Below are 115,343 nucleotides of genomic sequence, written 5' to 3'. Positions count from 1 at the left end.
GTCGATCAAGCGGAGCGCCGCCAGCGCACCGAACGCCTCGCGCATGACCGCGCGGCTGACACCGAGTTCGGCGGCGAACTGGCCTTCGCCGGGCAGCGTATCGCCGACCTTCAGATCGCTTTCGCGAATGTGATCGCGGACGCGCCGTACCGCCAGATCGACGAGCGAGCCGCCTTCCTCCAGTTGCGCGGCGTGTCTCACGCTGCCACCTCCAACGCGCGTAGCCGGGTGGGCGCGACGCCGTAGCGGCGTGAGAAGGCGCGGGTAAAGCTGGCATTGTTGCTGTAGCCGCAGCGATAGCCGATCGATGAAACGGGCAGGTCGGTGGCGAGCAACAGGCGATGCGCACCCTGCAACCGGCGGTCGGCGATCGCATCGGCGACGGTGGACCCGAAGGCCTGGCGGAAGCCGCGGGTCAGCTTGGCACGGTTGAGACCGCAGGCGCGGGCAATGGTGTCGAGCGTCAGCTTCTCCTGCCAACGCTCGTCGACCAGCCGGCGGGCGGCGGCGAGACGGGCCGCGTCACGCTCGCAAAGCTCGCCTGCGGAATCGGCCGCAATCAGCGAGTTATCGGCAAATTTCACGAACGTCGCGCACAGCAGCTCGATGCTTTTGGCAAGGCGTAGCGTGGCGCGGGCGGGTTCGGGGAGGGGGCAGTCGCGCAGTTCCACGGCCAGGAGCGCGAGATCGGCAGGAAGGTGCCAGCAGCCGGGTTCGGCCGGCACATGGCCGAAGATGCGGCGGCAGGCCTCAGCCGTGACGACCAGCACCACCGTTGCATCACCCGCGGCCTCCAGAGGGTCGCCGAAGCCGAGCGTCGCCGCCTCGCCAAGATCGAAGCGCAGGCAGATCGCAGCCGGTGGCAGGTCGTCGCAGGCGATCGGCCCCGTACCGACGAACGACAGCATTTCAGGTGACACGTCGATCCGCTGCTTCGGCGTCATCGATCCTCTCCTTTGACGGTACAGTGGACCTTTCAGATAGGTTAGTCAATTGCAGTCAGCGGGGCGCGGCGCATGGCGAGGAAGAAGCCGATGACGGAGAGTGCGCCAGTGGCGGTGCCGACGATCGCGAGCGCGGGGCCGAGATGGCTTTCGCCGCCGAGCAGGCTGCTGATCGTGGTGACGAGGGAGGGGGCGATGCCGAAGCCGATGAGCCCGGCAAAGGCGATAAAGGCGCCGATGCAGAGGCCGCGCAGTTCGTTGGGGATGAGAACGGTGAGGGCGACGGAGGTGATGAGGCCGGTGATCGCGCCGCATAGCGACAGCGTGCCGAAGGCGATGGCGAACCAGGTGACGGTAGGGCCGATCGGGAACAGTGCGGCGGGAATGCCGATCGCGGCGGCGATGACGGCGCCGAGGAGAAGGCCGCCACGAACCCGGCTCTTCTGTCCCCAGTCGGCGGCGAACCCGCCGAGCAACGTGCCGACAAGCCCGCTGCCGAACACCAGCACCCCCATCCATCCGGCGAAATCGCCGGGTTGCAGGCCATAATGGCGCGACAGGACCGGCGCGGCCCAGACCAGCGCGGCATTGTCCGCCATCACCACCGCGACCTGCCCGACGAACAGCGGGGCAAGGAAGCTGCGCCGTGCCCATAGCTGGGCAACGAGAGCGCGGAAGGGTGCATGGGTGGCGGCCGCGACCTCGTGGCGGGCAGGTTCGCGAAGCAGGAGCAAGGGCAGGAGGGCAAGGACGCCAGCGATGGCGAGGATGACATGGGTGCCGCGCCACGGCGCCAGTCCACCGACGATCGGCAGGGCGCCGGCGGTAATTGCGCCGTAAAGCCAGCCGCCAACCCCGAAGGCGGCCCCCAGGCCCGCCATCTTGCCCACGTTGACGAGCAGCATCGCGCGTCCCCGCCGTTCCGGTACGCACAGGTCGGCGGTGAGCGACAGCGCGGCGGTCAGCGCGCCGGTGGTGCCGGTGGCCGCCAGCAGCCGCGCGACGAACAGCATCGCCGGCCCCGTCGCAATCGCGGTCAGCGCGGTGCCGAGCGTCCAGAGCAACGCCAACCCGACCAGCAGACGCTTGCGGTTGAAACGGTCGACCAGCAAGCCAACCGGGATCGAGAAGACGACGAGTGCAAGCGCGGCACTGACGCCCTGGATGACACCCAATACCGCGTCGCTGAGCCCCAGTTCGACCTTGGCGCCTTCCTGCACGGTGCCGAACGACGCCATCATCGTGAAGCCGATCGCCATCGCCAGCGTCAGGGCGAGCAGCGACGGCAGGGTCCGCGGAGCGGCGATCGCGCCTGCCGGAGCGGGGTAGCCAAGTGCTGTATCGGTCATCGGCGTGGCTCCGGCGGTTACAGGCTGAAGATCTTGCCCGGGTTCATCAGGTTGTTCGGGTCGAGCGCGCGTTTCAGCACGCGCATCGTATCGACGGCGTCACCAAGCTCGGCGACAAGCCAGTCCTGCTTGCCGATGCCGATGCCGTGTTCGCCGGTGCAGGTGCCATCCATCGCGATCGCCCTTTCGACCAGCCGGCGGTTGATGCGCTCGACCGCCTCGAACTCATCGGGCCGCTCGGGGTCGATCGAAAAGATGACGTGGAAATTTCCATCGCCGACATGGCCCAGGATCGTGGCGGGAACCGCACCGGCATCGATATCCGCGCGGGTCTGGAGGATGCATTCGGGAAGCCGGCTGATCGGCACGCACACGTCGGTGGTCCAGCCGACCGCACCGGGGCGGACATTGACCGCGGCATAATAGGCTTCATGCCGTGCCTTCCAGAGCCGGGCGCGCTCCTCGGGCTGGTTCGACCAGGCGAACGCACCACCGCCATTGCCCTCCGCCAGCGCAGCCACCGTTTCGACCTGTTCGGCGACGCCGGCGGGGGAGCCATGAAATTCGAAGAACAGCGTCGTCACTTCGGGCAGATCCAGCCTCGACCAGCGATTGACCGCCGCGATCTGCTTGTCGTCCAGTATCTCGACGCGGGCGAGCGGCACGCCGCACTGGATGGACTGGACCACCGTATCGACCGCGCCCTGCAGGCTGTCGAACCCGCAAACGGCCGACATGATCTGTTCGGGGATGGGATGCAGGCGCAACGTCACCTCGGTAATGATGCCGAGCGTGCCCTCGGACCCGACGAACAGCCGGGTGAGGTCGTAGCCTGCCGCGGACTTGCGCGCGCGCGTGGCCGTGCGGATGACCCGGCCATCGGCGGTGACCACGGTCAGCGACAACACCGCCTCGCGCATCGTGCCGTAGCGGACGGCGTTGGTGCCGCTGGCGCGGGTCGATGCCATGCCGCCGATCGTCGCGTTGGCGCCGGGATCGATCGGAAAGAACAGGCCGGTGTCGCGCAGATGGGTGTTCAATTCCTCCCGGCGGCAACCGGCCTGGACGGTGCAGTCGAAATCCCCCGCATTGACGGCAAGGATCGCGTCCATGCGCGACAGGTTGATGCTGACGCCGCCATGGACGGGCAAGGCGTTCCCCTCGATCGAGGTGCCGGCGCCAAAGGGGACGATCGCGACGCCCGCCGCGACGCAGAGACGCACGCAATCGGCGACCTCCTCCGTCGAGGCGGCAAAGACGACCGCGTCGGGCAGGGCCTCGGCGAAATGGGCCTCGCTGGTGCCGTGCTGGCGGCGGATGCCCTCGCTGACGGTCAGCGCATCGCCGAAGCGTTGCCGCAGGCGGGCGACAAATGCCTCGTCGAGACGCGGGCGGGTGGGGCGGGGTGCGTGGATCATGTCAGAACCGCACCGTGCCGCGGATGCCGATGCGGCGACGCGGAGTCTGGATGGCGAGCCCCGAGACGAGCGGCGCGGGCAGTCCGGCGCGGCGCAGCAGCGAGGGATCGAGATAGGTTTCGATATACTTCTCGTTGAACAGATTGGTCGCGAAAGCGCCGACCTCCAGCGGCCCGCCGGACCAGGTGAGCGATGCGTTGACGAGGTGATAGGCCTCCAGGATCGGGACCGAACTGGCGTCGAGCGAGCCACCGGTACGGTCCCCCTTGGCAACGACGTTGGTGTCGAACACGATCGCCTGATCGCCGTGAAAGGGTATGCGCAGATTGGTGCCGACGGCATAATTGGCGTCGGGCACGAACAGGATGCGGTTGCCGGGATAGGCGTAGCCGGTCAGCGCGCTGAACTGGCTGGAGTCGGTGACGCGCGCATGGAGCAGCGTGGCATTGGCATAGACGCGCCACAGCTTGTTGACGTTGAAGCTCAGTTCCGCCTCTGCGCCGTAACTCTCGACGTCGCCCGAATTGAGGTTGATCGCGACGAAGCCGACGGGCTGGCCGGTGGCGGGGTTGAGGATGGTGGAGGGCGCGAGTGCATTGGCGCCGATGAAATTCTTGTAGTCGTTATAGAAGGCGGCGACGTTGGCGGTCAGGCGGCCATCAAGCGCACTGGCTTTCGAGCCGATCTCATAGGTCCAGACGCTGTCGCCCTGATAGGTGAGGTTGGGGGCGCCGGGGCCGTTCTGCCCGCCGCCACGAACGCCGCGCGCGACCGAGGCATAGGTCATGAAGTCCGGCGTCCAGCGCTTGGTCAGCGTGGCGCGCGGCTGCCATTCATTGGCCTCATAGGCGGCGGCCAGACCGGCGGTGGAGGCATCGAGCTTCTGATGGTCGAAGCGGATGCCGACCGCCAGATCGAGCCCGCCGCCGAAATCCAGGAAGCCGGTGGCGAAGCCGGCGATGTTCTCGTTTTCCGAGGTCGCGGTGCCGGGCGCGGTCAGGTTCGCGGGGACGACCGTGGTCGTCGTCGTCGCATCCGTCGTCGAGCGGGCATAGAAGGCGCCGACCAGCGTGGAGAAATTGTCGCTCCATTTGGTATCGAAGCGAACCTCGCCGGTGCGGGTTTTCAGCGTGCGATCGGAGGTGGAGCGGAAGAAGTCGATCGGACTATAATCGGCATCGCCGGCGCTGCGGGTATCCGACTGGTTATAGGCGCCGATCGCGGTGATGGTGGTGTTGATGCTGTCGACATCGAACTCGCCCTTCAGGTTGAGCGCATAGTAATCGATGGTGGCAAGGCTGCGCTGGTTGCTGCGGCCGTCCAGGGTATAGTCGCGCGGACCCCGCACGTTGAAATAGGGGGTCGAGCCGCCGAACACGCGGTCATAGCCACCGTTCAGCGTGAAGCGTGCCCAGTCCGCCGGCACGAAACGCAGCGTGCCGTTGACGCTCTTGGTCTCCAGCGGGTTCTGATCACCCCCGGCGAGCAGATTGCGCTGGAACCCGTCCTCCTTGTGATAGGCGGCACCGATCCGGAACTGCAGCACGTCGGCGACGATCGGCCCGGAGATGCTGCCCGACAGGGAGGCGTAATTGTCGCCGCTGGCGAGCGCGCCGTCGATGCGACCCTGCCATTCGTTGGAGGGTTGCCGCGTCACCACGTTGATCGCGCCGCCCAGCGTGTTGTTGCCGAACAGCGTGCCCTGCGGTCCGCGCAGCACCTCCACCCGCGCGACATCGACCAGCGGCGAGTTGAGATAGGTGGTGTTGGGCTGGTAGATGCCGTCGATGAAGATGCCGACGCCCGGCTGCACGGTGTCGATCAGCGTGGTGCCGATGCCGCGGATCGAGACAAAGGCGCGACCGACCGAATCCGAGTTGATGTTGAGGCCGGGCGTATAGGCGGCGACGTCGCGGACGACGACGAGCTGCTGCTGCTTGATTGCGTCGCCCGAAATGGCAGTGACCGCGATGGGCACGTCCTGCAACCGCTCCTCGCGGCGGCGGGCGGTAACGACGATGTCGGACGCGGCCGGGTTGGTCTGTGCGCCGGTATCCGCCTGCGGATCGGCGGGCGTGCCCTGGTTCGTGGTCTGCGCGCCCTGCACGGGCAAGGCCTGTGCCGCCGCAAAGGCGGGGGTTACGAGCGTGATGGCGGTGGTCAGGACGAGCAGCGAACGACGCATGAGGTTCCTCTCCGATGTCGGCGGATCGTGTCGTCCACCTGTCGGATAGGTATGCGGGCGTTTTGACCTATCGGAAAGGTCGGCCGACTTTGCCGATCGGCTCTTGTGCTTGACCTACCAGCACGAATAGCCGCCATCGGCGAGCACGATGCTGCCGGTCATGAGGCTGGCGGCGTCTGACGCCAGAAAGGCAACGATTGCCGCAACTTCCTCCGGTTCGCCGAGTCGCGCTTGGGGCGTGCCGTCGATCCAGCGGCGGTACATCTCGCTCTCCCGGTCGGCAAAGGCATTGAGCGGGGTGGCGATATAGGTCGGCGCCACCGCGTTGACGCGGACCCCGCGGTCCGCCCACTCCGCCGCCAGGCTTTTCGTCAGCTGATGCACCGCAGCCTTGGACGCATTGTAATAGCTTTGCGGCTGCGGGCGATTGACGATGAAGCCCGACATCGAGCCGATGTTGACGATCGATCCGCTGCCCCTTGCCAGCATGTGGCGGCCAAAGGCCCGCGCGCACCAGAAGGTGCCGTTCAGGTTGACGTCCAGAACGTGTCGCCACTGCTCGTCGGCAACCTCCTCGGCAGGCGTGTCGCTCCGCGCGATGCCGGCATTGTTGACGAGGATGTCGGCACCGCCCACCCGGTCGGCGATCGCGGTAACGGCGGCGGCGTCGGCGACGTCGAGAAGGATACCCTCCACCACATGGCCCTTGGCGCGAAGGGCGTCCAGGCCGCGGGCGAGCAGATCGGGGTCCCGGTCGGCGATGGTCACGACGGCCCCGAACTCGGCGAGTGCGTCGGCACAGGCCCAGCCGATGCCCTGTGCGCCGCCGGTGACGAACGCGGTGCGGCCATCAAGGCGCAGACGATTGGCGTACATGGCTGGTCCTGTCAGGGGAGAAAGGCGGCGGCGGGCATCGGCGCCTCGTAGGCGGCTTCACCGGCGGCCATGCGATAGACCTGGCGGGTCTCGCGGTCGAATGGCGCCCAGGGCAGCGAGCCATCGGTCGCGAAGTCGATCCACAGGCGATGCATGCGGATGGCGAGTTCCTGCGGCGGGTTTTCGCCGAGCAGTCCTTGCGGTCCGCTGGCGGCGGCGAGCGTGTCGAAGACGAACGGGTTTTCGACCGCGTGCGCCGCGCCGAGTTCGCCGGCAAAGGCGGGCGAGCGCCATTCCAGTTCGTAGACATGGGTGCGGCCCCGATGCTCCTCGGCGAAGCGGCGGGCGGGCCAACGGAAGACGAGGTCGCTCATCGCATCGGTCAGCGCGCGGCCGCCACGCTTGCGGCCGGCGCCATATGCTTTGAGAACGGACCAGGCGCGCGGCTGCGACTTGCGCAGCACGATCCAGGCGAGCAGGCGGCCGATCCTGTCGCGGACGCCGCTGGGCACGAGATAGAGGTTCATCTCCTCGGCATTGGTGCCGATCAGGACATCCACCTCCTTGCCCGCGCCGGCCCCGAGCGCATCGAGGGGCGGAAGCGGCAGGAGGTCGTCGCCGTGTACGGGAACGAACCGGCTGATGCCGAACACCGGCTCGCGCCCGTCGGAGCCGCGCAGGTCGATCCGCGCCGTCGGCAGCGACACCTTTTCCACCGCGTCGAGCATCGCTTGCGCGTCGACCGAGGCGAACCCGTCCCGGGTCGGCGCGATCCCGAGCAGCTTGGCGAGCTTGTCGACCAGACGGCGGGCGACGGCTGTTTCGCGGGTCATGGCGCCATGCCCACTCTGGATGATGGCGCGTCGGAACAGGCCGGACGCGAGCGGCGAGGTGACGAGGTCCGCGATCGCCATGGCACCCGCCGATTCGCCGAAAACGGTGACGTTGGCCGGATCGCCGCCAAAGGCCGCGATCTCGTCGCGTACCCAGCCAAGGGCGGCAATAATGTCGCGAAGCCCGAGATTTGTCGGAACGCCGGGGATCGGCAGGAAGCCGTCGACGCCGAGCCGATAGTTGATCGATACGCAGACGATGCCATCGCGTGCGAAGGTGGCCCCGTCCTGCACCGCGGCATCCTTGCTGCCGATCACGAACCCACCGCCGTGCACGAAGACCATGACCGGCCATGGTCGCTCGCCACCCGCGGGTGTCCATATGTCGAGCGTCAGATAATCGTCACCGGCTGTCCACCCGGTGCCGACGAGCGGTTCGATATCGAGCCCGGGCACCGCACGGAGACGTTGCGGCGCGGTAGGGCCGGTCAAAGGCAGATCGCGGACACCGTCCCAGGCGTCCACCGGAGCAGGAGCAGCGAAGCGGCGGGGGCCGACCGGCGCGGCGGCATAAGGCAGGTTCGCAAAGTGCAGGATGCCATCGCGGCACCGGCCCCGCACCGTGCCCGACGCGGTGCGAACGACTATCTGGCTCGTGTCAGTCATGCCCCCAACATACGGATTTCGGCCGGGCAGCCTAAACCCGACACTTTGCCCATCCGCATAAAGGCCGTGCACAGTGGATCACAAGCGCACGGCGCTGCCGTTGGACCAGATGCTCAGGTTATCTGCTGAGGTCTGCCTAGACCGGCGCCATACACCGCGATCGTCAAAAAACGCAGCTAATGGGTCCGGGCCTGTTCAGGTCAGTCTCCCACCGCCTGACGCTGCTTTGCCGCGCGCTCCGTCAAGGTTTTCAAGGTTTCGTCAAACCGGCCCTCGCGCTCGGCCTGTCGCAGGAACTGCACCTCGTCGACCAGAATTTCTGGCGGCGTCGGTTGTTGGGCGAATTGCGCGGCGACCGCGTCGGCGAAGGCTTCGAGCGGCATGTAACCCGGACGGTTCGCCTGCCCCGGCGTAAGGTCGGTCTGTACGCCCGGAGGCGCCAGCTCGATCACTTCGATCGCGCCCGCAAGCTGCGTCCGCAACGAGACCGTGTAGGAGTGGATCGCCGCCTTTGTCGCCGAATAGGTCGGAGCTGCCACAAGCGGCACATAGGCGAGGCCGGACGTGACGGTCACGATCGCGGCATCGGGTTGGCCCTTCAGATGGTCGACCAGTGCGTTCGTGAGTCGGATTGTGCCCAGAACGTTGATCGCCAGCGTCGCCTCGGCATCCGTGAGATCGCGGCGGGTGGTCAGGTCTTCGAACTTCATGATGCCCGCGTTGTTGAACAGCACGTTCAGCGATGGAAAGTCCGCCACGACCTGCTTGGCGAAAGCGTCAATACTCGCCGTGTCCTCTAGATCGAGGGTAATGGTGTGGATGCGGTCCCGCCCCGCAGCGGCGCGCTGGAGCGCCTCTTCACGGCGACCGGCAATGATCACCGTATCGCCGCGATCGTGGAACCGGTGGGCTAGTGCTTCGCCGATCCCGCTGCCGCCGCCGGTCATCAGGATTGTGTTGCCACTGGTCTTCATGGGTCGTTGCTCCGCATCGTGGCGAGGGTGTCGGTTCAGAATGCCCGGCGACGCGGTTCGTTCATCGGCACTTCGGTCGGCCCTGCGACAGCCGTGCATGAATGAGCGGTTTCCGAAAGACTCCGAGCCGTGAAGGGCCGCTTCCGAGACGCAAGAGGGCGTTCCCGATCTCCATGTCAAACGGTACCCCCGCTGCGTCATGTGGAGGAGCAGCGGGCAACCTCCACAGGTTTCAACGGTACTTTCACCACGGGGGGCGTCAGGCGAGGAGCCGCTGGTGGATGACCTGACGACGGTGTGGCGTCCGTTATCACCGCTGGCGGCAATCCATCACCGTCTTGCAACATCCATCCCAAATCGCGCTGTGGGTTGGGAGCAGCCGTACACTGGTGAGCTTGCGATAATTCTGACCGGGTGAGATGGACAGCATTCTATAGGGAATCCAGCGTTCCGGGGATCTAAAAAACCTTGTTATGCCAGTAACATCTGCCTCTCCGACGTGGAAGTCAGATGAGCCATCGCTTGCAGTCACGATTTGGCCTGCGCGCATGTTATCGATCGGCCATGCTGCTGCTTTTCAGCGGCAAAGGCACAAAACAGCGTCGCTCCCTCTGACAAATAGCGCCTATTGGTGCTAAGCCAGTGATATGATGAAGAGCGAGATCAACCCCCGCGTGTTCTGGGGCGCATCGGCGATCATTGCCCTGTTGCTGGCAACGACGCTTGCCATGCCCGGTACTGCCGATGCCGCATTCAAGGCGGCGCAGAGTTGGGCGATCGATACGTTCGGCTGGTTCTATATCTCGTCGGTTGCTGTGTTTCTCGTTGTGGTGCTGGCGCTTGGCTTCGGCCCGGCGGGCAAGCTGAAGCTCGGTCCCGACGATGCCGAGCCCGACTTTCCCTATCTGTCGTGGCTGGCCATGCTGTTTGCGGCGGGCATGGGCATCGGCCTGATGTATTTCGCGGTGGCTGAACCTATCCAGCATTATATCTCGCCGCCCGAAGCGCCGAGCGGCACTATCCTGGCCGCCCGTGAGGCGATGGCCATCACCTTTCATCATTACGGCGTCCATGCGTGGGCGATCTACGCGCTGGTCGGCATGAGCCTGGCCTATTTCACCTATCGCAAGGATATGCCGCTGACGCTGCGCTCCGGCCTGTCACCAATCCTCGGCAAGCGCATCAACGGCCCCCTGGGCGATGCCATCGACATCTTTGCGGTATGCGGCACCGTGTTCGGCGTATCCACGTCGCTGGGCTTCGGCGTGTCGCAGATGACGGCGGGCTTGGCCTATGAATATGGCCTGCCCGATACGACGACGGTGAAGATCGGGGTGATCGTCCTGGTCATGGGCGCGGCGACGCTGTCGGTGTTGAGCGGCGCAGACCGCGGCATTCGGCGCTTGTCCGAACTGAACCTGGTATTTGCCGTTCTGCTGATGCTGTTCGTGATGGCGGTCGGCCCGACCCTGTTCCTGCTGCGCGCGCTCGTGCAGAATTTCGGCCTGTATCTTGATCATTTCGTGATGCGGACCTTCACCCTCTATGCCTACGAGCCGCGGGCGTGGATGGCGGACTGGACGCTATTCTATTGGGCATGGTGGATCGCATGGTCGCCGTTCGTGGGCATGTTCATCGCGCGCATCTCTCGCGGCCGTACCATCCGTGAATTTGTGATCGGTGTGCTGTTCGTGCCTACCGCGTTCACCTTTTTGTGGATGACGGTGTTTGGGAATACCGCGATCTCGCTCGACCTTGGCTCGGCGGCCGGTGGCATCGCCGATGCGGTACAGGCGAACCTGTCCACTGCCTTGTTCAAGTTCCTGGAATATCTGCCCGCCGCCAGCGTGACCTCGACGCTGGCGATCGTGCTGGTCGCCTTCTTTTTCGTGACGTCTGCCGATTCCGGGGCGCTGGTGATCGACACCCTGGCATCAGGCGGCGTGGAGGACACGCCTCGGTGGCAGCGTGTATATTGGTGCGTGTTGCTGGGGGCCACGGCGACCTTGCTGCTGGTGACGGGCGGCCTTGGTGCATTGCAGTCGGCAACCTTGCTCGCTGCATTGCCCTTTTGTTTCATCATGCTGCTGCTGGCTGTCGGTCTTGTTCGTCAAACCAACGCCGATCTGGCAGGCGTGACTTTGCCGGGTGACATGAAGTCGGTCGGGGAGCGGATCAAGCGGCTGCTCATCCCGGCACGTCGTGCCGATATTCTCCAGCAGCTCGTCGGCACCGGCGAACCGGCCCTGCAATCCGTTCGGGATGCGATGGAGAAGGAAGGCTGGCCGGCAAGCACGGTGGAAAGCACCGAAGGCTCGGTCGAACTTACCATTACCGCGTCGGATGGCAGGCCCTTCGTCTATCGCCTGTCGCCACGATCGCGTCCCCTGGCCGCCTACACCGCGTTGGAGGCACCCGAGAGCCGCCGCAGCCTTGCGTGGATGCTCGCAGCGCAGACCAATGGCGAAACCGGTTTTCGGGATCTGACCGGCTTTACTGCCGGGCAGATCGCCCATGATGTCCTGACGCAACTGGAACGGTGGCGTCATGCCGAAACGGCAATCGCGCGGAAGGCGTCCGTGCCGGATCGTTGAACGGCAGGCGCGGGGTTGTGAACGCGCCACCGATCAGGCAATACCCTGTGCGGGTGTTCGCAAATAGGTGATGCGGGCAGGTTCTAACGTTGGTCGGGCCGCCAACGGCGAACCCTTTTGCCTGGAGCAACGGCTTGCCCGTGCCAACCTTCCTGTCCGTCGTTGTCTGCGCCGTCTTCCAAAGGGCGGCCGCGCGCTCTGAGCCGCGCCGCGCCTTCTCGACTTCGAAAAGTTCACGGGCGGTCACCAACGGCCTTGCCCGCCGCTATCGGGGCGTGATCCGGCCAGTTGCATAAGGGAGCTGCGGATGGTGTTGCTGACCCTTATTGTCCTGCCGTTTGCCACGGTCATCCTGTTGATGCTGGCCCGGCACGCGTCGCGTAGCGCCCACATGCTGATCGCCGCAATTGGCAGTGCGGGCGGACTGGCCGTGTTGCTGTCGCAGGTAAGTGCTGTACTTTCCGGCCAAATCCCGGCGGTGACGATCGCGTGGCTACCGGCCCTCGGCCTCAACTTCAGCCTGTGGCTCGACCCGCTGGCGCTACTGTTCGCCGGACTCATCCTCGCCATCGGACTGCTCGTCATCATCTACGCGCAAGGGTATCTGGCCAAGGGCGAGCCGACGGCGCGGTTCCTGTCGTTCCTGATGCTGTTCCAAGGGGCGATGGTCGGCATCGCCCTGTCCAGCAACGTGCTGCTGATGCTGGTATTCTGGGAACTGACCAGCCTGGCGTCCTTCCTGCTCATTGGCTTCTGGCGTGACCGGGCCGATGCGCGGCAGGGCGCTCGCATGGCGCTGACGATCACCGGCGGCGGTGGTCTCGCGCTGATCGCAGGCATGATACTGCTCGGGAAGGCTGCGGGCAGCTATGACTTGGCGACGATCCTGTCGCGGGTCGAATTGGTGCAGGCTTCGGCCTTCTACCCGGCGATCCTGATCCTGATCCTGGTGGGTGCCTTCACCAAGTCGGCGCAGTTTCCGTTCCACTTCTGGCTGCCGCATGCGATGGCCGCACCGACCCCGGTCAGCGCCTATCTCCATTCGGCGACAATGGTGAAGGCGGGCGTGTTCCTGCTTGCCAGGCTTTGGCCCGTGCTGGCGGGAAGCGACCTGTGGTTCGCCATCGTTGTGCCAATCGGCTTGATAACCATGCTCTTTGGCGCGGGCGTGGCGCTGTTCCGCTTCGACCTGAAAGCCATTCTTGCCTACTCGACGATCAGCCAATTGGGGCTGATGGTCATGCTGCTCGGCTTCGGCACGGGCGCGGCCGTGACGGCGGCGATCTTTCACATCTTGAACCATGCCGCTTTCAAGGCGGCGCTGTTCATGCATGCGGGCATCATCGATCACGAAACCGGCACGCGTGACATTCGGCGCCTCAGCGGTCTGGCCGCAGTGATGCCGCTTACCGCGACGCTCGGAGTGCTGGCTGCTGCTGCGATGGCGGGGTTGCCGCCGCTCGGCGGATTCATTTCCAAGGAGATGATGCTGGAGGAAAGCGTCCACACGACGTTGGCAGGGCAGGGGCTATTGGTGCCCGTGCTGGCGACGATTGGCGCGATGCTGTCAGCGGCGTACTCGCTGCGCTACGGCATAGCGCTGCATTTCGGCAAGCGATACGCGGGCAAGGTCGCCGCGCCCCATGATCCGGGAGCGATCCTGCTCGGGCCGCCTGCCATTCTCGGTGCGCTGGCTCTGGCACTCGGATTATTGCCGATGATGTTGGCGGGCCCTTTGGTGGCCGCTGCAAGTGCGGCGGTGACGCGGGCAGCGAAACCGGAATTACATCTGGCGCTCTGGCATGGCATCAATCCTGCCTTGGTGATGAGCCTTGGCGCGGTGGCAATCGCGCTCGTGGTGCTTTCGCGTTATTCAGCCTTTGCCAGGGCGGTCGCTCGCCTGCCGTCACTCGACGCCAAACGCCTGTTCGATAGGATTATGGCGGCATCGGTGGAACGGCTTCGTCATCTATCAAGCATCATCCACGTCGCGTCGCTGCAACGCTATCTATTGGTGCTGTTCGTTGTCGCGGTGGCGCTATGCGTCGATGCCGCATGGCGTTTTGGTATATCGGCGGGAGCGCGTCCGAGCACATCCGCGTCTCCGGCGGCGATCGTCGCTTGGGCGGCGCTGATCATGGCGACGGTGGCGGTGTTGGTGACCGATCGGCAGCGTTATCTCGCACTGATATTCATCAGCGTCATCGGCCTGATCATGGCCCTGGCCTTCATCCACCTGTCCGCCCCCGACCTTGCCCTGACGCAAATCGCTGTCGAGGTGGTGACGATCCTGCTGATGCTGCTGGCACTGCATCTGCTTCCCGGCAATCCGCCGCGCTTCTCCAGCCTATCTCGCCGGGTTCGTGACGGCACGATTGCGGCGGTCGGCGGGATCGGCACCGGCTGGCTCGCCTGGGCGATCATGACGCGAGCAGCGCGCGAGGGGATCTCGCGTTTCCATTGGGAGAACAGCTATTCGGGTGGCGGGGGTACCAACGTCGTCAACGTCACGCTGGTCGACTTCCGCGCCTTCGATACCATGGGTGAAATCACGGTTCTCGGCATCGCCGGGCTGGCGATCTTTGCACTGCTCGAACCAGCTGCGCATGGCATTGCCGGCCGACGGTTGCGCGAATGGCGTTCCCGGGACCGCTTTTCACCGGAGCGGCACCCGGTGATGTTCGTGATGGCGACACGGTTGCTGCTACCACTCGCGCTTTTGGTTGGACTATACATCTTCCTGCGCGGACATAATCAGCCGGGCGGTGGCTTTATCGCGGCTTTGGTCTTCTCCATCGCAATCCTGCTGCAATATCTGGCTTCCGGCTTCGATTGGACCGATGCCCGGCGACGGATCGGAGAACATCAGCTCATCGGATCGGGCGTGCTGATCGCGGTGGCGACGGGCCTTGGTTCGCTGCTGTTCGGCGCACCATTCCTGACGAGCAGCTTCGGCCATTTTCATCTGCCGCTGATTGGCGAGTTGGAGCTTGCGACGGCGACGCTGTTCGATCTGGGCGTCGTCTGTGTCGTGGTCGGCGCGGTAACGATGGCGCTGGCGCAACTCGCCCATGTCGCGCAGCGGGCTGCCAAGCACGATGGGAATGATGCCGCATGAGCCTCGAATTCCTCGTCGCTTCCGCCATCGCCATGCTGGTTGCGGGTGGCATCTATCTGGCCTTGCGTGGCCGAACCTTTCAGGTGGTGCTGGGGCTGACGCTGATGTCCTATGCGGTCAATCTGTTTCTGTTTGCGATCGGTCGGCTGATCGTTGATCGGCCACCGCTCTATGCCAAGGACGTGGTAGAGCATGCCGATCCACTTCCCCAGGCGCTTGTCCTGACCGCAATCGTCATCACCTTTGGCATGACCGCCCTGACCGTGATCCTGTCCTTGCGCAGCTTCCTCGAAAGCGGGTCGGACCAGGTCGATGGTATGATCAAGACAGACGGGGAGGGCGCATCGTGATCCTTCTCGACCATCTGTCGATCACACCGATCGTCATCCCGGCGGTGATCGCGCCCGTCACGATGTTGCTCATGCGCCGGCATAAGATGGCCGCGGTGACCGTGTCGCTTGCGGGTTGCGCCGCGATGCTGGTCGCGGCAATCGCCGCGTTTGTGATAGCGCAGGATGATGTTATCCGTAGCTATACGCTCGGCGGCTGGCCGGCGCCGTTCGGGATCGTCCTGATACTCGACCGTCTTGCTGCGATGATGCTGGTGCTGGCGGCGGTGCTGGCAATCAGCGTCTTGGTCCACGCGATTATCACCGGCGCCGACCAGCGGGGCTGGCATTTCCATCCGCTGTTCCATTTCCAACTGATGGGACTGAACGGCGCATTCCTGACCGGCGACCTGTTCAATCTTTTCGTATTCTTCGAGGTGCTGCTGATCGCCTCCTATGGCCTGATGCTGCACGGACAAGGCGCACTGCGTCTCAAGGCCGGGGTTGCGTATGTCGTCGTCAATATCGTCGGGTCAGCGCTGTTCCTGATCGCGCTGGGCCTGCTCTATGGCCTCACCGCGACGCTCAACATGGCGGATTTGGCCGTCAAGGTCGTACTGCTCGGGCCAGCGGATCAGGGGCTGCTCCGCATTGCCGGGCTACTGCTCATGACGGTGTTCGGCCTGAAGGCGGCGGTGGTGCCGATCCATCTCTGGTTGCCGCGCACCTATGCCGCCACGATGCCGGTGGTCGCCGCCCTTTTCGCGATCATGACCAAGGTCGGCGTCTACGCAATGATCCGCACCGTGCCCTTGATCTTCGGCGCACAGGCGGGCGCCGCGTCCTGGGTGCCGGCACCCTATCTGCTGCCCGCCGCCATCCTTGGGGCTGTTATCGGCTTTGTCGGGATACTGACAGCACGCGGGATGCGCGAACAGGCGGCGTTTGCGGTACTGGCGTCCACGGGCACGCTGCTTATGCCTGTATCCTTATGGCAAGAGGTGACGCTGGCGGCCGCGCTCTACTATCTGGTACAGGCGACGCTGGCGGGAGCGGCCTTGTTTCTCGTTGCCGATGTAACGATGCGGCGTCGCGGGCAATATGCCGACGCGATCGTGCCGAGCCCGCACTTTGCCGGGCAGGATATGGCTGGGCTGCTGTACCTCGTCGCGGCGATCGCGGCCGTTGGGCTGCCGCCGCTGGCAGGGTTTGTTGGCAAGCTGCTGATCCTCGACGCGAGTTTTGGGATCACGGGATGGCAGGTGATCTGGGCGACGATCCTCGCAACCACGCTCGTAGGTGTCATCGGCTTCTCGCGCAGCGGCTCGACCCTGTTCTGGAAAGCCGCACCGGAGCACGCCGACGCCATCGCAGCTTCCCGGCGGTCGAACGCCGAGTTCGTCGCGCCGATCATGCTGCTCGCTATGTTGGTGTTGCTCACCATAGCGGCGGGGTGGGTGACGACCCAGACACGCGCCACCGCCGTGCAGGTCATGGCTCCTGATCGTTATGTTACAGCGATATTGGGAGCGACGCTATGAAGCGGCTGCTGCCCCATCCAGCGCTCTCGGCGATGCTGCTGGTCGTTTGGCTGTTGATGGTCAACAACATCACGGTCGGGGGCGTGGTACTGGGCGGGATCTTCGCGCTGATCCTGCCCAAATTCACACAGCCTTTCTGGCCGGACCGGCCCCGGGTACGTTTCGGCAGCGCCCTTGCGGGCTATCTGGCCATAGTAGGGCTCGACATCATTCTCGCGAATTTTCAGGTCGCATGGTTGATCCTGTTTCGGCGCAACCGTGATTTGCATGCACGCTGGTTGATCGTGCCGATCGACCTGGCCACGCCGGAAGCGATTACCATGCTGGCCGGCACGATCAGCCTGACGCCCGGCACCGTGTCCTCGGACGTTTCGGCCGATGGGCGTTTCCTGCTGGTCCACGCGCTCGATGTCGCCGACGACGCGGCGGAGGTCGCACGAATAAAGGCACGCTACGAAGCACGTCTGCAACGGATTTTCGCATGATCGACATTGCGCTTCATATCGCGGCTGGCTGCATCGCGCTTGCCTTGCTGCTGAACATGTGGCGGCTGCTCCATGGACCTGCACTGGGCGACCGGATCGTCGCGCTCGACACGATGGTCATCAACGCGATCGCGCTGATCGTCCTGATCGGTATGAACGACAACAACGATACCTATTTCGAAGCCGCTCTGTTGCTGGCGATGGTCGGATTCGTCAGCACTATCGCCTTTTGCAAATTCATCCTCCGCGGGGACATCGTGGAATGAGCATTATCGCCGACATCACCATTGTCGTGCTGGTGCTTCTGGGCGCCGGCTTCGCACTTATCGGAAGTTGGGGCCTGGTCCGCCTGCCATCGACCATGGAGCGGCTGCATGGGCCGACCAAGGCAACGACGCTCGGCCTTGGTGCGCTTCTCCTTGCCTCGATCATCTATTTCCAGGCGCGGCTCGGCGTCTGGACCGTGCATGAACTTCTGATTTCGCTGTTTCTTTTCATCACAGCGCCAATTTCGGCCAACATGATCGCCAAGGTACACCTGCACCGGCTCCGAACCGGTCGCGAAACCGACGGTATCGCTGGCCCACCGCCCCGCCCAAGCGAAGAAGGCGATTGGGCGAGCTTCGAGGCGCCGAGGCAGGGTACACCTGCATCAACCGCCGATAACTGACCCTACGTTGTGGAGATTAACAGCCAAAGGCCTAGTCATCACCTTTATCGACGCAGCCGCACGCCGATTTGGCTAAGCTTGCCATGGCGGGCCTCGCTCGCTTTAGCGCTTATCAGCATCGCGCTGGCGGTTCATCGGTTCGATTGCGACGGCCTGCACCGATCCTCGGGCAAGCCGGTCACCTTTGCCGACATCCTCTATTTCACCATGATCACCGTCACGACCGTCGGATACGGCGATATCGTGCCGGTTACTCAACGGTCGCGGCTATTCGATACTTTCGTCTCGGGTAAGCGTCCGGCCTGACGCGTGTTGCGGGCGCGACGCGGTTGCTTGAGGCCATCGGCTCTCGGGAAGGTCCTTTCGTACTCTGTTAGGAGAGTGCGGACGGGGCGGATGGAGGTCATCACTCGTGTAGAGCAGTCAGCGAGCAAACTTATTACCGGTGGCGCAAGGAGTATGATGATCTGAAGACGGACCGGACGCGGCGAATGAAGGATCTGGATAAGGACAATGCCCGGCTGAGGCGCGCGCGATCTCGGACCTGACGCTCGATAATCTGATTCTGCAGGAGGCGGCGCAGGGAAACTTCTGATCCCTGAACGGTGCCTGCGGTGCATCGACCAGGCGCGAGAGGTGCTGATGTGTCTGAACGACGGGTGTGCCGCGTCCTCGGGCAGCGTAGGTCGATGCAGCATAAGGTGCCGTGTGGGGCAGATGACGAGGGTTGGCGGGCCATCCGCCGGGCCTGACGCCGATCCCGCTCGGCAGTGCCTTGCCGGCGGTGCGGGCCGTCACATCGTCCTTGCGGCCACCGACCGACCTGGCGTCACAGAGGTCATGATCGCGTACGGTCTCCGCGCAGCGATGACGGTCCGGCGGAGGACGCTCGATCTGCCACGGCAATGAGACCGGTGGGAGCCGAAACGCGGCGATCCGCGGCAGATGGAGTGCGGCCGCGGGCCGCACGATCGCTGCATCGTTCGCTTGATCGACGCGCAGTACCGGAACACGCTATCTGGGAGGGCGGTGACGTGAGCGGTGCCACGCCGACATCCGCCCGTGGTGCCTGGAACTCCGCGTCTCTGCGCTGGCCCCGACCATCTGGACCTCAGCAATCCATCAAAACGAGGGTGGCGAGAGTCCAGGCGATCGGTCCTTCGGGGGCCTAGGCGGCGCGGCGCCTAGGCCGGTAGATACGGTCAGAAGCGGAAGCGAACACTTCCCGTGATGGTTCTAGCCATGGCTCGCAATCCGACGGGCAGTTCGGGATAAAGATAGTAGTAGCTTCTATCGACGTTTCTCAGAAGGTTCTGCCCTTCCAAACTGAACGTGAGGTACTTCACGGGTGTGAAGTTGATCGCACCATCGAGACGTTGCGTCGGGTTCGACGAAATAATGTAGGTCTCGTTTATGGCGTTGACGTCCGTTTGGTAGCTTGAGCGCCAGTTGTAGGCCAGGCGGGCGCTGAAGACAGGCGTCTCATAGTAACCGATCAAATTGTAGGACATTCTCGACGTGAAGGGCGCACGTTTGCGGACGAATTCGTATTGGATCGGATCGTTCGCGTTCTCGCTTTCGATCTGACGCGGTAGAGACACGTCTGCCGTCGGGATCCATGTCGCATTCACCGTTGCGCCAAGGTTCCGTAGAAAGCCAGGAAGGAAGCGGAAGAAGCCGGTGGCCTGGAACTCGATGCCCTGCGTGCGTCCAGGACCCGCGTTCCTGGGCTGAACGACGATGCGGTTCTGATTTCCGAGTTCCGGAACCGGCTCGATCTGGGCAGTCTCGTAGATGAAGCCCGTCTGGTTCTTGCGGAATGCAGCGACGGACACGGTGCTTCCCGGAGCAGGATACCATTCGAGCGAGGCGTTGTAATCGTCGGTGGTCGTGGGCTTCAGATTGGGATTGCCCGCATACAGTCGGTCGTTGGGATCGCGATAGTTGATGACGCGGGAGTTGCGAAGAAGAAACAGGCTCGGGCGCTGAACGTTGTGGCTGTAGCTGATACGCAGTTGTAGCTTGTCCGTGAAGTGGACGGTGCCGAAGGCGCTGGGCAGCAAGTCCGTATAGTTGATCCTGACCGCTGTGATTTCTCGGCTGTCCGGGCCGAACTCGCCAGTTGGCAACTTCGTGACGGGATCGATGATCGGCGTTCCCAAGCGGATGCTCGAGCCGTTGATGTTGCCCCATGTGTTGACATATCTGAGCCCGATGTTGCCGTCGACGGGGAAGACCGCGTTGAAGGCATAGTCTAGGGTTCCGTAGGACGCGAAGACGTTCTCTTCTGAGGCGCTGGTCAGGGTCGGGTTGGCGGCCGATGGCTCTGGCGTGGCGAACAATGCCGCGGCACCTTCGTCGCGGCCCGGGCCATCAAGGAACTCGTATCTGCTGCCGGCGATGAACTTGGTGACCGCGCCCCAGTTGTCGTAAAGTTCGCGATTGTTCAATTGAACCCACGACAGCGGCGAGCCGCCCGGAAGATTGGGAGTGACCAATCTGGTCGAGACGCCCGGGATCGTTGAGGTCGGTAGCGACAGTGCCGGATCGAAATAACCCGCGAACCTGTAGCTGTCGCGGAAGAAGGCGGTGTTGCGGGAAAACCGTCCGCCGAACTTCGCTGCACGCAGCACGCCGTTGTTGTCCAACTCCTTCCACACGTCAATCTGCGCCGAGAACTGCTGATTGTCGCCGTGACCTAGATTATCGCGCAGGTACTGGACTCGCGCGAGATCGGCGTTTGTGGGACTGACGTTGAAGTCGAAGTACGGTCCGTTGCCAAGCACCTTCGGCGAGTCGAAATCGACACGGACCTTGGATAAACCGGAGTAGCTGCCGCCATGACCTATGCCGTGGTAGTCATTGTTACTCCACTGGTACTGCGCGCTGCCATCGATTCGCACGCCTTCGGTTTCAAAGTGCGCCTCAAAATTCGTCCGGTAGTTCTCCGACTTGCCCCGGTTCTCTCCACCATCAAAGCCGGCGGCAATGTTTCCGAAGTTGGCGAACGTACCATCCGCGAATTGGGGATTGGTGATGTCGTAGCCGAGTAAGACCCCCGTAGGTGCCGTTCTGATGTTGCTCAGCACATACGGGTCCTCTCGCGTCCGGACGTAAAGCGAGCTCGACTCGTCCGAATACTGCTCTCCCGTGTAAGAAGCTTCGAGTACGAAGTTCAGCCTATCGGTAGCGCGCCATTGAATGACGCCGCTCAGAGACTTCTGCTCCCGTTCACCATCGTTCGTGCCGTATTGTGCTCGATAAGGCGCAACGAGTGTCGCCCTTTCCCCAGCGGGCAGGCTGGCGCGGATGCGGGAGTCCGGCCCGCCCAGCAGATCGGGAGACTCGCTGACGTTGTACGCCTCGGCATAGGGTTGCTTGTAATAGGCGCCGTTGAGCAGGAAGCCGATCTCACCTACGCTGGTGTCGAAGCGCGTGCCCACCAGCAGGCTAACCGAAGGGCTCCAGAGCTTGCCCTGTTCGGCATAGGTGCCGCGAATGCTGCCTGCCGCGGTCAGTCCCTTTTTCAGATCGAGCGGTCGGCGCAACTCAATGTTCACCGAGCCCCCGATGCCGCCCTCGATCTGATCCGCAGTACGGGTCTTGTACACCTCCACCGACTTGATGAGATCTGCGGGTAGGCTCTCGAGTGCGAGCGTGCGCCCCTCGCCACCGGGCAGAGGCGCAGTGGAGCCCTCCACGCCATTCACGGTCGTCTGCACGCCTGCAAGGCCGCGGATGTTGAATCCGTTAGCACGTCCTCCAGCCCGGGTCACCGTGATGCCTGTGACGCGTGCCATCGCCTCCACCACGTTGTTGTCCGGCAGCTTGCCGGCATCCTCGGCGGTAATGACGTCAACGATCTGTCGCGCCTTGCGCTTCTTGTCGATGGACTTGCTGACGCTCTCGCGCAGGCCGGTCACGATGATGTCACCGCCCTCAACTGTTGCGGATCCCTCACGACCAGGAACTGTGACGCCGGACCTTGCGGTGCCTCCCTTCCGGCGCGCGCGTGCACGAGCGACGCGACGCGCCGCTCGTCGTTCGGCCGCTAACTCGGCCTTCGTCTTCACCGCTGGCTCAAACTCGGCCTGTTGAAGCGTTGGTGCCGCAATCGACGATACCGGTGCGCTCATTCCAAGGATCAAGGCCGAGGCGCCGATCGTGATTCTAAGATGTTGCGCTTTCATTTATCCCCCTCCAAGTACTAGCTGATGCTCCCAGCATTTTTGCCGGTAAACATGTTGAAATGTTTGTAAACGACGTGTTGCGATCAGAGATCTGTGGGTCAGAGTGCATAATTTGAACGGTAAGCTTAACCCATAGTTTGACTGTGAAGTTTTACGCTTTTTTGCCGTTCTTCTGCGCCTTGTTTGTCGAACTCGGGAAAAAGAGATCTGCGATCTCACGGTACTAACGAGTGGTGTGCCGGAGACGTTAAGGCGGCTTCGATAATGCGGGCGGAACTATCAAACCTGTAATAGTGATACCAATATGTTGCGCGTGGGCTAATGCTGATTCGATGATCCAAGAAATTGAGATTGTTCTCGAATTCACCTTCCCGATCCGTCCGTTTCGTATACGGTATGATAATTATTGCTAAGGTCAAGGAGGAAAATGCGGAGTCGAGCAGCGCGAGACGGCTTTACGCCTCGATCTTGCCTGCCGTTTAGTCCTACCAACGTGTGCGGAGGATTGAGGATGATGAGGAGTGATCTACCCCCTGTTTGACGGACACCGATGAGAGGCTCTGCGGAGCCAAGAGGTGTTTTGATGGCAAGTACGCCGAAGGGTCGTTTGACGGACGAGTTCAAGCGCGAGGCTGTGGCGCTGTGGGAGACGAGCGGCCGCCCGCAGGCTGAGATAGCGGCTGGATTGGGTATTGTGCCCACGCTGCTGCGTCGCTGGCAGCGCAAGCAGCGGGAGAGCAGTGCCCCGCCAGCCAGCCCGGCGACGAAGCCGCCAGTATCGACAAGGGCGTCGTTAGCGGATCAGGCGTCCGAGATCGCGCGGTTGCGCTTGCGAGAAAGCCGTCGTCATCTTTGCGGAGATGCCGCGGTTAGCCGAGTTCGCCGATCAGCCGTAGTTCGTGCACAATCTGACCGCTATAGGCTTGCGGCAGACCATCGGGGATTGACGTCCCCCCTGTTTTTTCATCCATGTTGAGTGAGAGTTTTCCGGCCCTTTGAAGCCTGCGGGCAAGGAGCTGGAACATGAAGAAGTCGAGGTACACGGAAGAGCAGATTGCGTTTGCGCTGAAGCAGGCGGAGATGGGCACGCCGGTGGCCGAGGTTATTCGCCGGATGGGCGTGTCGGAGCAGACGTTCTACCGCTGGAAGAAGGTGTATGGCGGGCTGGGCGTCGGCGAGCTGCGGCGGGTCAAGCAGCTCGAGGACGAGAATCGTAAGCTCAAGCAACTCGTCGCGGATCTGAGCTTGGACAAGCATATCCTGCAGGACGTGCTCGCAAAAAAGCTCTGACGCCTGGGCGACGGCGCGAGATCGTCGCGCACGTCCAGGCGTCCCATGGCGTCAGCGAGCGGCGTAGCTGCCTCGCGCTCGGCGTCGACCGCTCGTCGGTGCGGTACGTGTCGCACAAGCCTGACCAGGCGCCGCTGCGGTTGCGCATCCACGATCTGGCGGCGGCACGGGTGCGCTACGGCTATTTCCGGATCTACATCCTGCTACGCAGGGAAGGCTGGCTGGTGAACCATAAGCGCGTCTATCGGCTCTACCGGGAAGATGGGCTGAGCCTCCGGCTCAAACGTCCTCGGCGCAACGTCAGCGCTGCGAACCGCGAACGCCAGCCCGCAGCGTCGGCGCCTAACGAGATGTGGTCGATGGACTTCGTCTCGGATGCCTTGTTCGATGGCCGACGGCTGCGGGCGCTGACGGTGGTCGATGCCTTCACCCGTGAAGCGCTGGCGATCGATGTCGACCAGGGCATCAAGGGTGAACAGGTCGTGGCGACAATGACGCGGATTTCGGCGACACGTGGTGCGCCCAAGACCATCCGGGTCGACAATGGTCCGGAGTTCATCTCGAAAGCACTGGATCGATGGGCGTACGAGAACGGCGTCACGCTCGACTTCTCGCGGCCGGGCAAACCGACCGACAACGCTTTTGTGGAGTCGTTCAACGGCCGCCTGCGTGACGAGTGCCTGAACAGCCACTGGTTCCTGTCACTGGCGGACGCAAGAACCAAGATCGAGGCCTGGCGGCGGGACTATAACGAGAGCCGTCCTCACACGGCGCTTGGCTGGCTGACGCCAGCCGAATATGCTGCATCCGCCGGGGTTAACCCCGGCGGATGCAGTCCGGAAGCTCGCATCCTGCCCGGATGAGAAACCGGGGGACCGTCATGCAGTCCGGAAGCTCGCATCCTGCCCGGATGAGAAACCGGGGGACCGTCAAAAGCAGGCATTCAACACGCGTTGGCGTTATCAAGCGCCGCCCCTGTCGGCTCCAAGGCGGACGAGGCGTTTCTGAGCGCAGACGACAACGTCGTCCCACGGTACACTTCGAAATTCCAGGCGATCGAGGTCGGCCTTAAGCGTTTCGGTGGATGATCCTTGCCCGTAGCGACCCCCCACCGACACCGGAGCATGGCCGGCAAGCTGGTCGAGGCTCTGATTGTCAATCCTGAGCCGCCGTCCCTCGCGCTTCATGGTATGGCGGGTGGAGTAAAAGGACTTGTCCGGTTCATGGATGCCGAGCTTGCGCAAGGCATCGTTGATCCGGCGTGACAGGTATTTGTACCGGTCGCCATACTTGTCGGCCTCGAGATCGTCGAACAGCCACTCCGCGCCACGGTTTCGCTGCCGGCGGGCGAAGTCAACAAAGCCCGCTTCGAGTAGAATCCAGTGGATCGGCACGTCGCGGACCGAGCTGCGCGTCTTTTGCCGCCGCGGGCGTGTTTCATTGCTCATGGCAGCGGTGGGGCGGATGCGGCGATCCCGGCGGAACCGCATGACCCATTCGCCATCATCCTGCACGATCTCGCTCGGTTTGAGCTTGCAATGCTCGCCCGGGCGCGATCCGTGGAACGGTGCCAGGAACAGGATCCAGAACATCGTGTCATCGCAGGCATCGGGATCGGTCATCAGCGGCGAGGCATAGATGCGCCGCATGTCCTCATCCGAGAAGTGGTCGCGTTCGTCGCCCTCCCAGGTGGCTCCCTCGACCGAGATGCCTTGCGCCGGATTGCTGGCGATCCAATCCGCATCCTTGGCCACGCTCAGGATCGCGCGAAGGGCGGTCAGCTGCTTGCCGACCGTCGGCGGCGACAGCGTCGGCAAAGCTTTTGCATGCGCCAGGGCGATCTGCTCGATTAGCGGCAGAGCGCTGACGCATTTCTTCGGGCGGAAGGGCAGTTGCTCGACCAGCGAAATGAACATGCGCACCATCGCGGGCGTGATTGCTCCCACCATGCTGGTGCCGGTGAGTTCTTCGAAGCGCGCGATCGCCTTGGCGAACTCGTCGGCGGTCTTGTCCTTGCCGGTGATCCGCTTGCGCTTGCGCCAGAGATCGAAAGCTTCGGACAGCGTGTGATGATGGGCCGGCGCAGGGCAGGGTAATGCTGCCGGAAACGTCGGTGGCGCCGGCGCAATCGCTGGCGCGGCAACGCTGTTCGTCGCCGACGTGACGACGGGCCGCAGTGCTTCACGGATGCCCACCGGCCAAGAGCCGAACGCATGCTCGGCCAGTCGCGTCAGATAAGCCTGCGCGACGCAGTTATAGGCAGCTTTCGTGGAGAGATCGATGGCCGGGACCAAATAGGGCAGGTAGCTGATGGCGAAGTGCAGCGGTTCGTACACGCCGCGCGACAGCAACTCGCGGGCGAGTTCCTGGTAGACGATGCCGCTGGTCGCGGCGTTGCTCTCGAGGATTTCGGCGCGGAGCTGGAACCGGCGGCGCTCCTCATCGTCGTCGATCGACGGAATCGACGCTGGTTCCGGGTCGAGCAGGCTCGTCCAGGCCTCGCCGAGATGCTGCCGTTCCACGGCTTGGGCATGAGCATTGCTCCACGACGACCGGACGATGGATGCAAGCTTCTGCAATTCGCCCGCAACCGCCAGATCCATCGAGCAGGAGAATTGAGCCAGCTTGTCGAAGGCCTGGTCGACAAGCGCGTCGGTGGATTGCTGTGCCTCCTGCGCCGCAAGCATCCGCAGCCGGATCACCTCGCCCTTGTAGTGCGCGCTCCACGTAGCGCGACGCTGTGCGGCGAGATTCGGCTCTGCGGTGTTCAGGGAATGCTGCCAGGACGTCTTGCCCGCGAGGTGACGAATGTCCTTGGGGACATCCATCCGGAACCATGCATTTCGCGAGCTCGCGCGCTTGTGCGAGTGACTCATCCGACGCCCCATTCGTAGCACCCTTTCGTAGCATCGGGCACCTAATGAAGCGTTGATTTCCGCCGTTTTCCGTCAAACTCCGCGACTTGGCGTGGGAGTGGTGACCCCTACGGGAATCGAACCCGTGCTTCAGCCGTGAAAGGGCCGCGTCCTAACCGCTAGACGAAGGGGCCGTCAGGCGTGGAGGTGCGCCTAGAGGACTTGTCGGACTCCGTCAAGCGGTCAATCGACCCATGCGGCATCATCCACGTGCAATTCTGCAACATTGCGGCCGGACCAGTCATCGAGCTTGGGGCGCCCGGCCAACCACAAGGTGCGCGAAGGGCCGGCGCTGAGAAGCGCCTGGCCGAGCGCGGAGGCGGCGGAGCGCCAGGCCATCGCCTTCAAACGCGCGCCGTCGGGACCGGCCACGATAGCGCGGACATGATCGGTTCCGACCAGGTCGGCGCGGATGATGCGGAATGGGCCGGCCGCTACGCGGGGAGCAGGCCAGCCGACGCCGTAGGGACCGCCGGCCTCCATCGCCTCGACAAGGGCAGCATTTACCCCGGCCGGAGACAGAACCGCATCCAGAAGCAGGGAGCGGCCCTCACTGGCCCGGTCCACCGCCTCGCCCAGGCGTTCCTCGAGAAATACTGCCAGATCGTCCAGCCGGTCCTCCGCGACAGTCAGGCCAGCCGCCATGGCATGACCGCCACCCGCGGTGAGGATGCCGTGTTCCTTGGCGGCCAGGATCGCAGCGCCGAGGTCGACGCCGGTGATCGAGCGGCCGGATCCCTTGCCGATGCCGTTCTCGTCCAGCGCAATGACGACGGCAGGTCGGCCAAGCTTTTCCTTGAGGCGTCCGGCAACGATGCCGATCACACCGGGATGCCAGCCGTGTCCGGCCACGACGGCCACGCGGCTGCCGGTTGCGGCAAGCGTCTCGGCGGTCGCCTGAACACCAGCCTCGATCTGGCGGCGCTCATCGTTCAAGCGATCGAGTTCGATCGCGATCGCCTGTGCCTCGGCGGGATCGCGTGTGGTGAGCAGGCGCACACCGAGATCCGCCCGGCCGACCCGGCCTCCGGCGTTGATACGCGGCCCGAGTGCGAAGCCGAGATCGGCGCAGGTCGGCGCACGGGTAAGCCGCGACGCCTCGATCAAGGCGGCGACGCCAGGATTGCGGCGCTGGGCCATGACCTTGAGCCCTTGTGCCACAAAGGCCCGGTTCAGGCCGCGGAGTTGCGCCACATCCGCCACGGTGCCGAGCGCAACGAGATCGAGATGGTCGATCAGGCGTGGCTCGGCACGGTCCCCGAAATGGCCACGCATGCGCAACGTTCGGATGAGCGCCGCGGCGAGCAGGAAGCACACCCCCACCGCTGCCAGATGGCCATGGGCTGCGCCCTCGCCCTCGTCGAGGCGGTTCGGATTGACAAGGGCATGGGCATGCGGAAGCGCGGCGGCGCATTTGTGGTGATCGACCACCACGATGTCGATCCCGGCGTCGCGTGCCACGGCCAGGGCGTCGAAAGCCTGCGCGCCGCAATCGACCGTGACGATCAGCGATGCGCCTTCGTCTTTCAGTCGAAGAAGCGCAGGTCCGGACGGACCATAGCCTTCCAACAGACGATTGGGAATATAGGGGCGGGCCTCCAGCCCGAGATCGCGCAGTACGAGCAGCAGCAGGGCGGCAGAGGTCGCGCCATCGACGTCGTAATCACCAAAGATCGCGATCGGCTCGCCTGCTTGTACGGCATCGGCGAGCCGCTCTGCGGCCCGGTCCATGTCGCGGAACATCGAGGGATCGGGCATGAAGCCGCGAATGGACGGCGATCGGTGGTCGTCCAGCGCTTCGGGTGGGCATCCCCGCGCGAGCAGCAATTGCGTGACGAGATCGTCCGGGGCCATGCCGTCGCGGCCGTCCGCCGCGGTGGCGCGCCACTGCCAAGGCTGGCCGAGGATCGAGGATGCGATGTTGAGAACGTGGGTCATGGCCGGCGGGCTGGCCCTGACCGGACGACGGGCATTTGGCAGGATGGGAACGTCACGCGAACGCTTTGCCATAAGCCGCGCCAACGCGACAGGGGTTTCGCACCATCGATCCCCCCGTAGACGGCCGTCGGCCGAACACCGCGACCGTTCAGTCCGACAGCGGCTCCAGCAACACGGTCGTGCCTTCCACATGGGCGATCCTCAGCCGGGCGCCGACTTCCGCATCGGGGCCGCGCGCCGGCCATTCGCCGTCGCCGATACGGGCGCGACCCTCGCCGCCGCGGATCGGGGTGGTGACGGTCGCGATCTGGCCGATCATCCGCGCCGCGCGATCGTTGAGGCGCGGGTCGGTCGATTCGACCGGATAGTCCCGGTACCAGCGTCGCCCGATCAGAACGGCGACACCGCTCCATAAACCAAAGGCACCCAGCTGGGCCGCGACGGGCAGGTCGGGGAGTGCCCAGGCGAGTGCTGCCGTTATGCCGGCCGCGATGGCCAGGAAGATGAGGAAGACGCCGGGGACGAACAACTCGGCGATGGCGAGAACAAGCCCCGCCGCCGTCCAGATGCCCGGCGCCCCGATGTCGCCCCCGATCATGTGCGCGGCACCGTGACGTTGCCGGGCCGGTTCGCCTTTTCAGGCGTGGAGGCCAGTGCTTCCTTGGCGAGTTCGCCGATGCCGCCGAGCGTGCCGATCAGCTGTGTCGCCTCGACGGGGAACAGGATCGTCTTTGCGTTGGGACTGGTGGCGAACTTGCCGACCGCCTCGACATATTTCTGCGCGACGAAATAGTTGATCGCCTGCGTGCCGCCGGCGGCGATCGCCTCCGACACGACAAGCGTCGCCTTGGCCTCGGCCTCCGCGGCGCGCTCGCGGGCTTCGGAGTCGCGATAGGCGGATTCGCGGCGGCCCTCGGCCTCCAGGATGCGAGCCTGCTTCTGCCCCTCGGCACGCAGGATCTCGGAAGCACGCGAGCCTTCGGCCTCCAGGATGTTGGCGCGCTTTTCCCGCTCCGCCTTCATCTGGCGGGCCATGGCGTCGACGATATCGCGGGGCGGGCGGATGTCCTTGATCTCCACGCGCGTGATCTTGACGCCCCAGGGGGTGGTCGCATGATCCACGACGTTGAGCAGCCGCGCGTTGATTTCGTCGCGCTTCGACAAGGTTTCGTCCAGGTCCATCGCGCCCATCACGGTGCGAAGATTGGTAGTCACCAGGTTCAGCAGCGCAACATAGAGGTCGGAGACTTCATAAGCCGCCTTGGGTGCATCCAGAACCTGGAAGAAGACGACCCCGTCGGTCGAGATCATCGCATTGTCCTTGGTGATAATCTCCTGCCCCGGAATGTCGATCACCTGCTCCATCATGTTCACCTTGCGGCCGACCCGGTAGAAGAAGGCGGGATAGAAGTTGAAACCGGGCGCCGCGGTGGTGGTGTAACGGCCGAAATGTTCGATCGTGTATTGATAACCCTGCCGGACGATCTTGATCGACGACATCAGGTAGAAGAGCACCAATAGCAGCGCCAGTGCGGCGATCGTCAGTCCCATCTCGGTTGCTCTCCCTGTTGGCCGTGGTGGTACGGTATAGCACGCAGCCGAAGGGCGCGCGAGCGACCCACGACAGGCTTGCGGCAAGCCATGTCATTCCACCCTAGCGGCCGTGCGCCTCTTTGGTTACATGGCCCGCCACTTGTTCCCCTCGCAGGAAATGGCAGCCCCCATGGACATCCGCCTCGGCCTCACCTTCGACGACGTGCTTCTCGTACCGCAGGAGTCCGACGTCCTGCCGAGCGGCGCCGACACGCGGACGCAACTGACCCGCGAGATCGCACTGAACATCCCCGTCCTGTCCGCCGCGATGGACACGGTCACCGAGGCCGACATGGCGATCGTGATGGCGCAGCTCGGCGGGATCGGTGTGCTGCACCGGAACCTGACCGTCGAGGAGCAGGTGGCGGCGGTGCGGCAGGTGAAGCGCTTCGAAAGCGGCATGGTGGTCAACCCGATCACGATCGCCCCGGATGCGACGCTGGCCGACGCACAGGCGCTGATGGCGCGGCACCGGATCAGCGGCATCCCCGTGGTGGAATATGACGGCCGGCTGGTCGGCATCCTGACCAACCGCGACGTGCGCTTTGCCGGCAATCCGCAGCAGCCGGTGTCCGAATTGATGACGAAGGACAATCTGGCGACCGTATCGGTCGGCGTCGGTCAGGAGGAAGCCCGCCGTCTGCTCCACCAGCGCCGGATCGAGAAGCTGTTGGTGGTGGACGACGCCTATCGCTGCGTCGGCCTGATCACGGTCAAGGACATCGAAAAGGCGGTGACCTACCCCGACGCTACCAAGGACGCCGCCGGGCGGCTGCGCGTCGCGGCTGCGACCACGGTCGGCGAAAAGGGCTATGCCCGCACGCGCGCTCTGGTCGAGGCCGAATGCGACTGCGTCATCATCGATACGGCGCATGGGCATAACCGGGATGTGGCGCGCGCGGTCGAGCAGGTGAAGAAGCTGTCGAACACGGTGCAGGTGATTGCGGGGAACGTGGCGACGGCAGAGGCGACGCGGGCGTTGATCGATGCGGGGGCGGATGCGGTGAAGGTCGGTATCGGGCCGGGTTCGATCTGCACCACGCGCGTGGTGGCGGGTGTGGGCGTGCCGCAGCTGACCGCGGTGATGGGTTGCGCCGAGGAAGGGCACAAGTCGGGCGTGCCGGTGATCGCCGATGGCGGCCTGCGCACCTCGGGCGATCTCGCCAAGGCGCTGGCGGCCGGCGCGTCGACCTGCATGGTGGGATCGCTGCTGGCGGGCACCGAGGAGGCGCCCGGCGAGACGTTCCTGTATCAGGGGCGGGCGTACAAGTCGTATCGTGGCATGGGGTCGGTCGGCGCGATGGGGCGTGGTTCGGCGGATCGCTATTTCCAGGGCGATATCAAGGACCAGATGAAGCTGGTACCCGAAGGCATCGAGGGGCAGGTGGCGTTCAAGGGCCCGGCCCGCGACGTGATCCACCAGCTCGTCGGCGGGATCAAGGCGGCGATGGGCTATACCGGTTCGGCGACGATCAAGGACCTGCGCGAGCGGGCGCGCTTCGTGCAGATCACGGGGGCCGGGCTGAAGGAAAGCCATGTCCATGACGTGACGATCACCCGCGAGGCACCGAACTATCCCACGCGCTGATCCGGAGACGAAGACATGACCCCGGCCGCACGAACACAGGCGGCGATCGAGCTGCTGGATGCGATTATCGGCGCGGCACGATCCGGCGGCGCGGCGGCCGACACGCTGATCGCGCGCTATTTCGCCGAGCGGCGCTATGCCGGATCGAAAGACCGGCGCGCGGTGCGCGAGCGGGTCTATGCGGCAATCCGTGCCGCCGGCGACGTACCGGCGTCGGGGCGCGCGGCGATGGTGGCGCTGGCGGATGCCGATGCGGAACTGGCCGCGACCTTCGACGGGTCGCGCCATGGCCCAGCGCCGATCTCGGCGGATGAAACACGCGCGGCAGGCGGCGTGGCGCCGGCCTGGCTGGAGGCCGCGCTGCTGGCATCGGGGCTGGAACGGCAGGCGTTGCCGGCGCTGGTCGAGCGCGCGCCGCTCGATGTGCGGGTCAACCGGCTGAAGGCGACGCGCGACGACGTGCTGCCCGCCTTTCCCGATGCGGCACCGACGCCCTTTGCCGAACACGGTGTGCGCCTGCCGACAGGTAGCGCGGTGGAGGCCAGCGCGCCATTCGACGAAGGCGCGATCGAGGTGCAGGACGAGGGCAGCCAATTGGTCGGCTCGGTGTTGCAAGCGGTGCCCGGCGAACGCATCGTCGATCTGTGCGCGGGCGCGGGCGGCAAGACGCTGGCGCTGGCGGCGGCGATGAACAATGCGGGCGCGTTGCTGGCGTGCGATGTCGATCGGGCGCGGTTGCAGCGCCTGCCGCAACGCGCGGCGCGGGCGGGGGTGACGATCGCGGAAACGCGACTGATGAACCCGGCCCGCGAAACCGAGGCGCTGGCGGACTGGCTCGGACTGGCGGACGGCGTGCTCGTCGATGCGCCCTGTTCGGGAACGGGCACCTGGCGGCGCAATCCGGAGGCGCGGTGGCGGCTTACCGCCGAGCGGCTGGCACGGTTGCAGGCGACGCAGGCGCATGTGCTGGACGTGGCGGCGGCGCTGGTGCGGCCGGGTGGACGGATCGTCTATATCGTCTGCTCGCTGCTGGACGAAGAAGGCACGGACCAGATCGCGGCGTTTCTGGCGCGTCACGATGGCTGGAGCGCGGAGGAACCGTCGCTCCCCGCCGGTCGGCGGCACGGTCAGGGCTGGCGACTGGACCCGGCGGCGGACGGCACCGACGGCTTTTTTGTCGCGCGGTTGCGGGCCCCATGCTAGCGTCCCGCTCCGTGCCCCAGTTGGAGACGATCATGCGCTTCTCGTCCTTCACCCTCGCAGCGGCGCTCGCGGTGGTGTCGGTATCGACCTCGCTCAGCGGGCAGCGGCCCGATGACCAGATCGATGCGCGCTCGTTGCAATTGCTGGCGGAAGGACGCGCGTTACGCGCCGCCGGCAATCTCGATGGGGCGACCGACGTGCTGGAGACCGCGGTGACGGTCGATCCGCGCAACCGGGCGGCCTTTGTGCTGCTGGGTGAACTGGCGACGCAGCGCGACCTGCCGGGCAAGGCGATCCGGCTGTACCGTGAGGCACTGTTGCTGGAGCCGAACGACCGGTCCGCACTGGAAGGGCAGGGCGAAGCGCTGGTGAAGAAGGGCGCGGTAACGCGCGCCAAGGAAAATCTGGCAAAGCTGCGGACGCTCTGCAAGGGCGAGTGCAGCGAAGTGACGACCCTGGCCGCGGCGATCGCCAAGGGGCCGCCGGTGACGACCGCGGCGGTGGAGAGCAAGGCGGCGGTCGCCAAGCCCTGACCTTTGGGGCGCTTTGCCCGTATCGGCTGATTACGGCCGAGCAGGCTTGCTAGAGCCGGAACGGGTGCTTGCATGCGGCACTGTTTCGTGCGGCAATGCGTCTCTCGATACACCGGCTCGACACGCGGCATTGCCGCTACTCGACGGTTACTCGCGACGAACGGGCGGGTGGGCTGATTGCCTCAGCCCAGCGCGCGGGCCAGTGCGATGAACTCCGCGACCGACACGGTTTCCGCCCTGCGGGTGGGATCGATGCCGGTCGCCTCCATCGCGGCGTCTGCACCCGCGACGGCTTTCAGGCTCTGGCGCAGCATCTTGCGGCGTTGGCCGAAGGCGGCGGCGGTCAGGCGTTCGAGCGTGCGGAAGCGGATGCCCTCCGGCGCCTCCTGCGGGACGAGGTGAACGACCGCGGACATGACCTTCGGCGGTGGCGTGAAGGCGGAGCGATGGACCGGCATCGCGATCTTCGCGCTGCATCGCCACTGCGCCAGGACGGCCAGCCGCCCGTAAGCCGATGTATCCGGCATGGCGACGATGCGCTCCGCGACCTCTTTCTGGAACATCAGCGTACAGGATTGCCACCAGGGCAACCACGCCGAGGACAGCCAGCCGACGAGCAGCGCCGTGCCGACATTATAGGGGAGGTTGGAGACGATGTGCGGCTTGGTGGTGAACAGCGTCGAGGTATCGACCTGCAGCGCGTCGCCCTCGATCACCTTCAGCCGATCGGGAAATGCCTCGGCCAGTTCGGCGAGCGCCGGGATGCAGCGGCGGTCGCGCTCGATCGCGGTGACGCGGGCGCCGGCCTGAAGCAGCGCGCGGGTAAGGCCGCCGGGGCCGGGGCCGATTTCCAGCACTTGCGCCTCTGTCAGGTCGCCGGGAATGGCCGCGATGCGGGCGAGCAATTGGCCATCGAACAGGAAATTCTGGCCAAGCGCCTTTGACGCGGCGAGGCCGTGGCGGGCGATCACGTCGCGCAAGGGGGGCAGGGGATGCAGCGGTGTCATGTCAGAGACCGAGGCGCGCCCGGTGTGCCGCCGCTTCGCTGGCCATGCGGATTGCCGCGATCATCGCGCCGGGTTCTGCCGCATCCATGCCGGCGATGCCGAAGGCGGTGCCGTGGTCCGGCGAAGTGCGCACGATCGGCAGGCCGAGCGTTATGTTCACGCCTTCATCGAAATGGAGCGTCTTGAGCGGCACCAGCGCCTGATCGTGATAGCAGCACAGCACCGCGTCATAGCGGGCGCGGGCGCGCGGGTGGAACAGCGTGTCGGCGGCGAGCGGGCCGGTGATGTCTATTCCCTCTGCCTGCAACTGCGCGATGGCGGGCTCGATGGCGTCGATCTCCTCGCGCCCGATCGCCCCGCTTTCCCCGGCATGTGGGTTCAGTCCGGCAACCGCGAGGCGAGGCTCGGCGATGCCGAAGTTGCGGAACAGACCGCGCGCGGTGGCACGCGCCTTGGCAAGCACGAGATCGACGGTGATCAGGCCGGGCACTTTGGCCAGCGGCACATGCGTGGTCATCGGCACGACGCGCAGCGAAGGGCCGGCGAGCATCATCACCGCATTGGCACCGGCAATGCCGCAGCGTTCCGCCACGAACTCGGTCTGTCCCGGATGGGTGAAGCCGATCTGGTAAAGCTGCGCTTTCGATACCGGTCCGGTCACCAGCGCGCTGGCGGCATTGGAGCGGACGAGGCCGACCGCCAATTCGAGTGCGTGCAGCGCGCAGCGCGCACCCTCCACATCCGGCCGACCGGGCGTGATCTCGCCCGCGTCCTCGACCGACAGGACGGGCAGCGCGTCGGGAAAGGCGGCAACCGCGGAGCGGATGTCCTGCACGACCGTGATCGGCCCGTTCCAGACGCGGGCGATGGCCCGGTCGTCGCCCACCGCCACGAAGGGCGGCAGGCCGTGTTCGTCACGCGCGGCCCAGGCCTTGGCGATGATCTCCGGCCCGATGCCGGCAGGATCGCCCATCGATACGGCCAGGGGCTGGATCACGCCGTCAGCGCCGATCAACGATATTCCACCACGGCGTCGCGGCGGAGATCGCGCATCTTCTGCTGCGCGCGCAGATTGACGCGCTGCTGTTCCAGTTGCTGCTGGACCTGATCGGGGCGGGGCAGCGAGCCGGTGGCGGGGGGATCGTCACGACCGCACAGCACAAGGGCGCGCACGCCGCTCTCGGCCGAGCCGAAGGGCGGGGTCGACTCGCCGATCTGCATCTTCAGCAGAATGTCCTGCAACTGGGGCGGCAATTGCCGGGCCGGCACGCCGTCATTGTCGACGACCTCCGCACCGATGGTCGCCGCGGTCTTGTTCACGTCGCCGCAGCCGCGGATCGTCTTGGTCACCTCGGCGAACTTGGCGGCGCGGGCGGTGGCCTGTGCCTGGGTCGTGCCGACGGGGAACTTGATCGTCAGCTGCTTGAGCGCCAGACGCGCGTCGCGCGGGTCGGAGGTCAGCACCTGGCGCTTGTCGACGAGGTACAGGATCGAGAAGCCGCCGGGGATCTCGATCGGGCCGGCGACCTGACCGATCTGCATCGACTGGGCCGCCTGGGCGAGCTCGGGCGGCAATTGCGCGGCACGCACCCAACCCAGATCGCCATCGACGCCGCGCGTCGACGCCTCCGAGAAGGTGCGGGCGAAATAGCCGAAGGGCTGCTGTCCCTTCTGGATCTCGGCCAGGATCTGGCGGGCATTGGCGAAGACCTGCGCCGAGGTCGCCTGATTGGCGGACAGGTAGATTTCGCGGAGGTTGAACTCCTCGGTGCCCTTGGCGGCTTCGAGGCGGTCAAGGATGCCCTTCACCTCTTCCTCGCCGACATTGACGAAGGGTTCGACGCGCTTGCGCAGATAGCGGCTCCACGCCAGCTCGCCCTCGATCTGGCGCTTGAGCGAACGCTCGGACGAGCCCACTTCGCGCAGATACTTGTCCATTTCAGCCGGCGTGCGGTTGAAGTTGCGCGAGACGCGGACATAGCTCTGGTTGATCTCGTCGGGCGTGACAGCGATCTCGGCGCTCTTGGCCTCCTGGATCTGCAGCGTCTCGTCGATCAGCTGGCGCAGCACCTGGAGACGCAGGCGCTCCTTTTCCTCGGCGGGCAGGTTGCCGGCCTGGTTGGCGGCCATGATCAGGCCCATGCGCTGGTCGACATCGGTGCCGGTCAGCACCGTGTCGTTGACCACCGCGGTCGGCTTGCGGACATTGGGATCGAGCTTGCCGAAGATCTGGAGGTTCGACGGAATGTCGAGGCCGCCGGTCTCCGGCACCGACCGGTCGGGCACCGTCTGCGCAATGGCGCCGGTGGCGGCCGCCGCCAGCATCAGGAGAACTGCGCCGCGCATGCCGCGAACGTTGGAACGAATTGGCTGCTTCACCGTGTCTGCTATCCTTATCGCACCCAGGCCGACGCCCTTACCCGCAAGGTACGTCGCAATTGTGGCGCGCTTTGCCTGCATCTTGCTGAATAGCGGCTTAGCGGCCGAGATTGGTGAACGCCAGCGTCAAGGAGTAGCTGTTGCCGCTGCGCGCGTCGCCGGTGTTGTTGTAGAAACGCTGCCACGCAAAGCCGAGCCGGACGCAGTCGTCCTCATATTGGAAGCCGACGCGGTGGCGGACGGGATCGAAGCCGCTGGCGGTCGACAGGGGGTCTTCGCGCCGGTTGGTCAGGTCGATCACCGCCGAGCCGAAGGCAGACCAGAAGCGGGCGAACTGGACCCGGCCGGCGACGCGGGCTTCCTCGCGGTCCTGCAGATCCTCGATGGAGGGGAAGATGTTGCGATCGAGCCGGAGATAGCCGATCTGGGCATAGGTCGCGCGCGAGCCGACGACCGCGTCGATCTCGTTACGGCGAACGGCGAAATTGTCCTTGTCCAGCCGGTAGCGGTGGATGACCGAGACCAGATCGCGGAAGCGCAGCTCGGTGCGCCCGACGAAATCCGACCAGCGATCCGACAGGCCGGTGCCGTCGTAAAAGATCGTCGGGCGGCTGTTCAGGCGATAACTCTGGCCGATCACCGTGTTGATGGTGAAGCCGGGCAGGGTGAGCGCCCATTCGCCGCCATAGGTGACGCGGGTCGAATCCTCGAACCGGTCATAGCCGGGGAAGCGGTTGAGCGCGAAGAGGTTGGAATCCTCCAGGTCGACGGCGCGGGCATCCTCGTTGGGGATTTCGATATTCTTCAGCTTGGGGCTGGCGACCACCTGCACGCGCGGGGTGAAACGCTGCGTCCCGCCGAACAGCTCGCCGATGAACGGCCACTTCACGTCGGCGGCCACCGCGCCGATCGCGCGGCCCTGGAACCCCTCCATGCCGCGATAGATGAGCGGGCTGCTGGCGATGTCCTGCGCATTGTACGCATCAGCGCGGCCATAGGCGGTCAGCGTCACCTCCTGCCCCCAGTTGGTCAGGCGGCGCAGGTCCCAGCGGGCGCTGGCAAAGGCGCGCTGCGTGTCCTGCCCGTCCGACCGGCTGATCGCGAGCGAGTTCAACTGGACCTGCACCTTGCCGCCGACCAGCCCGTCATCGAAACGGTAGCGCCAGTCGATCTCGGGCAGCGCGATCGGTTGCAGCCCCTGCCGGTCGTTCACCCGCAGCGTCTGCACGTACCAGCCGGTCAGCGCGAAATAGCTGTTGGTGCCGATCCTCTGAAGGCTGGCGGTGGTGCGCAGCCGGTCGTCGCGGGAAATGTCGTAGCGGCGCAGGAAGGTACGGTCGCTGGCCAGGCGCAGCGATCCGCTGAGGCTCCATTCCGGCGAGAACTGGTAGTGCCCGGTGCCGTCCAGATAACCGCGAAGCGCCATCGAGGTGTCGGTCGGGTTGGCAGTGGTCAGGTCGTCGCTGCGCCGGCTGACGGTGGCGTAGCCAGTGACGCGGAACGCACCCTGCGTGTCGAGCGACTCGTAGGTCGCCTGCATCATCGGCAACACGTCGCTGAACACGTGCGGCGCGACCATCAGGCCCTTGTTGGGGGCGAGGCGCCAATAATAGGGGGTCACCACCTCCAGACCGTTGACCCGGTCGAGGCGGATGTCGGGCGCCAGAAAGCCGCTGTCGCTGCCCTCGCCGATCGGAACCGACAGCTTGGGCAGGGGCACTGCGGGCAGGCCGAACAGGTTCATCCGCGCACCGCTGAAATAGACGCGCTGCCGTTCGGGGCGATAGGTGACACGAACCGCGGTGATCTTCCACGAGGGGTTCTTGGGGCAACCCTCCGAGGTCTGCACCGCGCATGGCGTATAGGCGGCGCGGTCGAGGTTCAGCGTGCCGTCCTCCTGCCGGGTGCCGCGCACCGCGGCGAGGCGGCCGCCCTGTTCGAGGACGACCAGCATGTTGTCGACCACGCCGCCTTTCAGCGAGTCGGTCAGTTCGATCTGGTCGCCATAGGCGATATCGCCTTCGGGATTGGTGATGGCGACATCGCCGTCCGCCACGACCTTGCCGGTCTTGCGGTTCCAGGTGACCGTGTCGGCGCGCAGCCGCTGCCCCTGGCGGGCCATGCGCACGTCGCCGGTAGCCGTGACGATGTCGGCCTCGGTGTCATATTCGAGCTGTGCCGCGCTGAACCGCACCTGATCCTCGGGCGTCGGCGCGCCGGGCGAGGCGGGGGCTACCGTGCCCTCGGCCGGTGGGGGAACGGCACGATCCTGCAGATCCTGCCCCGCAGCCGGCACGGCCGCCAAAAGGACGAGTGGGAGGGAGCAGCCAGCCAGGAGGTCGATACGCAACACGATTCAGTCGGTTCCATCTCTTGGCAGCATCGAGACGGAGCCGCCCTGACCGGCCCCGTGGCAAGCGACGCCTATCGCAAACCCGGAGCGCTCCTGCAATCGTGCGCTTGCCGTTAGGCGCAGACGCCCTAGATGGAGGCGCATCTTCAACGAAAGGTCCCCCATGCAGATCGCATTCGCCTCTTCCGTACCGAACGAGGGTGTTCTCGTCCTTCCCGTGGCGAAGGACGGCGTCGCGCAGGTGCGTTCGGATGCGGCGGGCGAGGGGCTGGCGGCGCTGGCCGCGACCGCGGCCGAGGCCGGGCGCTTCAAGGGCGAGGCGGGCACGCTGGTCGAACTGTTCGTGCCGCGGGACGGCGCGGTGCGGCAGGTGATCCTGGCGGGCGTCGGCGCCGGCAGCGAGACGGAATGGGCCAAGGCGGGCAGCGCGCTGTCCGCGCGGCTGCTGACCTCCGGCACCACCGCCCTGACGGTCGATCTGGGGGGGGCGCAGGCGACCCCGGCGGCCGTGGCGGCGTTCGCGACGGGCGCGGTGCAGCGCGGCTGGCGCTACGACGTCTATCGCACCACCCAGAAGGAGACGGCCAAGCCGACGCTGGGCACGGTGACGCTGGTGAATGCGCCCGATGGCGCCGAAGCGGCATGGGAGGTCGGGCTTGCGCTCAACGGCGGGCTGGCGCTGACCCGCACGCTCGTCACCGAGCCGCCGAACAAGCTGTACCCGGAAAGCTTCGTGGAGCGCGTGCTGCGCGAGGTGGAGGGGCTGGGCCTCGAAGTCACCGTGCTCGACGAGGACGCGATGCGCGACCTGGGCATGGGCGCGCTTTTGGGCGTGAGCCAGGGCTCGACGCGCGAGGCGCGGCTGCTGGCCCTGAAGTGGAACGGTGCGGGCGAGGGCGATCCGGCGCTGGCGCTGGTCGGCAAGGGCGTGACGTTCGACACCGGCGGCATCTCGATCAAGCCGGCCGCCGGCATGGAAGACATGAAGTGGGACATGGGCGGCGCGGGTGCCGTGGCCGGTGCGATAAAGGCGCTGGCCGGCCGCAAGGCGAAGGCCAACGTCATCGGCGTAATGGGCCTGGTGGAAAACATGCCCGACGGCAACGCCCAGCGCCCCGGTGACGTCGTGACGTCGATGTCCGGGCAGACGATCGAGGTCATCAATACCGATGCCGAAGGGCGGCTGGTGCTGTGCGACGCGCTGACCTGGGTGCAGAAGACGCACCGCCCCAGGACGATCATCGATCTCGCCACGCTGACCGGCGCGATGATCATCAGCCTGGGTCACGAACATGGCGGCCTGTTCTCCAACGACGATGCGCTGGCGGACAAGCTGCTGGCGGCGGGCAAGGCGAGCGGCGACACGCTGTGGCGCTTCCCGCTGGGCGATGCGTACGACAAGCTGATCGAAAGCCATATCGCGGACATGAAGAATGTCGGTCCGCGCGGCGCCGGATCGATTACCGCGGCACAGTTCCTGAAGCGCTATATCGACGAGGGTGTCGCCTGGGCGCATCTGGATATCGCCGGCATGGTGTGGGCCGACAAGCCCGGCACCTATCATGACAAGGGTGCGACCGGATACGGCGTGCGGCTGCTCGACCGGCTGGTCGCCGAGCATTTCGAAGGCTGAACGGGGGAGCGGCGTCGATGCAGGTGGACTTCTACCATCTGACCGCGGCGCCGCTCGACCGCGTGCTGCCGGCGGTCGCCGAAAAGGTGCTGGCCGGCGGCGGGCGATTGCTGGTGGTGTCCGGCGATGCCGAACAACGCGGGGCGCTCGACCGGGTGCTGTGGCTGCATCCGGCCGAAAGCTTCCTGCCGCACGCCCAGGCCGGCGACGGCGACGACCATGCGCAGCCGGTGCTGATCGCGGGTGACGTATCGCCGGCCAACGCCGCCCGGCACGTGGCATTGGCGGACGGCATCTGGCGTGACGAGGCGCTGGCATTCGACCGGGTCTTCCACTTTTTCGACGAGGATCGCATCCGCGACGCGCGGGGCGCATGGAAGGCGCTGGCCGAACGCGAGGGGGTGCAGCGCCGCTATTGGAAACAGAACGAGGCGGGGCGCTGGGAACAGGCGGCCTGAGCCACTCTCAAGCGCGGTTGCCAAGCCGGCGCGGGACGATTAGGGCGGCGCCACTTTTTCCCCGACCATCACAGGAGCAGCGTGACCGCCATGGCCGCGAACCGTACTTTCTCGATCATCAAGCCCGACGCCACCCGCCGCAACCTGACCGGCGCGGTCACCAAGATGCTGGAGGAAGCCGGCCTGCGCGTCGTCGCCTCCAAGCGCATCCAGATGACCAAGGAGCAGGCCGAAGGCTTCTACGCGGTCCACAAGGAGCGTCCGTTCTTTGCCGATCTGGTCAGCTTCATGATCTCCGGCCCGGTCGTCGTGCAGGTGCTGGAAGGCGAGAACGCCGTGCAGCGCAACCGCGACATCATGGGCGCGACCAACCCCGAGAATGCCGAGCCGGGCACGATCCGCAAGGAACTGGCCGAGTCGATCGAGGCGAACTCGGTGCATGGCTCGGACTCGGACGAGAATGCGGCGATCGAGATCGCCTATTTCTTCAAGCCGGAAGAACTGGTCGGCTGATGCACTGGCGGCTGCGACGGGCGGCGGCGGCGGATGCCGATGCGCTCGCGATGGTCGCAGCCGCCAGCTTTCTTGAGACCTTTGCGGGCGTGCTCGCCGGACCGGACATCGTCCGGCATTGTGCGGTGAACAGCGCGCCCGCCAAGTTCGCCACCTGGGCGAACGACCCCGCCAGCGTCGTGACGCTGGCCGAGCATCCCGAGGGTGCCGCGGCCATGGGCTATTCGGTGCTGACCGTGCCCGATCTGCCGATCCCGCCGGAGCCGGGGGATATCGAGCTTCGCCGCATCTATGCCCTGTCGGTTACCCGTGGCACCGGGCTGGGGGCAGCGCTGATGGCGCGCGCCGTCGCCGATGCGCGCGCGTCGGGCATGACCCGGATGCTGCTGGGGGTGCTGGGCCGTAACCGGCGCGCGCGGGACTTTTACGAGCGGCAGGGCTACGCGCTGGTGGGCGAGCGCCGCTTTCTCGTCGGCGAAACCTGGTATGACGATGTCGTCTACGGGCGTGCGATCTAGCGCTTTTTCCCTGTAGCGATGTGGCCCTACGGGGTCGGCTTTTCCCGCGCCCAGATCGCGTCGAGTGCCTTCTGGTCACCGCCCTTGCGATGCAGGCGCAGGTCCTCCAGCTTCAGCGTGCGGCCGCGCAGCATGCGACCTTCGGTGCGCCAGATGATGTCGTAGATCCCGGTCAGGCGGTGCGGTTCGTCGCCGGCGAAATATTCGATGGTCAGGAGGATGGGCAGGCGCCCGGTCTTGCGATCGTCGCCGCCATCCGTCGCCTTGAGCAGGGGATCAGCAAACCAGTCGGCCGCGATCGTCGCGCCGGAAATGGCGGTGCGACCCTCGACCCCAAGGTCGGAGGGGAAGGTCACGGCGATATCGCCCAGGCTGTGCGCGTCATCCTCGATCAGGGTCAGGGCGTTGCCGTTCGATGCCGGTTTGGCCCGAACGACGAAGTGCGCCTTGCCTGCCTTCTCGTCGGCCGCCGCCGCTGCGCGGGCGGCCCGATCGGCGCGCTTGTCGGACCAGTTGGTGTAGAGCGTCAGCCCGGCGATCAACAGGCCGATGACGGCGACCGCCTCCGCCAGCGTGATCCAGCGGCGGCGGGTGCGGGCCTGATCGGCTGTCTCGCCGCTCACCGGCCGCCGGCCTCCAGCAGGCGGGCAGGGGCGGTGAGTTCCCAGCCACGCGCCACCCGGTCCTCGATCAACGTCGCATCGCCATTTTCCAGGCGGCGCCAGCCATCGTCGGCACGCACCTCCACCGTCTCGCCATCGCACCGGACAAAGGGTGTGCCATCGACCAGGAAGGCGACCTGGCGGTCATCCGCACCTTCCTCGACCTCGGGCAGCAGCAGCGCGACGGCGCGGACCTTGGCGAGAATGTCGGTCATGAGCGGACGAACTCCGATAATATCCGGGGGTAGAGGCGATGTTCCTCGATCAGCACGCGCGCGGCAAGGCTGTCGGCATCGTCGCCGGGATGGATCGGTACCTCGGCCTGCCCCAGCACCGCTCCCGCGTCCAGCTCCTCGGTCACCACATGCACCGAACAGCCCGCCACCGCATCCCCCGCCGCGATCGCCCGCGCATGCGTATCCAACCCCTTGTATTTGGGGAGCAGTGAAGGATGGATGTTAACGATCCGGCCGCGCCAGTCGCCGACGAAGCGATCGGACAGCAGGCGCATATAGCCGGCGAGCGCGACGACCTCGACCTCCGCATGGCGGAGCATCGCGGTCATTTCCGCTTCGAAGGCAGGTTTGCCGATGCCTTTCGGGGAAAGTGAAAACGTCGCGATCCCCTGTTCGGCCGCCCAGGCGAGGCCGGGCGCGTCGGGCTTGTCGGAGGCGACCAGCACGACCTCATAGGGGCAGTCGGACCCTTGCGCCGCGCGGACCAGCGCCTGCATGTTCGAGCCGCGGCCCGACAGCAGGATGCCGACCTTAACCCGCATGCGTGCCCGTCCAGTCCGCCTTCGCGCTCCACGTGCCCGCCGATCCGCGCACCGTGCAGCCGCGGGCACCGTGTTCGACATGGCCGATCCGCTCGACCGTCTCGCCGGCAGCGGCCAGTGCCTCGGCCACCGCCTCGGCCTGCTCGGCGGCCACCACCACGGCCATGCCGATGCCGCAGTTGAAGGTCCGCGCCATCTCCTCCGGCTCGATCCCGCCCTGCGCCTGCAGGAACGCCATCAGGCGCGGCTGTGCCCAGGCGTCTGCCTCGATCACGGCATGCGCCTCGGCGGGCAGAACACGCGGAATGTTTTCCAGCAGGCCGCCGCCGGTGATATGGGCGAGACCCTTGATCCGGCGCTCGCGCAGCAGCGGGAGCAACGACTTCACGTAAATGCGCGTGGGCGCCATCAGCGTGTCGATCAGGAGGCGGTTCTGGTCGAAGATGGCGGGGCGGTCGAGCTTCCAGGCTTTGTCCGCGGCGAGTCGGCGCACGAGCGAGTAGCCATTCGAGTGGACGCCGGAGGAGGCGAGTCCCAGGATGACGTCGCCGCGCGTGATATCGCGCCCGGTCAGCACATTATCCCGCTCCACCGCGCCAACGCAGAAGCCGGCGAGATCATAGTCGCCGCCCGCGTACATGCCGGGCATTTCCGCGGTTTCGCCGCCGATCAGCGCACAGCCCGCCTGCTTGCACCCTTCCGCGATCGAGGCGACCACGCGCTCGGCAACGGCATTGTCGAGCTTGCCGGTGGCATAATAGTCGAGAAAGAACAGCGGCTCGGCACCCTGCACGATCAGGTCGTTGGCACACATCGCGACCAGATCGATGCCCACGCCCTCGTGCCGGTCGTGTTCGATCGCTAGCTTCAGCTTGGTGCCGACGCCGTCATTGGCCGCGACCAGCAGCGGATCGGTGAACCCCGCGGCCTTCAGGTCGAAAAAGCCGCCAAAGCCGCCGAGATCGGCATCGGCACCGGGGCGGCGCGTCGCCTTGGCAAGCGGGCCGATGGCGCGGACGAGCGCGTTGCCGGCGGCGATGGAAACGCCGGCATCGGCGTAGGTGTAGCTGGGCGTGCTGTCGGTCATCCGCGCCCGTTAGCCACATCGCGCTTGGATTTCCACGTCTGGTTCGCCAAAAGGCCGCGATGCGCCTGCGTGCCCCCGTTCTTCTCGCCTGCTGCGTGGCCGTCATGGGCCCGGCGGCCGTCCTCGCCCAGATGGAGGGGCAGGACCGCGGCGTCGCGCCCGTCGCCAACACCGGTGACTATGAGGTGAGCGGCGTCAGCGTCGACGTGGCGGGCAAGACCGCAGAGGCCGCGCGGCTGGGTGGCTGGCGCGTGGCGCAGCGCAAGGCGTGGGTCGTGTTGTCGCGCCGGCTGGGCGGCGGCGGTGCGATGGTGTCGGACGGAACGCTTGATTCGATCGTGTCCGGGATCGTCGTGGAGAACGAGCAGATCGGCCCGACGCGCTATGTCGCGAAGCTGGGCGTAACCTTTGACCGGACGCGTGCTGCCTCGATCCTGGGCATCTCCGCCTATGCCGACCGGTCGCTGCCCATGTTGGTGGTGCCGATGCAGATCTCGGGCGGCGTGTCGCAGGTGTTCGAGGGGCGTTCGCCCTGGCAACAGGCCTGGGCACGGTTCCGCACGGGCAACAGCACGATCGACTATGTGCGGCCGGCGGGCACCGGCCCCGACGCACTGCTGCTCAATGCCGGGCAGATCGGCCGTCCGGGGCGCGGCTGGTGGCGGACGATCATCGACCAATATGGCGCGTCGGACATCCTGATCCCGACGGTTCGCCTCTACCGGCAATGGCCGGGCGGGCCGGTGATCGGCGTGTTCCAGGCACGGCACGGGCCCGACGACCAGCTGCTCGGCACCTTTACCTTGCGCGTCGGCTCGTCCGCCGGGCTGGCGCAGTTGCTGGATACCGGCGTGCAGCGGCTGGATGCGATGTATCAACGCGCGCTGTCGAGCGGGGCGCTGCATCCCGACGCCAGCCTGAGCCCGCCGCCGGCGCCCGAGCCTGTGATCGACGACGATGCGCTGGGCGACGAGCCGATCGAGGGGCTGGACGCCGCAATCGCCGCGACCACGGGGGCGGGCATCGCGGTGACCGTGCAGTTCGACACGCCGAGCGCCAGCGCGGTCGCCAACACCGAAAGCCTGGTGCGCTCGATACCCGGCGTGCGGCAGGCGGCGACCTCCAGCCTAGCGCTGGGCGGCGTTTCGTTGATGCGCGTGACCTATGACGGCGACCCCGCTGCGTTGCGGACGGCGCTGGAAAGCCGCGGCTATCAGGTGATCGGCAGCGGCACGACGCTGCGCATCCGCCGGGCCGCACAGATACCGACGCCGGCGGTGCCGGCCGATAACGGAATTACCGGATGAGTCAGATGGCCCTTCCGCTGGTATGGCCGGCGGACCCGCGTTCGGACGCGTTTCTTATCACCCCTTCCAACGCGCATGCCGCGCAGATGCTGGACCGTTGGGAAGGCTGGCCGACGCGCACCGCCGTGCTGACCGGGCCGCGCAAATCGGGACGGTCGCTGCTGGCGCGCATCTTTGCGGCGCGCAGTGGCGGGACGATCATTGACGATGCCGAGCGCCTGCCCGAAGCGCAGATCTTTCACGCCTGGAACCGGGCGCAGGCGGAAGGACGGCCGCTGGTGATCGTCGCGGATGCCGCGCCACCGGTTTGGGCGGTCAAGCTGCCCGATCTCCGCTCGCGCCTCGCCAATTCGACGCTGGCGGAGATCGACGCGCCTGACGACGAACTGATTCCGCTGCTGCTGGATCAGTTATTCACCCGCCGTGGATTGTTTGCCGGCCCCGACCTGATCGAATGGTTGGCGACGCGCATCGAGCGCAGTCATCTGGCTGTCATACGCACCGTCGATATGCTCGACCAGCAGGCCATGGAACGTCAGAAGCGTTTGTCCATTCCCCTTGCACGAGCCACCCTGACGGAGGCCGGCCTGATCGCCGACCCCTGACCCGACAAGCGAGACCCGATGACCCGCCCCGCGCATATCGCCAAGATGGCCGAACCGGACGACGATCCCTTCGTACCGGAGCCGAGCGGGCGGTACTTCAACCGGGAGCTGTCCTGGCTCGCCTTCAATCGCCGCGTGCTGGAGGAGGCCTGCAACAGCGCGCATCCGCTGCTCGAACGGTTGCGCTTCCTGTCGATTTCCGGGTCCAATCTCGACGAATTCTTCATGGTCCGCGTTGCGGGCCTGAAGGGCCAGCAGTCGCAGGACGTCGGCCAGCGTTCCGTCGACGGGTTGACGCCGGGCCAGCAGTTGAGCGGCATCGTCGCGGAGGCGGATGCCCTGCTCGCCAGCCAGCAGGCGGTGTGGGGCGACCTGCGCCATTTGCTGGATGATGCAGGCATCTTCGTGCTGCGCCGCGATGCGATCGACGGCGAGGCGCATGGCTGGCTGGAGACGCATTTCCGCGAGCAGATCTTTCCCATATTGACGCCACAGGCGCTGGACCCGGCGCATCCCTTTCCCTTCATCCCCAACAAGGGGCTGTCGATCATCTTCGACCTGACGCGCGTGTCGGACGAGGAACCGATCATGGAGCTGGTGATGCTGCCGGCCACCATGCCGCGTTTCGTGCGGATGCCGGGCGAACCGTCGCGCTACATCTCGATCGAGGCGATCGTGCGGCGTTTCTCGGCGCAGCTTTTTCCGGGCTATGTGGTGAACGGGTCGGCCACCTTCCGGGTGTTGCGCGACAGCGATATCGAGATCGAGGAAGAGGCGGAGGATCTGGTCCGCTACTTCGCCAACGCCATCAAGCGTCGCCGCCGTGGCCGCGTGATCCGGCTGGAAATGGAGACGGGCATTCCCGACAGCCTGTCCGCGGTGTTGCGCGACGAATTGGGCGGGTCGGACGCGATCATCACCGAGAGCGGCAATCTGCTGGGTATCGGCGACCTCGATATGCTGGTCGACGAGGATCGGCCTGATCTGAAATTCCCATCCTTCTCGCCGCGTTTTCCCGAGCGTATCCGGGAATTCGCCGGCGATTGTTTCGCCGCGATCCGCGCCAAGGACATCGTCGTCCATCACCCGTACGAGACGTTCGAGGTGGTGATCGCCTTTCTGAAGCAGGCGGCCGCCGATCCGGATGTCGTCGCGATCAAGCAGACGCTGTACCGAGCGGGTAAACAGTCTGCGATCATCAATGCGCTGATCGCCGCGGCCGAGGCGGGCAAGTCGGTGACCGCGATCGTGGAACTGAAGGCGCGGTTCGACGAGGAGCAGAACCTGTATTGGGCGGCCGCGCTGGAGCGCGCCGGCGTGCAGGTCGTCTATGGCTTCATCGACTGGAAGACGCATGCCAAGGTGTCGATGGTGGTGCGGCGCGAAGGCAATGCGTTTCGCACCTACTGCCATTTCGGTACCGGCAATTATCATCCGGTGACCGCGCGTATCTACACCGATCTGAGCTTCTTCACCGCCGATCCGGCGCTCGGGCGCGATGCGGCGCGGATGTTCAACTACATCACCGGCTATGTCGAGCCGACGCATATGGAGCGCGTCAGCCTGTCGCCGCGCGACCTGCGCGCCAACCTGATGGCGATGATCGATGACGAGATCGCCAATGCACGCGCCGGCAAGCCGGCGGGCGTGTGGGCCAAGATGAACTCGCTGGTCGACCCGGCGATCATCGAGAAGCTGTACGAGGCGAGTGCGGCGGGCGTGGAGATCGATCTGATCGTGCGCGGCATCTGTTGCCTGAAGCCGGGTGTGGAGGGGCTGTCCGACCATATCCGTGTGAAGTCGGTCATCGGGCGCTTCCTGGAGCACAGCCGGATCTGGGCGTTCGGAAACGGCAAGGCGCTGCCCAATGACGGGGCGAAGCTGTTCATTTCGTCGGCGGACTGGATGCCGCGCAACTTCGACCGGCGGGTCGAATATATGCTGCCGATCCTGAACCCCACGGTACACGACCAGATATTGGATCAGGTGATGGTCGCGAACCTGCTGGACAATGAGCAGAGTTGGGAATTGGAGCCGGATGGCCGCTACGTCCGTGACGAACCGGGGGACAGACCGTTCAACCTGCATCGCTATTTCATGACGAACCCCTCGCTTTCCGGGCGCGGCGCGGCACTGGAGTCGCGTGATGCCGTTCCAACGCTTTCGCTTCGCCGGCAGCGCTGAGCCGATGACCAAAGCCGCAAGCCACGCGGCGCCCGCACCGGCGCCGCGAACCGCCATTATCGACATCGGATCGAACTCGGTCCGCCTGGTCGTCTATCAGGGCCATGCGCGGTTGCCCGCGATCCTGTTCAACGAGAAAGTCATGGCGGGGCTGGGCCGGGGACTGGCCGCGACCGGTGCGATCGAGCCGGGGTCCCTCGCCAAGGCGCAGACGGCGCTGCGCCGCTTTGCCGCGCTGGCCCGCGAGATGAAGGTCGATACCGTCCGCACGGTCGCCACCGCGGCGGTGCGGGACGCGGCCAACGGCCAGCAATTGATCCACTGTGCGCACGAACTCGGCCTGAAGGTCGAATTGTTGTCGGGCGAGCAGGAGGCCAAGGGGGCGGGCGAGGGCGTGCTGTCCGCCATTCCGGAGGCGGACGGGATCGTCGGCGATCTGGGCGGGGGCAGCCTGGAACTGGTGCGGGTGCGAGGCGGGCAGGTGGGCGACCGGGTGTCGTTTCCGCTCGGCGTGCTGCGCATTCCAGCGCTGCGCGAAAAGGGGAGCAAGACGTTCGAGCGGCATATCGCGCGGCTGGTGGACGAGGCCGGATGGGAGGGCGCGGGCAGGGGCCTGCCCTTCTATCTGGTCGGCGGATCGTGGCGCGCACTGGCCCGGCTGGACATGGGGCTGGCGGAATATCCGTTGCCGATCATCCATCATTACGCGCTGACGCCGACCGATGTGGCGCGGCTGGGGCGGACGATCCCGCATCTGAGCAAGCCGCGGCTGCGCGGCGTGCCGGGGCTGTCGTCCGGGCGTGCGGCGACGCTGGCGGATGCGACGGCGCTGCTGGGCGTGTTGTTGCGGCATCTGGGGAGCAGTACGACGATCGTATCGGCCTATGGTCTGCGGGAGGGGTTGTTGTTCGGTGCGTTGGACGCGGAGACGCGGGCGCTCGACCCGCTGATCGTCGGGGCTCGGGAAGAAGGGCGACTGCTCGGTCGCTTTCCCGAGCATGGCGACCTGTTGCAGGCCTGGATCGCGCCGCTCTTCCCCGCCGACGCGACCGCCGACGCCCGGTTGCGCCATGCGGCATGCCTGCTGGCCGATGTCGGCTGGCGTGCCAATCCCGAATTCCGGGCCGAGCGCGGGGTGGAGATCGCGCTGCATGGCAATTGGGTGGGGATCGACGCGGTCGGCCGCGCGATGCTGGCGCAGGCGCTGCACACAAGTCTGGGCGGTGGGCTGGACGTGCCGCATCCGCTGGCGCAGTTGGCGAGTCCGGCGCAGTTGAAGGCGGCGACGCTCTGGGGGCTGGCGATCCGGCTGGGGCAGCGGCTGAGTGGCGGGCTGGCGGGGCCGCTGGAGCGGTCGTCGGTGACGCTGTCCGAAGAGGCGGTGACGCTGGCCCTGCCGGCGCAGGACACCGGCTTCTACGGCGAGGCCGTCGAGCGGCGCCACGGCGCGCTGGCCAGCGGCCTGGGGCGCCGGGCGGTGCTCGCCGAGGCCTGAGCGGCGTCCCTCAGCCGCAGCGCAGGCGGGTGACGATGCCGCCCGCGTCGGTCTCGACGTTCAGCCGATCGGGGCGATAGTCCATCGTCACCATCGTATCGGGGCCGATGACCCGCAGCGCGCGTGCCCCGGTCCGCTTCAGGACGGCGGCTTCGCCGGCCGGGGCCCAGGGCTTGCCGACAAGGTCCTGCGCACGATCGGCGCGGCATGCGCCGCCCTCGGGCGTCGTCGCGCAGCCGGCGAGCAGCAGCAGGGCGACCAGCGACCGGGCGATCATTCGGCTTCTCCCTCGGTGCGGACCATCTTCAGCTTGCCGTTCTTCACCACGAAGCCCAGCCGCCCCTCGACCAGATCGAGCGCGTCCCGGCCGAACTGGTCGAAGCGCCAGCCGGTGAGCATCGGCAGGTCCTCGCGCACGCCGGCGGCGAGCAGTTCCAGCTCCTCCGACCGGGCGAGCAGGCGCGAGGCGACGTCGATGTCACGCGCGCGGATCTTGAGCAGCAGCTTGAGCAGGTCGGCGACCAGCGAGCCCTCCTTGCCGAGACCGGGCTTGCGATCGTCGCGCGGGGGCATCTCGTCGGCGGGCAGCGGCTCGGCCCCCTCGATCGCGGCCATCAGGCGGCCGCCAATGTCGTTGCCGGCCCAGGTGGCGGACAGGCCACGGACGCGGGCCAGATCGGCCTGCTTGCGCGGCGGATGTCCGGCAAGGTCGCCCAGCGTCTCGTCCTTGACGATGCGGCCGCGCGGCAGATCCTTGGCCTGCGCCTCCAGCTCGCGCCAGCGGGCGAGCGCCTTCAGCCGGCCGAGCACGTCCGGCTTGCGGCCGGAAATGCGCACGCGCTTCCACGCCAGATCGGGATCGTTGGCATAATGGGCGGGGTCGGCGAGCCGCTCCATCTCCTGGTCCAGCCAAGCGCCGCGGCCGGTTTTCTTCAGGCGCTCCAGCATCTTGGGAAAGATGCTCGACAGATGAGTGACGTCGCCGATCGCATAATCGACCTGGCGCTGGTCGAGCGGGCGGCGCGACCAGTCGGTGAACCGTGCGCCCTTGTCGACCTGAATGCCCAGCCAGCTGTCGACGAGGTTGGAATAGCCGATCTGTTCGCCTTGCCCCAGCGCCATCGCCGCCACCTGCGTGTCGAACAGCGGGTGCGGCGTCTTGCCGGTCAGGTTGTAGATGATCTCGATGTCCTGGCCGCCGGCATGGAAGACCTTCAGCACATCCTCGTTGTTGACCAGCAGGTCGAGCAGGGGGGTCATGTCGAGCCCCGGCGCCATCGGATCGATCGCGGCGGCCTCGTTGGTGTCGGCGATCTGGATCAGGCAGAGTTCGGGCCAATAGGTGCTTTCGCGCATGAACTCGGTGTCGACGGTGACGAAGTCGGCATCGGCGAGGCGGGTGCAGAGATTGGCGAGCGTCGCGCTGTCGGTAATCAACGGGTGTACGTGCATCCGATTGCCCATAGACGGCTCGCGCGGGTTGACAAAGAGGGGCCGGACAGGAAAGCGGCCGGCTTTCCACTTTGCTTGTCAGAGATCGCGATCATGCACGCCTATAGAACCCACCATTGTGCCGCGCTGGCCGCTCCCCAGGTCGGCGAAACCGTTCGCCTGTCCGGATGGGTGCACCGCAAGCGCGATCATGGCGGCGTGCTGTTCATCGACCTGCGCGATCATTACGGCATCACGCAGATCGTGGCGGACAGCGACTCGGCGGCGCTGCCGGTGCTGGAGGCGGTGCGCGTCGAGTCGGTGGTGACGATCGACGGCGTGGTGAAGGCGCGATCGGGCGGCACGGTGAACGCGAAGCTGGCGACCGGCGAGATCGAGGTGTTCGCACGCGGCGCGACCGTACTGTCGGCGGCCGAGGAATTGCCGATGCCGGTGGCGGGCGAGCAGGAATATCCCGAGGATATCCGCCTGCGCTACCGCTTCCTGGATCTGCGCCGCGAAACGCTGCACGCCAACATCGTGCGCCGTACCAAGGTGATTTCCGAGATGCGCCGCCGCATGGAAGCGGTGGGCTTCACCGAATATTCGACGCCGATCCTGACCGCATCGTCGCCGGAGGGCGCGCGCGACTTCCTGGTGCCGAGCCGCATCCATCCGGGCAAGTTCTACGCGCTGCCGCAGGCGCCGCAGCAGTACAAGCAGTTGCTGATGGTCGCGGGCTTCGACCGCTATTTCCAGATCGCACCGTGCTTCCGCGACGAGGACCCGCGCGCCGACCGCCTGCCGGGTGAATTCTACCAGCTCGACCTGGAGATGAGCTTCGTCACGCAGGAAGAGGTGTGGGAGACGATGGAGCCGGTGATCGGCGGCATCTTCGAGTCCTTTGCCGATGGCCGCACCGTGACGCCGAGCGGCGAGTTTCCGCGGATCGCCTATGACGAGGCGATGCTGAAGTACGGCAGCGACAAGCCCGATTTGCGCAACCCGCTGATCATCACCGATGTGTCGGCGCATTTCACCACCTCGGGCTTCGGCCTGTTCGAGAAGATCGTGGGTTCGGGCGGCGTGGTACGCGCCATCCCGGCACCGGCGACCGCGGACAAGAGCCGCAAGTTCTTCGACGAGATGAACGAATGGGCGCGCGCCGAGGGGCATGCCGGCCTTGGCTACGTCACCCGCAAGGGCGGCGAGTTCGGCGGGCCGATCGCCAAGAACCACGGCACCGAAGGCATGGAGGCGATCTATGCCGCGCTGGGGCTGGGACCCGATGACGGGCTGTTCTTCGCGGCGGGCAAGGTCGAGCAGGCGGCCAAGCTGGCCGGCGCGGCACGCACCCGCGTCGCCGATCAGCTGGGGCTGATCGAGAAGGACGCGTTCCGCCTGTGCTGGATCGTCGATTTTCCCTTCTACGAATGGGATGAGGACGCCAAGAAGGTGGAGTTCGCGCACAACCCCTTCTCGATGCCGCAGGGCGGGATGGACGCGCTGGATGGTCAGGACCCGCTGACCATCAAGGCCTATCAATATGATCTGGTCTGCAACGGCTACGAGATCGCATCGGGATCGATCCGCAACCAGAGCCCGGAGCTGATGGTCAAGGCGTTCGAGCTGGTCGGCCTGTCCAAGGCGGATGTGGAGGAGCGCTTCGGCGGCCTGTACCGCGCGTTCCAGTATGGCGCCCCGCCGCACGGCGGCATGGCGGCCGGCGTCGACCGGATCGTCATGCTGGTATGCGGCGCGCAGAATTTGCGCGAAATCTCGCTGTTCCCGATGAACCAGCGTGCCGAGGACCTGCTGATGGGGGCGCCCAGCCTGCCGTCGAACGCACAGATGCGCGAGCTGAGCCTGCGCACGACGGCGACCGGGCCCGAGGTCGACAAGACGGTGGCGCCCAAGGCGGGCTGACCCGTCAGGCGCGGCGATGCTGGACGATCAGTTGCAGCCGGCGGCGGCGCCCCGGCTGGTCCGCAGCCTGGGCGTCATGGGCGTGCTGTTCCTGACGCTGTCCGTGGCGACGCCGGCATCGTCGGTGTTCGTGATCGTGCCGGGGATGTTGCAGGTCGCCGGCACCGGCGCGGTGTGGGCGATGATCCTGGCCGCGATCGTGTGCGTCGCCACCGCGTTCATCTATGCCGAATTGTCGTCGGCATGGCCGGTGGCGGGTGGCGAATATGTCGCGGTGGCGCGCACGCTGGGGCCGCTGGCCGGCTTCGTAATGCTGGGCGTCAACGTCTTCAACAACCTGCTGTTTCCACCCGTGGCGGGACTGGGGATCAGTGCGGTGCTGGCAACCGTGATGCCGGGTCTGCCGGCGGTGCCGGTGGCGGCGGCGGTGGTCGCGGCCTCCACGCTGGTGGCGCTCCTCAACATCCGGGTCAACGCCTTGGTGACGGGCGCGTTTCTGGCGATCGAGGTGCTGGCGATCCTGGTCGTGGTGGGACTGGGGTTCGCCGACTGGGTGCAGGATGCCACACGCTTCCTGACCGCGCCGATGATGCCGGCGGCGAACGGGCTGGTGCCGGCCAGTCCGGCGAGTATCGGGCTGGCGGCATCGATCGCGATCTTTGCGCTCAACGGCTACGGCGCGGCGGTGTATTTCGGCGAAGAGATGCTGGATGCGCCCCAGCGTATCGCCAAGGCGATCCTTGCGGCACTGATACTGACGCTGGCGTTCGAGGTGGTGCCGGTGATCGCGCTGCTCGTCTCGGCACAGGATCTGGGCGGCGTGCTGCGCCACGACGATCCGTTCGGGCAGATGGTGACGGCGCGGGGCGGCAGCGCGCTTGGCGCGGCGATGGCGCTGGGGGTGGTGGTGGCGATCGTCAACGCGATCATTGCATGCATCCTGGCCTGCGCGCGCTTCTTCTACGGCACCGCGCGGGATCGCAGCTGGGGCGCGCCGGTCGACCGCTGGATGGCGAGCATCCACCCGCGGCTGGGATCGCCCGTCATCGGTACGCTGGTCGTCGGCGGGGTCGGGGTGCTTTGCTGTTTCCTGCCGCTGACGCTGCTCCTGGTGCTGAGCGGAACCGGGCTGGTGGCGATCTATGCGGGCATCGCGCTGGCCGCGATCGTCGGGCGGCGGACGGGGGCCACGGCCCATGCGCCGTATCGGATGCCGCTCTATCCGCTGGCGCCCATCATCACGCTGGTGGCGCTGGGTTATATCGTGTGGACGAGCTGGCTGGATCTGGAGGAAGGGCGCCCCGGCCTGTTGATGACCGGGGCGCAGATCGTCGGCTCGGCGGCCTATTACTGGTTCGTGCTACGCCGCCGAGGGAGTTGGCCGGTGCAGGACTGAGATATCAGGCGGCCTCGGTCCAGGCGGGCTTGAACGCGCCATCGTCTTCCATGACGTGCAGGATGCCGTCGGCGATCGCAAAATAGGCGCCGCGCAGCTTCAGCGTGCCGGCGTCCTCGCCCTTGGTCACGAAGGGGAAGGTGCGCAGATTCTCGATCGAGGTGCGCACCGCTTCCAGTTCCATCGCGCGGGTCGCCTCGGCACCTTCCAGATGCTCGGCCTGCACCTTTTCGCGCGCGCCGTCGAGCAGATGGACCCAGTCGGCGATGAAGCCGCCTTCACCCGGCTTGGCATCGGCAAAGCCCTGCGTCAGCGCCGCCTGGCAGCCGCCGCACTTGCCATGGCCCATCACCACGACTTCCTCAACCTTGAGCTGGGTCACCGCGAATTCGAGCGCGGCCGACACGCCGTGATGCCCGCCACCGGTCTCGAAGGGGGGAACGAGCGCGGCGACGTTGCGCACCACGAAGATCTCGCCGGGCAGCGTGTCGAATACCTGTGCGGGATCGACCCGGCTGTCGGAGCAGGCGATCACCATCACCTTGGGGCTCTGGCCTTCCTTCAGCTCGGACCAGCGCTCGCGCTGACGACGCCAGTCGGCGGTGCGGAAGCGGCGATAGCCATCAACGAGGTCGGAAAAGTCGGTCATGATCACTCCCGGAATTGTAACGCATGATGGCGAACACGTTAGGACCGAAGCGGTTCCGAATCGATCCCGGGACGGGTCGCCATTGTGTCTCGCCGATCACATCGCTATTTCGCGATGCATGAACGAGATGACCCCGTTGGCCGCGCCGCCGCGCGCGCGCAAGCCCGATTGGATCCGTGTGAAGGCCCCGACCTCGGTCGGCTTTGCGGAAACCAAGCAGCTCATGCGCCGCCTGAACCTGGCGACGGTCTGCGAGGAGGCGGCCTGTCCGAACATCGGCGAGTGCTGGACCAAGAAGCACGCGACGGTGATGATCCTGGGCGATACCTGCACCCGCGCCTGCGCCTTTTGCAACGTGAAGACGGGGATGCCGCGCAAGGTCGATCCGCTGGAGCCCGAGCATGTCGCGGTGGCGGCGGCCGAGATGGGTCTGCAGCATATCGTCATCACCAGCGTGGACCGCGACGACCTGCCCGATGGCGGCGCGTCGCAGTTCGTGAAGGTCATCCAGGCGCTGCGTCGCAACACGCCCTCGACCACGATCGAAATCCTGACGCCCGACTTCCGCAACAAGGCGCAGGCCGCGGTCGAGTCGATCGTCGAGGCGCGGCCGGACGTGTACAACCACAATCTGGAAACCGTCCCCAGGCTGTATCCGACGATCCGGCCGGGCGCGCGCTATTACGCGTCGCTGCGTCTGCTGGAGAGCGTGAAGCGGCATGATCCGTCGATCTTCACCAAGTCGGGCGTGATGCTGGGGCTGGGCGAGGAGCGGCTGGAGATCCATCAGGTGATGGACGACATGCGCTCTGCCGACATCGATTTTCTGACCATGGGCCAGTATCTGCAACCGACGCCGCGCCACGCCAAGGTCGCCGAGTTCGTGACGCCCAAGGCGTTCGACGCCTATGCCGCGATCGCGCGGGCCAAGGGGTTCCTGCTGGTGGCGTCCTCGCCGCTGACCCGGTCGAGCTATCATGCGGGCGACGATTTCGCACGGCTGCGCGATGCGCGGGCGGCCAAGCTGGCCGCGGCCAGGCCCCAGGAGGTGAGGGCGTAACGCGCATGCCCAAGCACAGCGAGACGCGCCACCTTCCCTATACGCCGGAGCAGATGTTCGACATGGTGGCCGATATCGGCCGCTATCCGGAGTTCTTGCCCTGGGTATCGGCGATGCGGGTCCGGTCGGACAGCGACACGGAGACGGTGGCGGACATGATCGTCGGCTTCAAGGGGCTGCGCGAGACGTTCACCAGCCGCGTCGCCAAGCAGCGGCCGCACAGCATCAATGTTGATTATATCGACGGGCCGCTCAAATATCTGCGCAACGAATGGCGCTTCCGGGCCGAGGAGGGCGGCTGTGCGGTCGACTTCTCGGTGGATTTCGCGTTCAAGAACCGCGTGTTCGAGATGCTGGCCGGCCAGGTGTTCGGCACCGCATTGCGCCGGATGATCGGCGCGTTCGAGGACCGGGCCCGCAAGCTTTACGGCAGCAACAGCTCCAGCGCGCACAACGCCGCCTGAGCGCGGATACCGCCGCGGCCGATATCGCCGAAGCTGCGGCGGACGGAATGAACATCGTCCGGATCGCCGCCACGCTCGGCACGGCCGAACAGGACGGTGCCCACCGGCTTCTTCTCGGTGCCGCCACCAGGCCCGGCGACGCCGGTGATCGACACGGTGACGTCGGCGGTGCTGTGCTTCAGCGCGCCCTGCGCCATCGCCCAGGCGGTGGCGACGGATACCGCGCCAAAGGTTTCCAGCACGTCCGCGCTCACCTTCAGCAAGGTCATCTTGGCGTCGTTCGAATAGGTGACGAAGCCCAGATCGAACACGTCCGACGCGCCGGGCACCTCGGTCAGTGCGGCGGCCACCAGACCGCCGGTGCAGCTTTCCGCCACCGCGATGCGGCGGCCGGCGGTACGGTTTTCCTCGATCACGCGGGTGGCGAGTGCGACGATCTCGGGGGGAAGCAGCGTGTCCATCAGCGATTCCCTTGCGTGCAGAGCGGCAGGTCGGGCACGGCGACCTGCCGGCCCTTGGCCTTTTCGCTTTTCAGATATTGCAGTGTGGCGACGACCACTCCTGCGCTGTTGCGCGCCGGCAGCGGCTCCAGCAGGGTGACCAGCCGGTCGATCGTGCCGCAATCCTTCAGCGCAATGCGCCCGACGATGACCGGCACCAACAGCGAGGTGAGCAGCGGGCGCGCATAATCGGATTGCAGCAGCGCATCGACCGCAGGGTCGGACAGCTTGACGATCGCGCCGCGCGCCGCCGGCCAGGCCGCATCGGCCGCCGCCTTGTACTTGGCGACGAAGGGGCCGTCGCTCCGGCGGATCAGGCTGGTCGCGGGCAGGCGGGCGCCGCAGACCCGGCCGGTTTCGTGAATGATGTCCGGCATGGCGACCAGGGTCATCGCCTCCGCCTCCGGACCGGTGATGCAGCCGGTCTGCGCCTGCGCCGAGGTGACGGCCGCCAGCGCGGCGAGCGCGAGCAGTGCGGCGATCTTCACGCGGCGGCGCCCGGCAGGCGCACCGTCGCCACGGCTTGTGCCGCGATGCCCTCGCCGCGGCCGGTGAAGCCCAGCCGCTCGGTCGTCGTCGCCTTCAGGCTGACCCGGTCGGGCGACAGCGCCAGCAGGTCGGCGATCCGCGCGACCATTGCGGCCCGGTGCGGGCCGATCTTTGGCGCCTCGCAGATGATGGTCAGGTCGACGAAATCGATCCGGCCGCCCTTCCTCGCGATCAGCTTTGCGGCATGTTGCAGGAACTGGCCCGACTCGGCGCCGCGCCATTGCGGGTCGCTTGGGGGGAAATGCGTGCCGATATCGCCCGCCGCGATCGTGCCGAGCAGCGCGTCGGTCAGCGCATGAAGCGCGACATCCGCATCGCTATGACCCGACAGGCCCTGATGATGCGGGATCAGCACGCCGCCCAGCCACAATTCCTCGCCATCCTCCAGCTGGTGGACGTCAAAGCCCATGGCGGTGCGGGTTTCCCAGGCGAGGCGGGCATCGGCCGCATCGAAGTCTTGCGCGTAGGTGACCTTGTCGAGCATCGTATCGCCCTGCACCAAGACGACGCGTCCGCCAAGCCGCCTGACCATCTGCGCGTCGTCGGTCGCTTCCTCCTGCGCCGGCCAGGCGGCATGCGCGGCGAGAAGGCGTTCCAGATGAAAGCCTTGCGGCGTCTGGATGCGGGCAAGGTCGGTGCGCGGTACGACATCGCCCAACAGGTCTGGCCCACGCGCCAGCGTGTCGGCGACCGGCAGGACGGGAACCGCCCCGTCCGCCCGATCCAGCGCCACCAGGACGCGGTCGATCACCGCGGGCGGCAGGAAGGGGCGGGCGGCATCATGGACCAGCACGCGGCCGACGCCGCGGTCAGCGAGATGGCGCAATCCGTTGGCGACCGATTCGCGCCGGCTGCTGCCCCCTGCGACCAGTTCGGCACCCGGCAGGATCGCCGCCGCGCGATCGCGTTCGTCGGCAGAGACGACGACCAGCACCATATCGATCCCGGCATGCGCCGCCACGGCGTCATAGGCGCGGCGCAACATCGGCGTGCCGGCGATCGGCCGATATTGCTTGGGCAGGGCGCCGCCGGCGCGCGTGCCGCTGCCGGCGGCGACGATCAGGGCGGCGGTGAGGGAGGAACCTGTCATGTCCGTCCCTCTAGGCGGGAATGATCGCGGTTTGAACCTTGCCCGCAAGCGTGAATTGGAGTAGGCGCTGCCCGTTTTTCAGGCACATCCCATGCGCACGCTCAACCCCATCCAGGTCGGTCCGGTGACGATCGACAGCCCCGTCGTTCTGGCGCCGATGACCGGCGTCACCGACATGCCGTTCCGCACGCTGGTGCGCCGCTACGGCTCGGGCCTCAACGTGACCGAAATGATCGCCAGCCAGGCGGCGATTCGCGAAACGCGGCAGTCGCTGCAGAAGGCGGCATGGCATCCGCTGGAAGAGCCGGTGTCGATGCAGCTTGTCGGCTGTACGCCCTATGAGATGGGCGAGGCGGCGAAGCTGAATGCGGATCGCGGTGCGGCGATCATCGACATCAACATGGGCTGCCCGGTGCGTAAGGTCGTGAACGGCGATGCGGGTTCGGCGCTGATGCGCGACCTGAAGCTGGCGGCCGCGATCGTCGAGGCGTGCGTCAAGGCGGTGGACGTGCCGGTCACGCTCAAGATGCGGATGGGCTGGTGCCATGACAGCCTGAACGCGCCCGAACTCGCCCGCATCGCCGAGGATATTGGCTGCAAGATGATCACGGTGCATGGCCGCACCCGCAACCAGATGTACAAGGGCTCCGCCGACTGGCGCTTCATCGCCAAGGTGAAGGAGGCGGTGTCGATCCCGGTCGTGGCCAATGGCGACATCTGCTCGATCGAGGATGCGCAGGCGGCACTGGACCAGTCCGGCGCGGACGGGGTGATGATCGGTCGCGGCGCCTATGGCCGGCCCTGGCTGCTGGGGCAGGTGATGGAGTGGTTCCGCAGCGGAACGCGGGTGCCCGATCCTTCGCTGGACGAGCAATATCGCGCGGTTGCCGAACATTACGACGCGATGCTCGACCATTATGGCACCGAGACGGGCGTCAACATGGCGCGCAAGCATATCGGCTGGTACACCCGCGGACTGCACGGATCGGCCGAGTTCCGCAACAAGGTGAACCAGGAGCCGAACGCCGCCACCGTCAAGGCGATGCTGGCGGATTTCTACCTGCCCCAGATCGAGCTTGCCGCCGCTGCCTGACCCTTCGCGACACGGCCGCCCCGGCTTTGCCGCGCTGTTCGCGGCGCTGCCGGTGGCGGTGATCGTGATCGATCCCGACGATCGTATCGCGCATGCCAATGCGCTGGCCGAACAATTGCTCAACCTGTCGGAGCGCCTGATGGTCGGGCAACCGCTGGACGCGATCCTGCCGCCGCCCGGCGAGGGCAGCGCGCGGGACGGCCATGGGTTCGCGATCTACGACACCGAGATCGCCACGGCGCGGGGCCACAAGATCCGCGTCGATTTCGTCGAGGCGCAGGTGCCCGACCATGCCGGGTGGCGGGCGATCACCCTGCACAGTTCGGCGACCTCGCGGCGACTGGGACATTCGGCGGACCGTGCCGCCGGGGCTCGCGCGGCGGTGGGGGCGGCGGCGATGCTGGCGCATGAGATCAAAAACCCCTTGTCGGGCATACGCGGTGCCGCGCAACTGATCGGTGCGGGCGAACTGACCACGCTGATCACCACCGAGGTCGACCGGATCGCGGCTTTGATCGACCGGATGCAGGATTTCAGCGACACCCGGCCGCTGCCGAGCGCCCCCGAGAATATCTATCCGCTGCTCGCCCATGCGCGCCGGGTCGCGCTGGCCGGCTTTGCCCGCGGCGTGATGGTCGAGGAGCGCTACGACCCGTCGCTGCCGCCGGCCAGCGTCAATCGCGATGCGCTGCTCCAGATCGTCATCAATCTGTTGAAGAACGCCCGCGAAGCGGTTCACGGCACGCGCAATCCGCGCATCGTGCTGACCACCGCCTACCGCCATGGCATGGCCGTCAGCGCCGCGCCCGGTCGTCCGCGCCTGCCGCTGCCGATCGAGATCTGCGTGATCGACAACGGTCCCGGTGCGCCTGCGGACATCGCCGATCACCTGTTCGATCCCTTCGTGTCCGGGCGGCGCGAGGGGCAGGGGCTCGGCCTTGCGCTCGTCGACAAGCTGATGCGCGACATGGGGGGTATCGTTCAATATGCCCGGGAAGGATCGCCGGAGATGACCGTGCTTCGCCTGTTGCTGCCAAGGGCCGGGGTATGAGCCACGTCCTCGTCGTCGACGACGATGCGGCGATCCGCACCGTGGTGGGGCAGGCGCTCCGCCGCTGCGGCCATGACGTCACCAGCGTCGCCACGCTGGCGCAACTGGATCGTGCACTGGCCGGCGGCGCTCCCGACATACTGGTCACCGACGTCGTCCTGCCCGATGGCGACGGCATCGACCATATTCGCACCGTGGCCGAACGCTACCCTGCGCTGCCGATCATCGTGCTGTCTGCCCAGAATACGCTGACCACCGCCGTTCGCGCCGCCGAGGTGGGTGCGTACGAATATCTGCCCAAGCCGTTCGACCTGGACGCGCTGACGCAGGCGGTGGCCGGCGCATTGGCGCGGGGCGGCGTCTTTGCCGATGACGGGCCGGGCGAGGAGGAGCAGGCGCTGCCCCTCATCGGGCGGTCCGCGGCGATGCAGACGGTGTACCGGGTGATCGCCCGCGTCGTCTCCAACGACCTGACCGTGCTGATTTCGGGCGAATCCGGGACTGGCAAGGAACTGGTCGCGCGCGCGATCCACGATCTGGGTCCACGTCGCGCCGCGCCCTTCGTCGCGATCAACATGGCGGCGATCCCGCGCGAACTGATCGAGGCGGAGCTGTTCGGGCATGAACGCGGCGCCTTTACCGGAGCGGCGCAGCGCAATGCCGGTCGATTCGAACAGGCGGCGGGCGGCACGCTGTTCCTGGACGAGATCGGCGACATGCCGATGGAGGCGCAGACCCGGCTGCTGCGCGTGCTGCAATCCGGCGAGTTCACCACGGTCGGCGGCGCGCGGACGATCCGCACCGATGTCCGCATCCTTGCCGCGACCAATCGGGAGCTGGCGCAGCAGGTACAGTCCGGGCAGTTTCGCGAAGACCTGTTCTACCGCCTGAACGTCGTGCCCATCGCCCTGCCATCCTTGCGCGAGCGACGGCAGGACGTGCCCCTGCTTGCGCGTCACTTCCTCGATCTGGCCGCCGCGCAGGGCCTGCCGCGCCGGCGGATCGATGCCAGCGCGGTCGACCTGCTGGTCGCGCATGACTGGCCCGGGAATGTACGCGAATTGGAAAACCTCATGCGTCGCCTGGCGGTGCTCGCCCGCGACGAGGTGATCGACGCCGACGCCATCCGGGCGATGATCGGCCGTCCGCAGGCCAGCGCGGCCAGCGCCGTCGCCGACCCCGATCTCGCCGTCGCCATCCGCCAGCTGATCGATCGCATCGCGCGCGAGCGACCTGAGGCATTGGACGACGGCACGTTGTACGACCGCGTGATCGGCGAGGTGGAGCGCCCCCTGATCGAGGCGATGCTGGCCCGGCATGGCCATAACCAGTTGCGCGCGGCGCGGGCGATGGGAATCAACCGGAACACGCTGCGCAAGCGGCTCGATACGCTCGGCATCCCGGTGCGCGGAACGGATGGTACGGCGAGCGGCACTTAAACCTGCATTATGTGTCTTGCGTGCCACGGATGACGTTGTACGCTTGCAACGATGATCGCGCCTGCGACGCCTGTCGATGACGAAATGCTACCGCGCTCCCGCTTCTCGGTCACGCCCGTGGTCGAACTGCTGGTGGTTCTGGTCGCAATCGTGTTCGGCATCGTCACCTACCGCATCCTGGCGCAGCACCACGACTCGCGCGGGCTGATCTCGCCGCCGGTGATCGCCGGCCTGCTGGCGCTCAACCTGGCACCGGGTATCGCCCTGATGATGCTGATCGGCCGGCGGGTGGCGATGCGCCGCGCGGCCCGGTCGGCGGTGGGTGGCGGCGGGCGCCTGCACGTACGCCTCGTCGCGATCTTCTCGCTGACCGCCAGCGTGCCGATCGTGCTGACGGTCATCACGGCCTCGGTGATGTTCCAGTCCTCCGCCGAATTCTGGGTGTCCGACCGTGCGCGCAAGGCGTTCGGCGACGCGATGACGATCGTGCGCGAGTCGCAGCAGCAGATCATCACCCGGTGGATCAATGCCTCCTCGGCGATGGCCAAGGATATCGGCGCCGAGCTGCCAACGATCGAGCAGGATCGCGAGCGGTTCCACGATTATCTGAGCCGCCAGACCGTGTTTCGCGACCTGGAGGAAGCGGTGCTCTTCTCCTACGATCGCAAGAGCGGCTTTCGCTATTACGACTATTTCAACCAGCCTTCGGACGAGACGTTCCGCACGCTGGTGACCGAGGAGATGATCGCGCAGGCCCGGCGCAAGAACAGCCAGGAAGTCGGCATCAACGAGCAGCGGGTGTGGGTGGTGACCCCGGTTGTCGATCGCCCCGACATATTCCTATATGTCGGGACGCATGTGAACGCCGCGTTCCTAAGCAACCAGCATTTTGCCGCCGAAGACGTGGTGAAGGATTATCAGGCGCTGCAAGGGCGGGCACGGTCCCTGCAACTGAAGTTCAATCTGGCGCTGTTCGCGGTCGCCTTGCTGATCGTCGGCATCGCCGTCTGGATCGCTTTGGCGGTGGCCGATCGACTGGTCCGGCCCGTCGGCGAACTGGTCGATGCGGCGCGCCGGGTCGCAGGGGGCGACATGAGCGCCCGCGTGCCCGATCCGCGCACCCGCGACGAAGTCGGCACATTGGCCAACGCCTTCAACCAGATGACGAGCCAGCTCGAGCAGCAGAATACCGAACTCGTCACCGCCAATGCGCAGCTCGATAACCGCCGTGCTCTGATCGAGGCGGTGATGGCGGGCGTTTCCGCCGGCATCGTCGCGACCGGCCGGGACCGGACGATCCGGATCGCGAACAGCTCGGCGGACGCGTTGCTCGGCGTCGATGGGGGCGGGCTGATCGGGCGGCCGGTGGCGACGATCGCGCCCGAACTGGATGCCGCGATGGACGAGGGCCGCCGCGAGTCGATCGTCCAGATTTCACGCAAAGGCGAGATGCGCACGCTGGCGGTGCGCATCACGCGTACCGATGACGGCCCGATCCTGACCTTTGACGACATCACCCAGCAACTGCTCGATCAGCGGCGTGCGGCGTGGTCCGACGTCGCCCGGCGTATCGCGCACGAGATCAAGAACCCGCTGACCCCGATCCAGCTTGCCGCCGAGCGTCTGCAACGGCGCTATGGCAAGACGGTCGAGCCCGACGACCAGACCTTTGGCCGCCTGACCGAGACGATCATCCGGCAGGTCGGCGACCTGCGGCGGATGGTGGATGAATTCTCGTCCTTCGCGCGCATGCCAAAGCCCGTCTTCCGCGAGGAGCCGCTGCTCGATACCGCGCGCCAGGCATTGTTCCTGCACGAGGTCGCCCACCCCTCCATCCGCTTCCAGCTGATCCACGAAGATCCTGCGCCGATGCTGGTCTGCGATCGTCGCCAGATCGGCCAGGCGTTGACGAACATCGTCAAGAACGCGGTGGAAGCCATTGAAGCAAAGCCGGAGTCTACCGGCGACAGCGTGACCATGACGCTTGCCGAAGATCCCGGCCGGACGGTCACGATCATCGTCGCCGACACCGGCATCGGCCTGCCCGCCGAGCGCGACCGCATCGTCGAGCCCTATATGACCACGCGTGCACGCGGCACCGGGCTCGGCCTCGCCATCGTCAACAAGATCATTGAGGAACATGCTGGAACGATGACCTTTTCGGACAATCCGGACGGCGGCACGATCGTCACCATGACCTTCGACGCGGGCGCCCTTGCCGCGCTCGACCAGGGGGGTACCGAACTCGAACCGGCGGGCGAAGGTCCGCTGACCGCTCTCACCCGCAGCCGGACCTGAACCATGGCCTTGGACATCCTCGTCGTTGACGACGAACTCGATATTCGCGAACTGGTCGCCGGTGTGCTGGAGGACGAGGGCTATGATGCCCGCGGCGCCGCCGACAGCGATTCCGCTCTTGAGGCGATCGCCGCGCGGCGCCCATCGCTCGTCCTGCTCGACGTCTGGTTACAGGGATCGCGGCTCGACGGACTGGAACTGCTTGACGAGATCAAGCGGCGGGACAGCTCCATTCCCGTGCTCGTGATTTCCGGCCACGGCAATATCGACACCGCGGTTGCCGCGATCCGCCGCGGCGCGGTCGATTTCATTGAAAAGCCGTTCGAGGCGGAGCGCCTGTTGCTGATGGTGGCGCGCGCGACGGAGACGGAGCGGCTGCGTCGCGAGGTCGCCTCGCTGCGCGCCAGTGCAGGCCGCGACACCGATCTGACCGGCAGCTCCAGCGCGATCAACGGCGTGCGCGCGACCCTGAAGCGGGTGGCCGCCACCGGGAGCCGGGTGCTGATCATGGGCCCCGCCGGGGTCGGCAAGGAGGTGGCCGCGCGCCTGCTCCACGGCTGGTCGAACCGCGTCCAGGCACCCTTTGTCATCGTCAGCGCGGCGCGGATGACGCCCGAGCGGGTCGAGGACGAGCTGTTCGGGGTGGAGGAGGGCGGCGACCTTGTCCGCACCGGCCTTCTGGAACAGGCGCATGGCGGCACGCTGTTCCTCGACGAAATCGCCGACATGCCGATCACGACGCAGGCGCGCATCCTGCGCGTGCTGACCGACCAGAGCTTTACGCGGGTCGGCGGCACGCGGGTGGTGAAGGTCGATGTGCGCGTGGTGTCCGCCACCGCCCGCGACCTGACGCACGAAATCGCCGAGGGGCGTTTCCGCGAGGATCTCTACTACCGGCTGAATGTCGTGCCGGTGACGCTGCCGTCCTTGTCGGAGCGGCGAGAGGATATCCCCGCGCTGGTCCACCATTTTATGGCGCATTATGCGGCCGAGCGCCGGGTGCCGACGCCGGAAATCGCATCCGATGCGATGGTTGCGCTGCAATCCTATGACTGGCCCGGCAATGTCCGGCAGCTTCGCAACGTGGTGGAGCGGACGATCATTCTGGCGCCGGGCGACCGGATCGGACGGATCGACCTCGATCTGCTGCCGGCCGAGGTGCTGGGCGGTGGCGGCGACATGGGCGCGGGCGGGGCAACCGCGATCATGGGATCGCCGCTGCGGGAGGCGCGGGAGAGTTTCGAACGCGAATATCTGCGCGTCCAGATCCGCCGCTTCTCCGGCAACATTTCGCGCACCGCCAGCTTCATCGGCATGGAGCGCTCCGCCCTCCACAGGAAGTTGAAATTATTGGGGATCACCGACCAGCGCGACGAGTAATCCCGCGGCCGCACTGGACGAAGCCGGTGTCGATCCATAGATTGGCACCGGCACCCGATCCACGGGTGACGATCCCGACGCCGGGGAACGGCGCTCATGCGGGCACAGACCCGCCAAGAACAAAGGCTTGACCTACATGGCCGACAAGCAAGGGTCGTTGCAGGACCTGTTTCTGAATGCATTGCGCCGCTCGAAGGCGCCGGTGACCATGTTCCTTGTCAAGGGCGTGAAGCTTCAGGGCATCGTGACATGGTTCGACAATTTTTCGGTACTGTTGCGCCGTGATGGCCAGTCGCAGCTGATCTACAAGCATGCCATTTCCACGATCATGCCGTCCGGTCCGCTGGATGTCGCCGCGATCGTCGACGGCATGGGCGAAGGCCAGAAGAAGCAGCCGCTGTTGCAGGAAATCTTCCTGAACGCGGTAAAGAAGTCGGAAGATCAGGTGACGATGTTCCTGATCAACGGCGTGATGCTCCAGGGCCAGATCGCAGGGTTCGATCTGTTCTGCATGCTGCTTCAGCGCGAGGGCATGGCGCAGCTCGTCTACAAGCATGCCGTATCTACCATCCAACCGGCGCGGCCCTTGAACCTCGCCGAAGAACAAGCGGGAACAAGCGAGGATTGAGCACCGGATTTGATCGGGATCGCGGGGAATTTTCCCGTGGGGCACGCACCATCGTGGTGCTGCCCGACCAGGGCGATGCCGTGCGCGACAATGACGCGCGGCTGGACGAGACGGCCGGGCTCGCGCTTGCCATCGGTCTCGACGTGGTCGAGCGCATGGCCTTCCGGGTCCGCGCCGCAAAGCCCGCAACGCTGATCGGCAGCGGTCAGGTCGAGCAGATCGCGCAGGCGGTTCGCATGGAAGAGGCCGGGCTCGTCGTGTTCGACGCCAGCCTGACCCCCGTGCAGCAGCGCAATCTGGAAACCGCGCTCGAGGCCAAGGTAATCGACCGCACCGGCCTGATCCTCGAAATCTTCGGTGAGCGTGCGGCCACCGCCGAAGGACGGTTGCAGGTTGAACTGGCGCATCTGGATTATCAGGCGGGCCGGCTGGTGCGAAGCTGGACCCACCTTGAGCGTCAGCGGGGCGGCTTCGGCTTTCTCGGTGGTCCGGGTGAAACGCAGATCGAGGCCGACCGGCGCTTGATCCGCGACCGCATGGCCCGGCTTCGCAAGGAACTGGAACAGGTCAGCCGCACCCGCGGCCTTCACCGTGATCGCCGTCAGCGCGCGCCGTGGCCGGTGATCGCGCTGGTCGGTTATACCAATGCCGGAAAGTCGACGCTGTTCAACCGGTTGACCGGCGCCGGCGTCATGGCGGAGGACCTGTTGTTCGCAACGCTGGATCCGACCCTGCGCCAGATCCAGCTACCGGGCATCGACAAGGCGATCCTGTCCGACACCGTGGGTTTCGTGTCCGACCTGCCGACCCAGCTCGTCGCCGCCTTCAAGGCGACGCTGGAAGAGGTGGTGTCGGCCGACATCCTGATCCATGTCCGCGACATCGCCCATCCCGATGCGGAGGCACAGCGCGACGATGTCGAGGCTGTGTTGAACGAGATCGGCGTCGATCCCGAAACGCCGCGCTTCGAGGCATGGAACAAGCTCGACCTGCTCGACGAGGATGCGCGTACCGAGGTGCTGGGCAAGGCGGAACGGTTGGACCGCATGGTGGCGATTTCGGCGCAGACGGGCGAGGGCGTCTATACGCTGATCCAGACGGTGGCGGCGGCACTGACCGCGGGGCACCGGCGATATCAGATCACGCTCGACGCCGGCGACGGCGCGGGGGCGGCATGGCTGCATGCGCATGGCGAGGTGCTCGACCACCGCGTCGAGGGGATGCACGCCGATTACGACGTGCGCCTGTCCCCGGCCGATTATGATCGGTTCACCCGCCGCGACGCTTGACCGCCTGCCACAGCGCTTCCTTGCCCTCCAGATCCAGCGCGACAAAGCTCTCCCCGGCTTCGCTCTCCATCGCACGGAAGCGTCGTTCGAACTTGGCGTTGGCGCCGCGCAGCGCCGCTTCGGCATCGACGTTCAGGTGGCGTGCCCAGTTCGTCACCGCAAACAATAGGTCGCCGACTTCTTCCTCCAGCGTATCGGGGGAGGCGTCGGCGATCTCCTGCAACTCCTCATCGATCTTGGCGCGCGGACCCGCCGCATCGGGCCAGTCGAAGCCGACGCGCGCCGCCCGCTTCTGCAGCTTTTCCGCGCGCATCAGGGCGGGCAGGCCCAGCGCGACGCCGTCCAGCGTGCCCTGCGCCGCCTTGGCTTTGCGTTCCTCGGCCTTGATCTGTTCCCACAGGTGATGGCCACCCTCTGCGACATCGCCGAAGATGTGCGGGTGGCGCCGCTCCATCTTGTCGCTGATCGCGGCGACCACGTCGTCGAAGTCGAAGGCCCCGATATCCTTGGCGATTTGGGCATGGAACACGACCTGCAGCAACAGGTCGCCGAGCTCCTCCCTCAACTCGTCCATGTCCCCGCGCCCGATCGCATCGGCCACCTCATGCGCCTCCTCGATGGTGTACGGCGCGATGCTCGCAAACGTCTGCACCTTGTCCCACTCGCACCCCGCCTCCGGATCACGCAGCCGAACCATGATCGAAAGAAGACGCTGGATCGCTGACATGACCATTCTCGGGTTGTTGGGTGAAGGAGCCGCGGCAAAAGGTGGTGGGGATCGGGTGGCGGATGGATGCGGGCGTCGTGGCTTGGGGGCGATAGCGGTGACGATTGCTGTTGTAGCAGCGGGTGGGGCGGGGAGCTATCCGTAAGTGGCGTATGGATTTGGAGGTGTGGGTTCAAAACTGTTGTGCCTCAACGCCCAGGGGTGCGGGGAAGCCGGTGCGATCGTCTCTTGGCTGGGGCTAGTGAGGGTCGATCCCCGCGGGTGCGGGGGAGCCATCATGCTTCGTCCTCCTTCCTGAGACCGAAGGGGTCGATCCCCGCGGGTGCGGGGGAGCCATGTCGGTCGATGCATTGAACGTCGTGATAATGGGTCGATCCCCGCGGGTGCGGGGGAGCCTTTCCCACAAGAGGCAAAATGCCGAAATGGCAGGGTCGATCCCCGCGGGTGCGGGGGAGCCGTGCCGTCGCCTTCCAGCACGATCTCCGCTTCGGGTCGATCCCCGCGGGTGCGGGGGAGCCCCGTCTGTGACCCGCCAAGCACGGACTGTGACGGGTCGATCCCCGCGGGTGCGGGGGAGCCGTGAACACGGGTGAGCCGGAGCGCCCCCCGCGGGGTCGATCCCCGCGGGTGCGGGGGAGCCGCCGGCAAGCCCTTCCACATCCCCATGGAAGCGGGTCGATCCCCGCGGGTGCGGGGGAGCCCCTTCACGAAGCTGACGGACAAAATGCCTGTCGGGTCGATCCCCGCGGGTGCGGGGGAGCCTCGGCGGCTTGGTGCGCGAGGCGCCGGAGAGCGGGTCGATCCCCGCGGGTGCGGGGGAGCCGAGGGGCAAAACCTCGCGAAGGTTCAGCGCGAGGGTCGATCCCCGCGGGTGCGGGGGAGCCGAGCTGTTGATTTCGGCCATGGTCTTGGCCCGGGGTCGATCCCCGCGGGTGCGGGGGAGCCGCTTGGACACAGTATAGACCAGCGCAGTGCCTGGGTCGATCCCCGCGGGTGCGGGGGAGCCTCATCGAGCCGGTCGAGCATCGCAACGCAAAGGGGTCGATCCCCGCGGGTGCGGGGGAGCCTTGCAGCCGGCGCTCAGGGATTGGCAGATCAAGGGTCGATCCCCGCGGGTGCGGGGGAGCCGCCCGCTGCTTGGCGCTTGGCATCCAGACGCCGGGTCGATCCCCGCGGGTGCGGGGGAGCCCGCCGCTCAATCTCATCGCGCGGATCCTCCAGGGGTCGATCCCCGCGGGTGCGGGGGAGCCGAACGCCGGGCCGTTGTATCGGCTCGCCACCGGGGTCGATCCCCGCGGGTGCGGGGGAGCCTCGATGGACTGTGTGATGCCCCGTAAGGCGTCGGGTCGATCCCCGCGGGTGCGGGGGAGCCGATTCGGCACATTGGCTTTAAGGTAATCGGCGGGGTCGATCCCCGCGGGTGCGGGGGAGCCGTCTTGCCGTCACCCATTACCGGACCCAGCCCGGGTCGATCCCCGCGGGTGCGGGGGAGCCGACAATCTGGTCGATCAGATCGCTCACCTCTTGGGTCGATCCCCGCGGGTGCGGGGGAGCCCGCCGCCCGAATGGTTGGCAGACCGCATATGAGGGTCGATCCCCGCGGGTGCGGGGGAGCCTAAATCGCGCATTGCCTCACGGCATGGAACCGGGGTCGATCCCCGCGGGTGCGGGGGAGCCGGCGCGCTGCGCGGGCGCGGTCGGCGCGTTGGGGGTCGATCCCCGCGGGTGCGGGGGAGCCGGCCAGGGCGCCCCGGTGAAGGGTGAGATGTGGGGTCGATCCCCGCGGGTGCGGGGGAGCCTATTTGCCGCCGTCGCCAAGGTGTTCGTCTCGGGGTCGATCCCCGCGGGTGCGGGGGAGCCGCCAAGGGGCGCCCTGTTCGCAATGTGGGGCTGGGTCGATCCCCGCGGGTGCGGGGGAGCCAGCGTGACTTCGCCGATGACGCCGACATACGAGGGTCGATCCCCGCGGGTGCGGGGGAGCCCCTGGAGGCGCGGCGTCAGCTCCTTGCGGAAGGGGTCGATCCCCGCGGGTGCGGGGGAGCCCTCAACCTCGCGACCGGGCAGTTGCGCCGCCAGGGTCGATCCCCGCGGGTGCGGGGGAGCCCAGTGATGCCAGCCTATGCCCGGCGGACATGAGGGTCGATCCCCGCGGGTGCGGGGGAGCCCGTGTCATCCGCGATGACGATGCATTAGGGCAAGGTCGATCCCCGCGGGTGCGGGGGAGCCGACCGGCTTCGCCTCGCCGGTCTCAGGATCGTGGGTCGATCCCCGCGGGTGCGGGGGAGCCTTGAAGACATGCACGCGTTCTTGGCCCGACACGGGTCGATCCCCGCGGGTGCGGGGGAGCCGCGTTGGTCTGGACCGTGAAGCCGTCGCCCAGGGGTCGATCCCCGCGGGTGCGGGGGAGCCTGCGGCGTCCTGCTGGCGTTCGGTGAGGACCCGGGTCGATCCCCGCGGGTGCGGGGGAGCCGGCTCGTCGGCGGCGGCAAAAGGCTTGTCCCGGGGTCGATCCCCGCGGGTGCGGGGGAGCCTCTCAGCCATGGCTCACCCTAACAGGAACGAAGGGTCGATCCCCGCGGGTGCGGGGGAGCCCGGCTGCACCACCAAGGGCCGTCAAATCCTCGGGGTCGATCCCCGCGGGTGCGGGGGAGCCCGGCATCAGCGCGGCATCGTGGCGCAGGATGAGGGTCGATCCCCGCGGGTGCGGGGGAGCCCTTGCCGTAGATGATCCACGAGTTGGAAATCGCGGTCGATCCCCGCGGGTGCGGGGGAGCCCCAGAATTTCTTTGAGTCCAGTTTCATCAGTGGGGTCGATCCCCGCGGGTGCGGGGGAGCCCCGTGTCGATTTTTCAGAAGGCTTACAACGACGGGTCGATCCCCGCGGGTGCGGGGGAGCCGCAATGCCGAAGCGCGCTTTGGGGTCGGTCGGGGGTCGATCCCCGCGGGTGCGGGGGAGCCAGGATGGCGCACGCGTTCGTACCTCTTACGTTGGGTCGATCCCCGCGGGTGCGGGGGAGCCACGTTCCCCCATGCCTTGGGCTCGTCAACGTTGGGTCGATCCCCGCGGGTGCGGGGGAGCCAAGCTGCCTCACCGTCGCATGTTCGAGGTCGAGGGTCGATCCCCGCGGGTGCGGGGGAGCCCGCGGAGTTCGCAGGGTTACTAGGGCGCAGGAGGGTCGATCCCCGCGGGTGCGGGGGAGCCCTCGATCGCCTCCCTCCCGCAGCGCGCTTCGAGGGTCGATCCCCGCGGGTGCGGGGGAGCCTTGGTCAGCGCCATCGAACCCGCCGCAAAGGCGGGTCGATCCCCGCGGGTGCGGGGGAGCCGATAATTTGCCGAATGATGCTATGGCATTCGAGGGTCGATCCCCGCGGGTGCGGGGGAGCCGTCAAGGCGTGGGCATATACGCTGAAAGACGCGGGTCGATCCCCGCGGGTGCGGGGGAGCCACGCAAATCCTGCTCGATGCCCTGGATGCGGAGGGTCGATCCCCGCGGGTGCGGGGGAGCCGTCACCCTCGTCAATGAGAACCCCGGAATCGTGGGTCGATCCCCGCGGGTGCGGGGGAGCCGCGGGGGCGGTTGCGGTCATGGTCCTATCTCCGGGTCGATCCCCGCGGGTGCGGGGGAGCCGGCAACCGGGCGGGAACGTCCATGCTCACCTGGGGTCGATCCCCGCGGGTGCGGGGGAGCCAGATCGGCGGGTTCCAATTTTGGTCCCCGGAGGGGTCGATCCCCGCGGGTGCGGGGGAGCCCCGCGCACCCGGAGGACGGTTCCCTCGGGGAGGGGTCGATCCCCGCGGGTGCGGGGGAGCCGCCGCCGATCGCGGTCCGCTTCCATGACGGACGGGTCGATCCCCGCGGGTGCGGGGGAGCCGCGCTCCACCGCCGCCGCGATCCCGCCCCACAGGGTCGATCCCCGCGGGTGCGGGGGAGCCGCCTTGATCGGCTTCCGCAGCCGCTTCGTTCAGGGTCGATCCCCGCGGGTGCGGGGGAGCCTCTGCCAGTCAGATCGCTGTTTTCGTTCACAATGTCAAAGAAACCGCGCTCAGCCCTCCCCCACAATTACTCCGCGCGAGGGTAGTGCCCGGCGTACCAGCAGGATGCCGTCATGCGCCACGACGTCCTTCGGCGGCTCGCCCAGCGTTGCCAGGCCCAGGCCGCCTGCCGCACCCGCTTCGGCCCAGCACATCACGATGCTGCCGCGGCGCAGGCGGCCGTGCCATTCCTCCACCACGGTCCAGATGCGCCCGCGCACGCCCGCGCTCATCCGCGGTTGCGCGTAGACGCCGGGCGCCAGTTCGAGCATCGCCGAGCCCAGGAAGCCACGATAGCGATCCTCCACGTCGCGGGTGATGATCACGGTCAGCGGCATCACCCCGCCTCCCGGTCCAGCGTCACCGCTCCGCCGTCGCCGGCGTCCGGCGGTGCAGCCTCGGCCGGCACGCCGCCCGGCATCAGCAGCGTCTTGATCCGGTCGATCATGCCGGGGATCAGCGCGCGCTGGCGAAAGAGCAGCGCGGCGCGCTTGCGCACCAGTCGCTCGATCGGTGCGGCCCCGCGGGCGCGCGCCTCCCGCACCGCGCCGAACGCGATGTCGAGCAGCACGTCGTGCCGGTACAGGTCGGCGATATCCAGTACGAAGCTCTGCCCTGAATCCTCGTGCACGAAGCCCAATTGCGGGATCGCTCCGGTCGCCGCCACCGCCACCGCCGCCGCCGCGGTCATCGCCGATCCGGCATGGTTGATCGCCTGGTTCGCCAGATCGCCCGCTTCCGGGTTCTCCCGGTCGTAGCGGCGGCCGTGCCAGGGGATGCCGTGGCGTTCGGCGGCGAGAACATAGGCGCGCTTGATCCGCGCACCTTCCTGACCGCGCAGCACCGTGATGTCGCGCGTCCGCACGATCTCGCCGAAGCGCATCGCATACATGGCACGCGCGGTTTCCATGCGCAGCTTCGGATCGGCCCAGCGGCGTACCTGCGCGCGGGCGAGCGCCGAACTGTCGGGCATTAGCGGCGGCGCGGTGTAGAAGCGTACCGCCCCGTCCCCGATCGCCGCCAGCGCACAGCCATGCCGCGCCAGCAGCCGGAGCGCATCATGCGTCACGCTGGAGCCCGGCCCCAGCAACACGATCGAAATGGCATGATAGGGGATCTGGTAATCCCCCGCGACCAGATCGCCGCCGCCCGCGGTCACGAAGCGCAGGCAGCCATTCTCCACCTCCAGCCGCCCGCGGTCCAGCCACACCAGCCCCTGGCGGTCGGCATGCGGGATGCGCGCCCGCTCCAGACCCAGGCGGCCGGATAGCATCTAGCCCGCCCGGCCCGGCGCCGAGAGGAGCAGCATGCCATAGCCGAACGCCGCATGCCGCCCGATGCCACGGGCCAGCATCTGCGCAAAGGCATGGCGGTCGGCGACGGTCAGCGTGCCCGCCATCACCGCATCCGGTCCCTCCACCGCGCGGGTCCGTGCGCCGCCGGGGCGGTGCGTGCTGCGACGGGTGCGCGACCGACGGAACTGGCGCAGCCCGGCCATGTCGAGCGTCGCCACGCCCTCCAGCCGGCGCGCCAGCCAGTCGATATACACCGCCTCGCGGTCGACCTCCCGGGCATCGCCGCCGGCGGCAACGACGCGCTCGCCTGCCGCGACATACGCGTCGATCTCGCCGGCATTGCGCTGCCAGGCGCCTGCGCGTTCGGAGCGTGCCGCGCGGATGCTCTTGCCGAAGCGGACCACGGGCCGCACCCGCACCTCGAAGCCATAGCGCGCACCCTCGCGCCACGCCTCTGGCATGGCCTGCGCCTGCCACGACCCGTCGAACACGCGGGCGAGCAGATCGTCGGCGACGGGCAGCGCACCGGCGTCGTCCAGCGCCGGGCGGTCGGCGGTGTAGCCCAGCAGATGCGGCCCCGATCGATGATCCGGCAGAAAGCGGAACGGTTGCGGCCCGGCCGTACCAAAGCGATCGCGCAGCGCCCGGTGCAGGGCATAGCCGCCATCATCGTCGTCGATGCCATGCGCCGCGGCAAAGCTGGCGAGCGCATGCAGGTCGAGCGGCATGCGAACGAGGTGCAGCGTCACGCCGTCGCCTCCGGCCAGTGCAGCCGCCCCTGCATCACCCGGCGCAGGCCGGCATGGACGCCCGACGGCCAGTGCCGCTCGTCGGTCAGTTCCTCTTCCTGCGCGCCCGAAACCAGCGCCGCGTCGGGCGCTTCCCCGACCGGCCACTGCGCACGCAGGGTATCGCGGCGGGGTGGGGGGGCATCCAGCATCGCCAGCCCGGCCACCAGCGCCGCCGGGATCGTCTCCGCCTCGGTGATCCCGCAACACAGCGGTCGCGATGGCACGAACGGCTTGCGCCCGATGAACAGCGGCCGCTCCGGCCGCACCAGCGCCGCAGCCAGCGTATCCAGGTCCGGCGCCACCTCCGCCGGGTTCAGCCGGAAGGCGATAAGCACGCGCGCATCCGCATCCATGTCGCGGTAGCGGATATGCGGCGACCGGTACGTCTCCGCGCCGCCCGCACGCCCCTCCACCCGGCCGCGCGTCGTCCAGCCGCGATCGTTCGCACCCAGTTGCGCGGTCTGGAACTCGCGCTGGCGCTGCCCCTCGCCGACACGCGCCGATCCCATCACGATCCGCGCCTGGAGTGCGGCATGCGCGTCCGCATCATGACGCTCCCAGCCCAGCGCATTGGCGAGCAGCCCGGCCAGCATCGACTTGGCCGGAAAGTCCCGCACCACGCCGTAGGCATCGACCAGATCGCCCCCGAAGCTCATCAACGGCGCGTCGAGATCAAGGAGGAGGTGCCGCATCAGATCGCCGCATCGCGGACGAGCCCGCCGGCCCAGGTCGCCAGTTCGCGGATGCTGCCATTGGGTATATCCTTCCCCAGCGCCAGATCGTCGATGGCGGCATGACGCCGCGCCTCGCCGGTTTCGTACATCCGGTCCATCTGGCCCAGATAGCCGGCGAGCTTGCCCGCGGTGCGATGGCCCAGCGAATGGTTCGTATCGCGATCGTCCAGCGCCACCGCATCGCGAAACGCATTGGCCAGCGTGCGCGGCTGGCGGTCGCCGGCCTCCACCAGCACCAGTTCGGCGCGGCTGTACGGCGCGGTCGACCCCTTCTTGGCCCCCGGCGACACCTCGGCGACCAGATGCACCAGATGTTCCACCACCTGCGCGGCCAGCGCCCGGTCGTGATCGCCCGCCCAGTCGCCGCGCACACATCCGGTCAGGTTCGACACCAGCAGCGGCACATCCACCACGACATAGCCATAATAGAGTCCCGAGGTCAGCTCGGTGTCGAACACGCCGGCCGCACCGGCATCGTCGCCCTGGTCGCGGCGGCTGAGATCGTCCACCACCGTGAAATAATCCAGCTCCGCCTGTTCCGGATGGACGGTAAAGGCATGCGCGACATGGATCGCCGCATCGCGATTGGCGCGCGTGTCGCTCGTCACCATCCGCCCGAACAGCGCCGCCTCCAGCGAAGCGGCCAGCACATTCTGGTCGCGCAACTGGTTCAGATTGGCCTTCTCCTCCTTTATCCACACCTCGGCCGCGCTCTTCGCCGCGGCGGCGTCGGGGTTCTCCGACAGGATGCGCTCCGCCTGTTCGCGCATCCATGCCAGTTCGGGCCGGCCGAACAGCAGCGCCTGGCGCTGCTGCGGGTCCTTGGCATTCTTGCCGTAAAATTTGGTCAGAAAAGCGAGCTCGACCGCATCCACCGCTTCTTTGGTGAACGACCTGTCACGCAAAGGCCCCGTCACCTCGCGCTCGATCGCCCGCTTGGTGCGCACGCCCTCCACCCCATGGCGCCGGGCGAGTTCGTGCAGCGCATGCCGGTCGTCCGCCATCCGCCAATGCCGTTTCAGGCATTGCGAGGAAATGCGGGTGCGCGTCGCGGTCCCGAACGGCAGGCGCTTGGCCAGCCCCGCATCGTCGCGATTGAGCAGCGCGCCCGGCCATGCCGCCAGGAAGTGGATCTGGATGAACTTCGGCAGCATCTTGGTTTCGGTCGTCTCAGGCGTCACTCGAAGTCCCCTCCTCGGACCGCGCGGCGGCGGCATAATAATCCTGTGCGATGCGGATGCGCGCGGCCTCCGCCTTGGCGGCATCGCTGCCGACCAGATGATAGAGCGTCCAAAGGTTGATCGGATGCTTGCCCTTTTGCGCCAGCACGCGGGCCACCCGCCGCACCTGATCGTCCAGTGCCTCGCCGCGCACCGCCAGCAGGCGCAGCAGCCGGTTTTCGGAATAATCCGCCTCGCGCAGCGCGGAGCCCAGCCGCCGACCCTCCGCATGCGCCTGCGTCGCACCGGTGCCGGAAAGAATGGCGGCAACATGGGTCACCAGGCGCCACCGGTCGAAGCCGGTGTCTTGCGCCTGTTGCGGCACCTTGGCCCGCATCAGCAGCTTTATCACCGTCCCGTCGGCGGCGTGCGAGCGGGTCAGGTCCATCCGCCGCAATCCCGCCCGGTCGCCCGTCGACAGAAAGCGGATCTGCCCGGCGATCGACTGCATCCAGTCGGGCTCCTTCTTGGCGGACGCCTCTGCCGGTGCAGCGGCTGCTTCACTCGCCATGTTCGGCCTCCTTCATCCACTTGCCCATTTGCCCGTCCAGCACGGCGCGACCCCGCGCCTTGGCCCGCACCCGGCGCATCTCGGTGCGCGGTGCCGCAGCAGCGGCGATCTCGAACACCTCGCCCGCCATCGCGCGCAGGCGCCCGCGCCATTTCAGCCGGTGATTGCCGTCGTCACTCGCCGCTTCCGACCAGAAATCCGCGTCGAAGAAATCATGGTCGACCATCCGGTTGAACTGGTCGAGCCAGCGCTCCGTCTTCTTCTTGGCGGCATCGTCGTCCAGCCGCGCCTGTTCGGGCCCACCCTGTACCAAGGAGATCAGCGCCCGGCGCAGCCGCCGCCCGGCCTCGCCCGCCTCGTCGGCACGCTTGCCCGCGACATGACCGATCCGGTCGAGCGGCGCCTGTTCCCAGGCGTCGATATCCTCCATCCGGCTCGTTCGCACCGCGCGGCGATGCAGCCCCTCGGTCTTACCCTGACCACGAACCAGCGCGGCCGCGACGATCGACAGGTCGGTGCGATCGTCACCGTCATGCGGCGCGGCAAGCAAGGGCAGGGTGATCCTGCCCGTATCCAGCAGTTGCGCCATCTGGCGATAGCCGAAGCCCGCACCCGTCGGGGTATGGCTGGACGATCCATCCGCCTTCATCGGCGCCCAGGGATCGCCGGTCTTGCCCTTCAACTCGGCCGCCGCGACCCGTGCGCATTTCGACCCCGCCGCCAGCGCCTCGATGCCGCCAGCTTCGCGACGGTGCAGCCGAACCCGCCGACACACCTCGACGTAGAGCTCGTCCAGATCACCGAACGCCAGCGACACGGTGCCGTCCCACGGCACGGTCCACAACAGCGGAATGCCGCCGCGCCGATCCGGCCGCGCCCGCGCATCCGCCACCAGTCTCTGCACGTCACGCCGGAACGCCGCCTCCGCACCGCCCGCAGCCGGCCGCACGCCCAGGCTCATCCGGCTGGCAAAGCCACCGTTCATCCGCGACACGCCGTAATTGCCGGCGCCCAGAAACCCCTCGGTCGTCTGCAAGGTGACGAGCGCGAACAGCCATTCCTCCTCGCTCGCCCCCGCCATGCGCGATTGCTTCAGGTCGTGGTTCTTGGCGGTGACCAGCATGTCGAGCGCATCGGGCGTCGCCAGCCGGCTCTTGTAATCCGCGCGATTGCCGCCCGCGACGACCGGCGGCTGCAACAGTGCCGGCTTGGACCAGTCCTCCACCACCAGCGCCCAGGCCTCGCCATCGGGAAAGTCCGGCGTCAACCCGATCAGCAGATCGCGCCAGGCATCCTCGCTCTCGGGCAGCGCATCGATCCCCGCCCGGATCAGCGCGAGTGCGGCCACCTGCACGGTAAAGGCATGCCAAGGCTCACGCTGATGCGGGCGCAGGGCAGGGAAGCTCCAGGCTTCACCACGCGACAAAGACGCAAACGCAGAGAACAATGATCCACAATAGACATCGTTATCCACATCGCGCCATCTGATCATGATCTTCTCCCCGATCGAAAGATGGCCGATCTTCGCATTAAAGATCAAGCTGCTAATTGAACGCATATGGACGCATTTATTATGCGGTGGCGCGTCCGATATATGTGGTTCTGTCTGTAATGATCCCCGCTGATGCGGGGGAGCGGCATTCGCTCCATATGGCATGGGGCAATCCGCGCAGCTGCGCGGAAGCGCTTAAGATCTCTGGGGCGCGTGCAGCCCGACCTCCCGCCGCATAGGCGTTGGACTTGCTCTCATATTGCGCACGCCATGCAAAAGACCAACTTTCCAGCCGGGGAATGATCTTCTGCCACCACTGCAACAAGCGTGCGAATGTAGCAGCCCGCAAGTAGCCGCGACGATAGCGCCGAGTGGATATGGTGTGGAAGGGCGAGAGCATGCGCTACTAGAGCTCGCCAACGGCACTCCGTCAACATCTATCTAAACGCCCCTTATGGCATGTTGCCGGGTACTAGTTGCGCCCTAAGGCATGTTCCTAATGGCCATGGGCGGTGAGGTATCGCGTTACCGCCATGGACATCGGGTCAGAAAAGCTGGCGGAATAATTCCGCGGCTACCCCCCGAACAACGCCGCCCGCTCCGTCAGCACCGTCGGCGCAGTCAGCGCCCGGTCGAGATACAGGTTGCGCGCCTCGCAACTCGTCTCGGCCACCAGCAGGCAGCTATGGCAGGCCGCGCCGCTCAGCGCGCGTTCGTCGCCATGTGCGTCCGGATCATGCTCGGCGCAGATCGGGTCGCCGCTGCACAGGGCCAGCCGGTCCAGCGCCCGCTCGACGATCGCACCCAGCCGGGGCAGCACCGCGGTCAGCCCGCCCAGCGTGCCCTGCGCGCCCGTCGTCGCGGTGTAGAGCAGCAGCCCGAACCGCTCCCCGTCGTCGTCGACGATCGCGTACAGCCGCTCCTTCAGCGCGGTTGCCGGATATCCGCAATCCAGCGCGATCTCGTTCATCAGCGCGTGGGAAAAGCCGTGCATCGCGTAATAGGCGAGGGTGGGAAAGCGCAGCTTGTCGCCGTAAGCCTGGTTCGCCCGCCACCGGTCATGTCCGCGCAGCAGCATGTCGCCGCGGGCGGCCACCGCCGGCCGCGCCAGCCAGGCCCGGATGGCGTGCGGATCGAAGCGAAGGAAGATGCCTTCGCCCAGTTGCTCCACCGCGGGCAGCCATTCCAGCTCGGTCGCCAGCGCGGCGCCCTCCACCGCCAGATACAGTTCCTCCAGATCGCCATCGATCGCGGTCGGCGCCGCCTCGAACCGGGTAAAGCCGTACAGGCACGCCACCTCGCGCAGCCGGTGCACCGCCACCGCCGACGCGATCGGGCCCAGCCGTGGCCGCTCCCCGTCCCACTGATCGCGGGTCAGCGTGCGCGCGTGCAGCCGGGCATCGGGCGTGTCCGAGCCGATTTCGCCCGCGCCGCTGGCCAGCAGGTCGAACTCCGCCACCTTGGGCGCCTTTTCCAGATTCTGGTGTCCCCGCGCGCGGAGTTGTGCGACGCGTGCGACGATTTCCGCATCGCTCCATCCCGCCAGCGCGGCGCGCAAGGCCGGGTTGGCGCGCCGCGCCATCGCCATTTCGGCCGGCATCGTCACCCAGTCGATCGCATCCATATGCGCCTCGACCAGCCGGGTCAGCTCGTCCTCCGCGGCGGGCAGCGAGATGATGGTCAGCACCTGCGGGAAATAGGCGTTGGTCGCGGTCCGCGTCAGGAAGCGGAGATGTTCGTCGCATTCCCCCGGCTCGTCCGTGCGCAGCCAGGGGCGCCGCCCGCGGCACTTGCCGAAACGTCCGTCCGCCTGCGCATCGCGCAGCGAGAGTGCGGCACCGCATCCGCACACAATCCGCGTCGAGGCGGGATCGCCCGAGGTGCCGCGCTCCTCCAGCCATAGCGGCTGGACGCAGCGTTCGCCCGGCATCCCGACATGCACGGCATAGCTCCAGTCGATGTCCTGCAAATGCCCTTTCCGGCATCCCGCGACGAAGCGGATCGGGGTCACCCCCACGCGCCGCCCGTCATCGTCGATCAGGTCGGCCCGCCCGCGCGGGTTCAGGTCGCGCCAGCGCACCAGCCGCCGGCGGTGCACGTCGCCGGCCTCCTCCGCATCGCGCGCGACGAACCAGGCCGGAAAGATCCGCGCCTCCACCCCCGGCGGCTCGCCCGCACCGGTGCGTCCCTCGTCATCGACCGGTGGCGTGCGCAGGCTCAGCCGCACCCCCTCGGCCAACCGCCCGTTGGCGCGCAGCAGCGCCTCCAGCACCGCCACCGCCCGCGGCTCGTGCACGGCGCGCCAGCTTCCCCGCTCGCGCATGTGCCACAGGTCCAGCCCGCCGACGATGACCGAGCGGGTGGGCAGGTCCACCATCGCGCCGGGCCCGAAGCCGAGCACCAGTTGCGATTGCCGCAGCGTCACGCGCTTGGCGCTCATGCCATATCTCCTGCACCCGATACCCGCTCGCCATCCGGCCCCCGCGGCCGGATCAGCACGCCGGGCTCCACGTCGCGCATGCTCCACCCCGCCTGGAAGCGCCGATGTGCCGGCTCCAGATTGTCCAGCACCGGGTCGAGCGGCGGGTGGAGCAGCCGCTGCGGCCGATCCTCGTAGCTGAAGCGCCCGCCCGCCGCGGTCTGCGCCGCCGCCACCGTCACCCAGTCGTCCAGCAACCCCTCGATCGCCGCCGCCAGCCGGTCCTTGCCCCCCGCAATGTCATCCGGCGCCCGGTCCACCAGATGCCGCACCACCGCCGCCCGCGTATCGGCTGCGTTGGCCAGCGCATCGACGGCGCCCGAGGGTGTCAGCGCGGGGTCGAGGTGCCGCGCTATCGCCACCACCACCGCCGCCAGCGACCGGTCCAGCGCGCGCGCGGACCACGGCGTCACGCTCGTCGCCTCCACCGCGCGGTAAAAGGTGTCGTGGAAATGCCCGAACTGCTCGAAATGCATCCGGTCGCGTGGCCGGTGGACGTTCAGCACCACCACCACCAGACCGGGCCGCGCCGGATTGCGCCCGACCCGGCTCGTCGCCTGGATATATTCCGCCGCGGTCTTGGGCTGTCCCTGCACCAGCATCAGCCCCAGCCGGTCGATATCGAGCCCGACCGAGATCATGTTGGTGGCCAGCGCGACGTCAACGGGCCGCTCCCCGTCATCGCCGAACCCTGCCTCCAGCCGCCGCTTGGCCGCCGCCACCTGATCGGTCGACACGCGCGAGGTCAGCTCCACCGGCTCGCCGAGCAGCCGGTCCCCGAACGGCCGGTCGGCCGGCTCCAGCCGCCGCCGCTGCGCGCCGTAATGCGCCGCGCGTGCTGCCACCTCGTCCTCGACGATCCGCCGCGCGCCGCCCAGTTCGCGCAAGGCGTTGAAATAACAAAGGGCGGTCAGATACGCATCCGCCTCGCCACCAGCATCCGCCAGCCCCTGCGCCCCGCCGAGCAGCGTGACCAGCGCCTGCAGGAACACCAGCTTGGGCCCGCGCCCCGCCGCGGCGATCCCGACATACCAGCGCGCGGGATCGTCCGCGCTCTCGCCCCGCGTCACCGCAAAGAAACTGTCGCGCCGATCGAGTCCGGGCGGCGGAAAGATATGCGTGTCCCCCCGGTCGAACAGCGCGGCAATCTGGTCGCGCGCGCGCCGGACCGTCGCGGTGGAGGCGACGATCTTGGGCCGCACCCGCACGCCCTCCACCATCCGCGTCGCCAGCCGGTCGATCGCTGCCTCGTACAGCCCCGCCACCGTGCCCAGCGGGCCGGAGATCAGGTGCAATTCGTCCTGGATCACCAGGTCGGGCGGGTCCAGCCGGTGCCCGCCGTCCAGCGCCCGGCCGCATCCCGGCTCGGCCGCCCCGAAGAAGCCGCTATCGTCCGCCCGGTCGACATGGCCGAAGAACGCACCCGCCTGACCGCTCCACGGCAGCGCCGCGAACTTGTCCACCGTGGCGATCAGGAAGGCGGGCAGACGGCGATAGATCGCCTCGTCCACGCTCACCACCGGCAGCGCACGGTCGCCGGTGAACGGGCACGCCATGTTGACGCAGCGCAGCTCCAGATTGGTCGGCGCGTCGGCATTCGGCACGCAGCGAAAGCTTTGCGGGGTAAAGGCGGTGCCGCACCACGGGCACGCCTTGATCGGTGCCGGCGCGCGCGCATCGCGCCCGCTGCTATAGGCGCGCACCCGCTTGACTGCGGTCCCCTCGCTCTTGTCGCCCTTGCGACCCAGCCGGTTGGGACTGGCGTCGGAGCCGACCCACAGGCCGATCTCGATCGGCCAGTCGCCCAGCATCCGCCGGCCATCCCCGTCGCGGTAATCCGGCCCCTCGCGCAGCAGCTCCAGCGCACAGACCAGCCCGGCCGCACGCCCCAGCTGGTCCAGCGTCAACAGCCTGAGCGTATAGCGCATGATCACCGCCACGCCCGCGCCCAGCACGCCGCTCGCCCCCAGCCGCCGCAACGCGATGGTGAAGGCGGCCAGTCCCAGATAGGCCTCGGTCTTGCCGCCGCCGGTGGGAAAGAACAACAGATCGGCGGCGTCGCGATCCGGATGCCGCCGGTCCGCCATCCCCGCCAGATTGAGCAGGATGAAGGCCAGCTGGAATGGCCGCCACGCGGGCGCGCCGTCCCCCGGCCGCCGCGCTCGTGCCGCATCGGCCACTGCACGATTGGCGATGGCAAAGGCGGTCCGCGCCCGTGCATCCCCGGCCAGCAGGGCGATGCCCGCCGCGATCCGCCCGCGCGCCACATCCTGCGCCGCGATCAACGTTTCGGCGGTCCGAAGCCGCTGCGCCGCGCCCGCAATATCGGGGGCATCCATCGCCCCGCGCTGCGCCACCGACCAGTCGCCATAGGCCGCCGCCAGCGGCGCCAGCGCCGCGCGCAACGCCGCCCCGTCACCCGCCGCCAGTTCCGCCAACCGGTCCATGCCGAAGGTCACCCCCGGCACCGCCGCCGCCACGGTCCGCTCCACCGCCGCGCGCGGCATGTGCGTGGTATGCACCCGCCGCACCCGCCCGTCGGCGTCCACGCCATGTCCGGCGGCGCACCCCAGGCCCGCCGCATAGGCCGCCGCATCCCGGTAATGCAGGTCCGCCAGTTGATCGTCCCAGTCATCGCGCGCGATCCGCGACAGGTCGGCCTGCGCGACGAAGCCCGCGTCGCACGCCAGCGCCAGCCGCACCTGATAGGCATAGGCCAGATCGCGGTAGCGCGACGGCGGCTCCAGCCGCTTGTTGACCAGAAACACGGTCACCACCTGCACCGCGCGCGTCTCGCCGGTCGCCAGGCGCAGGCGGAAGGGGCGGGCACGCACCGCCAGTTCCAGCCCGCCGCCGGGCCGTGCCGTCGCCGCCGAGCCGGGCAGGGCGCGCCGCACCATGCCGTCACCTTCGCCCGGCAGCGGCAGCGTGACGGTGCATTCGCGCGGCACCCGCCGCCACGTGATCGCCGTCCCGCGAAGCTCGCCCCCGCTTTCCAGCATCTCGGGCGGCAGCGGCGGCTCGGGCACGTAATCGCCCCATGTCACGCACACCTCCAATGCGTCGACGCCGGGATCGACCATGGTCGACAGCCCGATCGCGCTCGGCAGGAAACGGCGGCGGGCAGGGGGCGCATCGGGCTCGTCATGATCGCCCGCCGCGCCGCCGACGCTGAACCCGTCCAGTTCGGGCAGGAAGCTGTCGATCTCCTCCAGCTCGGCATCCGCCGGCATGTCGGGCTCGGCCGCCAGTTCGCCCGATGGCGCGATGAAGCCCGACAGGTACCAGCGCGACGGGCTTTCCCCCGCCGGCAACCGTTCCTCGGCCAGATCCCCATCCGCCGCCTCGCTCGGCCCGATCAGGTTACGGCGCAGGCGTTCCACCAGCCCGGCGCGCACGCCTGCCGCGCTCACAGCATCCGCTCCATCGTCGCGCGTTCCTCGTTCAATGTCAGCAGCCGCGCCAGCACCGCATCGCGAAACGGCGCCGGCCAGAACAACCGTCCCTGATAGCGGTGATCGTCCTCGCTATCGGCATCCAGAAAGACAGGCTCGGCCTCCGCCGCCAGATCGTCCCAGCCGTAGGCGGTCAGCACCGCGCGATCCATGGTGTGGTGCAGCGCGCGCAGGCCCTCGATATCCGCGCCCGTATCGGCCTTGCGGTGGAAGCGGTTATAGGTCGGCGTCATCCCCTGACCGGTCGCGATCATCAGCGCGGCGCGGGTGTCGTGATAGGCTTGCCCGGCGGCTTCCAGTGCCGGTGCATCGTCATGGCCGGGGGGCAGGGGGAAGGTTTCGAATACCTGTGTGGGATTATAGGTCGGCGCATCACCAAAGGTGCTGCCGAAGGTACGGTTCCAGATTTCGTGTATCCTGGATTGCAGCACGGCAAATTGCGACAGCCGCGGCATCGCGAAGACGATCAACTTGTGGGAATAGATCAGGTTGGCGGGCAGGCGGGCAAATGCATGATGGGCAAGCGCCGCAGCACCGATCGCAAGAACATGGTGCTGACCGGCAATACTCCGATACAGGTCAACACGACGCTCGGCATATTGCCACCATCGATTGCGGTAGACGGCACGGTTGTCCTGCTCGCGAACGGGCCTCACCAGCCGATCCACGATCGCAAGGGCCTCCGGCCAGTCCTGCGCGACGGATCGGGGATAGTCGGGCGCCACGACGCCGCACCTTAGCTGCTCCGCACGTGCCGGCCCGTTCAGTGAGTTCCAAGATACGCCCTCGGCCATCCGGCGGAGCGGCATGTCGCTGAAATTGATGGCGTAGCGATGATGCGCGTGAATGGGAGAATTGTTGACTTCATCGGCACCCAGATAGGGAGCGACAACCTCCGCGATATTCGGTCGGTCAGCGATCAGCCTTTGCATCGCTGCCAACTCGGACGCTTTCCCCTTGGCCGCGTTGGCGTCGTCGAAGGTAAATCCGATACCCAGCAGGATAGATCCCTGAAACGCCTTGCCCGCATTCGCCCGCAACACCGCCGGCGACCCATCCAGATCCCCCTCCATCAGATAGGCCGAAATCCGCCGCACCGGCCGCCCGTCCAGCACCGCTCCGGTATCCTCGGCGACGGCGCCCCTGCGCACGAACACCTGCGCCACCACCACCGCCGCATCGCCCTCCCACTGATGCCGGCTGACCGCGCGATAGATCACGCCGCCCTCGTCGAGTATGCGCCGCAGCCCGGTGTCGCGGGTGTCGCCCTGCCGGATGGTATTGGTCGCGATCAACCCGAAGGCGCCGCCCCGGCGCAGCAGCCCGAACGCCCGGCGAAAGAAGTGCGCGGCCAGATCGGCATTGCCATGCGCATGGGGGTGCAGCGTCTTCAGCCAGTCCGGATAGGCGGCGGCATGGCCCGCCGCGATCGTGTTCTTGCCGGCAAAGGGCGGGTTGCCGACGATCGCGTCGAAACCGGGATTGGGCCGCGTGAACACGTCCTCGAACTCCAGCTCCCAATGGAAACTGGTGATGCCGACGGGCAAGGCGTGCAGGCGTTCGCGCAAGGCTTCCAGCCGCGACCAGCTTTGCGCGCTCGGGGCCAGAACCAGTTGCTGCACCTCCGCCAGCCGCGCCTCGCGGTCGCGCACGCCGCTGCCCTCGAAAAAGGACAACAGCACGGCATCCGCCACCAGATGCGCGCGGGTGAGCGCGGTTATCGCCGCGCGGTGGCGTCCTTCCTGCACCGCATAGGGCGCGATCTCGGCCTCGCTACGCATCAGGCGGCGCAGGTCGGCGGCGGCGTTGATGCCGTCGCGCACGATCGCCTCGACGAAGCTGTGCTGCCCGGACACCTTGCCCCATGTCACTGCGACGATCTTGGGATTGGGCAGGCCGACCAGGCTGTCGCCACAGCGCAGCACATTGTCCAGAAAGGTGAACTCGTGTGCGCTCGCCAGCGTCTCCAGCCACAGCGACAGCTTGGCCAGGTCGATCGCCAGCGGATTGCGATCCACCCCGCGCAGGCAATGCTGCGCCACCAGCCGCTTGGCGTGCAGCAACTCGTCCTCGTCCGGCGGTATGGTCGGCCGCTGCGCCGGCCAGCGCGCCCATGCCGCCACCAGCCGCTCGCCCAGTTGCCGGCACGCCTCGACCAGAAACGCGCCCGATCCCGCGGCGGGGTCGCACACCTTCAGGTCCAGCACCTCCGCCGGCCCCGCATCCGCCCCGATCCGGTCAAAGGCGGGGGCCAGCGCATGCGCCACGATCGGTCTGGTCAGCGCCTTTGGCGTATAATGGCTCCCCGTGCGCCGCCGCTCGTCGGTCGGCTGCAGGATCGGCGTGCCGGCGGCGACCGCGCTTCCCCGCGGGCAGGCGCGCCCGTCCACCACCGGCGCCAGGGCCGCGGCCAGCGCGCCCGCATCCTCCGCACGCGCCAGCGCCCGCGACACCGCCGCCGGAAACGCACCGCGCCCGGTCCATGCTTTCAACAGCTTCTCGCGCTCGCCCGGCTTCGCGCCGGCCAGCGCATCCAGGTCCACCCACACCGGCACCCGGTTGCCCTTGCCCGCCCGGATCGCCAGCATCGGCCCCGCCGCACGCTCCACGGTGAAGCCCATCACCGTCTCGTACACCGACCCGATCTGCTCGACGCTGAGCGACCGGTATGCGACCCGCTCACCTCCCAGCATCAGCAGCCCGTCCAGCACGCGCAGGATGCATCCGTCCCCCACCGGCAACACCCGGTCCGCATTCCCCGGCGCGTCGCGCCCGAGCAGGAAGGGAAACGCCGCCTCGCTGAACAGCTTGCCCCCGCGCGGCTGCATGAAGCCCGATGGATGCCCCCGGCTGACCAACCGGAACAGCGCCAGCAGCCGCCCCCAGGCCCCGCGCCGCTCGTCCATCGTATCGGGGTAGAGCGCCGCGTCGTCGCGCAGCCGCATGTGCAGTCCGCCCAGCGCATAGCCCTGTTCGTACAGCAGCTTGGCCGCGCCACCCCCGGCCGAGGGCATCAGCCCGCGATCCTCGGCATACAGGATGAAGATCAGGCGCAGCAGCACGGTCAGCACCGCCTCGTACAGATGCTGCGGATCGCTCGCCGCCAGCGCGCGCACCCGTGCCGGATCGGCCGCGTCCAGCCCGCGCAGCATCTCGTGCAAGCTCGCCAGCACCTGTCCGGCCAGCCGCGACGACACATCCGCCTGTGCCGCGCGGCTTTCGGCGAGCAGGGCGGGCAGGCGGTGCGACGGTGGCCCGGTGAACAGCGCATGCGCGTCGAGCAGCAGCTTCAGCCCCGCCAGCATCCCGCGCCCGGCAACATCCGTCAGCGCCGCCAGCGGCCAGGTCATGTGCCCCGCCATTTCGCCCTTGGGCGCCACCACCAGCCGCAGTACGCGCTCGCCCGCCGCCCCCTCGCGCCGCCCGGTCTCTCGCGCGCCCAGGATCACCCCGGCCGGCACTCCCGTCTCGCGCAGCAACCGCTCGAACCGCTGCTGCGCGGTCGCCTCCCATCCCTCCAGCGTGCCCCGCCGGTCGAGCAGCAGGTCCTCCGCCTCGATCCGCACCAGCAACTGCACCGTGCCATCGGCTGCAAACACCGCCCAGTCCGGCTCCAGCAGCGTCTCGCCCCCGTCGAACGCCACCCGCAGATCCTCGGGCAGCACCGGCCCGCCCGGCGCGCCCGCCACCCGCTCCGGTGCCCAGCCCAGCACGTCGCGAAACAGCGCCCAAGGTTCCTGCGCCAGCGCCTGTGTCACCGCCTCGCCGTCCGCCGCCGTCTGCGGCGCCGGCCACACCCCGATCCGCGCCAGCGCCGCCGGCGCCACCACCAGCCCCTCCGGCTGCAGATACCCCAGCCAGTCGTGCCGCCCGCCCGAAATCGTCCCGCTCATGCCGCCGGCCACAGATAGACGAGGCCGATCGGCTCCAGCCGCGTCGCGCGCACCCGCGCGGCGGCGCGCAGCCGTTCGGGTTCGCGCACCAGTTCGTCGTCCAGCCGCGTCACCGCCCGCTCCCAGGAACGCCGGTCCGCGGCGCGCTGCCGCGCCTCGGCGGGGTCGAGCAGCAGTGCGAATTGCCGGTCGTCCTCGCGCCGCTCGCGCCGGATGCGCGCGATCCGCTGGCCGAGCAGCGTCTCCAGCCCGGCCGCCTCGCTCGCCGCCCGCTTCTCCAGTTCCGCCGCTACCCTTTGCCCGCGTGCAGCGGCACGGCCCTCCAGCACGCTCCGCAGATCGCCCACATCCGCCAAAGCATGCGCCGTCGCCCGCCGCGCAACCGCCGCCCCGGCGGTCCGCGCGCCTGCCAGGGCGGCGATCAGTTCGTCCAGCACGCGGGCCTCCGCATCGCGCCCCTCGGCCAGCGGGCGAAGCCCCGCCTCGTCCCGCTCCCGATCCCGCCAGTCGGCCGCCACGCTGAGCACTTCCTCATGCAACCGCGCGGCCCGCTCCCCATACAACGCCAACCGCCCGATCAGCACGACCCGCGGGGCAGGGGTGGCGGGCGTCTCGATCACGCAGGCCCGGTCCAGCCCCTGCTGGAACCCCGCCGACAGAAACCGTCCCAGCAAGCGCCGCACCAGCCGGTGTTCCAGATGCAGTTGCACCACGTCGCCGGCGTCGCGCCCATCGGGCAGGATGGCAGGCGCAAAGCTCACCCGTCGCACGCCCGCATCCGCGCTCGCCCGCCATTCCCCCGGCCGCTCGCCCGGCTTCGGCCCCCGCGCGCGCAGTTCGTCCAGCATCGGTTGCCAGCTCGGATCGCCGGCAAAGGCGGGCGCCGCCTGATCCAGTGCGAAGACCGGCGTATCGCCCACCGCCCCGGTCGCGCCCCATCCGCCGCCCGCCCGCGCCAGCGCCAGCCCGACCACCGACCGCAACTCGTCCGGATCGACGCCGACCCGCGCCCGCGCCTTGTCCAGCATCGCCGCCAGATCCGCCTGTTCGCGCATCAGCCGCGCGCGCCGTGCCTCCTCGCCGTCATCCAGGTCGCGCACTGCCGCCCGTACGCGCTCGTCCGCCTCCTTGTTGCGGATCCGCTCGGCCAGATCGCGCGCCGCCGCCCGGTCGATCCCCCGGCCCAGCCGATCGGCGATACGATCCCCCAGCACCTCGCCCGCCGACCCCAGCTGCCGCCGGATCGCCTCCGTCTTGCGCACCAGCGCGTCCAGCACGACATCCTCGGGCCGCTGCGCATAGACGAAGTAGCGGCACGTCACCGTGTCGCTGGGTTGCAGCTTGCGGTCGATCCGCCCGTTGCGCTGTTCCAGGCGGGACGGGTTCCACGGCAGGTCGACATGGATCAGATCGTGGCACTGCGCCTGTAGATTGATCCCCTCGCGGGCTGCATCGGTGCAGAGCAGGATACGCAAGGGCGAGGCCGGATCGTTGAACGCACGCTTGATCGCCTCGCGCCGCTCGGTCGAGGTCACACCGGTGAAGCTGTCGATCCGCGCGACCTCGTCGGCGTCGGCCGGGTCGAGCAAGACTGACAATTGCCGCTGCAACCACCGCCGCGTGTCCTCATACTCGGTAAACAGGATCAGCCTTCGGTCGCGCCAGCGTCCCTCCGCATCCAGCAGGTTCGCCCGCGCCCAATCGATGATCCAGCGGACACGCGCATCGGGTGCGGTCTTTGCTGCGTCCGCCACCACCAGCATGGCCGCGGCATGGTCGCGCTCGGCCATCAACTGCGCCGCCGCCCCACCGGCCGCCATTGCGGCCGCCTCGGTGCGGGCGGCCTCGGCGTGGTCCAGCCGTTCGAAAGCCGCATCCTCTTCATCGGCGCGCTCGGGTGCGTCGGGGTCTTCGTCCGCGACTACCGGCTGCGCGGTTTCGCCCGCGATCAACCGCTCCAATCCCGCCAGATGCACGCGCAGCGTCCGTGCGAACGCCGGCACCGACGACAACAGCCGCTGCTGCAACCCTACAAAAGCCAGCCGTGCCCTGGCACCCTGCGCCGCCCCCAGCGTCCCGATCCGCCGTTCGCGAAGAGCGCGATAGTCCGCCAGCATCGCCGCCAGCCGCAGTTCGGGGGCGTGCCGGTCGAGCCCGTCGATCACCACCGGTTCCACCACGCGTTCGGGAAAAGCCTCGCCCAGTGCCCGCAGGTCGCTTTTCAGCCGCCGCACCATCACCGGCTCCAGATCGGCGGGCCGCACCGGTACGCCGCGCGTGAACCGCTGTGGATCGAGCAGTTCCAGCAGCGTGGCAAAGCTGTTCGGATGCCCGTTATGCGGGGTCGCCGACAGGAACAGCCGGTGCTCGAAGCGGTCGGACAGGTCACGCAGGCTGCGCGTGAACTGGCTTTCCACCGCATAGCGGCCGCCACCCGCGGGGGCGGCATGATGCGCCTCGTCCAGGATCAGCAGCGATCTGGCGCGGAACTCTTCCAGCACGTCCCGCAGGCCGGCCACATAGGCCTCGTCCCCCAGCAACCGGTGCGACAGGATGAAGCGCGATCCCGTCGCCCACGGGTTGGCACCATAGCCGCGCCGCTGGCGCAGGCTTTCCAGATGCTGGCGATCGATGATCTCGAACGACAGGCCGAACTTGGTCTGCAACTCGTCCCGCCACTGGCCGGTCATCGCCGCAGGCGCCACCACCACCATGTAATCCACCCGCCGCCTGAGCAGCATCTCGCGCAGCACCAGTCCGGCCTCGACCGTCTTGCCCAGTCCCACATCGTCGGCGATCAACAGGTTTACGCGCGGCAGGCGCAGCGCCTTGCGCAGCGGCAGCAACTGATACGGGTCCAGCCGGATACCGGCCCGGAACGGCGCCTGGAACAGGTCGCGTTCGGCGGCGGTCGCGGTGCGCCAGCGGACCGTGCGGAGGTAGGCCGAGAATGTTTCGGCATCGCCGCCGCCGCTTGCCAGCGACGCCCAGGCTTCCTCGTCGCGCAACCGCGCGTCCACCTCCGCGCTCCACAACACCTGCGCGTCCTCGCCACTGGCATCGTCGTCCACGCACGCCAGCCGGTGACCGTCGAACGGCGTTTCGGGTTGTTCCTCCACCAGCCACAACCGGCCACGCAACGATACGAACTGACCCATCGACGGCCCGCGCGCCGCCGCGGCGGCGGTACGACCCCCATTCGCCTCAATCACCTGGCATCGTTCCTTCCATTCACCATCCGGGGTGGCGAGGGGCCTGTTTGGGAACAACCGCGATTGGCTCCGTTTCTGCGGAGCAGGCCATGCTGCCGGGGGAAAATTCGTCCGATATGGAGCAGACGCGGACCGCCCCTTGCCACCGCAACCCCCGGTCGATGATAGTCCGGATCGAACCGGGGGGGGGATGATGACGGCGACAGGGGTGAACGGGCCATGGGCCAAGCTGACACGCAATGCCGACGGCACGGTCGCCGCGTCGCTGCCGCTGATCGATCATTGCCTGGACGTCGGCACTGCGGCCCAGGCGCTGCTATCCGGCGGTGCATGGTCCCTCTGGCTCAGCACGGCCGCGGGGCGACCACTGACCGCGCAGGACCATGCCCGCCTGATTGTGCTGGCCGCGTTGCACGATCTCGGCAAGGCCAATCGCGGTTTCCAGGCGCGGATCGATCCGCATGCGCCCCTGATCGGTCATACCGGGCAGGTTGCCGCACTGCTGTTCCATTCCAGGCTGAAGACCGGTGCTGCCGCCACGATGCTGCGCCACCTCGTCGGCGCATGGGGTGCGCATCAGCATTTCGCGGCCGCACTCGCGCATCACGGCAGGCCGCTGCCCGAACTGCGTCGCGGCGCCAATCTCGATTCCGGCTCGTGGATGAAGCACAGCGTTCACTGGATGCCGGTGGGCGACGATGACCCCGGTGCCCATGTGGTCGCGTTGATCGATGCCGTGCGGGCGCGTTGGCCGTTGGCATGGGAAACGGGCGAGCCGTTGCCCGATGCACCGCGCTTCGTCTCGCTCTTCGCCGGTTTGGTCACGCTGGCGGACTGGCTCGGCTCCGACACACGGCGGTTTCCCGTCGCAGGCCCTTATGGACGGGCGCGTGAGGCACTGCGCGAGGAACAGGCGCGCGACATGGTGGCAGCGCGTGGCCTCGTGCCGCTGCCGACCCCCGAAGGAGACTTTCACGCCGCGGTCGGACGGACACCCCATGGCTTCCAACAGGAGGCCGCCGCTGACGATCTCGGTCGCGTCGCGCTGATCGAGGCGGAAACCGGCTCGGGCAAGACGGAGGCCGCGTTATGGCGCTGGCTGGAACTCCGCCGTCGCGGCGAGGTGGACGGCCTGTATTTTGCGCTTCCCACGCGTGCAGCGGCCGTCCAGCTTCAGAAGCGCGTGAACGACGTGCTGAAACGCGTCTGGGGGGAGGGGGCGCCGGAGGCGGTTCTCGCCGTCCCCGGCTATCTCGTGGCCGGCGACACGCAGGGGCAGGAACTGCCCGGCTACGAGGTGCGCTGGGACGATGGCGAGCCCGGCGGCACCGACGATCATCGCTGGGCGGCGGAGCGCGCCAAGAACTTCCTTGCCGCCCGCGTGGCGGTCGGCACGATTGATCAGGCGCTTCTCGGCGTTCTGCCCGTCAAGCATGCCCTGTTCCGTGCCGGTGCGCTGGCACGCAGCCTGCTGGTGGTGGACGAGGTTCATGCCTCCGACACCTATATGTCGACGCTTCTTGAACGCCTGCTCGACAATCATCTCGCGGTCGGCGGCCAGGCGCTCCTGCTTTCGGCAACGCTGGGTGCGGAGGCGAGGGCGCGTCTGCTCAAGACGCCGCTGCCGCCGCTGGCCGAGGCGCAGGCGCTACCCTATCCGGCGCTGTCCGGTCGCGATGCACCCTTGCGCGCCGCCATCCCCGCCGCGCGTTCGGCCAAGCATGTCGCGATCGAGACGGACGGGTTGATCGGCGACCCCGACGCCATCGCCGCGCGTGCCGTCGCGGCGGCGCGCACGGGCGCCTCGGTGCTGGTGATACGCAACACCGTCGCCGGCGCGGTGCAGGTTGCGCAGGCGGTCGCGGCACGCGCACCCGATCTCGCCTTTCGCCTCGGGGATGTTCCCACGGTCCACCACGGCCGCTTCGCGCCCGGCGACCGGCGGCTGCTCGACGCGGCCGTGGAAACCGCGTTCGGCAAGGGCAGGGCTGCGCGCGGGCAGGTGCTGGTCGGCACGCAGACGCTTGAACAGTCGCTCGACATCGACGCCGATTTTCTCATCACCGATCTGGCGCCGATGGACGTGCTGCTCCAACGGATCGGCCGCCTCCACCGCCACATGCGGGACGACCGCGGCGCCCATGCGCAGGCCCGCGCCCTGATCCTGCGCCCCGCCACGCGCGACCTCATGGCCGCCTCCGGCCCCCGCCACGGCCTTGGCGGCGTCTACCCGGATATCCTGCAACTGGAATCGACCCTGCGGCTGCTGGAAAGCCGCGCGCATGTCACCATACCGGACGATAATCGTCACCTTGTCGAGACGGCACTGCATCCCGGGTCCATCACGACACTGGCGGCCACGCTCGGAACGGCGTGGACAAACCATGCGGCAAACCGGTCCGCCAGCTTCCACGCCGCGCGCCGCACGGCCGAGCAACTCGCCCTCGATCTTTCCATGGATTTCAATCTGCTGGAGTTCACTTCGAACACCGAAGACGCCACCACCCGCCTCGGCGCCGCCACCATCCAGCTACCCCTCCCTCGACCTCTACCCGGTCCCTTCGGCCAACCCGTCCCCCATCTCACCCTCCCGCCCCACATGCTCCCCCCCACCAAAACCCCCCAAGAAGTAAGGATTCTAGATGATTGCCACTTCCAACTGGGAACTAGCCGATATGCGTATGATAGTTGGGGGCTACGGAATGCGAATTGAGGCATTGGTGGTGTGGCGGAGAGGGTGGGATTCGAACCCACGGTGGGCGTGAACCCACGGCGGTTTTCAAGACCGCTGCCTTAAACCACTCGGCCACCTCTCCGCGGGGCGTGGTGGTGGCCCGATAGGCCTTGTACGGTCGATTGTGCAAGGCCCACGACGACAAGAGGTTTCAGACAGGCGATCATTGTGGCAGTTGGGCGGGCATGTGGGGGATGGCTCGTGTGCGCCAGTGGCGCCAATTCGCTGTATTGTTCGTGGCATTGTTCGCGGGAGCGGCGCCGGTATGGGCGCAGGATGAGGCCGGGTTTCAGGCTTATCTAGGGGAGGTGCGAGGGGTCGCGGCGGCGCAGGGCGTAAGCGCGCGCACGCTGGATGCGGTGCTGCCCACGCTGACGCTGAACACGCGGGTGATCGAGCTGGACCGCCAGCAGCCGGGAAGCAGCACGAGCACGTCCTTCTCGCCCTTCGCACCGTACAAGGCGGCGCATGTCGATGCCGCGCGGATCAGCCGGGGGCGGAGCAAATATCTGGCCCAGCGCCCCCGTCTGTCGCGGATCGAGCGCGAGACCGGCGTGCCGGAATCGATCATGGTCGCGATCTGGGGGCATGAAACCAATTACGGTTCCTATACCGGCAATTTCGACCTGCTGCGCTCGCTCGCCAGCCTTGCCTATGAGGGGCGGCGGCGGCCGCTGTTCCAGGGAGAATTCATTGCCGCGCTCAAGATGATGGATCGCGGCGTATCGCGCGAACAGTTGAAGGGCAGCTGGGCGGGCGCCACCGGCAATCCGCAGTTCCTGCCCTCCATCTATCTGCGGCTGGCGCGTGACGGCGACGGGGACGGCCGCGCCGATATCTGGAACAGCGAAGCGGACACGCTGGCGTCGATCGGCAACTATTTCACCAATGCCGGCTGGCGCCCCGGACAGCCATGGGGCTTTGCAGTAAGCGTGCCCGGCAGCTTCAACCGGTCGGAGGTCCGCAACACGCTGGTCAGCCCGCGCTGCCCGCGCGTGTTCCAGCGGCACAGCGGTTGGCGGACGATGGCGGAATGGCGTGCGCTCGGCATCGTGCCGCAGGGGCGCGCCTGGCCCGCAGGCGACGTGCTGGCGACGCTGATGGAGCCGGATGGCGAGGGGGCGACCGCCTATCTGTTGACCGGCAACTACCGCGTCATCCTCGACTATAACTGCTCGAACTTCTACGCATTGTCGGTCGGGTTGCTGGCCGACGCGATCGAGGGCTGAGACGACGCAACGGGCAGGTGACGGAACCACCTTGCCCGGCTATGCAGGCGATCGGCCCTGCCCGGGGATCACTGCCAACCTTTCGCGAATTGACGGATAATCCATGAAGAAGCTGATCGTCGCTCCCCTGATCGCCCCCATCATGGCGGTTGCGCTCGCCTATCCCTCGATCGCCGCGGCACCGCAGTTCCAGACGGAGGCGCCGGTCGCCTTCCTGAAGGACCTGTCGTCGGACGCCATCCTGTTCGAGCGTGATGCCGACCGGCGGATGCCGCCCGCGTCGATGGCCAAGATGATGACCGTCTATGTGGCGTTCGACCTGATCAAGCGCGGCGAGATGAAGTTGACCGACATGGTCACCGTCCGCCCCGAGACGTGGGCGAAGTGGCACGGGCCGCAGGCGGGATCGACGATGTTCCTGTCCGCGGGCGAGCAGGTGAGCGTCGCCAACCTGTTGTACGGTATCGTGACGCTGTCGGGCAACGATGCGTGCGTGGTGCTGGCCGAGCATATCTCCGGCGACGAGCCGTCGTTCACCGAGCGGATGAATCGCACGGCCAAGAAGATCGGCCTGAACAACAGCCATTTCGGCACGTCCAACGGCTGGCCCGACGGCGGCGTCACCTATGTCACCGCGCGCGATCTGGCCGACCTGGCCCAGCACACGATCGAGGACCACCCCAAGCTCTACAAGCAATTCTACTCGCGGCGTGATTTCACCTGGGGCAAGACGATGGGCGGCAACGCCATCACCCAGGCCAATCGCGATCCGCTGCTGGGGCGCGTCGCCGGTGCCGACGGCCTGAAGACCGGGCACACCGAGGAAGCGGGCTATGGCTTCACCGGATCGGCCGAGCAGAATGGCCGCCGGCTGGTGATGGTGATGGCGGGCCTGCCGACCTTTACCGGCCGTGCCAACGAGTCCGTGCGGTTCATGGAATGGGGCTTCCGCGCGTGGCAGTCCAAGCCCGTGGTCGCCAAGGGACGCAAGGTGTCCGAGGCGGACGTGCAGCTCGGCTCATCGTCGAGCGTGGGCCTGATCGCGCCGCGCGCGCTGACGGTGACGCTGCCTGCCGGTCTGGCGCCCGAACTGGGCGCAAAGGTCGTCTATCAGGGGCCCGTCAAGGCGCCGATCAAGGCGGGCCAGCATATTGCCGATCTGGTCATTACCGCCCCTGACATGCCCGCGCAGCGCCTGCCGCTGGTTGCGGAGAAGGATGTGGACGAAGCGGGATTCTTCGGCCGTGCCTGGTCCGGGCTGACCTCGCTCTTCGGCTGATGAACGCGGTGATCGGCCACGCCGCGGCGCAGGACGCGTTCGCCGCGGCGCTGGCCGGGTCGAAGCTGCATCACGCCTGGCTGCTGACCGGTCCGGAAGGGGTCGGCAAGGCGCATTTCGCGCGGGTGGCGGCTTTGCGCCTGCTGGCGGGGGCGAGCGGGCGGGGTACGCTGCCGCCGGGACTGTCTGTGCCGGCGGGCCATCCCAGCCGCAGCCTGTTCGAAGCAGGATCGCATCCTGATTTTCGTGTTCTCCAGCGTCTGCCTAAGGATGCGGACAAGCCGGACCAGGATCTGGCCCGGTCGATCACGATCGCGCAGGTGCGCACGTTGCAGCCGATGTTCGCCACGGCACCGGCGATGGGACCGGCACGCGTCGTGCTGATCGATGCGATCGACGATCTGGAGCGCGGCGGGGCCAATGCGCTGTTGAAGAACCTGGAGGAGCCGCCCGCGGGTACGGTGTTCCTGCTGGTCAGCCATGCGCCCGGGCGCCTGTTGCCGACGATTCGGTCGCGGTGTCGGGTGCTGCGGCTGGAGCGGCTGGAGGATGAGGCGGTGGGGCAGGTGCTGCGCAAGCAACTGCCCGAGGCGGACGAGGAGGAGATCGCGACGCTGGTGCGTGCGGCGGACGGGGCGCCGGGGCAGGCGCTGCGCTTTGCAGGGCTGGACCTGCCGGGGCTGGATGCCGCGATCGCGGCGATCGCGGCAACGGGCGACCCGAGCAACGCGATGCGCGCGAAGCTGGCAAAGGCGCTGGCGCCCAAGGCGGCGCAGCGGCGGTATGAGGCGTTTCTGGAGCGGGTGCCGGCCTTCATCGCGGGGGAGGCGCGTCGGCGCGAGGGGATGGCGCTGAGGGTGGCGCTGGACGGGTATGCGGCGGCGCGCGATCTGGGGGGCGCGGCGCGGGGTCTGTCGCTGGATGCGCAGGCGACGGTGTTCGAGATGGCGGGGATCGTTGCGACGCTCCGGTGACGCGGGCAGGTGCGACTTAGGGCGCGAAGTGCAGGGTGCAGCGCAGGCCCGGGTGGGTGTTGATGATGGTGACGGTCGCGCCCAGCCGCTGCGCCGCGGACCGCACGATGGCGAGGCCGAGGCCACTGCCATCCGGCCCTGCGCCGGCGGCGAGACGGACGAAGCGATCGCCCAGCCGATCGAGATCGGCGTCGGGCACGCCCGGACCGTCGTCGGCGACGATGACGTTCGGGCCCTGCGGGTCGGTCGTCACCGCGATCGTCACCATGCCACCGGCGTGGTTGTAGCGGATGGCATTGTCCACGAGGTTGGAGATCATCTCGAACAAGAGCGTGCGATAACCCGCAATCTCGACATCCTGCGTTGCATCGAGATGGATTTCGACGCCCGCCGCAATGGCCTGGCCGATCCGCCGGTTGATGACGGCCACCGCCACTTCGCGCAGGCTGACCGGTTCGAGGGGTGGTGCAGAGCCCCCCTCGTCGGCACGCGCCAGCGCCAGCAACTGGGTGACGAGACGCTCCAGCCGATCGGCGGTGTCGGCGATCTCCTTCAGCGCGTTCGGATCACCACGGCGGGCCAGAGCCACCTGCACCTTCAGCGCGGCGAGCGGCGTGCGCATCTGGTGCGAGGCATCCGAGGTGAAACGCCGAACCCCGGTCGTGGCAGTGTCCAATCGGGCGAGAAGATTGCTGAACGCGTCCGCCAGCGGCCGCAGTTCGGTCGGCAAGGGGCCCGCCTCGATAGCGGAAAGATCCGGCGTCGCGCGCGTATCGCGGGCGGCGACCGCGCCGCGCAGCCGGGCGAGCGGACGCAGACTCCATGCGAGGGCGGGGCGGATCAGCAGCATCGCCATGCCCACCAACGCGACCTCGCCCAGCACGAGCGCGACCAGCAGGCGGTTCCGCAGCGCCACGCGGTTACCCAGCGTTTCCGCCACCTGGACGATCACCGGCACGTCGATGCGCGGCAATGCACGCCGCACCTCGGCGATGCGGATGTTCTGGTCGCGGTACCGGGCGAAACGGAAACGCGGCACGTCGATCGCCAGATCGCTGGCGCGCGGCGGCGGCAGATCGGCATAGCCGGTGAGCAGCCGCGGCCCCACGCTCACCCGGTAATAGACATTATCGCGCTCGGCGTTTTCGAGCATGCCGAAGGCCGCCGCCGGCAGGTCGAGCGTAACCTCGCCCCGTTCGACCTGCACGGTTTCCGCAATCGCACCCAGCGCACCACCCAACACGCGGTCGTTGGTGCGGCGGACGACATCGGCGATCAGCGTCGCCCCAGCCAGACCAAGCGCCACCGCGATGCCCAGCAGCGGCGCGATAATCGCCGCCAGCAACCGGGTGCGCAGCGCCAGCGCGTGGGTCGCGCCGTCAGCCCGCATCGAGCATATAGCCGACACCCCGGATCGTGCGCACCGTCGGCCCATCGGGAGACAGCTTGCTGCGCAGCCGGGCGACGTTCACCTCTATCGCATTGGGGCCGACCGGTTCATCGAAGCCGAACACCTCCGACTGCAGCACTTCCCGAAGGACGATCTGGCCGGCGCGTGTCGCCAGCGCGTCGAGCACCGCCCATTCGCGTCGCCGGAGGTCCAGCACGCGCTCCCCGATGCGGGCCTCGCCGGTCGAGCGATTGAGCGCGAGCGTGCCGATGCGGAGTTCCGGCGTCGGGTCGCCGCCCCGCCGCCGGCCGAGCGCGCGAATGCGGGCCTCCAGCTCCTCCGGCGCGAAGGGTTTGCGCAGATAATCGTCCGCGCCGAGGTCCAGCCCGCGTACCCGGTCGTCGAGCCCGTCGCGCGCGGTCAGCATCAGCACGGGCACGCGCTCCCCGCGTCGGCGCAGGGTGGCCAGCACCTCGAACCCGTCCACGCCCGGCAGGCCGACATCGAGGATCACCAGAGCATAGGGTTCGTCCGCGATCACCGCCAATGCATCCGCGCCATTGGCGACGTGATCGACCGCATGCCCGGAACCGCGGAGCAGCGCGACGATGCCGCGGGCCAGCGGTGCATCGTCCTCGACGATCAGGATGCGCAACGCTCGGCTCCGGCGTGAAAGGTGAATGACAGGTTGGCCCTATAGCGCATGGCGATCAGCTTACCCGAACAAAGAGGCGGGGAGCGAGAGGAGCCGGAAGATGCGTTACGGATTTTCATTGCTGCTGCTGGGGCCGGTGCTGGCGTCGGCCGCGTCGGCAGAGCGCCCGGCGGGCTATCCGCGATCCTATGACACGCTGGTGGCGGCGGCGCGTGCCGAGCGTGGCGCGCGCGTGTACGGCAATGCCGATGCCGCGGCGATGGCGCCGGTGATCGCCGCCTTTCGCCGCGTCTATCCCGGTATCGCCATCCAGTATCAGGATCTGGAGTCGCGGGAAATCTACCGCCGTTTCCTGACCGAGACACGCGCCGGGCGCCCCACCGCCGACCTGGTCTGGTCGTCCGCGATGGACCTTCAGGCCAAGCTGATCAACGACGGCTATGCGCAGGCCTATCAAAGCCCGGAAAAGCCCGCGCTGCCGTCCGCGGCGGTGTGGAAGAACATGGGCTACGGGGTGACCGCCGAGCCCGTCGGCTTCGTCTACAACAGGCGCCTGATCCCGGCCGCGCAGGTGCCCCGGACGCATGAGGCGTTCGAGCGTCTGTTGCGCACGCGGCGAACCGCGCTTGCCGGCCGCGTCGCCACCTATGATCCCGCCCGATCGAACGTCGGCTATCTTTACCTGACCGAAGACCTGTCGATCACGCGCGATACACGCTCGCTGCTTCAGGCCATTGCGGCCACCCGGCCACTGCTGGCGCGGACGACCGGGCCGATGCTGGATGCGGTCGCCGGCGGTCGCGCCGCCATCGCCTATAATGTGGTCGGTCCCTATGCGTTGACGCGGGCCCGGCGCGATCCGCGGATCGGCGTCGTCTTTCCGCGCGACTATACCATCGTCGCGTCGCGCATCGCCTTTGTCACGCGCGATGCACGCAGGCCGGCGTCGGCCAAGCTGTTCCTCGACTTCCTGCTGTCGCGTCCCGGCCAGCGACTGCTGGGGCAGCAATGGCTGCTGCCGGTGCGTGCCGATGTGCCGGCGCCGCGGCTGGGGCCGGAGCGTGCCCGGCCGATCCGGGTCGGCCCACAGCTTCTCGTCAACCTCGATACGATCAAGCGCCGCCGGTTCCTCAGCCAGTGGCAGGCGATCCTCGCCGAAGGGGCAAAAGTGAAATGAAGGTGATATCCGCCGGCTGCGCGCTGATCGCGGTGGTCGCCGCAACCCCGTCGCTCGCGCAGGCGCCGACGCAGAATGATCTGGCGACGCTGGTACGAGAACAGGCCGCCGAAATTGCGGCGCTGCGCGCGCGGATCGAGCGGTTGGAGGGGGCAGGGGCGCCTGTCGCCGCCGCGCAGACCGGGCTGGCCGGTGCCGCCCGGCCTGCCGCCGCCGAGCCACCGGTCGCGGTCGCGCAACAGCAACCGGTTCAGCCGCCGGAGATCGTCACCCGGCCCTTCGCGCCGCAGCTCGTGCCGCCCGGGCCCGCCGAGCGCGACGTGGCGCGGGCGCGGGCGGCGGCGGACAATGTGGCGGGCGTCACCACCGAATGGGGGGCGGGCCTGCCCGTCTTTCACTCGGCAGACGGGGTGTTCACCTTCAAGCCGCGGGGGCGCATCCTGACCGATGTCAGCACGACCTTCGGCTCGCGCTACGCCGACCGCAACCTGACCACCACCGGCATGCGCGCCCTGCGCCTCGGGCTGGAAGGCGGGGTGGGGCCGCACTTCTTCTACCAGTTCGAAAGCGATTTTTCGGAGAACGAGGTCGATATCGTCACCGCCTTTGTCGGGTGGCGCAACCAGATCAGGCCCGGCCTGGACTATGACGTGCGCGCCGGGCACCTGTTCAACGATCGTGGCTTCGAGGGTTCGACGGGTTCGGACTCGACGCCGTTCCTGGAACGCACCGTGGTCGCCACCGCGATCATTCCGCAGCGTGCCTTTTACGGCCTGGGCATCATGCCCCGCCTGTTCTGGAAAACCGGCCATGCCTCCTTGACCGTGACCGGCGACCGGATCGACGGCGACCAGACGCGCAGCGACAATCGCACGGTGCTTGGCCGCGCGCACTGGAACCCGGTCAAGACCGATCGCAACGTGCTTCACCTCGGGCTCTGGGGCTTTGACGAGGCGTTGCGGCCCGGCACCGGCACGCTGACGCGCAACACCGTGATCGGTGGCCGTTTCAACGGCAACCTGCGGCTGTCCACCGGCCCCGTGACGGGCGGCACCGGCACCACCGGTTACGGTGCGGAACTGGGCGGCTATGTCGGCCCGACCTGGCTGATGGTGGAAGCGGGGCAGCGACACGCCCGGCTGGACGGTGGGCGCGAGGATTTCGAGACGCGCGCCTGGAGCGTGTCGGGTGGCTGGTTCATCACCGGCGACCTGCCGCCGTACAATCCGCGCCTCGGCAGCTTTGGCCAGCCGCGTGTCCTGCGTCCCATCTTCGATGGCGGGCCCGGCGCGATCGAGTTGACCGCGCGGTACGAGAACCTGTCGTTCCGCGACATCGCGACCGGCGGCGACGGCTGGGCCGCGACGATCGGTGCCAACTGGTATCTGAACAGCTTCACCCGATTCCAGGTGAACGCGATCCACTGGCACACCGACAATCTGTCGGGCCGCTTCATCGGCCCCGATGACGGCCAGACGCTCAGCGGCCGCATCGCCGTCACCTTCTGATCCCCCCATCACGGATACCCATGCGATGAACCTCGCCCTGCTCGGCTTCCTGATGGTGGCCACCTTCATGACGCTGATCATGACCAAGCGGATGACCCCGCTGGTCGCATTGATCGTCGTGCCCACCGCATTCGCCCTGATCGCCGGTTTTGCCGGCGGCGTCGGCGACATGATGATCGACGGCATCAAGAACCTGGCGCCGACCGGGGTCATGCTGCTCTTCGCGATCCTGTTCTTCTCGACCATGACCGACACCGGCCTGTTCGATCCGCTGGTCAACCGCCTGCTGCGGGTGGTGCATGGTGACCCGCTGAAGATCCTGATCGGCACCGTCGTGCTGTGTGCGCTGGTCAGCCTGGATGGCGATGGATCGACGACCTACATCATCACCATCGCCGCGCTGTTGCCGCTGTACAAGCGATACGAGATGAACCGGCTCTATCTGTGCTGCCTGTTGATGAGCACCAGCGGCATCATGAACCTGACGCCCTGGGGCGGGCCGACCGCGCGCGCCGCCAGTGCGCTGAAGCTCGATCCCGCCACCCTGTTCCTGCCGCTGATCCCGGGGATGATCGCGGGTCTCGCCTTCCTGATCGCGCTGGCGGTGTATTTCGGCCGGCGGGAGCGGGCGCGCATGGGCCATGTCCGCGCCAACGAGCCGACCAGCTTCACCGGCATGGCCGTGTCGCAGTTTCCGGAGGCGCGGCGGCCGCAGCTGAGCTGGTTCAACGCCGCACTGACCATCGCGCTGCTCGCCGGGCTGGTGCTGGGCATCCTGCCGCTGTCGGTCCTGATGATGCTCGCCTTTGCTGTCGCGATGATCGTCAACTATCCGCAGGTCGCCGAGCAGAAGGAGCGGATCGCGGCCCATGCTGGCAATGTCCTGTCGGTCGTGTCGCTGATCTTCGCGGCGGGCATCTTCACCGGCATCCTGTCGGGCACCGGCATGGTGGAGGCGATGAGCAAGGAGGTGGTGGGACTCATCCCGCCCGTACTCGGCCCCTATATGGCGCCGATCACCGCGGCGCTCAGCCTGCCCTTCACCTTCTTCATCTCCAACGACGCCTTCTATTTCGGGATGCTGCCGATCCTGGCCGAAGCGGGCGCCCATTACGGGGTGGAGCCGATGGCGATCGCCCGCGCCTCGCTGATGGGTCAGCCTGTCCACCTGCTGAGCCCGCTCGTTCCCTCCACCTATTTGCTGGTCAGCCTGGCCGGTATCGACCTTGCCGATCACCAGCGCTTCACATTGGTCCCGGCCACGCTGGTATGTGCGGTGATGACGGTGATCGGCATGATCGCGCTGGCCTTTCCCTTCGTCAGTTGAGCAGGATGATGCCGGAACGCGCGCAAAGGGCCGATGTCGCCGCAGTGACGCTGCGCTTCCTTGCGGCGGTGGCGGTGGGTGCGGCGGGCGGCGGGGTGTTCGCCGCGATCGGCGCGCCGCTGCCCTGGGTGCTGGGATCGATGGCCGCCTGTGCGGTGGCGAGCATCGCCCGGCTGCCGGTCGCGGCCGGTAGCGCGACGCGGCGACCGATGGCGGCGGTGATCGGCGTGGTGCTGGGCAGTTCCTTTCATCCCGGCCTGCTGGCGCTGGCCCGCGCATGGTGGTTGCCGCTGTTGCTGCTCCCCGTGTTTCTGGCGGTTGCCGGCCTGCTGTGCGTGATATGGTTCCGGCGGATCGCGGGCTTCGATCCCGCGACGGCTTATTTCGCGGGCATGCCCGGGGGGATCGCGGAAATGGTGGTGATGGGTGCCGAGCGGGGCGCCGACGAACGCACCATCGGCCTGATCCACGGCGCGCGCATCTTCCTGGTCGTGTTCATCCTGCCGTTCGTCATCCGTCATTTCCATGCCCCGGCCAGCGTTGTCGCTGCTCCCTCCGTCACCGCAGCATCGCCCTGGCCGGAGCCGTCGCTGTTCCTGTGGGGCGGGGTCAGCCTTGCGCTGGGATTGGTCCTGGGCCGGTTGTTGCGTCTGCCCGCCTGGCACCTGATGGGGCCATTGGCGGTCAGCGCCGTCCTGCACGCGACGGGGATGACCGACTTTCGGGTGCCCGTCTGGCTGCTCGCCGCGGCCCAGGTCGGGCTGGGGGCGACGATCGGTTGCCGGTTCGCCGGGCTGAAGCTGTGCGCCTTTCTGCGCATCCTGGCGCTCGCCGCGGGATCGACGCTGATCCTTCTCGCCCTGACCTTCGCCTGTGCGGCCGCGATCGGGCGTGCGACGGGGCTGGACGTGGCGCTGCTCGCGCTTGCCTATTCGCCCGGCGGTTTGGCGGAGATGAGCATGGTGGCGCTCAGCCTTGCGCTGGAACCCGGCGTCGTTGTCGTCACCCATCTGGCGCGCGTCGACCTTGTTCTCGTTGCCGCACCACTTGCCTACCGTCCGGAGACCCCGTCATGATCCGAAAGCCGATGCCTCTGGTCCTGCTTCCCGCCATGGGATGCGATGGGCAGCTTTGGGCCAGGCAGGTCGTCGACCTGGGCGATGTCGCGCATCCCGAGCTCGGTGATCTGACCGTCGACGACACGCTGGCCGGCATGGCGGCACGCGTGCTGGCGCATGCGCCGCCCCGCATGGCGGTCGCGGGGGTCAGCCTGGGCGGTTATGTCGCGCTGGAGATGATCCGTCAGGCGCCCGATCGGATCGAACGCGTCGCCTTGTTCGGCACGCGCGCGAGCATGGAGATGCGCGTGCGAACGGTAGGGGAGCAGGGACTGCTCGCCACGGCACCCCATGCCGATCCGATGCTGACGCCGATCGTCAGCGGTCCCGTCCAGGCCATGGCGGAACGCGTCGGGGCGGATGTGTTCGAGCGCCAGCAACGCGCCCTGCTGGCGCGTCCTGATCTCGACCCGGCGATCGCGGCGGTGCGCGTACCCGCCCTGGTGGCCGTGGGCGACCGCGACCGCATCTGCCTGCCGGAGGATGCGGCGGCCCTTGCCCAGCGCATCGCGGGGGCAGATTTCCACATCCTTCGGCATTGCGGCCACCTTGCGCCGATCGAACGCCCCGGCGAGGTCACCATGTTGTTGCGCGCCTGGCTTCAGGGCGCCACGGAGCAGCCAAGACGAGTAACGAGGAAGGCAACATGATCAATCGTCCCGCACAGGCTGCCAGCGTGGCGATCCTCTATCAGGCGTTGCCGCCGCCCGTTATCGGTGGCCTGCGCAAGGATGCCAAGCCGGGCGGATATTCGGACGGCGGGGCCGATATCGCCTTTGCACTCATGGGGTCAGGGCAGCGGGTGATCGTGCCACAGGGATCGCCTGATCCGGCCACCGCGCTGGACTGGGTCTTTCCCGATACGCCGCAAGGTATCGCGGCTGCTATCGACGCGGGGGCGGACACATTGTGGGCCAACACGGTCCTGTTCGAAGGCCATCCGCTGGAACACGCGCTGGGGCGCGTCGCGATCGTCGGTCAGCTTCCGGCCGCGATGCAGGCCTATGACGACAAGTTCGACACCAATCGGATGCTGGCCGCCGCCGGATTGCCGGTCGCCCGGTCCTTTCTCCTGTCCCGGACTGCGCGCGACGGCGTCCACGCGCTGGCGAATGTCGACGCGGTCATCGCACAGAAGGGGCTCGACTTTCCCTTGATCGTCAAACCGGTGCGCGGGCGTGGCAGCCAGGGTGTGACCTGCGTGGCCGACCTTGCCGCACTGCGGGTGGCAGCGAACGCGCTGATCGACAAGGCAACCTTCGGCGACCTCCTGATGGTTGAAGAATATCTGGCCGGCGAGGAGGTGACCGTCACCGTCATGCCGCCGTCATCGCCGGCGCCGGATGGCACGCACCACGACCGGCACTGGGCATTGCGTCCCGTTTGCCGGTTCGACCAGCGGGGCGGTGTTGCCCCGTATAATGGCGACGTGCCGGTGGCCGCGAACAGCGTGGCGATGGCTGCCGGCCGGCTGGGGCATCGGGACGTCGTGGCGATGATCGACGCATGCGTCGCGGCAGCGGAGCGGGTGGACGCTCGCGCAGCGATCCGGATCGATTGTCGCGCGGGGTCCGCCGGAGGGTTCAGGCTGTTCGATCTGAACATGAAGCCGAACATGACCGGGCCGGGCAGGCCGGGGCGCGACGATCAGGACTGTTTGTCTGCGATCGCGGCACGCGCGGATGGATGGAGCTATCCGCGACTGCTGCTGTCCATGCTGAAGGGCAGGTGGCGTTAGTCGGATCAAGCATCGCGGAACGGACTTACCCGGTCGCAGTGAACATCCGCATAATACTCCGATGGAGGCATCATGTAGAAAAATGGTGACCACGCGCGTAGATCGATAGGGATAACGACCGCGTCAATAATTGAGTATTCTACCGGGCAGGGTTACAAAACATTTCCGAGCTTTGCTTCAAGGTTGCCTGATCGGTGAAGCGGTGCAACAGGATCGGGTATTGTGCTTCTGTGTCCGGACTGAAGTGGCCGGATTTCCTTCGCGCTTCAAAGAGAGTCGATCATGGCAAAGCCGGCTATCGTACCCGATTGGACGGACGAGTCCGATCTTGCGCAACGCCTTCAGGAGGTCAATTCCCAGCCGACCTTTGCGGTACTCGATTTCGACGAAACATTGTGGCTGAGGAATTCGACCGAAGAGTTCATTCGCTTCGCGCGCCCTTCGGTCGTTGTTGCCATCGTCATGCAGATCCTGGGAATGCTGAAGCCGTGGCGGCTCATCTCGCGCGATAATCCCGATTATTATCGGGACTGGATCCGCATCTGGGCGGTGGTACTCGTCTCGCCATGGAGCGTCCTGGCATGGCGTAAACATGCTGCGCGGATCGGGCCCGCCTACCTCAACGCAAGCCTCTTGCGCGACATCGCCGCCATTTGCCCGGACCGCATCATCGTCGCCACCTACGGCTTCGATTTCATCGTGAAGCCTTTGGCAGCGGCCATCGACCCCGAGATGGAGGTCGTCGTCGCCTCGTCCCTGCGGGATGCGCCGCGCCTGCGCGCGATCGGCAAGGGCTGTGCCCTGCAACGTGCAATCGGTACCGACGCCCTGACGCAGAGCATCGTCGTCACCGATAATTTCGTCGATCAGGATCTGTGCAACGCCTGCGCGCATGGATTCTACGTCCGCTGGCCCGAGGCCGTGTACGAACAGGCCGGACTGACCCCGATGATCCCGCTCGCCTACACCTCCAAGGTGAAGCGCCCGAAGGAGAATTATCTGCTGAACGGCCTGCTCGGCTATGACTATGCCGTGTTGTGGCTGGCCTTTGCGCTGTTCAGCCCGGCGATCATGCCATTCTCGGTGGCGCTGGGCTTCTATCTGCTGGCGTTCTTCGCAGTTTATGAGATCGGCTATTTCGACAATGATCGCGTCGGTCTGGCGAAAGAGGCAAAGCCGGTCGTCAGCCCGGAATTTGCCCGATACAGCAAGAACTTCCGGCCGGGATGGGCATGGACGTTCGGACTGGTGCTGGCCGGGCTTGGCGCCGGGGTGGAAACTTTGGGCCAGATCGGCGTCGACGGCAGCGGCGGCATGATCGCCGACCTGCGGATGTTCGCGCGGAACTGGCTGTTCGCCATGCTGCTGATCGGGGTCACGCGCGCTACCTTCGTGTGGTTCAACGCCTTGCAACCGAGCATGCGCTTCGTGCCGATGCTGGTGCTGCAGGTCGAGCGGACGTTGGGCTATGCGCTGCTGCTGCCCACCGGGCCCGTCGGTGCGCTGCTGTGCATCAGCCACGCCATCGGTCGCTGGATGCCCTATGTCATCTATCGCTTTGGCGGTGACCGGCGGGAATTTCCGGCCCATGTCGCGGCCCTGGTCGTCTTCCTGATGTGCTTTCCGTTGCTGGTCATCAGCGATCGGCGTCCGGCTACCGAGATGCTGACACCCGAGCTGGGCGTGGTCCTGCTCTATCTCGGCCTGCGCGCCGCCAAGGACATGGCACGGCAGCGTTCCAGCGGCTTATCCCTGCGCGCAAAGCTGTCCTGACCGTGGGGGGCGTGCTGCCGTCTCCTGCCTAAAGCGCCATACCGGCGGCGGGCGCGGATTGAAGGCGCGCAACGTCCTGCCGCGGCGGGGCGCCGAACAGGCGGCGATATTCGCGGCTGAACTGCGACGGACTTTCATAACCGACGGCGTAGCTCGCGGTGCCTGCGGTCGCACCGTCGGCGAGCATCAGGCGACGCGCCTCCTGTAACCGCAATTGTTTTTGAAATTCGAGCGGCGTCATGCGCGTGATCGCCTTGAAATGGGCATAGAGCGAGGATGGGCTCATGCCTGCCTCTGCGGCCACGTCCTCGATGCGGATCTGATCATCGAAGCGGCGGCGGATCGCGGCGATCGCGCGGCTTACCTGATTGAGATGACTGCCCGCGGTCGCGACGCGGCGAAGCATCGAGCCATGCGGACCGATCAGCAGGCGGTACAGGATTTCGCGCTCGATCAGTGGCGCAAGTGCGTGGATCGTGTCCGGCCGGTCGAGCAGCCGGACGAGCCGGCAGGCGGCGTCGATCAGGTCGGGGTCGCTTGGATATACACCGAGCACCGGGAGGTCGGCATCGGCGATCCTACCACCCTCCGCCACCATCAGGTCGGCGAGGATCGCGGTGTCGAGATCGATCTTGCAGCAAAGATAGGGCGCGTCGGGGCTGGCATCGATGACATGGCCGACCAGCGGCAGATCGACCGAGACGAGCAGATAATGGGCGGCATCATAGACGACGCTGTGTTCGCCGATCGACACGCGCTTTGACCCTTGTGCAATCAGGCAAAGCGAAGCCTCGTACACCGCGGGGGTCGGCATGCTCGGCTGATCGGCGCCGATCAGCGAGACATGCGGCATGATCGTGGTGCAAATACCTGATCCGGAGACATGGCGATCGATGATCCGGGCAAGTTCGACGACGTTATCCATCACCCTGTGATCGGCGAGGCCCGCCGCGCCTGCAAGCGGCTTTGCACCGGTTCTGGAGGATCGGGCAATCAGTCTGGACGATCGCTCTACCGCCTCTCGCGGCCACCGCACCATGTGCAGCGTCACCTTTATGGAAGGAAGCATCATGACGCGGAACATGGACAAGGTCGTGCTGATCACCGGCGCATCGAGCGGTATCGGCGAGGCGACGGTGCGCGAACTCGCCTCTACCGGCGCCAGGCTCTTTATCGGTGCACGCCGTGGCGACCGACTGAAGGCACTGGCGGAGGAACTCGGCGAGACTGTCGCGTGGCGGGAACTGGATGTGACCGACGGCGCCGATTTCGATGCCTTCGTCATGGCGGCGGAGGCGCATTTCGGGCGGGTCGACGTGCTGGTGAATAACGCGGGCGTCATGCCGCTGTCGCCGCTCGCGGCGCTGAAGCGCGATGAGTGGAAGCGGATGATCGACGTCAACATTTATGGGGTGCTTAACGGGATCGCGGCGGTATTGCCCCGCTTCGTCGCGCAGAAGTCCGGGCATGTCGTCAACGTCGCATCGGTGGCGGCGCATGTCGTGCTGCCGACCGCAGCGGTCTATTGCGGCACCAAGCACGCGGTGCGTGCGATTACCGAGGGGTTGCGGCAGGAGCATGACGAGATCCGCTCGACTCTGATCTCGCCGGGTGTCGTGGCGACCGAACTCGGGCACGACATCACCGATCCCGATGTCGCCAAGGCCTTGCAGGGGTGGCGGCAAAAGGCCTTGACCCCGGACGCCATCGCACGCGCCGTCCGCTACGCCCTGGAGCAGCCCGACGGCGTCGACATCAATGAGGTCATCGTGCGGCCGACGGCGGCGGACATGTGAGGTCGGCACATGCGCCAGCCATTTTCCGGCTGGCGCCTGCTTGCGTCGCGTTCGGTGTTATCCATGTTGACGATACCGCCCGAAACGTGGCACGGAGCCGGCAGGCCGGAATTGCGCAAGCGTTCCGATCAGCGATCTTCTGCTGATCTGCGGGTGTAGCTCAATGGTAGAGCAGAAGCTTCCCAAGCTTACGACGAGGGTTCGATTCCCTTCACCCGCTCCAGCCTTCGCGGCAAACTCCGAGAGCGTTCCCGTGCCGGTGATCCAAACATGGATCAGCTAGTTTTTTCGAAACTCTGTTGAACTCTCATAGGTTTATCGCCGGTCAAACTAGGAGACCGGTGATCATGGCGAGCACTTTCGACAATCGAACGGGCGACGGCCTGCGCGCAATTTTCGTGACCGGGTTGCGCAATGCGCATGCCGTCGAGAAGCAGGCGCTATCGATCATGACGCCGCAGGTCGAGCGGATCGAGAATTACCCCGAGATCGCCGACCGTCTGCGTGCGCATATCGACGAGACGCATGGACAGATCAGCCGCCTGGAGGAGATCCTGGCGTCACTGGAAGAGAGTCATTCCGCGCTGAAGGATACGGCGCTGAGCCTGAGCGGCAGCATGGCGGCAATCACGCACAGTGTGGCGGGTGACGAGATACTGAAGAACAGCTTCGCCAATTATGCTTTCGAGCATTTCGAGATCGCCAGCTACAAATCCCTGCTGACGCTGGCCGATGATGGCGGCTTTGGCGGGACGCACACGGCGCTCAAGCAGTCGCTGGGTGAAGAGGAGCGGATGGCGCAGTGGATCGACGAGCATCTGCCGGTGATCACGCGCCGCTACGTGCAGATCTATTCGGAGGAAGGGTCGTTCCAGGCCAAGGTGTGATCCTTTCCTGACCGCGAATGGGGCGGCATGGTCGTGAAGGTCGTGCCTGCCCTGCGTCGGTTATCGCGATCCCGCCGCTATGAGCCTTCAATGGCGAACTGGCGGCAGGACTGCGCCAATTCACGTCGCGCCGTAACGGGGATCGCGACGACAGGCCGGTATCTCAACCGGTCGGTTCACGCTGACCAGCGCCTGCTCCTCGATGTGATCATCCCGGCGGCGGCATGCGGCGCGATGACCTGTGCTCCAGAATAGCGATCGGCCAAGCGCCTCAGAAGCAAGGCGAGCATGATGGCCATCGCAAGCGCTCCGCTGAGCTGACCGCGACGCACAGTAGTATCGCGGCGGCCAGGAACAGGCATGAAGCGATCGCGAAGCTACCCAGCCGCTATCTCGGTCCTGTCCAAAAGGCAGTTATGCGCCTCGATGATGGGACGGGAGCGCCAGCAGTTTGCGGCAACGGTGCGGCGGCCAACGGAAGCGGCTGGCGAAGTTAAAGGCATCAGCGAGGATCAGACGGGGGTACGTCGTGCCGCCTGGGATCGACGCGGCCGGTGATGTGCTTAGCGCGCAGCCATGGTGCCGATTTTTCATCGATCGGTACTAGTCTGACTTATTCCTGATTTCTGATCACCGCCTTTCCATTTGCGGGCGTTGAAGGTCACTCCGTGGCCCATAAGCGCGTTACCGGAGGACTAAAAAATAAGCAGTTACGCGGTATTTCAGAGTTTGCGTATTCAAGACGAGTCATAATCTCTCTTGCACCCCCGCGCGCGACGCCATATCGGATGTCAGAGTAATACCGGGATCACAAGCCGGGGTAGGAGGGGTTATGTCCATGGCGATCAAGCCATTTGTTCTCGGTTCCGCGTCGCTGGTGTCGCTGGTGATCGCCCAGCCGGTCTGGGCGCAGGCCGCCCCCAATAGCGGCGGCATCCCGCAGGATCTGCCCGAACAACCATCCGATGGCACGGTGGCACGCCAGGAGGGCGATGCGGTCACCGCGGATCAGGCCGCAGCGCCCGCATCCGGCGCCGTTGGGGAAGAAGAGATCGTCGTCACCGGCGTGCGTGGCAGCATCATCGGGGCGATCAACGTGAAGCGTGACGCGACGCAGATCGTCGATTCGATCGTCGCGGAGGATGTCGGCAAGCTGCCCGACAACAACGTGATCGAAGCCTTGCAGCGTGTAACCGGCGTGCAGGTGACGAACCGGACGGGCGGCGAGGCGGCGGGCTTCTCGATCCGCGGCCTGCCGGACGCTTTGACCACGATGAACGGGCGCAACATCTTCACCGCGTCGGGCCGATCCTTCTCGCTGCAGGATATTCCGGCGAACCTGGTCAAGCGGATCGACGTGTACAAGACGCGTGCCGCCGAGCAGATCGAAACGGGCCTGGCGGGTCAGGTCGACGTGTTCACCCGGCGCCCGTTCGATTTCGACGGCTTTGCGATTTCCGCCGTTGCGCGCGGCATCTACAATGAGCAGGCGGATACCTTCAATCCGAACATTTCCGCGCTGGTCAGCGATCGCTGGGAGACGGGGATCGGCGATATCGGCGTGCTGGTGAACGGCAGCTATGCCCGCACCAAATATCGCGACATGACGGTGACGGCGGGTGCGCTGGTGCCGTTCGCGACGACCACGATTCCGGGCAACGCGGCAAACACCTGTAGTCCGAGCAATCCCAATGGCTGGGTAGTGCTGGAGCGGCTTCAGCCGAGCGATTGTCGTGCGCCCGGGCAAGCATTGTGGCAGCCGGGCACCGACCGGGGCCTTGCCACCACGCCGGGCTCGACTTTGCTCGTGAACGGGCAGCAGACGCCCTATTATCTGTCTCGCGACGCGGTGTTCAGCTCGGACCTGACCGGTCAGCGTGAGCGGCCGGCCGTGAACGCGGCGATCCAGTGGGCGCCGAACTCCAGTTCCGAATACACGTTCGAGTTCTTCTGGAACCAGTTCAAGGCGGACACCTATAACAGCCTGATGTTCTCCTTTGTCGACTGGTGGGGTGCTCTTGGCCCCAATCCGTTGTCGACCGTCGGCCTGTATGACGGCAGCAACCTGGTGAAGACGCGGGCCGTCGGCGATGTTTTTGGTTTCAACTCGGGTGATTATACCCGCAGCAAGACCGACAGCTTCGTCTATGCGCTGAATGGCAAGTGGGACGTGGGCGAGCGCGGCAAGATCGTCGCCGACTTGTCCTACCAGACCAGCCGGTTCGACACGCAGTTTCTCGCGATGCGGCTGAACCGCACCGCGTCGCGGATCGATGTGGATTTCAACGCCGGCGGCGGCATCCCGTCCTACAACTTCAACGATAATGCGCTGCTGCTCGACCCGGCGCAGTGGAATGTGGCGGAATTCTACGACAACGCCAACCGTTCCAAGGGCTCGGCGCTCACCTTCCAGGTCGATGCCGATTATAGTTGGGACGAGGGCTTCATCCGTAAGGTGAAGGCCGGCCTGCGCTATGACGATCGCAAGGCGGCGGACTCGGTGCGCACGCAGGATGCCGGCGTGCTGGGGGCGAACTTCGCCACGCTCGATCGCGGGTTGCAGACCAGCAACAGCGGCTTCTTCGATGGGCGTGCCGATGTGCCGACAAGCTGGCTGAACGTGAATGGCAGCTATCTGTACGACAATGCCGACGCGATCCGCTCCTTGTACCGCGCCCGCAACGTCGGCAACCTGCGGCTGTCCGATCAACTGGCACTGACCCAGGTCTTCGACATCAACGAGATCACCATGGCCGCCTATGCGCAGGCGGATGCGGAGGTCTCGATCTTCGGGCGGCCGCTCGCGATCCAGGCGGGGCTTCGCTATATCGATGTCGACACCGACTTCACCTTCACCGACCGCTATGCGGTGCCGGTGCTGACCACCGGGGGGTCGCAGGCAACGAACCGGTTCCTGCCAGCGGTGACCCTGCGCTATGACTTAACCAGCAACTTCCGCGCGCGGTTCAACTATGGCCAGACATTGCGCCGGCCGGGTTTTGCGGACCTGAACCCCAACTTCCAGTTGACCGGCGACCTGACCAATGTCGGCTACGGCACGGGCTCGGGAGGCAATGTAAACCTGCGCTCGACCGTGTCGAAGAATTACGACGCCGCGCTCGAATGGTATTTCGAACGCAACAGCCTGATCTACGGCACGCTGTTCCGGCGTGAGATCGATGGGCTGATCGTGCCGATCACCTCGCTGGTGAACGTCGAGAACACCGGGCTGAACACCAACCGCTTCCTGGTGACGCGGCCGGAAAACGCCTCCAACGGCGTGTTGAAGGGGGCCGAGCTGGGCCTGACCTATTTCCCGACCTACCTGCCCGGCGTGTTGAAGGGACTGGGTTTCGTCGGCAGTCTGACCGTGCTCGACTCTCGGCAAAACATTCCGCAGGTTGATCTGAACGGCAACGTCACCGGGCAGGACCAATCATCCTTCTTCGGGGTGTCGGACTT

Annotated in this window: 87 protein-coding genes, 3 tRNA genes, 3 pseudogenes and 1 CRISPR repeat array (2 of these 94 only partly in view); of the genes and pseudogenes, 48 read left to right on the top strand and 45 right to left on the bottom strand. The window is 67.0% G+C overall.

Features of this window, described 5'->3' with window-relative positions; all coding sequences use genetic code 11:
• The 8 genes from GQR91_RS14430 to GQR91_RS14395 all read right to left on the bottom strand — a co-directional run.
• A protein-coding gene (locus GQR91_RS14430) for a FadR/GntR family transcriptional regulator (RefSeq protein ID WP_149683533.1) crosses the window boundary here: on the bottom strand, window positions 1–201 show its beginning. 495 nt of this gene lie to the left of the window's left edge; 201 of the gene's 696 nt are visible here — the first part of the coding sequence; its start codon is at window positions 199–201; the stop codon falls past the left edge of the window.
• Complete coding sequence (locus tag GQR91_RS14425) at window positions 198–944, bottom strand: helix-turn-helix domain-containing protein (protein ID WP_149683534.1); 747 nt, start codon at window positions 942–944, stop codon at window positions 198–200. Before GQR91_RS14425 ends, GQR91_RS14430 begins: the two co-directional genes overlap by 4 nt.
• A gap of 41 nt (window positions 945–985) precedes the next feature.
• Window positions 986–2,293 carry an MFS transporter gene (locus GQR91_RS14420; RefSeq protein WP_149683535.1) on the bottom strand — a complete coding sequence of 436 codons (1,308 nt, stop codon included), beginning with the start codon at window positions 2,291–2,293 and terminating at the stop codon, window positions 986–988.
• Between the two features lie 17 nt (window positions 2,294–2,310).
• A complete protein-coding gene (locus GQR91_RS14415) occupies window positions 2,311–3,711 on the bottom strand; it encodes an FAD-binding oxidoreductase (protein ID WP_149683536.1) in 1,401 nt (466 codons plus the stop codon).
• Window position 3,712: 1 nt separating this feature from the next.
• Window positions 3,713–5,896 (bottom strand): TonB-dependent receptor, encoded by a 2,184-nt coding sequence (locus GQR91_RS14410; protein WP_149683537.1) that lies wholly within the window; start codon window positions 5,894–5,896, stop codon window positions 3,713–3,715.
• A gap of 114 nt (window positions 5,897–6,010) precedes the next feature.
• Entirely contained in the window at window positions 6,011–6,772 is a 762-nt protein-coding gene (locus tag GQR91_RS14405) for an SDR family NAD(P)-dependent oxidoreductase (RefSeq protein WP_149683538.1), read from the bottom strand.
• 11 nt (window positions 6,773–6,783) lie between these two features.
• Entirely contained in the window at window positions 6,784–8,271 is a 1,488-nt protein-coding gene (locus tag GQR91_RS14400) for a carboxylesterase/lipase family protein (RefSeq protein ID WP_149683539.1), read from the bottom strand.
• A gap of 200 nt (window positions 8,272–8,471) precedes the next feature.
• Window positions 8,472–9,245 (bottom strand): SDR family oxidoreductase, encoded by a 774-nt coding sequence (locus tag GQR91_RS14395; RefSeq protein WP_149683540.1) that lies wholly within the window; start codon window positions 9,243–9,245, stop codon window positions 8,472–8,474.
• Window positions 9,246–9,892: 647 nt separating this feature from the next.
• Here GQR91_RS14395 and GQR91_RS14390 point away from each other — a divergent pair.
• From GQR91_RS14390 to GQR91_RS14350, 9 genes and pseudogenes are all read left to right on the top strand, one after another.
• The gene (locus GQR91_RS14390) at window positions 9,893–11,839 is read left to right on the top strand and encodes a BCCT family transporter (protein WP_149683541.1); all 1,947 of its coding nucleotides are present in this window, start codon (window positions 9,893–9,895) and stop codon (window positions 11,837–11,839) included.
• Window positions 11,840–12,146: 307 nt separating this feature from the next.
• A complete protein-coding gene (locus GQR91_RS14385; protein WP_149683542.1) occupies window positions 12,147–14,957 on the top strand; it encodes a monovalent cation/H+ antiporter subunit A in 2,811 nt (936 codons plus the stop codon).
• Entirely contained in the window at window positions 14,954–15,307 is a 354-nt protein-coding gene (locus tag GQR91_RS14380; protein ID WP_149683543.1) for a Na+/H+ antiporter subunit C, read from the top strand. Before GQR91_RS14385 ends, GQR91_RS14380 begins: the two co-directional genes overlap by 4 nt.
• Window positions 15,304–16,827: a monovalent cation/H+ antiporter subunit D gene (locus tag GQR91_RS14375; protein WP_149683544.1), complete on the top strand. Its 1,524-nt coding sequence runs from the start codon at window positions 15,304–15,306 to the stop codon at window positions 16,825–16,827. The genes GQR91_RS14380 and GQR91_RS14375 overlap by 4 nt, the downstream gene beginning before the upstream one ends.
• The gene (locus GQR91_RS14370; protein ID WP_149683545.1) at window positions 16,824–17,312 is read left to right on the top strand and encodes a Na+/H+ antiporter subunit E; all 489 of its coding nucleotides are present in this window, start codon (window positions 16,824–16,826) and stop codon (window positions 17,310–17,312) included. Before GQR91_RS14375 ends, GQR91_RS14370 begins: the two co-directional genes overlap by 4 nt.
• Window positions 17,309–17,578, top strand: coding sequence for a K+/H+ antiporter subunit F (locus tag GQR91_RS14365; RefSeq protein ID WP_149683546.1), 270 nt, complete (start codon window positions 17,309–17,311; stop codon window positions 17,576–17,578). Before GQR91_RS14370 ends, GQR91_RS14365 begins: the two co-directional genes overlap by 4 nt.
• The gene (locus GQR91_RS14360; RefSeq protein WP_149683547.1) at window positions 17,575–17,982 is read left to right on the top strand and encodes a Na+/H+ antiporter subunit G; all 408 of its coding nucleotides are present in this window, start codon (window positions 17,575–17,577) and stop codon (window positions 17,980–17,982) included. The genes GQR91_RS14365 and GQR91_RS14360 overlap by 4 nt, the downstream gene beginning before the upstream one ends.
• 9 nt (window positions 17,983–17,991) lie before the next feature.
• Window positions 17,992–18,267, top strand: a pseudogene (locus GQR91_RS14355) (potassium channel family protein); the annotation flags it as partial.
• A 125-nt stretch (window positions 18,268–18,392) separates the two neighbouring features.
• Window positions 18,393–18,707, top strand: a pseudogene (locus GQR91_RS14350) (transposase); the annotation flags it as partial.
• Window positions 18,708–19,184: 477 nt separating this feature from the next.
• On the opposite strand, the gene GQR91_RS14345 reads toward GQR91_RS14350, so the two are convergent.
• A complete protein-coding gene (locus GQR91_RS14345; RefSeq protein ID WP_149683549.1) occupies window positions 19,185–22,172 on the bottom strand; it encodes a TonB-dependent receptor in 2,988 nt (995 codons plus the stop codon).
• Between the two features lie 550 nt (window positions 22,173–22,722).
• Between GQR91_RS14345 and GQR91_RS19955 the strand changes: the two are divergent.
• A pseudogene (locus GQR91_RS19955) lies at window positions 22,723–22,989 on the top strand (transposase); the annotation flags it as partial.
• Between the two features lie 52 nt (window positions 22,990–23,041).
• Here the strand turns inward: GQR91_RS19955 and GQR91_RS19635 are convergent.
• On the bottom strand, window positions 23,042–23,197 hold the full coding sequence (locus tag GQR91_RS19635; RefSeq protein WP_235904203.1) for a hypothetical protein: 156 nt from the start codon (window positions 23,195–23,197) through the stop codon (window positions 23,042–23,044).
• Here GQR91_RS19635 and GQR91_RS14335 point away from each other — a divergent pair.
• Window positions 23,196–24,325 (top strand): IS3 family transposase gene (locus GQR91_RS14335; protein WP_164727717.1). Its coding sequence is split into 2 segments (ribosomal slippage): window positions 23,196–23,448 and window positions 23,448–24,325, totalling 1,131 coding nucleotides; the frame shifts between segments, so codons are not numbered across the junction. The two genes, GQR91_RS19635 and GQR91_RS14335, sit on opposite strands and share 2 nt — an antisense overlap.
• Before the next feature lie 99 nt (window positions 24,326–24,424).
• On the opposite strand, the gene GQR91_RS14330 is transcribed toward GQR91_RS14335, so the two are convergent.
• From GQR91_RS14330 to GQR91_RS14310, 5 genes are all read right to left on the bottom strand, one after another.
• Window positions 24,425–26,290: a site-specific integrase gene (locus GQR91_RS14330; RefSeq protein ID WP_149683442.1), complete on the bottom strand. Its 1,866-nt coding sequence runs from the start codon at window positions 26,288–26,290 to the stop codon at window positions 24,425–24,427.
• 146 nt (window positions 26,291–26,436) lie between these two features.
• Window positions 26,437–26,511, bottom strand: a tRNA-Glu gene (locus GQR91_RS14325).
• A 49-nt stretch (window positions 26,512–26,560) separates the two neighbouring features.
• Window positions 26,561–28,315: a single-stranded-DNA-specific exonuclease RecJ gene (recJ, locus tag GQR91_RS14320; RefSeq protein WP_149683441.1), complete on the bottom strand. Its 1,755-nt coding sequence runs from the start codon at window positions 28,313–28,315 to the stop codon at window positions 26,561–26,563.
• A 148-nt stretch (window positions 28,316–28,463) separates the two neighbouring features.
• On the bottom strand, window positions 28,464–28,913 hold the full coding sequence (locus tag GQR91_RS14315) for an NfeD family protein (protein ID WP_149683440.1): 450 nt from the start codon (window positions 28,911–28,913) through the stop codon (window positions 28,464–28,466).
• Window positions 28,910–29,866: an SPFH domain-containing protein gene (locus GQR91_RS14310; RefSeq protein ID WP_112383592.1), complete on the bottom strand. Its 957-nt coding sequence runs from the start codon at window positions 29,864–29,866 to the stop codon at window positions 28,910–28,912. Before GQR91_RS14310 ends, GQR91_RS14315 begins: the two co-directional genes overlap by 4 nt.
• 172 nt (window positions 29,867–30,038) lie before the next feature.
• On the opposite strand from GQR91_RS14310, the gene guaB reads away from it, so the two are divergent.
• The 3 genes from guaB to GQR91_RS14295 are packed head-to-tail and all read left to right on the top strand — an operon-like array spanning window position 30,039 to window position 33,232.
• On the top strand, window positions 30,039–31,496 hold the full coding sequence (guaB, locus tag GQR91_RS14305; RefSeq protein ID WP_112383593.1) for an IMP dehydrogenase: 1,458 nt from the start codon (window positions 30,039–30,041) through the stop codon (window positions 31,494–31,496).
• A 15-nt stretch (window positions 31,497–31,511) separates the two neighbouring features.
• Window positions 31,512–32,699, top strand: a complete 1,188-nt coding sequence (locus GQR91_RS14300; RefSeq protein WP_149683439.1) for an RsmB/NOP family class I SAM-dependent RNA methyltransferase — start codon at window positions 31,512–31,514, stop codon at window positions 32,697–32,699.
• Between the two features lie 32 nt (window positions 32,700–32,731).
• On the top strand, window positions 32,732–33,232 hold the full coding sequence (locus tag GQR91_RS14295) for a tetratricopeptide repeat protein (RefSeq protein WP_174236672.1): 501 nt from the start codon (window positions 32,732–32,734) through the stop codon (window positions 33,230–33,232).
• Window positions 33,233–33,414: 182 nt separating this feature from the next.
• Here the strand turns inward: GQR91_RS14295 and rsmA are convergent, their stop codons facing one another.
• The 4 genes from rsmA to GQR91_RS14275 all read right to left on the bottom strand — a co-directional run bounded on the left by rsmA (window position 33,415) and on the right by GQR91_RS14275 (window position 38,971).
• Window positions 33,415–34,239 carry a 16S rRNA (adenine(1518)-N(6)/adenine(1519)-N(6))-dimethyltransferase RsmA gene (gene rsmA / locus GQR91_RS14290; RefSeq protein ID WP_149683438.1) on the bottom strand — a complete coding sequence of 275 codons (825 nt, stop codon included), beginning with the start codon at window positions 34,237–34,239 and terminating at the stop codon, window positions 33,415–33,417.
• A gap of 1 nt (window position 34,240) precedes the next feature.
• Window positions 34,241–35,254 carry a 4-hydroxythreonine-4-phosphate dehydrogenase PdxA gene (gene pdxA, locus GQR91_RS14285; protein WP_260173229.1) on the bottom strand — a complete coding sequence of 338 codons (1,014 nt, stop codon included), beginning with the start codon at window positions 35,252–35,254 and terminating at the stop codon, window positions 34,241–34,243.
• A complete protein-coding gene (locus tag GQR91_RS14280; RefSeq protein WP_149683455.1) occupies window positions 35,251–36,585 on the bottom strand; it encodes a peptidylprolyl isomerase in 1,335 nt (444 codons plus the stop codon). The genes pdxA and GQR91_RS14280 overlap by 4 nt, the downstream gene beginning before the upstream one ends.
• Before the next feature lie 130 nt (window positions 36,586–36,715).
• Window positions 36,716–38,971, bottom strand: coding sequence for an LPS-assembly protein LptD (locus tag GQR91_RS14275; RefSeq protein ID WP_149683437.1), 2,256 nt, complete (start codon window positions 38,969–38,971; stop codon window positions 36,716–36,718).
• Between the two features lie 163 nt (window positions 38,972–39,134).
• On the opposite strand from GQR91_RS14275, the gene GQR91_RS14270 reads away from it, so the two are divergent.
• The 4 genes from GQR91_RS14270 to GQR91_RS14255 all read left to right on the top strand — a co-directional run bounded on the left by GQR91_RS14270 (window position 39,135) and on the right by GQR91_RS14255 (window position 42,093).
• The gene (locus GQR91_RS14270; protein ID WP_149683436.1) at window positions 39,135–40,604 is read left to right on the top strand and encodes a leucyl aminopeptidase; all 1,470 of its coding nucleotides are present in this window, start codon (window positions 39,135–39,137) and stop codon (window positions 40,602–40,604) included.
• 17 nt (window positions 40,605–40,621) lie between these two features.
• Window positions 40,622–41,062, top strand: a complete 441-nt coding sequence (locus GQR91_RS14265) for a DNA polymerase III subunit chi (protein WP_149683435.1) — start codon at window positions 40,622–40,624, stop codon at window positions 41,060–41,062.
• 90 nt (window positions 41,063–41,152) lie between these two features.
• Window positions 41,153–41,575, top strand: coding sequence for a nucleoside-diphosphate kinase (gene ndk / locus GQR91_RS14260; protein WP_112383601.1), 423 nt, complete (start codon window positions 41,153–41,155; stop codon window positions 41,573–41,575).
• Window positions 41,575–42,093, top strand: coding sequence for a GNAT family N-acetyltransferase (locus GQR91_RS14255; RefSeq protein WP_162853781.1), 519 nt, complete (start codon window positions 41,575–41,577; stop codon window positions 42,091–42,093). Before ndk ends, GQR91_RS14255 begins: the two co-directional genes overlap by 1 nt.
• Window positions 42,094–42,119: 26 nt before the next feature.
• Here the strand turns inward: GQR91_RS14255 and GQR91_RS14250 are convergent, their stop codons facing one another.
• The 4 genes from GQR91_RS14250 to purM are packed head-to-tail and all read right to left on the bottom strand — an operon-like array spanning window position 42,120 to window position 44,620.
• Window positions 42,120–42,716, bottom strand: a complete 597-nt coding sequence (locus GQR91_RS14250; RefSeq protein ID WP_235904171.1) for a hypothetical protein — start codon at window positions 42,714–42,716, stop codon at window positions 42,120–42,122.
• A complete protein-coding gene (locus GQR91_RS14245; RefSeq protein ID WP_149683434.1) occupies window positions 42,713–42,970 on the bottom strand; it encodes a hypothetical protein in 258 nt (85 codons plus the stop codon). The genes GQR91_RS14250 and GQR91_RS14245 overlap by 4 nt, the downstream gene beginning before the upstream one ends.
• The gene (purN, locus tag GQR91_RS14240; RefSeq protein ID WP_149683433.1) at window positions 42,967–43,533 is read right to left on the bottom strand and encodes a phosphoribosylglycinamide formyltransferase; all 567 of its coding nucleotides are present in this window, start codon (window positions 43,531–43,533) and stop codon (window positions 42,967–42,969) included. The genes GQR91_RS14245 and purN overlap by 4 nt, the downstream gene beginning before the upstream one ends.
• Entirely contained in the window at window positions 43,523–44,620 is a 1,098-nt protein-coding gene (gene purM, locus GQR91_RS14235; protein ID WP_149683432.1) for a phosphoribosylformylglycinamidine cyclo-ligase, read from the bottom strand. Before purM ends, purN begins: the two co-directional genes overlap by 11 nt.
• Before the next feature lie 59 nt (window positions 44,621–44,679).
• Between purM and GQR91_RS14230 the strand changes: the two genes are divergently transcribed.
• Genes GQR91_RS14230 through GQR91_RS14215 form a run of 4 tightly spaced genes read left to right on the top strand, consistent with a single transcriptional unit; the run spans window position 44,680 to window position 50,211 of the window.
• Window positions 44,680–45,927 carry a heavy-metal-associated domain-containing protein gene (locus GQR91_RS14230; RefSeq protein ID WP_149683431.1) on the top strand — a complete coding sequence of 416 codons (1,248 nt, stop codon included), beginning with the start codon at window positions 44,680–44,682 and terminating at the stop codon, window positions 45,925–45,927.
• Complete coding sequence (locus GQR91_RS14225) at window positions 45,924–46,532, top strand: HdaA/DnaA family protein (protein ID WP_149683430.1); 609 nt, start codon at window positions 45,924–45,926, stop codon at window positions 46,530–46,532. The genes GQR91_RS14230 and GQR91_RS14225 overlap by 4 nt, the downstream gene beginning before the upstream one ends.
• An 18-nt stretch (window positions 46,533–46,550) precedes the next feature.
• Complete coding sequence (locus GQR91_RS14220; protein ID WP_149683429.1) at window positions 46,551–48,716, top strand: RNA degradosome polyphosphate kinase; 2,166 nt, start codon at window positions 46,551–46,553, stop codon at window positions 48,714–48,716.
• A 4-nt stretch (window positions 48,717–48,720) separates the two neighbouring features.
• Window positions 48,721–50,211: a Ppx/GppA family phosphatase gene (locus GQR91_RS14215; protein WP_149683428.1), complete on the top strand. Its 1,491-nt coding sequence runs from the start codon at window positions 48,721–48,723 to the stop codon at window positions 50,209–50,211.
• Window positions 50,212–50,221: 10 nt separating this feature from the next.
• Here GQR91_RS14215 and GQR91_RS14210 read toward each other — a convergent pair whose 3' ends face one another.
• Both GQR91_RS14210 and rnd read right to left on the bottom strand, forming a co-directional pair.
• The gene (locus GQR91_RS14210) at window positions 50,222–50,488 is read right to left on the bottom strand and encodes an I78 family peptidase inhibitor (protein ID WP_149683427.1); all 267 of its coding nucleotides are present in this window, start codon (window positions 50,486–50,488) and stop codon (window positions 50,222–50,224) included.
• Window positions 50,485–51,663: a ribonuclease D gene (gene rnd, locus GQR91_RS14205; protein ID WP_149683426.1), complete on the bottom strand. Its 1,179-nt coding sequence runs from the start codon at window positions 51,661–51,663 to the stop codon at window positions 50,485–50,487. The genes GQR91_RS14210 and rnd overlap by 4 nt, the downstream gene beginning before the upstream one ends.
• 93 nt (window positions 51,664–51,756) lie before the next feature.
• On the opposite strand from rnd, the gene aspS reads away from it, so the two are divergent.
• Both aspS and GQR91_RS14195 read left to right on the top strand, forming a co-directional pair.
• Window positions 51,757–53,568 (top strand): aspartate--tRNA ligase, encoded by a 1,812-nt coding sequence (aspS, locus tag GQR91_RS14200; protein WP_149683425.1) that lies wholly within the window; start codon window positions 51,757–51,759, stop codon window positions 53,566–53,568.
• 16 nt (window positions 53,569–53,584) lie between these two features.
• A complete protein-coding gene (locus GQR91_RS14195; protein ID WP_235904170.1) occupies window positions 53,585–54,964 on the top strand; it encodes an APC family permease in 1,380 nt (459 codons plus the stop codon).
• A 4-nt stretch (window positions 54,965–54,968) separates the two neighbouring features.
• Here the strand turns inward: GQR91_RS14195 and GQR91_RS14190 are convergent, their stop codons facing one another.
• Window positions 54,969–55,613, bottom strand: a complete 645-nt coding sequence (locus tag GQR91_RS14190) for a carbonic anhydrase (RefSeq protein WP_149683424.1) — start codon at window positions 55,611–55,613, stop codon at window positions 54,969–54,971.
• A 118-nt stretch (window positions 55,614–55,731) separates the two neighbouring features.
• Here GQR91_RS14190 and lipA point away from each other — a divergent pair, with 118 nt between their 5' ends.
• Window positions 55,732–56,673, top strand: a complete 942-nt coding sequence (lipA, locus tag GQR91_RS14185) for a lipoyl synthase (RefSeq protein ID WP_162844019.1) — start codon at window positions 55,732–55,734, stop codon at window positions 56,671–56,673.
• Between the two features lie 5 nt (window positions 56,674–56,678).
• Window positions 56,679–57,137: a type II toxin-antitoxin system RatA family toxin gene (locus GQR91_RS14180; RefSeq protein WP_112383612.1), complete on the top strand. Its 459-nt coding sequence runs from the start codon at window positions 56,679–56,681 to the stop codon at window positions 57,135–57,137.
• Here GQR91_RS14180 and GQR91_RS14175 read toward each other — a convergent pair.
• From GQR91_RS14175 to GQR91_RS14165, 3 genes are read right to left on the bottom strand one after another with little or no spacing between them, the layout of a single operon-like run.
• Window positions 57,098–57,598, bottom strand: coding sequence for a CinA family protein (locus tag GQR91_RS14175; RefSeq protein ID WP_112383613.1), 501 nt, complete (start codon window positions 57,596–57,598; stop codon window positions 57,098–57,100). The genes GQR91_RS14180 and GQR91_RS14175 overlap by 40 nt on opposite strands.
• Window positions 57,598–58,125: a hypothetical protein gene (locus GQR91_RS14170; RefSeq protein WP_235904168.1), complete on the bottom strand. Its 528-nt coding sequence runs from the start codon at window positions 58,123–58,125 to the stop codon at window positions 57,598–57,600. Before GQR91_RS14170 ends, GQR91_RS14175 begins: the two co-directional genes overlap by 1 nt.
• Window positions 58,122–59,276: a bifunctional 2-C-methyl-D-erythritol 4-phosphate cytidylyltransferase/2-C-methyl-D-erythritol 2,4-cyclodiphosphate synthase gene (locus GQR91_RS14165; protein ID WP_149683423.1), complete on the bottom strand. Its 1,155-nt coding sequence runs from the start codon at window positions 59,274–59,276 to the stop codon at window positions 58,122–58,124. Before GQR91_RS14165 ends, GQR91_RS14170 begins: the two co-directional genes overlap by 4 nt.
• 91 nt (window positions 59,277–59,367) lie before the next feature.
• Between GQR91_RS14165 and dusB the strand changes: the two genes are divergently transcribed.
• The 7 genes from dusB to hflX all read left to right on the top strand — a co-directional run bounded on the left by dusB (window position 59,368) and on the right by hflX (window position 68,454).
• Window positions 59,368–60,369 (top strand): tRNA dihydrouridine synthase DusB, encoded by a 1,002-nt coding sequence (gene dusB, locus GQR91_RS14160; protein ID WP_149683422.1) that lies wholly within the window; start codon window positions 59,368–59,370, stop codon window positions 60,367–60,369.
• A complete protein-coding gene (locus GQR91_RS14155) occupies window positions 60,353–61,420 on the top strand; it encodes a two-component system sensor histidine kinase NtrB (protein ID WP_149683421.1) in 1,068 nt (355 codons plus the stop codon). The genes dusB and GQR91_RS14155 overlap by 17 nt, the downstream gene beginning before the upstream one ends.
• Entirely contained in the window at window positions 61,417–62,859 is a 1,443-nt protein-coding gene (ntrC, locus tag GQR91_RS14150; protein ID WP_149683420.1) for a nitrogen regulation protein NR(I), read from the top strand. The genes GQR91_RS14155 and ntrC overlap by 4 nt, the downstream gene beginning before the upstream one ends.
• Before the next feature lie 84 nt (window positions 62,860–62,943).
• On the top strand, window positions 62,944–65,157 hold the full coding sequence (locus tag GQR91_RS14145; RefSeq protein WP_149683419.1) for a sensor histidine kinase NtrY-like: 2,214 nt from the start codon (window positions 62,944–62,946) through the stop codon (window positions 65,155–65,157).
• A 3-nt stretch (window positions 65,158–65,160) separates the two neighbouring features.
• Complete coding sequence (gene ntrX / locus GQR91_RS14140) at window positions 65,161–66,537, top strand: nitrogen assimilation response regulator NtrX (RefSeq protein WP_112383618.1); 1,377 nt, start codon at window positions 65,161–65,163, stop codon at window positions 66,535–66,537.
• 136 nt (window positions 66,538–66,673) lie between these two features.
• Window positions 66,674–67,165 (top strand): RNA chaperone Hfq, encoded by a 492-nt coding sequence (hfq, locus tag GQR91_RS14135; RefSeq protein ID WP_112383619.1) that lies wholly within the window; start codon window positions 66,674–66,676, stop codon window positions 67,163–67,165.
• Entirely contained in the window at window positions 67,162–68,454 is a 1,293-nt protein-coding gene (gene hflX, locus GQR91_RS14130; protein ID WP_149683418.1) for a GTPase HflX, read from the top strand. The genes hfq and hflX overlap by 4 nt, the downstream gene beginning before the upstream one ends.
• Here hflX and mazG read toward each other — a convergent pair.
• The 12 genes from mazG to drmD all read right to left on the bottom strand — a co-directional run bounded on the left by mazG (window position 68,435) and on the right by drmD (window position 92,296).
• Window positions 68,435–69,181, bottom strand: a complete 747-nt coding sequence (mazG, locus tag GQR91_RS14125) for a nucleoside triphosphate pyrophosphohydrolase (RefSeq protein ID WP_249042546.1) — start codon at window positions 69,179–69,181, stop codon at window positions 68,435–68,437. The two genes, hflX and mazG, sit on opposite strands and share 20 nt — an antisense overlap.
• A gap of 245 nt (window positions 69,182–69,426) precedes the next feature.
• A CRISPR array of direct repeats spans window positions 69,427–73,176; the repeat unit is 29 nt; unit sequence GGGTCGATCCCCGCGGGTGCGGGGGAGCC.
• Window positions 73,177–73,225: 49 nt separating this feature from the next.
• Window positions 73,226–73,552, bottom strand: coding sequence for a type I-E CRISPR-associated endoribonuclease Cas2e (gene cas2e, locus GQR91_RS14120; RefSeq protein ID WP_149683416.1), 327 nt, complete (start codon window positions 73,550–73,552; stop codon window positions 73,226–73,228).
• The gene (gene cas1e, locus GQR91_RS14115; RefSeq protein WP_235904162.1) at window positions 73,552–74,487 is read right to left on the bottom strand and encodes a type I-E CRISPR-associated endonuclease Cas1e; all 936 of its coding nucleotides are present in this window, start codon (window positions 74,485–74,487) and stop codon (window positions 73,552–73,554) included. The genes cas2e and cas1e overlap by 1 nt, the downstream gene beginning before the upstream one ends.
• A complete protein-coding gene (locus GQR91_RS14110; RefSeq protein WP_149683415.1) occupies window positions 74,488–75,258 on the bottom strand; it encodes a type I-E CRISPR-associated protein Cas6/Cse3/CasE in 771 nt (256 codons plus the stop codon).
• Complete coding sequence (gene cas5e, locus GQR91_RS14105) at window positions 75,255–75,992, bottom strand: type I-E CRISPR-associated protein Cas5/CasD (RefSeq protein WP_211368616.1); 738 nt, start codon at window positions 75,990–75,992, stop codon at window positions 75,255–75,257. Before cas5e ends, GQR91_RS14110 begins: the two co-directional genes overlap by 4 nt.
• On the bottom strand, window positions 75,992–77,215 hold the full coding sequence (cas7e, locus tag GQR91_RS14100) for a type I-E CRISPR-associated protein Cas7/Cse4/CasC (protein WP_235904161.1): 1,224 nt from the start codon (window positions 77,213–77,215) through the stop codon (window positions 75,992–75,994). Before cas7e ends, cas5e begins: the two co-directional genes overlap by 1 nt.
• Window positions 77,205–77,765, bottom strand: coding sequence for a type I-E CRISPR-associated protein Cse2/CasB (casB, locus tag GQR91_RS14095; protein ID WP_149683414.1), 561 nt, complete (start codon window positions 77,763–77,765; stop codon window positions 77,205–77,207). Before casB ends, cas7e begins: the two co-directional genes overlap by 11 nt.
• Window positions 77,755–79,257 carry a type I-E CRISPR-associated protein Cse1/CasA gene (locus tag GQR91_RS14090; RefSeq protein ID WP_164727760.1) on the bottom strand — a complete coding sequence of 501 codons (1,503 nt, stop codon included), beginning with the start codon at window positions 79,255–79,257 and terminating at the stop codon, window positions 77,755–77,757. Before GQR91_RS14090 ends, casB begins: the two co-directional genes overlap by 11 nt.
• A gap of 574 nt (window positions 79,258–79,831) precedes the next feature.
• Entirely contained in the window at window positions 79,832–81,697 is a 1,866-nt protein-coding gene (gene drmB, locus GQR91_RS14085; RefSeq protein ID WP_149683412.1) for a DUF1998 domain-containing protein, read from the bottom strand.
• Window positions 81,694–85,149 carry a DISARM system helicase DrmA gene (drmA, locus tag GQR91_RS14080; RefSeq protein WP_149683411.1) on the bottom strand — a complete coding sequence of 1,152 codons (3,456 nt, stop codon included), beginning with the start codon at window positions 85,147–85,149 and terminating at the stop codon, window positions 81,694–81,696. Before drmA ends, drmB begins: the two co-directional genes overlap by 4 nt.
• Window positions 85,146–89,084, bottom strand: a complete 3,939-nt coding sequence (locus GQR91_RS14075; RefSeq protein ID WP_235904160.1) for an Eco57I restriction-modification methylase domain-containing protein — start codon at window positions 89,082–89,084, stop codon at window positions 85,146–85,148. Before GQR91_RS14075 ends, drmA begins: the two co-directional genes overlap by 4 nt.
• Window positions 89,081–92,296, bottom strand: a complete 3,216-nt coding sequence (gene drmD / locus GQR91_RS14070) for a DISARM system SNF2-like helicase DrmD (protein WP_235904159.1) — start codon at window positions 92,294–92,296, stop codon at window positions 89,081–89,083. The genes GQR91_RS14075 and drmD overlap by 4 nt, the downstream gene beginning before the upstream one ends.
• 190 nt (window positions 92,297–92,486) lie before the next feature.
• Here drmD and cas3 point away from each other — a divergent pair, with 190 nt between their 5' ends.
• A complete protein-coding gene (gene cas3 / locus GQR91_RS14065; protein ID WP_149683410.1) occupies window positions 92,487–95,009 on the top strand; it encodes a CRISPR-associated helicase Cas3' in 2,523 nt (840 codons plus the stop codon).
• A 13-nt stretch (window positions 95,010–95,022) separates the two neighbouring features.
• Here the strand turns inward: cas3 and GQR91_RS14060 are convergent.
• Window positions 95,023–95,112 (bottom strand) — tRNA-Ser (locus GQR91_RS14060).
• A 112-nt stretch (window positions 95,113–95,224) separates the two neighbouring features.
• Between GQR91_RS14060 and GQR91_RS14055 the strand changes: the two genes are divergently transcribed.
• From GQR91_RS14055 to GQR91_RS14045, 3 genes are all read left to right on the top strand, one after another.
• The gene (locus GQR91_RS14055) at window positions 95,225–96,259 is read left to right on the top strand and encodes a lytic murein transglycosylase (protein ID WP_174236671.1); all 1,035 of its coding nucleotides are present in this window, start codon (window positions 95,225–95,227) and stop codon (window positions 96,257–96,259) included.
• 103 nt (window positions 96,260–96,362) lie between these two features.
• Window positions 96,363–97,538 carry a D-alanyl-D-alanine carboxypeptidase family protein gene (locus GQR91_RS14050; protein WP_112383627.1) on the top strand — a complete coding sequence of 392 codons (1,176 nt, stop codon included), beginning with the start codon at window positions 96,363–96,365 and terminating at the stop codon, window positions 97,536–97,538.
• Window positions 97,538–98,512: an AAA family ATPase gene (locus tag GQR91_RS14045; RefSeq protein ID WP_149683409.1), complete on the top strand. Its 975-nt coding sequence runs from the start codon at window positions 97,538–97,540 to the stop codon at window positions 98,510–98,512. Before GQR91_RS14050 ends, GQR91_RS14045 begins: the two co-directional genes overlap by 1 nt.
• A gap of 16 nt (window positions 98,513–98,528) precedes the next feature.
• On the opposite strand, the gene GQR91_RS14040 is transcribed toward GQR91_RS14045, so the two are convergent.
• The gene (locus GQR91_RS14040; protein ID WP_149683408.1) at window positions 98,529–99,902 is read right to left on the bottom strand and encodes a sensor histidine kinase; all 1,374 of its coding nucleotides are present in this window, start codon (window positions 99,900–99,902) and stop codon (window positions 98,529–98,531) included.
• On the bottom strand, window positions 99,892–100,557 hold the full coding sequence (locus GQR91_RS14035) for a response regulator (protein WP_174236670.1): 666 nt from the start codon (window positions 100,555–100,557) through the stop codon (window positions 99,892–99,894). Before GQR91_RS14035 ends, GQR91_RS14040 begins: the two co-directional genes overlap by 11 nt.
• Window positions 100,558–100,657: 100 nt before the next feature.
• Between GQR91_RS14035 and GQR91_RS14030 the strand changes: the two genes are divergently transcribed.
• The 7 genes from GQR91_RS14030 to GQR91_RS14000 all read left to right on the top strand — a co-directional run bounded on the left by GQR91_RS14030 (window position 100,658) and on the right by GQR91_RS14000 (window position 109,198).
• Window positions 100,658–101,734: an ABC transporter substrate-binding protein gene (locus GQR91_RS14030; RefSeq protein ID WP_149683407.1), complete on the top strand. Its 1,077-nt coding sequence runs from the start codon at window positions 100,658–100,660 to the stop codon at window positions 101,732–101,734.
• Window positions 101,731–103,242: an OprO/OprP family phosphate-selective porin gene (locus GQR91_RS14025; protein WP_149683406.1), complete on the top strand. Its 1,512-nt coding sequence runs from the start codon at window positions 101,731–101,733 to the stop codon at window positions 103,240–103,242. Before GQR91_RS14030 ends, GQR91_RS14025 begins: the two co-directional genes overlap by 4 nt.
• 25 nt (window positions 103,243–103,267) lie before the next feature.
• A complete protein-coding gene (locus tag GQR91_RS14020; RefSeq protein WP_149683405.1) occupies window positions 103,268–104,569 on the top strand; it encodes a CitMHS family transporter in 1,302 nt (433 codons plus the stop codon).
• A gap of 5 nt (window positions 104,570–104,574) precedes the next feature.
• A complete protein-coding gene (locus GQR91_RS14015) occupies window positions 104,575–105,645 on the top strand; it encodes an AbrB family transcriptional regulator (RefSeq protein ID WP_235904158.1) in 1,071 nt (356 codons plus the stop codon).
• Window positions 105,642–106,337 carry an alpha/beta fold hydrolase gene (locus GQR91_RS14010; protein WP_149683404.1) on the top strand — a complete coding sequence of 232 codons (696 nt, stop codon included), beginning with the start codon at window positions 105,642–105,644 and terminating at the stop codon, window positions 106,335–106,337. The genes GQR91_RS14015 and GQR91_RS14010 overlap by 4 nt, the downstream gene beginning before the upstream one ends.
• Window positions 106,334–107,425 carry a D-alanine--D-alanine ligase family protein gene (locus GQR91_RS14005; RefSeq protein WP_149683403.1) on the top strand — a complete coding sequence of 364 codons (1,092 nt, stop codon included), beginning with the start codon at window positions 106,334–106,336 and terminating at the stop codon, window positions 107,423–107,425. Before GQR91_RS14010 ends, GQR91_RS14005 begins: the two co-directional genes overlap by 4 nt.
• Window positions 107,426–107,707: 282 nt before the next feature.
• On the top strand, window positions 107,708–109,198 hold the full coding sequence (locus GQR91_RS14000) for a hypothetical protein (protein WP_149683402.1): 1,491 nt from the start codon (window positions 107,708–107,710) through the stop codon (window positions 109,196–109,198).
• Between the two features lie 28 nt (window positions 109,199–109,226).
• Here the strand turns inward: GQR91_RS14000 and GQR91_RS13995 are convergent, their stop codons facing one another.
• Entirely contained in the window at window positions 109,227–110,123 is an 897-nt protein-coding gene (locus GQR91_RS13995; RefSeq protein WP_149683444.1) for an AraC family transcriptional regulator, read from the bottom strand.
• A gap of 145 nt (window positions 110,124–110,268) precedes the next feature.
• Between GQR91_RS13995 and GQR91_RS13990 the strand changes: the two genes are divergently transcribed.
• The 4 genes from GQR91_RS13990 to GQR91_RS13975 form a co-directional block, all read left to right on the top strand.
• Window positions 110,269–110,994, top strand: a complete 726-nt coding sequence (locus GQR91_RS13990; RefSeq protein ID WP_149683401.1) for an SDR family oxidoreductase — start codon at window positions 110,269–110,271, stop codon at window positions 110,992–110,994.
• A 149-nt stretch (window positions 110,995–111,143) separates the two neighbouring features.
• A tRNA-Gly gene (locus tag GQR91_RS13985) sits at window positions 111,144–111,217 on the top strand.
• Window positions 111,218–111,341: 124 nt separating this feature from the next.
• Entirely contained in the window at window positions 111,342–111,881 is a 540-nt protein-coding gene (locus tag GQR91_RS13980) for a ferritin-like domain-containing protein (protein WP_149683400.1), read from the top strand.
• Window positions 111,882–112,719: 838 nt separating this feature from the next.
• A protein-coding gene (locus GQR91_RS13975) for a TonB-dependent receptor (protein WP_149683399.1) crosses the window boundary here: on the top strand, window positions 112,720–115,343 show its 5' portion. It continues 331 nt past the right edge of the window; only the first 2,624 of its 2,955 coding nucleotides appear in the window; its start codon is at window positions 112,720–112,722; its stop codon lies off the right edge, out of view.

Origin of the sequence: Sphingomonas carotinifaciens (assembly GCF_009789535.1) — a bacterium.
In the GTDB taxonomy this organism is placed as follows: Bacteria; Pseudomonadota; Alphaproteobacteria; order Sphingomonadales; family Sphingomonadaceae; genus Sphingomonas; species Sphingomonas carotinifaciens.
This window is presented reverse-complemented; position numbering and strand designations above follow the sequence as displayed.

Bases quoted from the DNA above. Each gene is read 5' to 3' on its own strand.
- GQR91_RS14425 (WP_149683534.1), bottom strand. From the start codon at position 944: ATGACGCCGAAGCAGCGGATCGACGTGTCACCTGAAATGCTGTCGTTC.
- GQR91_RS14420 (WP_149683535.1), bottom strand. From the start codon at position 2,293: ATGACCGATACAGCACTTGGCTACCCCGCTCCGGCAGGCGCGATCGCC.
- GQR91_RS14415 (WP_149683536.1), bottom strand. From the start codon at position 3,711: ATGATCCACGCACCCCGCCCCACCCGCCCGCGTCTCGACGAGGCATTT.
- GQR91_RS14410 (WP_149683537.1), bottom strand. From the start codon at position 5,896: ATGCGTCGTTCGCTGCTCGTCCTGACCACCGCCATCACGCTCGTAACC.
- GQR91_RS14405 (WP_149683538.1), bottom strand. From the start codon at position 6,772: ATGTACGCCAATCGTCTGCGCCTTGATGGCCGCACCGCGTTCGTCACC.
- GQR91_RS14400 (WP_149683539.1), bottom strand. From the start codon at position 8,271: ATGACTGACACGAGCCAGATAGTCGTTCGCACCGCGTCGGGCACGGTG.
- GQR91_RS14395 (WP_149683540.1), bottom strand. From the start codon at position 9,245: ATGAAGACCAGTGGCAACACAATCCTGATGACCGGCGGCGGCAGCGGG.
- GQR91_RS14390 (WP_149683541.1), top strand. From the start codon at position 9,893: ATGATGAAGAGCGAGATCAACCCCCGCGTGTTCTGGGGCGCATCGGCG.
- GQR91_RS14385 (WP_149683542.1), top strand. From the start codon at position 12,147: ATGGTGTTGCTGACCCTTATTGTCCTGCCGTTTGCCACGGTCATCCTG.
- GQR91_RS14380 (WP_149683543.1), top strand. From the start codon at position 14,954: ATGAGCCTCGAATTCCTCGTCGCTTCCGCCATCGCCATGCTGGTTGCG.
- GQR91_RS14370 (WP_149683545.1), top strand. From the start codon at position 16,824: ATGAAGCGGCTGCTGCCCCATCCAGCGCTCTCGGCGATGCTGCTGGTC.
- GQR91_RS14365 (WP_149683546.1), top strand. From the start codon at position 17,309: ATGATCGACATTGCGCTTCATATCGCGGCTGGCTGCATCGCGCTTGCC.
- GQR91_RS14360 (WP_149683547.1), top strand. From the start codon at position 17,575: ATGAGCATTATCGCCGACATCACCATTGTCGTGCTGGTGCTTCTGGGC.
- GQR91_RS14345 (WP_149683549.1), bottom strand. From the start codon at position 22,172: ATGAAAGCGCAACATCTTAGAATCACGATCGGCGCCTCGGCCTTGATC.
- GQR91_RS19635 (WP_235904203.1), bottom strand. From the start codon at position 23,197: ATGTTCCAGCTCCTTGCCCGCAGGCTTCAAAGGGCCGGAAAACTCTCA.
- GQR91_RS14330 (WP_149683442.1), bottom strand. From the start codon at position 26,290: ATGGATGTCCCCAAGGACATTCGTCACCTCGCGGGCAAGACGTCCTGG.
- recJ (WP_149683441.1), bottom strand. From the start codon at position 28,315: ATGACCCACGTTCTCAACATCGCATCCTCGATCCTCGGCCAGCCTTGG.
- GQR91_RS14315 (WP_149683440.1), bottom strand. From the start codon at position 28,913: ATGATCGGGGGCGACATCGGGGCGCCGGGCATCTGGACGGCGGCGGGG.
- GQR91_RS14310 (WP_112383592.1), bottom strand. From the start codon at position 29,866: ATGGGACTGACGATCGCCGCACTGGCGCTGCTATTGGTGCTCTTCTAC.
- guaB (WP_112383593.1), top strand. From the start codon at position 30,039: ATGGACATCCGCCTCGGCCTCACCTTCGACGACGTGCTTCTCGTACCG.
- GQR91_RS14300 (WP_149683439.1), top strand. From the start codon at position 31,512: ATGACCCCGGCCGCACGAACACAGGCGGCGATCGAGCTGCTGGATGCG.
- GQR91_RS14295 (WP_174236672.1), top strand. From the start codon at position 32,732: ATGCGCTTCTCGTCCTTCACCCTCGCAGCGGCGCTCGCGGTGGTGTCG.
- rsmA (WP_149683438.1), bottom strand. From the start codon at position 34,239: ATGACACCGCTGCATCCCCTGCCCCCCTTGCGCGACGTGATCGCCCGC.
- GQR91_RS14280 (WP_149683455.1), bottom strand. From the start codon at position 36,585: ATGCGCGGCGCAGTTCTCCTGATGCTGGCGGCGGCCGCCACCGGCGCC.
- GQR91_RS14270 (WP_149683436.1), top strand. From the start codon at position 39,135: ATGCAGATCGCATTCGCCTCTTCCGTACCGAACGAGGGTGTTCTCGTC.
- GQR91_RS14265 (WP_149683435.1), top strand. From the start codon at position 40,622: ATGCAGGTGGACTTCTACCATCTGACCGCGGCGCCGCTCGACCGCGTG.
- ndk (WP_112383601.1), top strand. From the start codon at position 41,153: ATGGCCGCGAACCGTACTTTCTCGATCATCAAGCCCGACGCCACCCGC.
- GQR91_RS14255 (WP_162853781.1), top strand. From the start codon at position 41,575: ATGCACTGGCGGCTGCGACGGGCGGCGGCGGCGGATGCCGATGCGCTC.
- GQR91_RS14245 (WP_149683434.1), bottom strand. From the start codon at position 42,970: ATGACCGACATTCTCGCCAAGGTCCGCGCCGTCGCGCTGCTGCTGCCC.
- purN (WP_149683433.1), bottom strand. From the start codon at position 43,533: ATGCGGGTTAAGGTCGGCATCCTGCTGTCGGGCCGCGGCTCGAACATG.
- purM (WP_149683432.1), bottom strand. From the start codon at position 44,620: ATGACCGACAGCACGCCCAGCTACACCTACGCCGATGCCGGCGTTTCC.
- GQR91_RS14230 (WP_149683431.1), top strand. From the start codon at position 44,680: ATGCGCCTGCGTGCCCCCGTTCTTCTCGCCTGCTGCGTGGCCGTCATG.
- GQR91_RS14225 (WP_149683430.1), top strand. From the start codon at position 45,924: ATGAGTCAGATGGCCCTTCCGCTGGTATGGCCGGCGGACCCGCGTTCG.
- GQR91_RS14220 (WP_149683429.1), top strand. From the start codon at position 46,551: ATGACCCGCCCCGCGCATATCGCCAAGATGGCCGAACCGGACGACGAT.
- GQR91_RS14215 (WP_149683428.1), top strand. From the start codon at position 48,721: ATGACCAAAGCCGCAAGCCACGCGGCGCCCGCACCGGCGCCGCGAACC.
- GQR91_RS14210 (WP_149683427.1), bottom strand. From the start codon at position 50,488: ATGATCGCCCGGTCGCTGGTCGCCCTGCTGCTGCTCGCCGGCTGCGCG.
- rnd (WP_149683426.1), bottom strand. From the start codon at position 51,663: ATGCACGTACACCCGTTGATTACCGACAGCGCGACGCTCGCCAATCTC.
- aspS (WP_149683425.1), top strand. From the start codon at position 51,757: ATGCACGCCTATAGAACCCACCATTGTGCCGCGCTGGCCGCTCCCCAG.
- GQR91_RS14195 (WP_235904170.1), top strand. From the start codon at position 53,585: ATGCTGGACGATCAGTTGCAGCCGGCGGCGGCGCCCCGGCTGGTCCGC.
- GQR91_RS14190 (WP_149683424.1), bottom strand. From the start codon at position 55,613: ATGACCGACTTTTCCGACCTCGTTGATGGCTATCGCCGCTTCCGCACC.
- lipA (WP_162844019.1), top strand. From the start codon at position 55,732: ATGAACGAGATGACCCCGTTGGCCGCGCCGCCGCGCGCGCGCAAGCCC.
- GQR91_RS14180 (WP_112383612.1), top strand. From the start codon at position 56,679: ATGCCCAAGCACAGCGAGACGCGCCACCTTCCCTATACGCCGGAGCAG.
- GQR91_RS14175 (WP_112383613.1), bottom strand. From the start codon at position 57,598: ATGGACACGCTGCTTCCCCCCGAGATCGTCGCACTCGCCACCCGCGTG.
- GQR91_RS14165 (WP_149683423.1), bottom strand. From the start codon at position 59,276: ATGACAGGTTCCTCCCTCACCGCCGCCCTGATCGTCGCCGCCGGCAGC.
- dusB (WP_149683422.1), top strand. From the start codon at position 59,368: ATGCGCACGCTCAACCCCATCCAGGTCGGTCCGGTGACGATCGACAGC.
- ntrC (WP_149683420.1), top strand. From the start codon at position 61,417: ATGAGCCACGTCCTCGTCGTCGACGACGATGCGGCGATCCGCACCGTG.
- GQR91_RS14145 (WP_149683419.1), top strand. From the start codon at position 62,944: ATGCTACCGCGCTCCCGCTTCTCGGTCACGCCCGTGGTCGAACTGCTG.
- ntrX (WP_112383618.1), top strand. From the start codon at position 65,161: ATGGCCTTGGACATCCTCGTCGTTGACGACGAACTCGATATTCGCGAA.
- hfq (WP_112383619.1), top strand. From the start codon at position 66,674: ATGGCCGACAAGCAAGGGTCGTTGCAGGACCTGTTTCTGAATGCATTG.
- mazG (WP_249042546.1), bottom strand. From the start codon at position 69,181: ATGTCAGCGATCCAGCGTCTTCTTTCGATCATGGTTCGGCTGCGTGAT.
- cas2e (WP_149683416.1), bottom strand. From the start codon at position 73,552: ATGCCGCTGACCGTGATCATCACCCGCGACGTGGAGGATCGCTATCGT.
- cas1e (WP_235904162.1), bottom strand. From the start codon at position 74,487: ATGCTATCCGGCCGCCTGGGTCTGGAGCGGGCGCGCATCCCGCATGCC.
- cas5e (WP_211368616.1), bottom strand. From the start codon at position 75,992: ATGCGGCACCTCCTCCTTGATCTCGACGCGCCGTTGATGAGCTTCGGG.
- casB (WP_149683414.1), bottom strand. From the start codon at position 77,765: ATGGCGAGTGAAGCAGCCGCTGCACCGGCAGAGGCGTCCGCCAAGAAG.
- GQR91_RS14090 (WP_164727760.1), bottom strand. From the start codon at position 79,257: ATGATCAGATGGCGCGATGTGGATAACGATGTCTATTGTGGATCATTG.
- drmB (WP_149683412.1), bottom strand. From the start codon at position 81,697: ATGAGCGCCAAGCGCGTGACGCTGCGGCAATCGCAACTGGTGCTCGGC.
- GQR91_RS14075 (WP_235904160.1), bottom strand. From the start codon at position 89,084: ATGAGCGGGACGATTTCGGGCGGGCGGCACGACTGGCTGGGGTATCTG.
- cas3 (WP_149683410.1), top strand. From the start codon at position 92,487: ATGATGACGGCGACAGGGGTGAACGGGCCATGGGCCAAGCTGACACGC.
- GQR91_RS14055 (WP_174236671.1), top strand. From the start codon at position 95,225: ATGGCTCGTGTGCGCCAGTGGCGCCAATTCGCTGTATTGTTCGTGGCA.
- GQR91_RS14050 (WP_112383627.1), top strand. From the start codon at position 96,363: ATGAAGAAGCTGATCGTCGCTCCCCTGATCGCCCCCATCATGGCGGTT.
- GQR91_RS14045 (WP_149683409.1), top strand. From the start codon at position 97,538: ATGAACGCGGTGATCGGCCACGCCGCGGCGCAGGACGCGTTCGCCGCG.
- GQR91_RS14040 (WP_149683408.1), bottom strand. From the start codon at position 99,902: ATGCGGGCTGACGGCGCGACCCACGCGCTGGCGCTGCGCACCCGGTTG.
- GQR91_RS14030 (WP_149683407.1), top strand. From the start codon at position 100,658: ATGCGTTACGGATTTTCATTGCTGCTGCTGGGGCCGGTGCTGGCGTCG.
- GQR91_RS14025 (WP_149683406.1), top strand. From the start codon at position 101,731: ATGAAGGTGATATCCGCCGGCTGCGCGCTGATCGCGGTGGTCGCCGCA.
- GQR91_RS14020 (WP_149683405.1), top strand. From the start codon at position 103,268: ATGAACCTCGCCCTGCTCGGCTTCCTGATGGTGGCCACCTTCATGACG.
- GQR91_RS14015 (WP_235904158.1), top strand. From the start codon at position 104,575: ATGATGCCGGAACGCGCGCAAAGGGCCGATGTCGCCGCAGTGACGCTG.
- GQR91_RS14010 (WP_149683404.1), top strand. From the start codon at position 105,642: ATGATCCGAAAGCCGATGCCTCTGGTCCTGCTTCCCGCCATGGGATGC.
- GQR91_RS14005 (WP_149683403.1), top strand. From the start codon at position 106,334: ATGATCAATCGTCCCGCACAGGCTGCCAGCGTGGCGATCCTCTATCAG.
- GQR91_RS14000 (WP_149683402.1), top strand. From the start codon at position 107,708: ATGGCAAAGCCGGCTATCGTACCCGATTGGACGGACGAGTCCGATCTT.
- GQR91_RS13995 (WP_149683444.1), bottom strand. From the start codon at position 110,123: ATGGATAACGTCGTCGAACTTGCCCGGATCATCGATCGCCATGTCTCC.
- GQR91_RS13990 (WP_149683401.1), top strand. From the start codon at position 110,269: ATGACGCGGAACATGGACAAGGTCGTGCTGATCACCGGCGCATCGAGC.
- GQR91_RS13980 (WP_149683400.1), top strand. From the start codon at position 111,342: ATGGCGAGCACTTTCGACAATCGAACGGGCGACGGCCTGCGCGCAATT.